General features: G+C 54.6%; 89 protein-coding genes, 1 pseudogene, 2 CRISPR repeat arrays and 1 other annotated feature. Of the genes and pseudogenes, 33 read left to right on the top strand and 57 right to left on the bottom strand.

Annotated features, from left to right (window positions below; translation table 11 throughout):
- Both FHW74_RS18000 and FHW74_RS17995 read right to left on the bottom strand, forming a co-directional pair.
- Nucleotides 1-918: hypothetical protein (locus FHW74_RS18000; protein ID WP_370528047.1), on the bottom strand; the 918-nt coding region annotated here is incomplete at its 3' end.
- 34 nt (nucleotides 919-952) lie between these two features.
- A complete protein-coding gene (locus FHW74_RS17995) occupies nucleotides 953-1,450 on the bottom strand; it encodes a hypothetical protein (protein ID WP_183171725.1) in 498 nt (165 codons plus the stop codon).
- A 461-nt stretch (nucleotides 1,451-1,911) separates the two neighbouring features.
- Between FHW74_RS17995 and FHW74_RS17990 the strand changes: the two genes are divergently transcribed.
- Together FHW74_RS17990 and FHW74_RS17985 are read left to right on the top strand one after the other, a co-directional pair.
- Nucleotides 1,912-3,411: a PTS transporter subunit EIIC gene (locus FHW74_RS17990; RefSeq protein ID WP_183171724.1), complete on the top strand. Its 1,500-nt coding sequence runs from the start codon at nucleotides 1,912-1,914 to the stop codon at nucleotides 3,409-3,411.
- Nucleotides 3,412-3,492: 81 nt separating this feature from the next.
- Complete coding sequence (locus tag FHW74_RS17985) at nucleotides 3,493-4,506, top strand: LacI family DNA-binding transcriptional regulator (protein WP_183171723.1); 1,014 nt, start codon at nucleotides 3,493-3,495, stop codon at nucleotides 4,504-4,506.
- Between the two features lie 4 nt (nucleotides 4,507-4,510).
- Here FHW74_RS17985 and FHW74_RS17980 read toward each other — a convergent pair whose 3' ends face one another.
- Nucleotides 4,511-5,275: an SDR family NAD(P)-dependent oxidoreductase gene (locus FHW74_RS17980; protein WP_183171722.1), complete on the bottom strand. Its 765-nt coding sequence runs from the start codon at nucleotides 5,273-5,275 to the stop codon at nucleotides 4,511-4,513.
- 263 nt (nucleotides 5,276-5,538) lie between these two features.
- Here FHW74_RS17980 and FHW74_RS17975 point away from each other — a divergent pair, with 263 nt between their 5' ends.
- Nucleotides 5,539-6,063 carry a metal-dependent hydrolase gene (locus FHW74_RS17975; RefSeq protein WP_183171721.1) on the top strand — a complete coding sequence of 175 codons (525 nt, stop codon included), beginning with the start codon at nucleotides 5,539-5,541 and terminating at the stop codon, nucleotides 6,061-6,063.
- A 32-nt stretch (nucleotides 6,064-6,095) separates the two neighbouring features.
- Here FHW74_RS17975 and cysS read toward each other — a convergent pair whose 3' ends face one another.
- The gene (gene cysS / locus FHW74_RS17970; RefSeq protein WP_183171720.1) at nucleotides 6,096-7,481 is read right to left on the bottom strand and encodes a cysteine--tRNA ligase; all 1,386 of its coding nucleotides are present in this window, start codon (nucleotides 7,479-7,481) and stop codon (nucleotides 6,096-6,098) included.
- Nucleotides 7,482-7,658: 177 nt separating this feature from the next.
- On the opposite strand from cysS, the gene ppiB reads away from it, so the two are divergent.
- The 3 genes from ppiB (at nucleotide 7,659) to yahO (ending at nucleotide 9,290) form a co-directional block, all read left to right on the top strand.
- On the top strand, nucleotides 7,659-8,153 hold the full coding sequence (gene ppiB, locus FHW74_RS17965; protein WP_183171719.1) for a peptidylprolyl isomerase B: 495 nt from the start codon (nucleotides 7,659-7,661) through the stop codon (nucleotides 8,151-8,153).
- Between the two features lie 3 nt (nucleotides 8,154-8,156).
- A complete protein-coding gene (gene lpxH, locus FHW74_RS17960) occupies nucleotides 8,157-8,879 on the top strand; it encodes a UDP-2,3-diacylglucosamine diphosphatase (protein WP_183171718.1) in 723 nt (240 codons plus the stop codon).
- A gap of 135 nt (nucleotides 8,880-9,014) precedes the next feature.
- Nucleotides 9,015-9,290 carry a DUF1471 family periplasmic protein YahO gene (gene yahO, locus FHW74_RS17955; RefSeq protein WP_183171717.1) on the top strand — a complete coding sequence of 92 codons (276 nt, stop codon included), beginning with the start codon at nucleotides 9,015-9,017 and terminating at the stop codon, nucleotides 9,288-9,290.
- Nucleotides 9,291-9,422: 132 nt separating this feature from the next.
- Here yahO and FHW74_RS17950 read toward each other — a convergent pair whose 3' ends face one another.
- Together FHW74_RS17950 and FHW74_RS17945 are read right to left on the bottom strand one after the other, a co-directional pair.
- On the bottom strand, nucleotides 9,423-10,541 hold the full coding sequence (locus FHW74_RS17950) for a GGDEF domain-containing protein (RefSeq protein WP_255459940.1): 1,119 nt from the start codon (nucleotides 10,539-10,541) through the stop codon (nucleotides 9,423-9,425).
- A gap of 58 nt (nucleotides 10,542-10,599) precedes the next feature.
- Nucleotides 10,600-12,576, bottom strand: a complete 1,977-nt coding sequence (locus FHW74_RS17945; protein WP_183171716.1) for an alkyl/aryl-sulfatase — start codon at nucleotides 12,574-12,576, stop codon at nucleotides 10,600-10,602.
- 282 nt (nucleotides 12,577-12,858) lie between these two features.
- Here FHW74_RS17945 and purE point away from each other — a divergent pair, with 282 nt between their 5' ends.
- From purE to mnmH, 3 genes are all read left to right on the top strand, one after another.
- The gene (purE, locus tag FHW74_RS17940) at nucleotides 12,859-13,368 is read left to right on the top strand and encodes a 5-(carboxyamino)imidazole ribonucleotide mutase (protein WP_183171715.1); all 510 of its coding nucleotides are present in this window, start codon (nucleotides 12,859-12,861) and stop codon (nucleotides 13,366-13,368) included.
- Complete coding sequence (purK, locus tag FHW74_RS17935; RefSeq protein ID WP_183171714.1) at nucleotides 13,365-14,432, top strand: 5-(carboxyamino)imidazole ribonucleotide synthase; 1,068 nt, start codon at nucleotides 13,365-13,367, stop codon at nucleotides 14,430-14,432. The genes purE and purK overlap by 4 nt, the downstream gene beginning before the upstream one ends.
- Nucleotides 14,433-14,559: 127 nt before the next feature.
- On the top strand, nucleotides 14,560-15,696 hold the full coding sequence (gene mnmH, locus FHW74_RS17930; RefSeq protein WP_183171713.1) for a tRNA 2-selenouridine(34) synthase MnmH: 1,137 nt from the start codon (nucleotides 14,560-14,562) through the stop codon (nucleotides 15,694-15,696).
- Here the strand turns inward: mnmH and ybbP are convergent.
- Together ybbP and ybbA are read right to left on the bottom strand one after the other, a co-directional pair.
- The gene (ybbP, locus tag FHW74_RS17925; RefSeq protein ID WP_183171712.1) at nucleotides 15,683-18,100 is read right to left on the bottom strand and encodes a putative ABC transporter permease subunit YbbP; all 2,418 of its coding nucleotides are present in this window, start codon (nucleotides 18,098-18,100) and stop codon (nucleotides 15,683-15,685) included. The two genes, mnmH and ybbP, sit on opposite strands and share 14 nt — an antisense overlap.
- The gene (gene ybbA, locus FHW74_RS17920; RefSeq protein WP_183171711.1) at nucleotides 18,097-18,783 is read right to left on the bottom strand and encodes a putative ABC transporter ATP-binding protein YbbA; all 687 of its coding nucleotides are present in this window, start codon (nucleotides 18,781-18,783) and stop codon (nucleotides 18,097-18,099) included. Before ybbA ends, ybbP begins: the two co-directional genes overlap by 4 nt.
- On the opposite strand from ybbA, the gene tesA reads away from it, so the two are divergent.
- The 5 genes from tesA to FHW74_RS17895 all read left to right on the top strand — a co-directional run bounded on the left by tesA (nucleotide 18,754) and on the right by FHW74_RS17895 (nucleotide 22,977).
- Nucleotides 18,754-19,380, top strand: coding sequence for a multifunctional acyl-CoA thioesterase I/protease I/lysophospholipase L1 (gene tesA, locus FHW74_RS17915; RefSeq protein WP_183171710.1), 627 nt, complete (start codon nucleotides 18,754-18,756; stop codon nucleotides 19,378-19,380). The two genes, ybbA and tesA, sit on opposite strands and share 30 nt — an antisense overlap.
- Before the next feature lie 28 nt (nucleotides 19,381-19,408).
- Nucleotides 19,409-20,179 (top strand): SDR family oxidoreductase, encoded by a 771-nt coding sequence (locus FHW74_RS17910; RefSeq protein ID WP_183171709.1) that lies wholly within the window; start codon nucleotides 19,409-19,411, stop codon nucleotides 20,177-20,179.
- Between the two features lie 59 nt (nucleotides 20,180-20,238).
- Nucleotides 20,239-21,093: a co-chaperone YbbN gene (locus FHW74_RS17905; protein ID WP_183171708.1), complete on the top strand. Its 855-nt coding sequence runs from the start codon at nucleotides 20,239-20,241 to the stop codon at nucleotides 21,091-21,093.
- A gap of 520 nt (nucleotides 21,094-21,613) precedes the next feature.
- A complete protein-coding gene (locus tag FHW74_RS17900; protein ID WP_183171707.1) occupies nucleotides 21,614-22,528 on the top strand; it encodes an SPFH domain-containing protein in 915 nt (304 codons plus the stop codon).
- Nucleotides 22,525-22,977 carry an NfeD family protein gene (locus FHW74_RS17895; protein WP_183171706.1) on the top strand — a complete coding sequence of 151 codons (453 nt, stop codon included), beginning with the start codon at nucleotides 22,525-22,527 and terminating at the stop codon, nucleotides 22,975-22,977. Before FHW74_RS17900 ends, FHW74_RS17895 begins: the two co-directional genes overlap by 4 nt.
- Nucleotides 22,978-23,023: 46 nt before the next feature.
- Here the strand turns inward: FHW74_RS17895 and cueR are convergent, their stop codons facing one another.
- From cueR to FHW74_RS17840, 11 genes and pseudogenes are all read right to left on the bottom strand, one after another.
- Nucleotides 23,024-23,440, bottom strand: coding sequence for a Cu(I)-responsive transcriptional regulator (gene cueR / locus FHW74_RS17890; RefSeq protein ID WP_183171705.1), 417 nt, complete (start codon nucleotides 23,438-23,440; stop codon nucleotides 23,024-23,026).
- A gap of 157 nt (nucleotides 23,441-23,597) precedes the next feature.
- Nucleotides 23,598-26,067: a CRISPR direct-repeat array (repeat unit 29 nt; unit sequence CGGTTTATCCCCGCTGGCGCGGGGAACAC).
- 84 nt (nucleotides 26,068-26,151) lie between these two features.
- Nucleotides 26,152-26,445 (bottom strand): type I-E CRISPR-associated endoribonuclease Cas2e, encoded by a 294-nt coding sequence (gene cas2e, locus FHW74_RS17885; protein WP_183171704.1) that lies wholly within the window; start codon nucleotides 26,443-26,445, stop codon nucleotides 26,152-26,154.
- 2 nt (nucleotides 26,446-26,447) lie between these two features.
- Nucleotides 26,448-27,365 (bottom strand): type I-E CRISPR-associated endonuclease Cas1e, encoded by a 918-nt coding sequence (cas1e, locus tag FHW74_RS17880; protein ID WP_183171809.1) that lies wholly within the window; start codon nucleotides 27,363-27,365, stop codon nucleotides 26,448-26,450.
- Nucleotides 27,362-28,009, bottom strand: coding sequence for a type I-E CRISPR-associated protein Cas6/Cse3/CasE (gene cas6e / locus FHW74_RS17875; RefSeq protein WP_183171703.1), 648 nt, complete (start codon nucleotides 28,007-28,009; stop codon nucleotides 27,362-27,364). Before cas6e ends, cas1e begins: the two co-directional genes overlap by 4 nt.
- Nucleotides 27,991-28,743 (bottom strand): type I-E CRISPR-associated protein Cas5/CasD, encoded by a 753-nt coding sequence (cas5e, locus tag FHW74_RS17870; RefSeq protein ID WP_183171702.1) that lies wholly within the window; start codon nucleotides 28,741-28,743, stop codon nucleotides 27,991-27,993. The genes cas6e and cas5e overlap by 19 nt, the downstream gene beginning before the upstream one ends.
- A 9-nt stretch (nucleotides 28,744-28,752) precedes the next feature.
- Nucleotides 28,753-29,811, bottom strand: a complete 1,059-nt coding sequence (cas7e, locus tag FHW74_RS17865) for a type I-E CRISPR-associated protein Cas7/Cse4/CasC (RefSeq protein WP_183171701.1) — start codon at nucleotides 29,809-29,811, stop codon at nucleotides 28,753-28,755.
- Between the two features lie 10 nt (nucleotides 29,812-29,821).
- Nucleotides 29,822-30,391, bottom strand: a complete 570-nt coding sequence (gene casB, locus FHW74_RS17860) for a type I-E CRISPR-associated protein Cse2/CasB (RefSeq protein ID WP_183171700.1) — start codon at nucleotides 30,389-30,391, stop codon at nucleotides 29,822-29,824.
- Nucleotides 30,388-31,950, bottom strand: a pseudogene (gene casA / locus FHW74_RS17855) (type I-E CRISPR-associated protein Cse1/CasA). The gene casB and the pseudogene casA overlap by 4 nt, the downstream one beginning before the upstream one ends.
- A 500-nt stretch (nucleotides 31,951-32,450) precedes the next feature.
- On the bottom strand, nucleotides 32,451-35,099 hold the full coding sequence (gene cas3, locus FHW74_RS17850) for a CRISPR-associated helicase Cas3' (protein WP_183171808.1): 2,649 nt from the start codon (nucleotides 35,097-35,099) through the stop codon (nucleotides 32,451-32,453).
- A gap of 174 nt (nucleotides 35,100-35,273) precedes the next feature.
- On the bottom strand, nucleotides 35,274-35,591 hold the full coding sequence (locus FHW74_RS17845; RefSeq protein WP_183171807.1) for a DUF1493 family protein: 318 nt from the start codon (nucleotides 35,589-35,591) through the stop codon (nucleotides 35,274-35,276).
- Entirely contained in the window at nucleotides 35,591-36,043 is a 453-nt protein-coding gene (locus tag FHW74_RS17840) for an STM2901 family protein (RefSeq protein ID WP_183171699.1), read from the bottom strand. Before FHW74_RS17840 ends, FHW74_RS17845 begins: the two co-directional genes overlap by 1 nt.
- Nucleotides 36,044-36,306: 263 nt before the next feature.
- Nucleotides 36,307-36,884: a CRISPR direct-repeat array (repeat unit 29 nt; unit sequence CGGTTTATCCCCGCTGACGCGGGGAACAC).
- A 330-nt stretch (nucleotides 36,885-37,214) separates the two neighbouring features.
- Here FHW74_RS17840 and copA point away from each other — a divergent pair.
- The 3 genes from copA (at nucleotide 37,215) to ybaK (ending at nucleotide 41,161) form a co-directional block, all read left to right on the top strand.
- Entirely contained in the window at nucleotides 37,215-39,716 is a 2,502-nt protein-coding gene (copA, locus tag FHW74_RS17835; RefSeq protein WP_183171698.1) for a copper-exporting P-type ATPase CopA, read from the top strand.
- Nucleotides 39,717-39,801: 85 nt separating this feature from the next.
- Entirely contained in the window at nucleotides 39,802-40,599 is a 798-nt protein-coding gene (locus FHW74_RS17830) for a TraB/GumN family protein (RefSeq protein ID WP_183171697.1), read from the top strand.
- Between the two features lie 82 nt (nucleotides 40,600-40,681).
- Complete coding sequence (ybaK, locus tag FHW74_RS17825; protein ID WP_183171696.1) at nucleotides 40,682-41,161, top strand: Cys-tRNA(Pro)/Cys-tRNA(Cys) deacylase YbaK; 480 nt, start codon at nucleotides 40,682-40,684, stop codon at nucleotides 41,159-41,161.
- Nucleotides 41,162-41,205: 44 nt separating this feature from the next.
- On the opposite strand, the gene ushA is transcribed toward ybaK, so the two are convergent.
- Complete coding sequence (ushA, locus tag FHW74_RS17820) at nucleotides 41,206-42,858, bottom strand: bifunctional UDP-sugar hydrolase/5'-nucleotidase UshA (protein ID WP_183171695.1); 1,653 nt, start codon at nucleotides 42,856-42,858, stop codon at nucleotides 41,206-41,208.
- A gap of 190 nt (nucleotides 42,859-43,048) precedes the next feature.
- On the opposite strand from ushA, the gene FHW74_RS17815 reads away from it, so the two are divergent.
- Together FHW74_RS17815 and ybaL are read left to right on the top strand one after the other, a co-directional pair.
- Complete coding sequence (locus tag FHW74_RS17815) at nucleotides 43,049-44,263, top strand: MFS transporter (protein WP_183171694.1); 1,215 nt, start codon at nucleotides 43,049-43,051, stop codon at nucleotides 44,261-44,263.
- Nucleotides 44,264-44,495: 232 nt separating this feature from the next.
- Entirely contained in the window at nucleotides 44,496-46,172 is a 1,677-nt protein-coding gene (gene ybaL / locus FHW74_RS17810; RefSeq protein ID WP_183171693.1) for a YbaL family putative K(+) efflux transporter, read from the top strand.
- Nucleotides 46,173-46,227: 55 nt separating this feature from the next.
- Here ybaL and FHW74_RS17805 read toward each other — a convergent pair whose 3' ends face one another.
- The 14 genes from FHW74_RS17805 to FHW74_RS17740 form a co-directional block, all read right to left on the bottom strand.
- Nucleotides 46,228-47,535, bottom strand: coding sequence for an inosine/guanosine kinase (locus tag FHW74_RS17805; protein WP_183171692.1), 1,308 nt, complete (start codon nucleotides 47,533-47,535; stop codon nucleotides 46,228-46,230).
- Nucleotides 47,536-47,597: 62 nt separating this feature from the next.
- Complete coding sequence (gene hemH / locus FHW74_RS17800) at nucleotides 47,598-48,560, bottom strand: ferrochelatase (protein ID WP_183171691.1); 963 nt, start codon at nucleotides 48,558-48,560, stop codon at nucleotides 47,598-47,600.
- A gap of 130 nt (nucleotides 48,561-48,690) precedes the next feature.
- On the bottom strand, nucleotides 48,691-49,335 hold the full coding sequence (gene adk, locus FHW74_RS17795; protein ID WP_183171690.1) for an adenylate kinase: 645 nt from the start codon (nucleotides 49,333-49,335) through the stop codon (nucleotides 48,691-48,693).
- 187 nt (nucleotides 49,336-49,522) lie between these two features.
- Nucleotides 49,523-51,397: a molecular chaperone HtpG gene (gene htpG / locus FHW74_RS17790; protein ID WP_183171689.1), complete on the bottom strand. Its 1,875-nt coding sequence runs from the start codon at nucleotides 51,395-51,397 to the stop codon at nucleotides 49,523-49,525.
- Nucleotides 51,398-51,507: 110 nt separating this feature from the next.
- The gene (recR, locus tag FHW74_RS17785; RefSeq protein WP_125293941.1) at nucleotides 51,508-52,113 is read right to left on the bottom strand and encodes a recombination mediator RecR; all 606 of its coding nucleotides are present in this window, start codon (nucleotides 52,111-52,113) and stop codon (nucleotides 51,508-51,510) included.
- A gap of 95 nt (nucleotides 52,114-52,208) precedes the next feature.
- On the bottom strand, nucleotides 52,209-53,312 hold the full coding sequence (locus FHW74_RS17780) for a type 1 fimbrial protein (RefSeq protein WP_183171688.1): 1,104 nt from the start codon (nucleotides 53,310-53,312) through the stop codon (nucleotides 52,209-52,211).
- Nucleotides 53,313-53,347: 35 nt separating this feature from the next.
- Entirely contained in the window at nucleotides 53,348-53,890 is a 543-nt protein-coding gene (locus FHW74_RS17775) for a fimbrial protein (RefSeq protein ID WP_255459939.1), read from the bottom strand.
- Between the two features lie 33 nt (nucleotides 53,891-53,923).
- Nucleotides 53,924-56,497 carry a fimbria/pilus outer membrane usher protein gene (locus FHW74_RS17770; RefSeq protein WP_370528046.1) on the bottom strand — a complete coding sequence of 858 codons (2,574 nt, stop codon included), beginning with the start codon at nucleotides 56,495-56,497 and terminating at the stop codon, nucleotides 53,924-53,926.
- A gap of 41 nt (nucleotides 56,498-56,538) precedes the next feature.
- Nucleotides 56,539-57,222 (bottom strand): fimbria/pilus periplasmic chaperone, encoded by a 684-nt coding sequence (locus tag FHW74_RS17765; protein WP_183171687.1) that lies wholly within the window; start codon nucleotides 57,220-57,222, stop codon nucleotides 56,539-56,541.
- A gap of 52 nt (nucleotides 57,223-57,274) precedes the next feature.
- Nucleotides 57,275-57,811 carry a fimbrial protein gene (locus tag FHW74_RS17760; RefSeq protein WP_183171686.1) on the bottom strand — a complete coding sequence of 179 codons (537 nt, stop codon included), beginning with the start codon at nucleotides 57,809-57,811 and terminating at the stop codon, nucleotides 57,275-57,277.
- 343 nt (nucleotides 57,812-58,154) lie between these two features.
- Nucleotides 58,155-58,484 carry a YbaB/EbfC family nucleoid-associated protein gene (locus FHW74_RS17755; RefSeq protein ID WP_161662201.1) on the bottom strand — a complete coding sequence of 110 codons (330 nt, stop codon included), beginning with the start codon at nucleotides 58,482-58,484 and terminating at the stop codon, nucleotides 58,155-58,157.
- Nucleotides 58,485-58,566: 82 nt separating this feature from the next.
- Nucleotides 58,567-60,492, bottom strand: coding sequence for a DNA polymerase III subunit gamma/tau (gene dnaX, locus FHW74_RS17750; protein WP_183171685.1), 1,926 nt, complete (start codon nucleotides 60,490-60,492; stop codon nucleotides 58,567-58,569).
- Nucleotides 59,170-59,234 (bottom strand) — a sequence feature (DnaX frameshifting element). It overlaps the preceding gene by 65 nt.
- A 90-nt stretch (nucleotides 60,493-60,582) precedes the next feature.
- On the bottom strand, nucleotides 60,583-61,134 hold the full coding sequence (gene apt / locus FHW74_RS17745; protein WP_125293944.1) for an adenine phosphoribosyltransferase: 552 nt from the start codon (nucleotides 61,132-61,134) through the stop codon (nucleotides 60,583-60,585).
- 151 nt (nucleotides 61,135-61,285) lie between these two features.
- On the bottom strand, nucleotides 61,286-61,663 hold the full coding sequence (locus FHW74_RS17740; protein WP_183171684.1) for a DUF454 family protein: 378 nt from the start codon (nucleotides 61,661-61,663) through the stop codon (nucleotides 61,286-61,288).
- A gap of 65 nt (nucleotides 61,664-61,728) precedes the next feature.
- Between FHW74_RS17740 and priC the strand changes: the two genes are divergently transcribed.
- Complete coding sequence (gene priC, locus FHW74_RS17735; RefSeq protein WP_183171683.1) at nucleotides 61,729-62,256, top strand: primosomal replication protein PriC; 528 nt, start codon at nucleotides 61,729-61,731, stop codon at nucleotides 62,254-62,256.
- A 16-nt stretch (nucleotides 62,257-62,272) separates the two neighbouring features.
- Complete coding sequence (gene rsmS / locus FHW74_RS17730) at nucleotides 62,273-62,431, top strand: pleiotropic regulatory protein RsmS (RefSeq protein WP_183171682.1); 159 nt, start codon at nucleotides 62,273-62,275, stop codon at nucleotides 62,429-62,431.
- A gap of 42 nt (nucleotides 62,432-62,473) precedes the next feature.
- Here rsmS and glnB read toward each other — a convergent pair whose 3' ends face one another.
- From glnB to purL, 5 genes are all read right to left on the bottom strand, one after another.
- Nucleotides 62,474-62,812 (bottom strand): nitrogen regulatory protein P-II, encoded by a 339-nt coding sequence (gene glnB / locus FHW74_RS17725; protein WP_002438074.1) that lies wholly within the window; start codon nucleotides 62,810-62,812, stop codon nucleotides 62,474-62,476.
- A 94-nt stretch (nucleotides 62,813-62,906) separates the two neighbouring features.
- Entirely contained in the window at nucleotides 62,907-64,244 is a 1,338-nt protein-coding gene (gene glrR / locus FHW74_RS17720; RefSeq protein ID WP_183171681.1) for a two-component system response regulator GlrR, read from the bottom strand.
- A complete protein-coding gene (gene qseG / locus FHW74_RS17715; protein ID WP_183171680.1) occupies nucleotides 64,241-64,990 on the bottom strand; it encodes a two-component system QseEF-associated lipoprotein QseG in 750 nt (249 codons plus the stop codon). Before qseG ends, glrR begins: the two co-directional genes overlap by 4 nt.
- A complete protein-coding gene (locus tag FHW74_RS17710; protein ID WP_183171679.1) occupies nucleotides 64,987-66,423 on the bottom strand; it encodes a HAMP domain-containing sensor histidine kinase in 1,437 nt (478 codons plus the stop codon). The genes qseG and FHW74_RS17710 overlap by 4 nt, the downstream gene beginning before the upstream one ends.
- Before the next feature lie 507 nt (nucleotides 66,424-66,930).
- The gene (gene purL, locus FHW74_RS17705; RefSeq protein WP_183171678.1) at nucleotides 66,931-70,818 is read right to left on the bottom strand and encodes a phosphoribosylformylglycinamidine synthase; all 3,888 of its coding nucleotides are present in this window, start codon (nucleotides 70,816-70,818) and stop codon (nucleotides 66,931-66,933) included.
- Between the two features lie 267 nt (nucleotides 70,819-71,085).
- Here purL and mltF point away from each other — a divergent pair, with 267 nt between their 5' ends.
- On the top strand, nucleotides 71,086-72,636 hold the full coding sequence (mltF, locus tag FHW74_RS17700; protein ID WP_183171677.1) for a membrane-bound lytic murein transglycosylase MltF: 1,551 nt from the start codon (nucleotides 71,086-71,088) through the stop codon (nucleotides 72,634-72,636).
- Here the strand turns inward: mltF and tadA are convergent.
- Both tadA and yfhb read right to left on the bottom strand, forming a co-directional pair.
- On the bottom strand, nucleotides 72,530-73,030 hold the full coding sequence (gene tadA / locus FHW74_RS17695; protein WP_183171676.1) for a tRNA adenosine(34) deaminase TadA: 501 nt from the start codon (nucleotides 73,028-73,030) through the stop codon (nucleotides 72,530-72,532). The two genes, mltF and tadA, sit on opposite strands and share 107 nt — an antisense overlap.
- Nucleotides 73,031-73,112: 82 nt before the next feature.
- Nucleotides 73,113-73,748, bottom strand: coding sequence for a phosphatidylglycerophosphatase C (gene yfhb, locus FHW74_RS17690; protein WP_183171675.1), 636 nt, complete (start codon nucleotides 73,746-73,748; stop codon nucleotides 73,113-73,115).
- A 229-nt stretch (nucleotides 73,749-73,977) separates the two neighbouring features.
- Here yfhb and FHW74_RS17685 point away from each other — a divergent pair, with 229 nt between their 5' ends.
- The 3 genes from FHW74_RS17685 to FHW74_RS17675 all read left to right on the top strand — a co-directional run bounded on the left by FHW74_RS17685 (nucleotide 73,978) and on the right by FHW74_RS17675 (nucleotide 76,077).
- Nucleotides 73,978-74,826 carry a MurR/RpiR family transcriptional regulator gene (locus FHW74_RS17685; RefSeq protein ID WP_183171674.1) on the top strand — a complete coding sequence of 283 codons (849 nt, stop codon included), beginning with the start codon at nucleotides 73,978-73,980 and terminating at the stop codon, nucleotides 74,824-74,826.
- Nucleotides 74,827-75,095: 269 nt separating this feature from the next.
- The gene (locus FHW74_RS17680; RefSeq protein ID WP_183171673.1) at nucleotides 75,096-75,545 is read left to right on the top strand and encodes a hypothetical protein; all 450 of its coding nucleotides are present in this window, start codon (nucleotides 75,096-75,098) and stop codon (nucleotides 75,543-75,545) included.
- A gap of 271 nt (nucleotides 75,546-75,816) precedes the next feature.
- Nucleotides 75,817-76,077, top strand: coding sequence for a YfhL family 4Fe-4S dicluster ferredoxin (locus FHW74_RS17675; RefSeq protein ID WP_125293957.1), 261 nt, complete (start codon nucleotides 75,817-75,819; stop codon nucleotides 76,075-76,077).
- On the opposite strand, the gene acpS is transcribed toward FHW74_RS17675, so the two are convergent.
- From acpS to rpoE, 12 genes are all read right to left on the bottom strand, one after another.
- Nucleotides 76,074-76,454: a holo-ACP synthase gene (gene acpS / locus FHW74_RS17670; RefSeq protein WP_183171672.1), complete on the bottom strand. Its 381-nt coding sequence runs from the start codon at nucleotides 76,452-76,454 to the stop codon at nucleotides 76,074-76,076. The two genes, FHW74_RS17675 and acpS, sit on opposite strands and share 4 nt — an antisense overlap.
- A complete protein-coding gene (pdxJ, locus tag FHW74_RS17665) occupies nucleotides 76,454-77,185 on the bottom strand; it encodes a pyridoxine 5'-phosphate synthase (protein WP_183171671.1) in 732 nt (243 codons plus the stop codon). Before pdxJ ends, acpS begins: the two co-directional genes overlap by 1 nt.
- Before the next feature lie 73 nt (nucleotides 77,186-77,258).
- Entirely contained in the window at nucleotides 77,259-77,996 is a 738-nt protein-coding gene (gene recO, locus FHW74_RS17660; protein WP_183171670.1) for a DNA repair protein RecO, read from the bottom strand.
- 11 nt (nucleotides 77,997-78,007) lie between these two features.
- Nucleotides 78,008-78,913: a GTPase Era gene (era, locus tag FHW74_RS17655; protein ID WP_183171669.1), complete on the bottom strand. Its 906-nt coding sequence runs from the start codon at nucleotides 78,911-78,913 to the stop codon at nucleotides 78,008-78,010.
- Nucleotides 78,910-79,590, bottom strand: coding sequence for a ribonuclease III (gene rnc, locus FHW74_RS17650; protein WP_125293962.1), 681 nt, complete (start codon nucleotides 79,588-79,590; stop codon nucleotides 78,910-78,912). The genes era and rnc overlap by 4 nt, the downstream gene beginning before the upstream one ends.
- A gap of 290 nt (nucleotides 79,591-79,880) precedes the next feature.
- Nucleotides 79,881-80,855 (bottom strand): signal peptidase I, encoded by a 975-nt coding sequence (gene lepB, locus FHW74_RS17645; protein WP_183171668.1) that lies wholly within the window; start codon nucleotides 80,853-80,855, stop codon nucleotides 79,881-79,883.
- 14 nt (nucleotides 80,856-80,869) lie between these two features.
- The gene (gene lepA, locus FHW74_RS17640; RefSeq protein WP_183171667.1) at nucleotides 80,870-82,669 is read right to left on the bottom strand and encodes a translation elongation factor 4; all 1,800 of its coding nucleotides are present in this window, start codon (nucleotides 82,667-82,669) and stop codon (nucleotides 80,870-80,872) included.
- Nucleotides 82,670-82,897: 228 nt separating this feature from the next.
- On the bottom strand, nucleotides 82,898-84,433 hold the full coding sequence (locus tag FHW74_RS17635; RefSeq protein ID WP_183171666.1) for a PAS domain-containing methyl-accepting chemotaxis protein: 1,536 nt from the start codon (nucleotides 84,431-84,433) through the stop codon (nucleotides 82,898-82,900).
- Nucleotides 84,434-85,125: 692 nt separating this feature from the next.
- On the bottom strand, nucleotides 85,126-85,605 hold the full coding sequence (rseC, locus tag FHW74_RS17630) for a SoxR-reducing system protein RseC (RefSeq protein ID WP_183171665.1): 480 nt from the start codon (nucleotides 85,603-85,605) through the stop codon (nucleotides 85,126-85,128).
- Complete coding sequence (gene rseB / locus FHW74_RS17625; RefSeq protein ID WP_183171664.1) at nucleotides 85,602-86,558, bottom strand: sigma-E factor regulatory protein RseB; 957 nt, start codon at nucleotides 86,556-86,558, stop codon at nucleotides 85,602-85,604. The genes rseC and rseB overlap by 4 nt, the downstream gene beginning before the upstream one ends.
- Complete coding sequence (rseA, locus tag FHW74_RS17620) at nucleotides 86,558-87,205, bottom strand: anti-sigma-E factor RseA (RefSeq protein WP_183171663.1); 648 nt, start codon at nucleotides 87,203-87,205, stop codon at nucleotides 86,558-86,560. Before rseA ends, rseB begins: the two co-directional genes overlap by 1 nt.
- Nucleotides 87,206-87,236: 31 nt before the next feature.
- On the bottom strand, nucleotides 87,237-87,812 hold the full coding sequence (rpoE, locus tag FHW74_RS17615) for an RNA polymerase sigma factor RpoE (RefSeq protein WP_002438107.1): 576 nt from the start codon (nucleotides 87,810-87,812) through the stop codon (nucleotides 87,237-87,239).
- A 429-nt stretch (nucleotides 87,813-88,241) separates the two neighbouring features.
- Between rpoE and nadB the strand changes: the two genes are divergently transcribed.
- Nucleotides 88,242-89,861: an L-aspartate oxidase gene (gene nadB, locus FHW74_RS17610; RefSeq protein ID WP_183171662.1), complete on the top strand. Its 1,620-nt coding sequence runs from the start codon at nucleotides 88,242-88,244 to the stop codon at nucleotides 89,859-89,861.
- On the opposite strand, the gene FHW74_RS17605 is transcribed toward nadB, so the two are convergent.
- Entirely contained in the window at nucleotides 89,846-90,580 is a 735-nt protein-coding gene (locus FHW74_RS17605; RefSeq protein ID WP_183171661.1) for a tRNA1(Val) (adenine(37)-N6)-methyltransferase, read from the bottom strand. The two genes, nadB and FHW74_RS17605, sit on opposite strands and share 16 nt — an antisense overlap.
- A 130-nt stretch (nucleotides 90,581-90,710) precedes the next feature.
- On the opposite strand from FHW74_RS17605, the gene srmB reads away from it, so the two are divergent.
- Nucleotides 90,711-92,036, top strand: coding sequence for an ATP-dependent RNA helicase SrmB (gene srmB, locus FHW74_RS17600; protein WP_183171660.1), 1,326 nt, complete (start codon nucleotides 90,711-90,713; stop codon nucleotides 92,034-92,036).
- A gap of 47 nt (nucleotides 92,037-92,083) precedes the next feature.
- On the opposite strand, the gene grcA is transcribed toward srmB, so the two are convergent.
- Nucleotides 92,084-92,467, bottom strand: coding sequence for an autonomous glycyl radical cofactor GrcA (gene grcA, locus FHW74_RS17595; protein ID WP_183171659.1), 384 nt, complete (start codon nucleotides 92,465-92,467; stop codon nucleotides 92,084-92,086).
- Between the two features lie 317 nt (nucleotides 92,468-92,784).
- Here grcA and ung point away from each other — a divergent pair, with 317 nt between their 5' ends.
- Nucleotides 92,785-93,465: a uracil-DNA glycosylase gene (ung, locus tag FHW74_RS17590; RefSeq protein WP_183171658.1), complete on the top strand. Its 681-nt coding sequence runs from the start codon at nucleotides 92,785-92,787 to the stop codon at nucleotides 93,463-93,465.
- Between the two features lie 39 nt (nucleotides 93,466-93,504).
- Here ung and FHW74_RS17585 read toward each other — a convergent pair whose 3' ends face one another.
- Complete coding sequence (locus FHW74_RS17585) at nucleotides 93,505-94,554, bottom strand: tRNA/rRNA methyltransferase (RefSeq protein WP_183171657.1); 1,050 nt, start codon at nucleotides 94,552-94,554, stop codon at nucleotides 93,505-93,507.
- Nucleotides 94,555-94,758: 204 nt separating this feature from the next.
- Here FHW74_RS17585 and trxC point away from each other — a divergent pair, with 204 nt between their 5' ends.
- From trxC to FHW74_RS17560, 5 genes are all read left to right on the top strand, one after another.
- Nucleotides 94,759-95,178 (top strand): thioredoxin TrxC, encoded by a 420-nt coding sequence (gene trxC, locus FHW74_RS17580; protein WP_161662226.1) that lies wholly within the window; start codon nucleotides 94,759-94,761, stop codon nucleotides 95,176-95,178.
- 80 nt (nucleotides 95,179-95,258) lie between these two features.
- Nucleotides 95,259-95,960 carry a tRNA-uridine aminocarboxypropyltransferase gene (locus FHW74_RS17575; RefSeq protein WP_183171656.1) on the top strand — a complete coding sequence of 234 codons (702 nt, stop codon included), beginning with the start codon at nucleotides 95,259-95,261 and terminating at the stop codon, nucleotides 95,958-95,960.
- A 32-nt stretch (nucleotides 95,961-95,992) separates the two neighbouring features.
- On the top strand, nucleotides 95,993-98,650 hold the full coding sequence (gene pat, locus FHW74_RS17570) for a protein lysine acetyltransferase (RefSeq protein WP_183171655.1): 2,658 nt from the start codon (nucleotides 95,993-95,995) through the stop codon (nucleotides 98,648-98,650).
- A 114-nt stretch (nucleotides 98,651-98,764) separates the two neighbouring features.
- Nucleotides 98,765-100,120, top strand: a complete 1,356-nt coding sequence (gene pssA / locus FHW74_RS17565; RefSeq protein WP_183171654.1) for a CDP-diacylglycerol--serine O-phosphatidyltransferase — start codon at nucleotides 98,765-98,767, stop codon at nucleotides 100,118-100,120.
- A gap of 41 nt (nucleotides 100,121-100,161) precedes the next feature.
- Nucleotides 100,162-100,482 (top strand): YfiM family lipoprotein, encoded by a 321-nt coding sequence (locus tag FHW74_RS17560; RefSeq protein WP_183171804.1) that lies wholly within the window; start codon nucleotides 100,162-100,164, stop codon nucleotides 100,480-100,482.
- A gap of 7 nt (nucleotides 100,483-100,489) precedes the next feature.
- Here FHW74_RS17560 and FHW74_RS17555 read toward each other — a convergent pair whose 3' ends face one another.
- Nucleotides 100,490-100,945, bottom strand: a complete 456-nt coding sequence (locus FHW74_RS17555; RefSeq protein ID WP_183171653.1) for a DUF4385 domain-containing protein — start codon at nucleotides 100,943-100,945, stop codon at nucleotides 100,490-100,492.
- Nucleotides 100,946-101,281: the final 336 nt, after the last annotated feature.

Here is a 101,281-nt window from a genome sequence, read left to right as displayed (position 1 = left end):
CGTTTTCTGCAACTGGGCGGTTTGCTGCGCTTTTTCATCCTGTGTACCGCTCAGGGCTTTTACCTGGGCAGTTAGTTCCTGCAGGGTTTTGTCACGATCGGCCAGTTGCTGTTGCAGTTCAGTTAGCGCTTTCGCTTTTGCCGACTGGTCGCCAGTTAAGTCAGCAATCTGCTTCTGAAACTCCGCTTTTTGCTTCTGGTTTTCCGCCAGCGTTTTCTGCAACTGGGCGGTTTGCTGCGTTTTTTCATCCCGCGTACCGCTCAGGGCTTTTACCTGAGTAGTTAGTTCCTGCAGGGTTTTATCACGATCTGCCAGTTGCTGTTGCAGTTCGGTCAGCGCTTTCGCTTTTGCAGCCTGCTCATCAGTGAGAGTTGCCAATTGCTTCTGATAAGTCGCAGCCTGTTTTTGGCTGGCTTCAAGTGATTTTTGTAACTGGAAAGTAAGCTGTTTTTTATCTCCCTCAGCGCTTAGGTTTGCCTGATTCTGTGCTTTTAGCGCTTCCAGTTCATCCTCACGCTCAGCCAGTTGCTGCTGTAGATCTGCAAAATTACTCGCGTTGGTCGTTTTCTGGTTGGTTACGTCAGTAAGCTGCTTTTGGTAATCAGCAGCCAACTTCCGGGCCTCATTGAGTTTGTTTTCCAGTTCGGCTTTTTCTTGAGCCCAGCTAAACCGTAGATTTTGCACCTGACCAGGTTCGGAGGGTTTTTTATCAGTTTGCGTAGCGGCAATAGCGCGATTGGTTTTTTTAGGCTTCGCAGGATGGGTAACGTTCGGCTCCGGCAAAGGTATTGGTTTAACTAACAGTAATTCGGGAATGCCACTAGACTGCGCGGTGATGGAATCCAGAGATTGCAGTGTGGTGGTAGTGCTGGCTGACTGAGCATCCTGCGCGGCAATAGCGCAGGCGGTTATTGGCAAAATAAAAAAAAAAGGCGTTTCAATGCAAACCGGGTCATTTCACATTCTCTCCCCGTGCAATCAGTGATTCGTTGATAGCTTGCTGAATGTCATTACAGATTTTTTGCGTTTTATATTTGTAAAGCGTATCCATAATATCTTTCGTACCGGGATTAACATCATCGCGCACAGTAGAATATACCGAGACGCTTTTTAGTAAGTTATCAAAAACACCTTTTTGCGTGGCATATTTTGCGGGGTTGATTTTCGATAAAGCCGCGAGTTCACGCTGGCAAACTGTCGCAGTACCGGTAGAAGAGGAGCTTTCCCGATACGTTTCACTTTCAGCAGTGGCTGTCGTTTGGGATTCTAACTTCGCAGAGGGTAATGGCGTAGAGACCCCGTTTGATGGCTGGGGCGACTGCACAGTGACGGCTGTTTTAGGCGGTTCGGATTCATTAAAGTGGCACCCACTTACAATAAACAATCCTGTCAATGGTAGACTCAGGAGCGACTTCATCATCCATGCACTTAATTTATCTGAATAACCCACAATATAACCTCGTTGAATATTTCCCGGGTAGATTATTGTTCATCCTGGATGGACTAAAATAGAACATTAATTATCCATTAAAGATGTAAATAAACACAAACACGAAAAAATCCCAAAAAGAACAAATCAAAACCGTTTTGATTAATTAGTCTTTAAATGAAATTAACTTGTTATTTTAAATAAATATCCAAATAACATCTTCGCGTAAAATATAATCTGTCTTCATTATTCTCAATGAGTCGTTTTGTACTCTTGCGCCGTTTACGGGTGCCATCCTCCCGGCACCTTCTGCGATCTCGTTTTCTGACCCACTTCAAAAAATAAGTATTTACTTTGACCGGGCGTTAAATTTCTGTTGCGGGCTTGAGGTGACCTGAACAATGATAAGTAGAACGTTCTACTAGAACGTTCTACTTGCATAAAACAGGGCATAAGCCCGGTCTACTTCGGGGGAAATCAGCATGAGTCTGATGTCAGGGTTGGTTAAATCGCTTTCAAAGCTATCCATGATAGGCCGCGCGTTAATGCTGCCTATTTCACTGTTGCCTGCGGCAGGTTTGCTGTTGGCATTTGGTGACAAATTCCACTTACCGTTAATGATGAACGCGGGGGGTGTCATCTTTGACAATCTCCCTATGTTGTTTGCTATCGGCTCTGCGGTTGGGTTGGCGTCAGAATCCGGGATCGCGGCATTGTCGGCGGCGGTATCGGTTTTCATCACTAATATCACCATCGGCACGGTATTGGGGATTACACCAGAAATGGCCGCCAGCGGCGGGAAGTATGCCATGGTAGTGGGTATCCCTACTCTCCAGATGGGCGTTTTCGGCGGCCTGATATGCGGTATTCTTGCCGCATGGTGTTATAACCGCTTCCATACCATGCAATTACCGGAGTTTTTAGGCTTCTTCTCCGGTAAACGTTTTGTCGCCATCGCAACCGCGTTTTTATCGTTTTTGCTCGGTCTCGCGTTGCCCTACGTCTGGCAGCATATTCAGGCAGGCATCGATGCGCTGTCTCTGGTGGTAAACGGTGATAACCAGGCCGCATCCACGTTTATTTTTGGACTGGTGGAACGTGCGCTGATCCCGCTGGGCCTGCACCATATCTGGTATCCGTCGTTCTGGTACTCTTTTGGCGATTACACCACCGCCACCGGCCAGGTGATCCATGGCGATCAAACCATTTGGTTCAAAATGCTGGAAGAAGGCGTGAAAAGCTTCAGCAGCGATACCTACCACAACGCAGGCAAATTTATGCAGGGCGAGTTCCCGTTGATGCTGTTCGCGCTGCCTGCTGCCTGTCTGGCCATGTATCACGAAGCCAATACCAAAAACAAAAAGATCGCCTCCGGTATTCTGTTCTCTGCGGCTCTGACCTGCTTTTTAACCGGTATTACCGAGCCGGTAGAGTTCACCTTTATTTTTGTGGCGCCGATTCTGTATGTATTTAACGCGGTGATGGCCGGGTTGTCCTATATGTGTATGTATCTGCTGCATGCGCATATCGCCAAATCGTTCTCCGCCGGGCTTATCGACTACATTTCATTCGGGATTTTGCCGTCGTTTAACGGCTACCAAACCAACTTCCTGAATGCCGTGATTGTCGGCGTGCCGATGGGGCTCATTTACTACTTCACTTTCCGCTATGTGATTCGTCGCTTCGATGTGAAAACGCCGGGCCGTGCGGAAATAGCCGTAAATGCCGATGACAAAACCGACACCGAACTGGCGACTGATATCATCAATTTGTTGGGTGGTCCGGAGAATATCGACAGCGTCGGCTCATGCATTACCCGTCTGCGTCTGGAAGTGGATAAAGCCTCGCTGGTGGATCGTGATGGCTTAAACAGTGTGGGCGCTCGTGGTGTTGTCTTTGTGGGAGACAGCGGCGTACAGGTGATATTTGGCGCCCGGGCGCAATTTATTGCGCAAACCATTTCCACCATGATTGGTAAGTGATCGCGATTTTCTGCCGCGCCTCCTGTATGTTACAAGAGGCGCGGGTATCTCGCGGAATGAAAAGGACTTGTCAGGAGCGCGATGAAAAAGGTCAGCATTATTGATGTGGCAAAGCGGGCGGATGTCTCCGTCTCTACCGTCTCATTGGTGTTACGCCAGAAAGGGAAAATATCTCAGGCCACCATCGAAAAGGTACAGGCCGCTATCGACGAGCTGGGCTATGTCCATAACATGGCCGCTGCAAATCTTCGCGCCAATACCTCTAATCTCATCGGTCTTATTCTCCACGATTTTAACGATCCTTTCGCCATTCGCGTCATGTCGAGCATTGTTCACGAACTGGAGCTTCAGGGCTTTATGGTGGTACTGGCCCAGCCTCAGGGTAATGTCGAGCGGCTGGAGCAAAGTTTACTGGCGTTTACCCGCCAGGGCGTCGCGGGGGTGATTTATTTAGATGCGGAATCCAAAACCGATAGCGTACCCGCTGCGATAAGCGAAAGCCCGTTGCCCATGGTGGTCGTCTCTCAGTCGCCGCTCAACTGTGCGCGGGATGTGGTAATGCGTGATAATCGCCAGGCCGGGAGCCTGGCAACGCGCTATCTGATTGAACGCGGGCATCGCAACATCGCCTACATCGGCGGGGATCCGCGCTGTTTAATTCGCCATGAACGGCTCTGCGGCTACCGCGCCGCGCTCACGCAGTATGGTTTATTTCCGCGTGAGGATTTTACGCCTGCCTGTCGGGAGGATACCCAGGCCGCCAGCGCCGTGGTGCGCGATCTGCTGGAAAGCAACAACAAAATTACCGCCCTGCTGTGCCATTCCCCCAATGCCATTATCGGCTGTATTGACGCCATCAATCAGGTGGGGCGCACCGTGGGTAAAGATGTGTTCCTTACCCAACAGGTGTCGTTGATCGGGTTTGAAGATTTAATGATTAATCTGACCACGCCGTCGTTCACCTATGTCTCTTCCGCCAGTGAAGAGACCGGGCGCCAGGCGGCGCAGTTGATGGTGCGCAAGCTAAAAACCGCCGATCTGCCGGTCCAGCGCATCACGCTGTCCGGCCAACTGGTTATTCGTGGTTCCGCCTGATGCATTACGCCTGCGGCGGCTGCCCGTTGGAGGCAGTGAGACCGCCGTCGACCGGCAAGTTCACGCCGGTAATGTAACGGGCATCATCGCTGGCGATAAAAGCAATGGCATCTGCGATATCTTCCGGCTCCCCGGCGCGCTTTAGCGGGATACGTTCGTAGAATTTTTGCAGCAGCGGCTCATTTTGCTTCATATCTTCAGTCAGCTCGGTAAAGGTAAAGCCAGGGCAAATGGCGTTAATACGCACGCCGTCGGCGCCGTAGTCCATCGCCAGCGCGCGGGTAAAATTGGTGATCGCCCCCTTCGCCGCGTTATACACGCTCATTCCCCAATCGCCGCCCAGTCCGGAAACCGAAGAAATATTGACCACATTGCCTTTGGTTTTCAGCAATTCCGGCATGAAATAATGGGTGCAGTAGAACACGCCGTTAAGATCAGTTCCCATCAGCGTTTCCCAGTCGTTTAGCGAGACTTCATGAATGCGGCCCTGCACGATCACACCCGCGTTATTCACCAGCACATCCACGCGGCCATATTCATCCACCACACGCTGCGCCAGGTTTTCAACCTCATCCGCTTTCGATACGTCGCAAGGCACCACCAGGTGTTTGCCCTGCGGCAATTTAGCCGCGACTTTTTCCAGTTTTTCCGGCGTACGTCCTACCAGTACAACGCTGGCCCCTTCGCTGGCAAAGCGCTTCGCCGCGCCCTCGCCAATACCGGAACCCGCGCCGGTAATCACTACCACTTTCTGCTGAAAACGTGCCATGTCACCTCCTGTTTATATTGCGATGTTGGGTTAGCTGCCTGATTTAAGACTGGCAGTCCGTGGTCACATCGCAAGTCATTACCGGCAATCTCCCGCTAAGGGACTGATTTTAGAAAAGTTAAAAAAGTTTAAAAATGTGATCGAACGCACCGTACACGCCAGCAGGAGAGCACTCCGCCGCGCCGGGTTTCGGAAAATCCCCTGCTCGCGGTAGCCAGCCGGTGGGCTATAGTTTGCCGCAACCTTTTCCAGCGGAAATCTCTATGCCAACCATTGTGACGCATGCCGCCGTACCGCTTTGCCTCGGGCTGGGTCTGGGCAGCAAAATCATCCCACGACGCCTGTTATTTACCGGCGTCGCGCTCGCCATGCTGCCCGATGCTGATGTGCTCTCTTATTATCTGGGAGTAGATTTTGGAAACATGTTTGGTCATCGCGGCTTTACCCATTCGCTCTTGTTTGCGTTTGTGGTGCCGCTGCTGTGCGTACTGATAGGCAGGCGATGGTTTCAGGCCGGGCTGCTGCGCTGCTGGCTGTTTTTGACGGTATCGCTGCTGTCGCACAGCCTGCTGGACGCAGTGACCACGGGCGGCAAAGGCGTTGGCTGGCTGTGGCCGTGGTCTGAAGAGCGCTTTTTCGCCCCCTGGCGGGTCATTAAAGTCGCGCCGCTGGCGCTGGAAAAATACCTGACGCCGCGCGGGCATCAGGTGATCATTTCTGAATTGCTGTGGGTGTGGTTGCCAGGCGTACTGCTGGCATTTGTGCTCTGGCGTTTGCGACGCCGCTAAAAGATAAAAGCGGCTTGCGCCGCTTTTAATGATTACTTCCTGCGCCAGGTGGTGCCCTGCGGCCCGTCTTCCAGCACGATGCCCATCTCGTTCAACCGGTCGCGGGCCGCATCCGCCGCGGCCCAGTCTTTGGCTTTACGGGCATCCAGACGCTGCTGGATCAACGCTTCGATTTCCGCCACTTCGCCGTCATCCGCCTGCGCGCCGCTTTGCAGGAACTGCTCCGGGTCCTGCTCCAGCAGGCCCAGCACGCCAGAAAGCTTACGCAGATGCGCCGCCATCTGGTTGGCTGCCGCCGTATCCACGGATTTCAGGCGGTTAACTTCACGCGCCATGTCAAACAGCACTGAATAGGCTTCCGGCGTGTTGAAATCGTCATCCATCGCTTCAACAAAACGGGCCTCAAAAGCGTCGCCGCCAGCCGCCTGGACGTTGACGTCAGTGCCGCGCAGCGCGGTGTATAAACGCTCCAGCGCGGAACGCGCCTGCTTCAGGTTTTCTTCGCTGTAGTTCAGTTGGCTGCGATAGTGACCAGACATCAGGAAGTAGCGGATGGTTTCCGGATCGTAGAATTTCAGCACGTCGCGCACGGTAAAGAAGTTGCCCAGCGATTTAGACATCTTTTCGCGGTCAACCATTACCATGCCGGAGTGCATCCAGTAGTTGACGTATTCGCCGTCGTGGGCGCAGGTGGACTGGGCGATTTCGTTTTCATGATGCGGGAACATCAGATCGGAACCCCCGCCATGAATGTCAAAATGGCTGCCCAGTTGTTTGCAGTTCATGGCAGAACATTCGATATGCCAGCCCGGACGCCCTTCGCCCCACGGTGACGGCCAGCTCGGCTCGCCCGGCTTGGACATTTTCCACAGCACAAAATCCATCGGGTTGCGTTTCACATCGGCCACTTCAACCCGCGCGCCCGCCTGCAACTGGTCCAGATCCTGGCGCGACAGCAGGCCGTAATCGGCATCGGTTTCCACCGCGAACATCACATCACCGTTGGAGGCCACATAGGCGTGCTCCCGGGCGATCAGTCGTTCAACAATTTCGATGATTTCATGGATATGCTGAGTCGCGCGCGGCTCATTATCCGGGCGCAAAATATTCAGCGCGTCGAAATCCTTGTGCATCTCGACAATCATACGGTCCACCAGCGCGGTAAAGCTTTCGCCATTCTCGTTGGCGCGCTTGATGATTTTGTCATCAATATCGGTGATGTTGCGTACATACTTCAGCTTGTAGCCTAAGAAACGCAGGTAGCGCGCCACCACGTCAAACGCCACAAAGGTGCGCCCATGGCCAATATGACAGAGATCGTAAACCGTGATACCACACACGTACATCCCGACTTCCCCGGCATGTATTGGTTTAAATTCCTCTTTCTGGCGGCTAAGGGTATTGAAGATTTTTAACATCAGGCGATTCCGTGTCAGTGTGTGGTTACAGGTAAAAAAGTATATTAACCCAAAATTCAAACCGGAAGGAGCACACTTTGCAAGGTGATCGCGCCCGGTGAGTTATGCTATAACAACCTCCTCGGTGTGGCCTGAACAGCAGGTTACAGCACCCATTAAACAGAACAGGATGCAAGCATGGTTACTTTTCATACCAATCACGGCGATATCGTAATCAAAACTTTTGATGATAAAGCCCCGGCAACGGTTAAAAACTTCCTGGACTATTGCCGCGAAGGTTTCTACGACAACACCATTTTCCACCGTGTAATCAACGGCTTTATGGTACAGGGCGGCGGTTTCGAACCGGGCATGCACCAGAAACCCACGAAAGATCCTATTCAGAACGAAGCCAACAACGGCCTGAAAAACACCCGTGGCACCCTCGCCATGGCGCGTACCCAGGCGCCGCACTCCGCAACCGCGCAGTTCTTTATCAACGTGGTGGATAACGACTTCCTGAACTTCAGCGGCGAAAGCCTGCAAGGCTGGGGCTACTGCGTATTTGCGGAAGTCGCTGAAGGCATGGATGTGGTCGACAAAATCAAAGCGGTAGCCACTGGCCGCAGCGGTATGCATCAGGACGTTCCAAAAGAAGACGTGATCATCGAGCGCGTGACCGTCAGCGAGTAATCTGTGGCGACGCTGTTTATCGCAGATCTCCATTTAAGTACCGAAGAACCGGCGATTACCGCCGGTTTTCTGCGTCTGTTGGCGGGCGAAGCGCGCACGGCGGACGCGCTGTACATTCTCGGCGATCTGTTTGAAGCCTGGATCGGCGATGACGATCCCAATCCGCTGCACGGGCAAATCGCCGGTGCGATAAAAGCGCTGGTGAACAGTGGGGTGCCCTGCTATTTCATCCACGGTAATCGTGATTTTTTGGTCGGCAAGCGTTTTGCGCGCCAGAGCGGCATGATCCTGTTACCTGAAGAGCAGGTACTCACGCTGTACGGTAAGCGTATTCTGATTATGCATGGCGACACGCTGTGTACTGATGATATCGGCTATCAGCGTTTTCGCGCCAAAGTCCACCAACCCTGGCTGCAAAAGTTATTTCTTGCCCTGCCACTGTTTATACGCCAGCGTATCGCTGCCAAAATGCGCGCCGGCAGCAAGGCATCCAATCAAACCAAATCCCTGTCTATTATGGACGTCAATCCGCAGGCCGTTATCGACGTCATGACTCGCCATCACGTTCATCATCTGATCCACGGGCACACTCATCGCCCGGCGATCCACCCATTTGAAATTGCGCATCACCCTGCCCGCCGCTATGTGCTCGGCGCATGGCATAGCCAGGGCTCAATGATTAAAGTCAGCGAGGATGATATCGAACTGCTGTATTTCCCGCTCTGATGAGAACGGTAAGTAGAAATAAAAATTAATACGCTTGTGGATGGTTTTTTCAGGGGTTGTCTACCATGCTAGTAATACCCGCTTATCCAGGCGGGTTTACCGTTGGTAGCTTATCCTTCTGCAAGGAATTCATTTATGAAAAAGACGACAGCTATTCTGTTGGGCTCCGCCGTTCTGTTTGCTTCAAACGCTTTTGCTGCTGAGTTAATGGAAAAAAATGATTTCCAGAAAGTTGAATCTCAGTATGAAAAAATTGGTAGCGTCTCAACGTCCGGTGAAGTCTCTGCTTCTGACGCCAAGAAAGAACTTCTTGATAAAGCAGAGGAAAAAGGTGCAGACGTGGTGGTAATCACTTCCGCCGATACCAATAATAAGATTTATGGCACGGCGAATATTTATAAGAAAAAATAATCTATTGTTGCCGCTCCGGCCCGCCGGAGCGGTATTCTGCTATTTATTCGCAGGCTATTTAATTAACGCTACAGGAGTATTGCTATTACTCGCTTTCCCGGAGTTTTAATTATATTTAGCGTTAACCTGTCCTTAACGGGACCAGCCATTTCGGCCATTTTCTTTCGCCCGATATAACGCCTCATCGGCTTTCACCAACATATTATGCGCATTCTGCGCTGCCCCCTTCCCGGCAATCCCTATACTAACCGTCACACACTCACTAACGCTGGAATCTTGATGAGGAATAGCCGCCTGGATTAATGCCTGCTGAATACGCCGCGCCACCTCTTCACAGGCGTTGTCCGTCGCTTCAAACAGCACGATAGCGAACTCTTCACCGCCGTAACGGGCAACCATATCCTCCGGGGAGCGTACCGCGTTTTTCAGCACCTGCGCCACGCACGTAAGACACTCATCACCAGCCTGATGCCCGTATCGATCGTTGTAACGTTTGAAATAATCGACATCCAGCATCATCAACGCATACGGTTTATTTTGCCCTGAAGCCTGGCTAAGCAGATTTTCCAGCGCGCGACGGTTCGCCGTTCCGGTTAAAGCATCCTGATGCGCCAGCGCATCCAGACGGGCAATTAGTATTTTGTTTTGCTGATTACGCCGCCACGCCTCGTCAAACCAGCGCCGCAAAACAAAATAGCCACAAATCAGGATCAGGGTAAATATCACCCATACCATCACAAAATTAATATTGATCCCCTGATTACGAAAATAGCTTGCCAACGGTAGCGTAACCCAAAGCGGTAATAGATACGCCAGCAGGCCGCGCGGATAGAAGTATAAAGCCGACAGCGCGGTCAGCATCAAAATGGTGATCAGCGGCCATGAAAAAGGTAAGCGCCAGTGGACAATAAAATAAAAACAGCTGACGGCCCAGAGTAGACTGAGCAGAAAGAATAACCCGCTCAGCAGGCGCAATTTTCGCCATGCTACGGCGATCATACTGAAAGAAAGCAGACAAATGGCCAGCATGGAAATATCCATCATCCTTGCCAGATTCGATGCCACCCGGTACTGCGTATCTATCTGGTCAAACAGCGTGTTGCGAAAATAGACCATAAGCGCAAAGCAGATATTGACCAGCGCCATCCACGGAATGCTGGTAACCAGCCCCTGATACACCATATCTTCACGGCGCGCCCAGGTTATTTCTGCTGTGGCGACAAGCCGCTGCTCATTATTGATAGGTTTCATTGCGATGCAGATCCATTGATGAAAAACGGGCGAATAAATTCGCCCGTTCTCGCACGCTTTACGGCGTAACAATATTGAACCAGAACTCGAATTTATCCATATAGCCTAGCAGTTCATTCAGCTTGTCGGCATTGCCGGTGATTTTTACGTCGCCTTTATCGGTGGCTTCTTTCAACGTCTCTTCTTTCAGCACAATGCGGTTTAACGCATCGCGGGACAGCACAATTGTCGCGTCGGCATTGGTGTCTTCCATATTGGCAGAATGGTTAAGTACGCCATTTTCCAGTTCGACTTTATATTTGCCGCCTTCGCTACCGAAATCAAAGTTCAGTACGGCTTTAGCGTCCGCCGCTTTCTCACCATTGATGTGTACGGCCAGATAATCGAAGAACATTTCCGGCGTCATGGCGCGAACCGTATCCGGGCTGGCAGTGTTTGGCGTTGGCAGTTTTTGTACGCCATTACGCAGTTCCTGCGCGCCGGTGAGGTAGAAGTTACGCCACGGCCCGGACTCAGCCTGGTATCCCAGCTGTTCCAGCGCGTCGGCTTCCAGGTTGCGGGCAGCCTGATTATTCGGATCGGCAAACACCACTTTACTGACCACCTGCGCCACCCAACGATAGTTGCCCTGATCGAAATCTTGCTTCGCTTTTTGCAGAATGGCATCCGCGCCGCCCATATATTCAACGTATTTTTTCGCGCCCTCTTCCGGCGGCAGTTCATCCAGGGTTGCCGGGTTACCGTCAAACCAGCCGAGATAGAGCACGTAAGTGGCTTTAACGTCGTGACTCACCGACCCATAGTAACCCCGGTTAGCCCAGGTGTTCGCCAGCGAAGGGGGGAGTTTAAAGTTAGCGGCGATTTCATCACGGGTCAGGCCCTGGTTGGCCATGCGCAGCGTCTGATCGTTGATGTAACGATATAAGTCGCGCTGGCTCTTTAATAGCTTAACGACATTATCGTTGCCCCAGGTCGGCCAGTGATGCTGGGCGAGAATGATTTCCGCTTTGTCACCCCAGAGATTCAGCGCCTTGTTAATGTATTTCGACCAGGGCAGCGGTTGGCGGATTTTCGCCCCGCGCAGAGAATAGGTGTTGTGCAGCGTGTGGGTAACATCTTCGGCGGTTTCGATCAGTTTTTTCTCTTCGATATACCACAGCATTTCTGATGGGGCTTCCGAACCGGGTGCCATCAGGAAGTCGTACGTTAACCCATCAATCACCTCTTTCTGGCCGGTTTCCGTGATGTAATTTGTGGGCGCGATCAGCGTTACCGTTCCGGCAGACGTGGTAGTCCCCAGCCCTGCCCCCACCTGGCCTTTCACGTCAGGCTTGAGCAGGTTGCCATACATATAGCTGGCGCGACGGCTCATTACGTTCCCCGCCATGATGTTTTCCGAGACCGCCTCTTCCATAAAGCCCGCCGGGGCATAGATTTTCACTTTTCCGGTTTTAACGTCCGCTTCGTCGATTACGCCGCGCACGCCGCCATAGTGGTCAACGTGGCTGTGGGTGTAGATCACCGCTACCACCGGTTTGGTGCCACGATTTTTATAATAAAGATCCATGCCCACTTTTGCGGTTTCCGCTGATACCAGCGGGTCGACCACGGTGATCCCCTCTTTCCCTTCGATAATGGTCATATTCGATAGATCGAGGTTACGGATCTGGTAAACGCCTTCGGTCACTTCAAACAGCCCGCTGATATTAATCAGCTGTGCCTGACGCCACAGGCTGGGGTTGACGGAGTCCGGCGCTTTATCCCCTTCTTTAATAAAGGAATACTGCGTCGGATCCCAGATGACGTTACCTTGCTCTCCTTTAATCACGTCCTGGGGAATGGGTGCAATAAACCCTTTATGAGCATCGGTAAAATCCTGGGTATCAGAGAAAGGGAGTTGATTAAACAAGGCGTTATTGGCCTGTTGCGTCGCGGCGGCGGCTTCTTTTGGGGCTTCCTGTGCCAGACCGGGGAGTGACCAGGAAACCAGAAAACCAGCCAGTGCGAGACCTACAGCTATCCGATTGAATTTCATTCTTAACCTCTCAGTGGAAACAAACGTTGCTGAAAACAGCGCGGCCCTGGCTGATTGTGTAAAGAAATGACATTGAATTTCAGATATGAAAATACGCTGCGTTGGCGTGTTTCAAGCGTAGACAAAAAACACGATATATTGAAATTGCGCGGGCGTAACAGGTCTACAAACCCCGCCCCCGCGCTGACGCAACCGTTTTCCTTGCGGTTTTTCCATGTTATTCTTTGAGCCCTTCTGAACGACAAGCACCTTGTTTTCGCATTCACAGGAGTTTTAAGACGCATGTCTTTAAGCCAAAATCCGGCGCGTATCGCCATAGTGATGGGGTCTAAAAGCGACTGGGCCACCATGCAGCATGCCGCTGAAATTCTTGATGCCCTTGATGTTCCCTACCATGTTGAAGTGGTTTCCGCTCACCGCACGCCCGATAAACTGTTCAGCTTCGCGGAATCCGCGCAGCACAACGGTCATCAGGTCATTATCGCTGGCGCAGGCGGTGCGGCGCATTTGCCGGGCATGATCGCCGCGAAAACTCTGGTGCCGGTATTAGGCGTGCCGGTGCAAAGCGCGGCCCTGAGCGGCGTGGACAGCCTCTACTCTATCGTGCAAATGCCACGCGGCATTCCGGTGGGAACGCTGGCGATTGGTAAAGCGGGCGCCGCAAACGCCGCGCTGCTGGCGGCGCAGATCCTCGCCCAGCATGACGATGCGCTGTTAGCGCGTCTGGCGGCATGGCGTAAAGCCCAAACCGACGAGGTGCTGGATAATCCGGACCCACGAGGTGCGGCATGAAACAAGTGTGCGTGTTGGGGAACGGCCAGCTAGGCCGCATGCTGCGCCAGGCCGGCGAGCCGCTGGGTATTGCGGTCTGGCCGGTGGGGCTGGATGCTGAGCCGGAAGCTGTGCCCTTTCAGCAAAGCGTGATCACCGCTGAAATCGAGCGCTGGCCGGAAACCGCGTTAACCCGCGAACTGGCGCGTCACCCGGCATTCGTTAACCGCGATGTGTTCCCCATTATTGCCGACCGCCTGACCCAAAAGCAGCTGTTCGACAAGCTCGATTTACCTACCGCGCCGTGGCAGTTGCTGTCCAGCGCAAGCGAATGGCCTGCGGTTTTTGAGGCGCTCGGCGAGCTGGCGATCGTCAAACGCCGTACTGGCGGCTACGACGGACGCGGCCAGTGGCGTTTGCACGCCGAAGATACCGCGCAACTGCCGCAGGAGTGCTACGGCGAATGCATCGTCGAACAGGGCATCAACTTTTCCGGCGAAGTTTCGCTGGTGGGTGCGCGCGGCCACAACGGCGAGACGGTATTTTATCCACTGACGCACAACCTGCATCAGGACGGCATCCTGCGTACCAGCGTGGCGTTCCCGCACAGCAATATCGAACAGCAGCAGCAGGCTGAGAACATGCTCGGCGCGATCATGCACGAGCTGGGCTACGTTGGCGTGATGGCGATGGAGTGCTTTATCACCCCCGGTGGATTGCTGATCAACGAACTGGCCCCGCGCGTGCATAACAGCGGCCACTGGACGCAGAACGGCGCGTCCATCAGCCAGTTCGAACTGCACCTGCGCGCGATCCTCAACCTGCCGATGCCGCAGCCGGTTATTGCCAGCACCTCAGTGATGGTGAACCTGATCGGCAGCGATCTGAATGACGCCTGGCTGCAACTGCCGCTGGTGCATCTGCACTGGTATGACAAAGACGTTCGTCCTGGGCGCAAGGTTGGGCATCTGAATTTATCGGATACCGATACCGGCAGGCTGGACGCCTCGCTGGAAGCGCTGGTCCCGCTGCTGCCGCCGGAATACGCCAGCGGCATCGCCTGGGCGCAGGTAAAATTGCGTTAATCCCCGCTTAATAATCTGAATCAGGGCGTCGCAGGACGCCCTGCCTTTTGCTGACGCATATCGCGCTTAGTGAACTTGTTAACCCAGGAGTACAATGCCCACGTTTTCGCACTGAAAAGGCCCCGCCATGAAGTATGTTGTAACTATTACCCCTGACACCCGCGACTGGCAGATGCTGCTTGCCAACGAGGTTCCCATCATTGACGTCCGCGCGCCAGTGGAGTTTTGCCAGGGTGCCGTGCCCGGCGCTATCAACCTTCCACTGATGAATGACGCCGAGCGGGCGGCGGTAGGCACGTGCTATAAGCAACAGGGCCAGCAGGCGGCGCTGGCGTTGGGCCATCACCTGGTGAGTGGCGATACGCGAACCGCACGCATCGAGGCCTGGCGGGAAGCCTGTTTGCGCTATCCGAACGGTTATTTGTGCTGCGCGCGCGGGGGTCTGCGCAGCAAAATCGCCCAGCAGTGGTTACGCGAAGCTGGCGTGGAGTATCCACGGGTGGAGGGCGGCTATAAGCAGCTTCGGCAGGCGGCGATTGAGGCCACAGACAACCTGTCATTGCTGCCAATGGTGCTGGTGGGCGGTTTCACCGGCAGCGGCAAAACCGACCTGGTAAAAGCGCAACCGCTGGGCGTTGACCTGGAAGGCCTGGCGCATCATCGCGGTTCGTCATTTGGCCGCACCCTCTCGCCGCAGCTTTCTCAGGCCAGCTTTGAGAATGCGCTGGCCGCAACGCTGTTACGTAACCAGTTAACCTGGGATCATCATCGCCACGCCTTCTGGCTGCTGGAAGATGAAGGACAGATGATTGGCTCTAACCATTTGCCGCAGCGGCTGCGTGAGCAGATGAACCTTGCGCCAGTCGCTGTGGTGGAGGAACCGATGGATCGCCGTCTGGCGCGGCTGCGCAGCGAATACTTTATCGACATGCAGCAGGCTTACTGCACCGCGTATGGCGAAGAGCAGGGCTGGCGGGCCTATGGCGAATATCTGCATCACGGCCTGTATGCCATCCGCCGTCGGCTTGGGCTGGAGCGTTACGCACTTTTCGCGCAGCGCCAGCGTAGTGCGTTTGAGGAGCAACAGCGCAGCGGCGAAACTGACGGCCATTTCGCGTGGCTGCTGCCGCTGCTGGAGAGCTATTACGATCCGATGTACCGCTATCAGCTGGAGAAAAAAGCCGCGAAAATTTGCTTTCGCGGCGATTATCACAGCGTGGCGGCCTGGCTTAACGACAGGCGCGCCGGTGTTACTGCGCGGTAAACTGGCGGAACAGCGCTTTGCCCTTCAGCAGGCGCACGCCCAGCCAGCCGCCGCAGGCCGACAGCAGCAGCGCGCCGCACACCGGCAGCACCACCCACAACCGCCAGTCCGGCTCCCAGGGGAAGTCAAAAACCCGGGTTTGCAGGAAGCCCAGCGCGGTTTCCGCGCCAATTGCCGCCACTAATCCGGATACCAACCCCAGCATAGCGAACTCGCACCACAGTGTGGTGCGTAGCAAACGCTTTTCCGCCCCCAGGGTTCGATACACCACCAGCTCCTGATGGCGCTGACGCATCCCCACCTGCACCTGCGCCAGCAGCAGCAGGATACCGCAGGCGGTGACCAGTACCACCATCACCTCCAGCGCGCGGCTAACCTGTTGAAGCACCTGGCCGACCTGGCGCAAGATCGCGCCAATATCCAGCAAGCTTACCGTCGGAAATTCGCGGTTAAGCTGGGCGATCATCCCGGAATCGCCGTTGGCGCGAAAACTTGTCAGCCAGCTTTGCGGCTGCCCGTCCAGCGCGCCGGGCGGGAAGATAAAGAAGAAGTTCGGGCGCAGGCTTTCCCAGTCCACGTGGCGCAGGCTGGTCACTTTGGCGCTGAAGTCCTGGGTATCGCCGGTAAAGGTCAGCGTATCCCCGAGCTTCACGTTCAGCCGCTTCGCCAGCTCTTCTTCCATCGAGACTTCGCCTGCCTTCGGCGGCCAGCTTCCCGCAACGATCGGATTATGGGAAGGACGCTGATCCTGCCAGGTGAGATTCAGCTCGCGGTTGAGGGACTCATCCTGGCTGCTCACCGTCGGCTCGCCTTTAATCTGGGTTAAGCGCGCCCGCACGATAGGGTAGAAAGACTCCGGGATAATCTGGTGCTCCGCCAGGAAACCTTTCACCTCGCTCACCTGCTCCGGCGCGATGTTGAGCAGGAAGTAGTTCGGGCTTTCCGGCGGCAGTTGCTGCTGCCAGCGATCCAGCAGATCGCCGCGCAGCACCAGCAGCAGAGCCAGCAGCATAAACGACAGGGAGAACGCCGCCAGCTGGCTGAGGGTCGCCCAGGGCTGGCGCAGCAGGCGATTCACCGCCAGGCGAACCGGCAACTGGCGCAGCGTCAGGCGTTTTAAAACTTGCAATAACGTCCAGCCGACCAGCGCACAGAGCGCCGCCATCACCAACGTACCCGCCAGCACCGCCCAGAGCAGCATTTTGCCGCCCATCAGCCAGGCCAGCAACGCAACAACCACCATCACAATGGCGGGCAAATAGTATTTGAGCGGCCAGACGTTGGCCACTACATCGCGGCGCAGAACGCGCAGCGGCTGGGTCGCCAGCAGCAGCCGGTAAGGCCGCAATCCCACCAGCAGTGAGATCACCGCCATCGCGCCCACCGCCCAGAGCCACGGCCACAGGCTGGCCGCCGGGAGTTCCGCAGGCAGTACCGGTTTGAGCAGGTGCATCAGCGCCTTTTCAAACGCCAGCCCTACCACGCCGCCCGTGATCGCGCTGAGCGCCAGCACCATCAGCCACTGGCCGATAATCAACTTACGCAGTTGCGCCCGCCCTGCCCCGAGGGTTTTGAGGATCGCCACCAGATCGTAGCGGCTGCGGCAATAGTGGCCCATCGCCACCGCCACCGCCCCGACCGCCAGCAGCAGCGTCAGTAAAGCCGACAGCAGTAAAAACTGCTGGGAGCGCTGTAGCGATTTGCCCAGCGCGCCGTCATCCTGCTCCATGCCGTACCAGCGATGCTCCGGCTTAAGTTTCGGCAACAGCCAGGCCTCGTACTGCGCAATCTGAGCTGGCTGACCGGCGAATTTATAGCGCCAGGTGATGCGGCTGCCTGGCTGGACCGCGCCGGTTTTTTCCACGTCCGCCAGGTTCATCATCAGACGCGGGGCCATCTGGAACGGGTTAAATCCGCTGTCCGGCTCCTGAACCACCGTACCGGCGATGGTCAACGTGGCGTCGCCAACATCCAGGGTATCGCCCGGTTTTACGTTCAGGAGCGCCATCAGGCGCGGGGCCAGCAGTACACTGCCCGGCTCAGGCTTTAAGCCAGGCGGATCGGTTTGCAAATCGCCATACATCGGGTACAGGGCATCCACCGCTTTGACATCCGCCAGCTGCGGCGTATCGCCCGCAAACGTCATAGTGGCGAAACTGAGCTGGCGGCTGACCCGCAGCCCCTCTTTTTCGGCTTCGGCAAGCCAGGCCGGATCAACCGCGCGGGCGCTGCGCAACGCGCGATCCCCGGCCATAAATTCCCGGCTTTGCTGGCTTAAGCCTTTTTCCATGCGATCGCTGATGTTGCCAAGCGCCAGTACACAGGCCACCGCCAGGCTCAGTGCCAGCCAGACAATCAATAACGACGGCGAGCGCCACTCCCGCCAGAACCAGCGCGCAATCATGCTTCCTCCACGAGCTGGCCTTCACGCAGCCGCAGCCGCCGGTCGCAGCGCGCCGCCAGCTGTTCATCGTGGGTGACCAGAATCAGGGTGGTGGCGTAATCGCGGTTCAGAGAAAACAGCAAATCGGCAATGCGATCCCCGGTGTGCCTGTCGAGGTTACCGGTGGGTTCATCAGCAAACAGTACCGTCGGGCGGCCATTAAAAGCGCGGGCCAGCGCCACGCGCTGCTGCTCACCGCCGGAAAGCTGCGCCGGAAGATGGTCGAGACGCTTGCCGAGGCCAAGCTGTTCGAGCAGCGCTTTAGCCTGCTCGCGCCCGGTTTTGTCATTTTCACCGCGCAGCAGCGCCGGAAGCTCGACGTTTTCCAGCGCGTTGAGCGTGGGGATTAACATAAACGACTGGAACACAAACCCCACCTGGCTGGCGCGTAGCCGGGCGCGCGCCTCTTCGTCCATACTGTGCAGCGGCTGGCCTAACAGGTGCACTTCGCCGCTGCTGCCATCGTCAAGACCCGCCAGGATGGCCAGCAACGTGGATTTACCGGAACCCGACTCGCCAATCAGAGCGATGGTCTGGGCCGGTTTGACAACCAGCTCAACTCCGGTAAGGATGGAAAGCTGGTGTTCCCCCTGACCGACGGACTTCTTAAGACGATGAACTTCAATAATGTTTTCCGCTGGCATTGGCCTTTCCTGTTACTGGCTTTAATGACATTTCGCGCCGCCGCAGCGGACACGTTATTAATTTTGGGCGACAGCCTGAGCGCTGGCTACCGGATGTCGGCCAACGCCGCCTGGCCCGCCCTGCTGAATGATAAGTGGCAGTCGCGCGACGTTAACGTCGTCAACGCCAGCATCAGCGGCGACACCGCCGCGCAGGGCCTGTCGCGGCTGCCGACGCTGCTAAAACAGCATCAGCCGCGCTGGGTGCTGGTAGAGCTGGGCGGCAACGATGGTTTGCGCGGCTTCCAGCCGAACGCCATCGCGTCCACTCTGCGCCAGATCATCACTCAGGTGAAGTCGGCGGATGCCGAACCGCTGATTATGCAGATTCGCCTGCCCGCCAATTACGGACGCCGCTACAATGAGGCGTTCAGCGCCATCTATCCTGGCCTTGCCAAAGAGTTTGATATTCCGCTCCTGCCGTTTTTTATGGAGGAGGTGTATCTCAAACCGCAATGGATGCAGGACGACGGTATTCACCCCAATCGTGACGCACAGCCGTTTATCGCGGACTGGATGGAAACGCGACTGGCTCCTTTAGTTAAACACGACTCATAACCCATCGGGGGCATGAGCGGGTAAAGTTATGCAAAAATCAGTCTTAATAACAGGATGTTCCAGCGGGATTGGCCTGGCCTGCGCCCATGAATTAAAGCGTCTCGGCTACCGGGTGCTTGCCGCCTGCCGTAAACCTGCCGATGTCGACCAGATGAATGCGCTCGGTTTTACCGGGGTATTGCTCGATCTCGACGATCCGCAAAGCGTGGAGGCCGCCGCCGCGCAGGTCATTGCCCTGACTGGCAACCGGCTGTACGGCATTTTCAATAACGGCGGCTACGGGGTTTACGGGCCGCTCACCACCATTAGCCGCACGCAGATGGAGCAGCAGTTTTCCACCAACTTTTTCGGCGCACACCAGCTAACCATGCTACTGCTGCCCGCTATGCTGCCGCATAGCGAAGGGCGGATCGTTAACACCAGTTCGGTGATGGGGCTGATCTCCACGCCGGGGCGCGGTGCCTACGCCGCCAGCAAATATGCGCTGGAAGCCTGGTCCGACGCGCTGCGCATGGAGCTGCGCTACAGCGGGATCAAAGTCAGCCTGATTGAACCGGGCCCGATCCGCACGCGCTTTACCGACAACGTTAACCAAACCCAGTCCGACAAACCGGTGGAAAACCCCGGCATCGCCGCGCGATTTACCCTGGGGCCGGAGGCGGTGGTCGCAAAAGTGCGCCATGCTTTTGAAAGCGAGAACCCCAAATTGCGTTATCCGGTGACGGTGGTGACCTACGCCGTCGGGTTGTTAAAACGCCTGCTGCCGGGGCGAGTGATGGACAAAATTTTGCAGGGCTGAGTTGAAGCCCCGCCTTCTGCCCCCATGTAAAAAAACAAATCGACAAAAGAGGGTGACACATGTCCCTGGAATCAATTTTTGATATCAACGAATCGAACCTGCATCAGGTGATTGAGCAGTCAATGACCACGCCGGTGCTGTTCTACTTCTGGTCGCCGCGCAGCCAGCACTGCGAGCAGCTGACGCCGATGCTGGAGAAGCTGGCGAACCAATACCACGGCCAGTTTATTCTCGCCAAAGTGGATTGCGATGCCGAGCAGCGCGTCGCCGCGCAGTTTGGTCTGCGTGCCATCCCGACGGTCTATCTGTTCCAGCAGGGCCAGCCGGTGGATGGCTTCCAGGGGCCGCAGCCGGAAGAAGCGGTTCGCGCCCTGCTCGATAAAGTCCTGCCGCGCGAAGAAGAGTTGAAAGCCCAGGAAGCGATGGCGCTGATTGAAGAAGGCAAACACGCCGAAGCGCTGCCGCTGCTGAAAGACGCCTGGCAGATCTCCGGTCAGAACAGCGAAATCGGCCTGTTGCTGGCGCAAACTCAAATCGCATTGCAGCGTAGCGACGATGCCGAAGCGGTGCTGAAAACCATTCCGCTACAGGATCAGGACACCCGCTATCAGGGGCTGATGGCGCAAATCGATTTACTGCGCCAGGCAGCCGATACGCCGGAAATCCAGCAGCTTCAACAGCAAGTGGCGCAAAACCCGCAGGACGCGCAGCTTGCCGCGCAACTGGCGCTGCAACTGCATCAGGTTGGGCGTAATGAAGAGGCGCTGGAACTGCTGTGGAGCCATCTGAAAACGGATCTCGGCGCGGGTGACGGCCAGGTGCGTAAAATGCTGCAAGAGATCCTGGCGGCGCTGGGCACTGGCGATCAGCTGGCTTCTAAATATCGTCGTCAGCTCTACTCCCTGCTGTACTGATCCGCTAAAGCGGCCCCTGTTAATGCCAGCCTTCGTGCTGGCATTTTTTTGATTTGTTAAGACTGACACTCTTTAAAAGCCCGCCATCTACCGCTTTTGTGATTAGCCCGGAGGTGGGCAATGCGTTAACAACCAACTGACTTAAGCAAGACTTTTGAAATTAAATTATTAAAAAACCATTTTGACTTTTTAATGACATGATGTAGATTTAACCCATCGATATTTTTGCAGATCTCAATGCCGATGAGTAAGAGATTTGTTTTAGCATCTATCGCTACAGTAGTCTTTTGAGAGTCTGACCCTTCACTTTATCCATAATTTTACTCTTTGCTTTTTTTGTCCGCCCCTACCCGTGGGGCGTTTTTTTTGCCCTTTTCTTCTCCACATTCGCAGAGCCCACGCCTGAACGGCGACGCTATCCGTTGCTTTATTAATCTCAAGCAGGGATGATGACCTTTAGCCGCCTGTTAACCACATGCGGATACTTCAACACTCGCACCAAAACACAGGAGGTTTTTTGATGCTTATTGTGATCCCCGTTTTGATCTTTGTCGCATTGGTGATTGTCGGCGCAGGGGTAAAAATTGTTCCGCAAGGTTATCAATGGACGGTAGAACGCTTTGGCCGCTATACCAAAACGCTGCAACCGGGCTTAAGCCTGGTGGTGCCGTTTATGGATCGCATTGGTCGTAAAATCAACATGATGGAACAGGTGCTGGATATTCCTTCCCAGGAAGTGATCTCCAAGGATAACGCTAACGTCACCATTGACGCGGTCTGCTTTATTCAGGTGATCGATGCGCCGAAAGCCGCGTATGAAGTCAGCAACCTGGAGCACGCCATCATCAACCTGACGATGACCAATATACGCACCGTGTTGGGTTCAATGGAGCTCGACGAGATGCTGTCCCAGCGCGACAGTATTAATACGCGCCTGCTGCATATCGTTGATGAAGCCACTAATCCGTGGGGGATTAAGGTGACGCGTATTGAAATCCGCGATGTTCGCCCGCCGGCGGAGCTGATCTCCTCCATGAACGCGCAGATGAAAGCAGAACGTACCAAGCGCGCGTATATTCTGGAGGCGGAGGGGGTGCGTCAGGCAGAAATACTCAAAGCCGAAGGCGATAAACAATCGCAGATCCTGAAAGCCGAGGGCGAACGCCAGTCGGCATTCTTGCAGGCTGAAGCGCGGGAACGTTCTGCGGAAGCGGAAGCGCGCGCCACTAAAATGGTTTCTGAGGCTATCGCCGCCGGGGATATTCAGGCGGTTAACTATTTTGTGGCCCAAAAATATACCGACGCGCTACAGCAAATCGGCGCGGCGAATAACAGTAAAGTGGTGCTGATGCCGCTGGACGCCACCAGCCTGATGGGGTCGATTGCCGGTATCAGCGAACTGGTTAAAGAGAGCAGCGAGCGTAAACGCCCATGATGGCTTTTTTCCTGGTGCATCCTCATACCTTCTGGCTGAGCCTTGGCGGCCTGCTGTTGGCCGCGGAAATGCTAGGGGGAAGCGGTTATTTACTGTGGAGCGGCGTGGCGGCGGTGATCACCGGGCTGTTGGTGTGGCTGTTTCCTTTTGGCTGGGAGTGGCAGGGGATCTGCTTTGCAGTGCTGACGGTGATCGCCGCCCTGCTCTGGTCGCGCTGGCTGGCGCGTAAACCGCAGCCGCGCGCCGATGCGGTGTTGAATCAGCGCGGGCAGCAGCTTGTTGGGCAGCGCTTTATCCTGGATACACCGTTAGTCAATGGACGCGGGCATATGCGGGTTGGTGATGGCACCTGGCCGGTGGTCTCAAATGAGGATATCCCCGCCGGAGCACGCGTTGAAGTGATTGCCGTGGAAGGCATCACGCTGCGGATTCGCCTTTCTGCTCAGTAAATTCTTGTGGATAAAACCTGCCCGCGCGCGGCGCTGGGCAGGTTTTTTATTGCGAAGATTTAGCGCGGCGATGACAGCAGCCGGAAAGATTATCCATGATAGGGCAATCCGCCCCGTCGTCGCCCGGGCAGGATTCCGCCAGTGCCAATAACTGCGCGCGCATATCATTCAGTTCCACAATATGGCGTTCAATCTCCGCGACTTTTTGCAGCGTACGCGCTTTTACGTCCGCGCTACGTCGGCCTGGGTCGTTAAACAGATGCACCAGTTCCTTGCACTCTTCCAGGTTAAATCCAACCTGACGCGCCTGGCGCAACAACGTCAGTTCATCAAGATGGCTTTGTGTGTAGCTTCGGTAGCCGTTTTCACTGCGCAGCGGCGGCGTCACTAACCCCTTTTCCTCGTAAAAACGAATCGCCTTGCTAGTGAGACCGGTTTTTTTTGCGACATCACTGATGTTCATTGTGCCCTCCGTAACCTTCCATTGGGTGGAAGGTTTAGGGGAGTTTATAACGGGGATGGGGGGAAATAAAGGGTTTGGTGTGGCCTGGGAAGGGATAATTTCGATTTGGTTTGCTGAAGCGGGAACACATGGGCGGTAGTAGGACACCTGACAGGGGCGACTTATTCCCGTTTACGCGGGGAACACCTGCTGGCTCTGCTGTTCGGCCTCCAGTACCACGGTTTATCCCCGCTGGCGCGGGGAACACGTTCAGGCGTTTCTGGCCGAACTGGGTTATTCCGGTTTATCCCCGCTGGCGCGGGGAACACTCAGGCTCTTGGACGTCGGGAGGGAAGAATGGCGGTTTATCCCCGCTGGCGCGGAGAACACAACTGGTCGGTCGGAATCGTCGCTGCTGCGACCGGTTTATCCCCGCTGGCGCGGGGAACACGTCGCCAAAACCAACAAGTTCCCAATCAAGGCCGGTTTATCCCCGCTGGCGCGGGGAACACAAAAATCGGCGCACCCGAGCACGTAACGGTGACGGTTTATCCCCGCTGGCGCGGGGAACACTGGCGTTTTTTTCGCCCTTTTGGTTGTCATATCGGTTTATCCCCGCTGGCGCGGGGAACACGTTGGCTCTCAGGTTTCCGCCAACTCTCAAGCCGGTTTATCCCCGCTGGCGCGGGGAACACTGGGAGATGACCCGTTTAGAGAAACAGCGGGAACGGTTTATCCCCGCTGGCGCGGGGAACACTTGTATTTCCCGCCATTTATTGCACCTCGATACGGTTTATCCCCGCTGGCGCGGGGAACACTTTTTTCCCGGCGCGCCAAATGTATTTCAGCGCGGTTTATCCCCGCTGGCGCGGGGAACACTATTTACCGACGCAGCAACCGGTCAGGGATATCGGTTTATCCCCGCTGACGCGGGGAACACTGTTTTTAAATGAAACGTATCACCCGAAAGCGCGGTTTATCCCCGCTGACGCGGGGAACATGTACTCCTGACTATCCTACTCAGCCTAAAAACCGGTTTATCCCCGCTGACGCGGGGAACACATACTCCTGACTATCCTACTCAGCCTAAAAACCGGTTTATCCCCGCTGACGCGGGGAACACCGCGCCTCGGCGTTCGTCGCTGGCGCGGTTCCCGGTTTATCCCCGCTGACGCGGGGAACACCAGTTTTTACTATATGCATCGATAAAGCTACGCGGTTTATCCCCGCTGGCGCGGGGAACACATTCAGCGACGCAGAAAATGGGTTCCAGCGATCGGTTTATCCCCGCTGGCGCGGGGAACACTTAGCCGTTCGCTGCAGCGCGCGGTTGTCGGCCGGTTTATCCCCGCTGGCGCGGGGAACACTCTGGAAATTCCACTATTGGAACCTTTGATACTGGTTTATCCCCGCTGGCGCGGGGAACACGGCATGCGCCTTTAGCCTGCCAACCACGCAATCGGTTTATCCCCGCTGGCGCGGGGAACACACCCTCAGGCGGGACCATGCAGCGCCCGATCGCGGTTTATCCCCGCTGGCGCGGGGAACACGCAGGTGATGAAGTGAAACCAGTGCCGACAGGCGGTTTATCCCCGCTGGCGCGGGGAACACAGAATCGGTATCAACTTTACCTTTCTGACGTGCGGTTTATCCCCGCTGGCGCGGGGAACACGTCCACCGCCGTCACGGCTGAATACCACAATACGGTTTACCCCCGCTGGCGCGGGGAACACGACAAAAAATAGAGTCACCCAGGATTTTCCGCCGGTTTATCCCCGCTGGCGCGGGGAACACAATTCCAGTCCGGAATCGTGCTACGCCCACGCCAGTTTATCCCCGCTGGCGCGGGGAACACATGGCTCACGCCATTTGAATATATTACAACCTCGGTTTATCCCCGCTGGCGCGGGGAACACGTCGCCACCTATAACGGCTGTTCTCAGGCTCGCGGTTTATCCCCGCTGGCGCGGGGAACACGTTAGCACCGCTAGCGATGATGCTGTTTGTGGCGGTTTATCCCCGCTGGCGCGGGGAACACTGTGTCAGTAAACCCCACGCCACAAGGTTCATCGGTTTATCCCCGCTGGCGCGGGGAACACGTGATTTGTCAGCATAAAATACAGGCTCTGACCGGTTTATCCCCGCTGGCGCGGGGAACACACCATCGCTACAAATTCAGATCTGAATGACCGCGGTTTATCCCCGCTGGCGCGGGGAACACCAGCTCGCGCGAATTTTTGGAGTTTCCGAAAGCGGTTTATCCCCGCTGGCGCGGGGAACACGGCCGCCCGCTCAGTGATAAATGGTGCGCCCACGGTTTATCCCCGCTGGCGCGGGGAACACGCAATGAAAGACGGCCCAGTAGCCAGCGGAACCGGTTTATCCCCGCTGGCGCGGGGAACACCTCATCAAGCACCTGATCAGCTACTCCCGTCTCGGTTTATCCCCGCTGGCGCGGGGAACACACGAATTTCGGCGTCGTCCAGGGCGCGCAGTTCGGTTTATCCCCGCTGGCGCGGGGAACACGGCAGGAGATAGAACTGGCTAATTTGCCGTATCGGTTTATCCCCGCTGGCGCGGGGAACACGGGCGCTTGCCTTCCTCGCTTCCTGCCTCACTCGGTTTATCCCCGCTGGCGCGGGGAACACACTAATCATATGTCTTTGTTTTAACTAAACTTTTATCGCAAAGAAAACCCCACCAGCTTTTTGATAAAAATTAGAAAAACTAACTCATTGATTTTCAAGAGGAACAAAAGAAACTAACCGCAGTCCATCCCAATTTACCGGGATTCGTCGGTTTTCGCCCCAAGTCTGGAATTCAAACCCCGATTCATTATTAGTAGCCCATGCCATTACGACATTGCCACTCTCTGCAAGTAAGGTGATCTGCTGCCAAATCATCTCACGAATACGTCGGGACACATCACCCACATATACCCCAGCGCGGATTTCCAGTAACCAAACAGCGAGCCTTCCACGCAAACGGGGTGGTACATTTTCCGTAACTACAACCAGCATACTCATTATTAACGTCCTCGTAGACCAGGATCGCCAGATGAGGCTGGTTCAGGTATGGCGGGAGGAAGCATATCTGGCGCGGGTTGCGGTGGTTCAATTTCACCCGCAGCAAGTATTTCTTCAATCAGCGGGATAAGCCTGCCGGTGATCTTCGCGCTACGGAAAATATCACGGCAGGCGAGGCGAACTTCGCGATCGGGATGGGTTGGTTGAGTAGCCGCTATTTCAAACGCTTTGGGTACAACAGTCTCAAATTTAATGATATCAGCGATGTCATAGACAAAAGAAAGTGCCTTGCCGCTATGGATAAAACCTATAGCGGGAGCATAGCCTGCAGCGAGGATAGCCGCTTCAGTAATACCATACAGGCAAGATGTGGCTGCGCTGATGCATTGGTTAACTATGTCTCCTTTTTCCCAGTCTTTAGGATCGTAGTTACGACCATGCCACTTTACGCCATACCTTTTTGCCAGGGTGGAATACGTTTGCCGCACCCGAGCTCCCTCTATGCCACGCAATTGCTCCACTGAACGACGCGCTGGTGGAGGCTCATGAAAGCGAAGCTCATACATCTTCCGTACTACTTTCAACCGCAACACGTCATCAAGCGCAAGCCTAGCCTGATAGAGTAGTTTGTCGGCCCGCGCGCCACCCGGTTGCCCGGAAGCATACAGCCGAACACCCGCCTCCCCTACCCAGACAAGCAGCGTACCTACCGTTGAGGCCAACCTGACAGCAGCATGAGAAATACGTGTTCCGGGTTCAAGCATAATGCAGGCGACGGATCCCACAGGAATGTGGGTGCGAATACCGGTTTTATCAATCAGCACAAAAGCACCATCCAGTACGTCAAGGTGACCATACTGGAGGAAAATCATCGAAGTGCGATCTTTGAGAGGAATGGGGCTTAGCGGAACAAAACTCACCAAAAGCTCTCCGGTTTGATAAGCATTAAACCACAACCAAATGCCTTGCTTTTACCGAAGCCTGAGACCAGTTTTTGCATAAAACGCGTGGGATCGTTAACTTCGAGTAAGCCACCAAAATCAACCGTGCTATAGCGGATTAACTCTCCTTTTGCTTTCGCTATAAATTGTTGACGATAAACCTCGATTTTACTGATGACAGGCGTAAAACCATGCGCATCGCCTTCTCTCGCCAACCAGGCTTGCGCCACATTTTGTTGTTCCTGCAATATCGCCTGCGCAGAGGCTTTATCACGTAACTGATATTTCACGTCCATTAGAATGTCATGGCGTTTACCTGCACGACAAACGACAGGATTAGCTCGTAAACTGAAACAGAGCCGCTGACCCGGCGTTAATAGCGGTAAAAACTCCCGGCTTTCAATACCAAATAAGGGGTGATGAACAGGCAGTGCTTCGGAGAGTACATAAAAACGAAACGCTCCCTGCAGCTCTTCACGCCGGTATAAAAAGTGACGTTCTTTCATGGCCGGGAAAAGCTCCCACAGCCATTGATGCATTGCGTATTCCCCCTTTTCCACCATCTTTAACAGGGCCTCTGGGGAAAGTTTACGGGTTTCGAGGGTTATTTTTGAGAGATACACGTCTCCTCCTTGAGCGCTATTCCTTTGAAATAAATACGTTCCGTAAAGAGCCAGTGTTCACGATCAACAGGCTGATCGCGGCGAGAGAGTGTCCGCTGCTTATGCAATCCTTCATGCTCACCTTCCCACCAATACTCGCTGGACATCGCGTTAAGCGAACGCAGCGCGCCTGCCAACTGCGACATTTTGCTCTGATAGTGATTCGTGGAACGGCTTAGAACCTGAGCCGCATTGCCCTCGACAATTTGTGGATCGAGCGGCAGCGCCAGCGGATGACTTTTACGGCCAAGATAAAGCGGAAATACGGGATGGCGAAGGGCATCTAAAAGCTCGTCTAAGCGATATGGAGCGCTTTCAGTCATCGCAACGGCAACTACCCACCAGGCATCGGTGTAATAGTCCCGTTTGGTAATCAATGCCTCCAGAATCGCGGGATCGCGTAATTCCTCTCGGCGGCAGAAATAACGTTTTTTCCTGACCTCTTTCGGCATCTGAACGGTGTGGTAATCTCTTGCCCAGCGCGGCCTGGCGCTGGAACAGAGCAGAAACTGATAGTGACGATGAAGTACTGCCAGTTTCTCTTTGTCATCCCGACGAATACCAAGCGCCGCAGCCAGTAGACCCAGCAGCGCCGAGCGCGAAGGTAAAGGACTGGAGTGCCGAACTTCACCCGGCGCGTTTTCTCCCCACGATGCCATCGGCCCATGAAGTTGAAAAACCAGATACTGACTCATGCTCGCTCCTTAGCTGCAAATGAAATCGAGCACGGCCACCAGGCTGCCTTTGCCTTGATCAGCATTGAAATCAATGCATTCGCTTTGCTGACCATAGACCTGATTCATGTTTTGACGTAACTGTGTGATACGTGTGACAGCAGTATCGATCTGATTGGTGCCATTGATGGGAGAGTAAAACGCCGCAGCCAGTGAACGCGGTTGATCAGTTCCTTTTTCCGCCAGCGTCCACGATGCATACGCCCTACTGGCAAAACTGTTTTGCTTACCCGTTGGCGACACTTTTAACGCCGTTTCGGTTAAGGCACGTAGCGTCCGATTAACCAGATCCATGTCGTTGTTGAGATTTTGCGTCAGTAAATCTCGGTCAATACAGACGTAGGTATAAAACAGCGCTGCACCAAAACCCGTTTCCCCCAGATGCCCTGCGCCTGCGTCGTCCGATTCGTTGCGTAAATCATCGACGGCAGTAAAAAAATCGTCCTCAACAACCGTTTCCCCTACGCCAAAAGCATGAGCAACCTGACACGCGGCCTCAATGTTATAGGCAGGTTTCGAGGCCAACATGCGGCCAAACAGGGCGATATCGACGGCCATCCGGTCGTGGCGAAGTAATTCAAGTTCATCAGCGGTTGGCGCTCTATTTTCCATCGCCAATTTTTGCGCCAGCGTGGTTACCGCTTCCATCTCTACGGGGCTAACATGGGCAAGTTGCTCTGTTTCAGTTTCGATAAGCGGATCTTTGTCTTTTTCTTTTTCAGTTTTAGGTTTGCCAAAACACTCGGCAATCGACTTTGCCCAGGCAATCGCATCTTTCTTATTAATACCCGAATCCAGCAGGATTTTTGCCGCTTCCCGTCCAATGCGCCCGGTGCGCGTACCAATATGTCCTGCCAGCGCCTCCTCAAATAGATCAGACTTACGCCATGCGCGCTTTAGACTTTGCGATGAAATCCGCAGACGAGTCGACCCGCCCAATACCACCGTCTTTGGTGCGCCGGTGTCATCGCGGTTGAGGTTAGCGGCTGGATAGGCAGTTAACATATGAAGCTGGATAAATGTTGTCATGTGAAAATCCTTATTCGTTTTCAGTGTCTAAATCGGAGATATCGTCAGCCTGGTAATATTCCATGGCCCAGCGGATTTGAATAAATTCAGTCAGCGGCTGCTGGCGGCGGTAGTGCGTGCGCAAATCTTCATGTTCCTGGCACCAGTGAAAAACATCTTCTGCGAGCGAAACCACATTGACGTTCCCACCAAGCAGCATCACGGCGCGGCGCAGTTGGCGCAGCAGGGCATCAGGTGTTTTTACTGCACGCAGGCGGGCAAAGCGCAATTCCGACATTAATGGCCGCTTACTTTCACTTTTATTACCTGCGCGGGCGGCAAATGTCTGCCGCTCATCGTTGCTTTTTACCTGCGACACCAGTCCGGCCACCAGCGCCAGGGCGGTAAAACGCCACGCCTGATGTTCGACTTTCCACAAAGAATGGGTTTGAACAAGTAATGACCGAAAACCTTCGGACATACAGATCTCATTCACTGTCTTGCTGCGCCGTAGGCTTGCACGTAATCCACGTTGGTTTTCAAGCTGGCTATGCCATGTGCGAAGCGTTTTTTTATGTTCATCCGTTAAAAAAGTTCTCACTGTGCCTCCTGCTCTTTGCCCCGTCTGGAGCGGCTTGCTGGTTTATCTTTTGTGCGAGTAAAGTATTTCTTACGCGCCGTCATAATCCGTTTCATGTCCATCGGCTCATAAGGGTTGGTAAAGACTCGCTTATCAAACTCCTTACGGGCAAATTGCCAAAGATAGCCACGCCAGAAAGTAATAAGTTGCTCCCCTTCGCCCCCCTGCTCCAGTGATGAAACCAGTTCAAAAAACGCTGGCTGAGTGCGATGCCAGAAATCGATATCAATAAAGCTAAAATCCCCTCTTGCATTTTTGGGATTGGAAAACCATGCCTCTTTTAGGGCGCTACGCAGTTGGGAAACAGTTTGCGAAGCAAATTTAGCGGCTTCCTGAAGATGAGGAAGTAGCGCGTTACGTTGGGCTTTATCGATATGCAAAACGGGAAAATGGTGCTCGTACCAACAGCGCGCTTTCATATTGTCGAAGTCATAACCGAATCCCCATAAACCGCTGATGACATTTCGGGGCCGGTATTCCATGAACAGACGAGTCGCTAACGCGGGAAATTCGTCATTGTTATCGTTTGTGACTTCCCAATTCAGTCCCAGCCAGTCTCGCCAAAGCAATCCCCCCGGCTGCGCCTTTCAGGAAAATTTTTCACTCAGTTCTTTTTTGGGGCGTCGATACGGAGTCAGTGGATGCTCCCAACACTCATATTTGACGCCATAATTTTTGACTTTCATGCTGCTAAGTAATTGGTCTGAAATAGCACCACAAAGATGGCAACTGCCGGATACAACGTCAGAAAAATCGATACGTATCCGCCGTGGCATTCCCCAGTAAGCCTGAAGTTTATTAACCTGGACCGGCGTGGTTGCTCTGTCTTTTTCACTGGTACGTGTTGGGCCAAGCCATGGAAATACGGACGCATCGTAGCTCTGCGGCACGGGCAGCGCTGACACATCTTGCGGCATGACATTCGCCCAGACTTTGCGCCACAGGGGGATCTGTTGCTGGTCGCCTATAGCATGAAGTTCCACCAGCGTTGTCATTGGGCCGCCGCCACGTAATCCTGTGCGATACCCTTTACCGCCTGCCGGGGCATTAAGCTGCAACGCGAATAACGCCAACGCCGCGCAGTGCGGGCAAAAATGTTGTGTGACGTCACGTTTGATAAAATGATCTTTGTTGAATTTGATGGCCTGGCTGCCTGGGGTATCAGGAAGCAAAAGCGCAATATCTACACTTTCGCCCGCAAGCGGTTCGATATCTTGCATAAATGACGGAGACGATTCGCCAAAAATAAAGCGGTCAGCTAGCGGTAATAACGCTTGTTTTACCTTTTCGCTACTCAGACCTTCATCCCAAATATCCCGCCACTCTTCACTATCTTTCGGGGCTAATGTGGTTTGCAGCAAACCGATCATAAATTGCCATGCTGCCCCCTGAAGATCGGCTCGATTGGCCACCAGATCGACAACATTGTCATTGTTGATATCCACAGGTGCCAGTTTTCCCTGTGTTCCGTCTTTGAATCTGACGGATAACCAGGGGGTAGTGATTAAAGAAAGCTCCATTTTCACTCCTGAGAAACATCGCCATCCTTGGCTAATTCAATCCTATTTTCTTTAATTAATAGAGAATTCAAACTGTAATAATAGTTTGCTTCCCAACCGGAACATCAATTTACATATAAAGCGCTTATAGGTTGGCGTTATTATATTCATGCCATTTCTCCATGTATGGATTTACCTTTAAATAAATCATCAATTAGATGAATTTATTTTCGAAAATCATAATCAAATCGAATTAAAACGCACTGCTAACAATGGAAAAATAACACAAAAATAAAAAAATGGAAGGCAATAACCGCTGCTGCTTTAAGCTTTAAAAAATAACCATCACTAAAAATAACAATGCTACTGAACAGATTATTTTTCACTTTATGATTGCACCATTGGTAGAATGAGGACTTCCCTCTTTTGGAGGGATCAACCGGCAATTACCGCCGCTAATAATGTTCCCCGTGCAAACGGGGTTAAGCCCTGGAACTTATAGGTTCCAGGCACTCTAATTACTAATTGCCTATTAACCCTTCTTCAGCTGAATAGCCGCAGTCTTTTTGATCCGTTACCAAAACTACGTTGGCATACACCTGCTTTTGCTCGTTGCACCACTTTTGTAACGCTTCGCCAGCAAGCATTGAAAAATCCTGCTCATGCTTTAGCCACCAGCTTTTACGCACATGCAGTGAACTCATCTCCCACGCGTTTTCGCCTGACGCCCACGGAACCACATCATCGCCTTGCTGTTTTGCCAGCCAAAGTGTGATGGACTCCTCTGCAAGCCGCGTTGCCAGCTTTTCCGGCATCATGTCGTTTACTCCAGGCATGTATCCCGGCGTAAAATTCACGCTTTGCTGATCGGCAATAGCCAGGTCGCAGTAATATTTACCTTCCTGCTCGTTTCGGGAGCGAGCAAACCCGGGCGGTACTGTTATGTCATCGCCGTAAACCGACTCAATTAACATTCGTGCAGATTCCGGCATTCTTATTTCTTGCTGCTGACGAAGGATGCGCTGGGTCAACCATAGCTTAGCGTGATCGGGGTAGATATATGCGCTGTTGGGCATAAACGAAGAGAGCCAATCAGGCTGTGGTTCATCCGTCCATTCTGGCGAATAAATCATTAGCACTGGCGAAGAACGTTCATCTTCGCCAGTGCTTTTGAGCTCGCCTTTGCGATTGCGGATATGTCTTTTTAGCCGCCCGGCGCGTTGGATAAGGAGATCGACGGGCGCAAGGTCGGTGATCATTTGATCTAAATCCAGATCCAAACTGCTCTCTAACACTTGGGTGCTAATAATCACTTTACCGGCACGATGCCCACTTTCCGGCTTACCAAACCAACGCAGCGTTTTACTTTCAATCACCTGGCGATCGCAAAATGCAAACCGGCTATGAAACAGCAGCACACTTTCAGGATTAACTTTGCCACTGCTAATTAATTGGCGGTATATGCGTACCGCATCATCCACTGAATTACGGATCCAGGCGATGCACTCCCCTTGAGCAACTGCATCCAACAATGCCGTAATGCATTCAGCTTCACTGTGCCGCCAGTCAACGGCCACCCGGCGCATAACCTCTTTACGTGTAGCTACCGGGCTGGAGTCTATTTCGCCACTGGCAACGTGAGTTACCCAGGGATAGTCATGCTGTGACAGAAATGGCGCCGCCACCGTTTTTCCCGTTCCACGGGAAAAGGCGGCAACCAGACGTTCACGCTGAGATTGAGACAGGGTTGCTGATAGCAAAATTGCCGAGTTCCCATAACGCGCTTGCGTTTCGATCAGATTCTCAAGAATTTTCGACATGAAAGTGTCATAGGCATGGATCTCATCGATAATCAGCAACTTATCAAGAAGCCCAAGCAACCTAAGGTTGTGATGCCTGAAGGGGATTACCGCCATCATTGCCTGATCGATTGTCCCTACGCCGATATCAGCCAGTAATGCTTTTTTATTGCTTTGCGCAAACCATGCAGCACATCCCTGCGTAGACGGATGTTCATCATCGGGCTCTTCAGTACCTTCTGTTTCATTAAGCCATACCGACTGGCTAAACAGATCTGAAAGATGGCGTGCGCTGTGCGCCAGAATCAGGCTGGGGTTACTGGCATCCTGATAAAATTTTCTCGCGGTTTTATACATGCGCTCATACATAGCGTTCGCCGTCGCCATAGTCGGCAAACCAATAAACATTCCTCTGGCTTTTCCTGCCGCCATAAGCCGGTGCGCCAGGATTAATGCGGCTTCTGTTTTCCCCGCGCCTGTCACATCTTCCAGAATAAACAAATGTGGCCCCTCGGCAGAGAGGTCGATATTCTCCACTTTTTGTTGCAATGGAGTGGGTTGAGAAACAAACGGAAATAAATGCTTAATATTAATATACGCGCTGACTAATGGTAATTGAGGTAAATGTTGTACCGCTTTATTAGCATTATCGAGCGCGATCTGCCAGTAGGCTTCCAATGGCATTGAAGATGCTAACCATGGGAAATACGTAGAATTCGAGCCTATCCAGTCGGCCAATACTATCACCGCAGAAACAGGCCATGATAATAACTTTATTGTTTCACGCGCTTCTGGTGTATCCCAGTGAACAGGAATTTCAGCATGAGGAAATAGCCTCAGTGCTTCATTTAAAAAATCACGAATAGCATCATAATCTTCTTTGCGAAAATGATTTGACACGTTTATTAATCCAGGCGGCGCCCCGTGATGACCTGCTGAAATTGACATCCAACGATTGACAGCATCTTCCAGCTTTCTGCCCTTAAGTTCTGTTTTGGGATAAACCTCTAAAAAGTCGGGTATGATTTCTTTCCAAAGCCAATACCCAAGCGCAGTGTGGTGCGCTTTTGAATACCTTACGAAGGGAGTATCAGCCGTACCTAAATCCTTATGCCGATATCTTTGCTGGAACGCATGGGCAAATTTCCCGACATCATGGCAACAGAGCAACCACAAGAAAAAATCTACCATTGCTTCTTTACTGGAAAAGCCCAACTGGGATAAATAATCTTGGGTATGATAAATATTATTTTTTAACATCCAATAGCCTGCTGCGGCTACGTCAAGGGAATGCCAGACCAGCAGATGGTAATCATCGCCTGCAGATTTATCACCTAAGCGCGTCTTTCCCCAATAATTAAATATTGTCAAATTCAAACCACTCCATGGTCAACTTTCTGGATATGATCGCGCTATTACGTATTGGGTTGTGTGATTCAATTCAAACTATCGACATTAAGCAGATAAATATTATTGGATTTTTCATAAATGAAATGCGTTTAATGTTATCCTGCTCGCATATAAAGCATAAAGGCGCTTTAGCTCTTAGTCATACAACCATCTTCCTGCCTTCGCTGACTCAATAATCATTTCAAGTGTCAGCGGTTTCAATTTGCGGCCACGCCACTGTTTCTTGAGCTTCCACTGCCACCAGAATAGTTCTGGCTCAAAATAATTATCTAAATCAAAATTACTGTGTTCAATGTCATATCTGGTGAACAGATCGATGAGCATGTCCTCCAGATCTTCTGGTACGAAATTAAAATACTCCTGAAACGTCCACTCCTTCTTTGCCGGACGCTTACGCTCGCTATAATTCTCGGTGACGTATTCCAGAAACTCTTGCTCATCAGGTAATAGCATCAGAAATATGTCCATGCAATCCGATCTTTTGGTCGGGCGATCAGGTTAAATTTACTTCTTGTCACTTGTCCAACAGCGGCAAATATGATGATAGCCTGTGCATAGCCGACAAAGGGAACAGCTCTCCCAACCGCCGTCCCTATTTTGTTTGTGTAACGAATTTTGCCCATACCAATGGTAGTTTTGACTCGCCTTCCTCCCGGAAACCGAGCGTCTTTTAAAATTTGTCTGGCCGCTTTTGAGGCGATGCTCGTTCGGGAACCGGATGCGCCTAATACCTTGCGTTTTGGCACCAGGGGCATGCCAGCCAGAATTGTTGCTGCGGTTTCTACCGAAACACCCATATGATCAGCAAGGCTCTCAGCGAATATCAGCCAGAATAATTCTTCTGGAGTGACATTTGCGTTGCCGTGATAGAAATATGTACCGCCCTGTTCTTCTACCGTATCCATTTCATCATCCCTGTCAGTAATTCATTTTAGATTAACCCCTGCTAAATATATCAACAACGAAGCTAACTTTAATGCTGGCAATAAAAGTGCCCTTGCAGCATTGAAAACTCGATACTCGTTACAATATAAATCAATGATTTAACAATCATTAATGGTTAAAAAAGGCCCTTAACCTAAAAAAATTCCGATATCTGAATGATTTCTTTTATGCCTCATGGGGACAGGCAACATGGAGTAACGGGGATAATGATTAAGTCACTGACCGGTTTATCCCTGCTAATGCGAGGAACACTTTTGCGGTGGACAAGTCCGGCACTTCGTTCACGGTTTATCCCAGCTGACGCGAGGAACACCCTGTGGATTTTACCTGAACCGTTGCCATTTGCGGTTTATCCCCGCAGACGCGGGGAACACCGTAAAGCCCGCGTCCAGGCTCAAAAAGCGGCCGGTTTATCCCCGCTGACGCGGGGAACACGAAAGATTAAATGCCGAGATGAGCAAAAAAGGCGGTTTATCCCCGCTGACGCGGGGAACACTCATCACAAATAACGTAAATCTTAGCCATTTTCGGTTTATCCCCGCTGACGCGGGGAACACAGGAGGTAGCCTTTTTAGATAAAGCCCGGGAGCGGTTTATCCCCGCTGACGCGGGGAACACGCCAGCCCCGGTACCCTGAACAATCAGACGGGCGGTTTATCCCCGCTGACGCGGGGAACACGGTCTCGTCGCGTTCCCACTGCGAAATGGTTACGGTTTATCCCCGCTGACGCGGGGAACACGAGTGTGGGAATCCCGGCGCGTTATTAGCCGCCGGTTTATCCCCGCTGACGCGGGGAACACCTAAATGTATCTTACTGAATTATTTATTTTTTTAACACACGCCAAAACCCACCAATTTTTTCAGAATCTTAATAATTACTAACCTATTGATTTATATATGATGTCAGGAAACTCTGACTCATCACTACGACTATTCACCGAGATAGCTTAATGAACATCAAATCCGGAATTAATTCGCCCTTTCCTGTCTCAATGTCTGGACGAACACCTTTCAAGCACCCTTCGATACATCAAAGAATCCCCCCTTGACCTTCCCCTTGCTGTAAGGTTTACCCTTCTATAACGTCACCAAAGCCACTCAGTTTTGGCTCACCGAGAAGGAGTTTCACAATGTCTCATACTGTTAATCTCACCCTGGATGGTCTCTCCTGCGGCCATTGCGTTAAACGGGTAAAAGAGAGTCTGGAAAAACGTTCTGATGTCGACACCGCTGACGTCACTATCACGTCCGCGCTGGTTACCGGCAGCGCATCTGCCGAGGCGTTAATCGAAACCATAAAAGAAGCCGGATACGGGGCGGAGTTAAGCCACCCAAAGGCTGATCCGCTGACAGAGTCATCAATCCCGTCGGAAGCACTGACAGCGGCACCTACCTCGCTTCCGGCAGACGCGTCGTACGATGACAGCCAACAGTTGCTGATCGACGGCATGAGCTGCGCCAGTTGCGTAAGCCGGGTTCAAAACGCGCTTTCCGGCGTGCCCGGGGTGACGCAGGCACGGGTGAATCTTGCGGAGCGCACCGCGTTAGTGATGGGTAGCGCCTCCGCAAGCGAATTAATCAGCGCGGTTGAGAAAGCCGGATACGGCGCTGAAGCCATTGAAGACGACAACGAGCGCCGCGAGCGCCAGCAGCAAACCGCCCAGGCGGCGATGAAGCGCTTTCGCTGGCAATCCGCCCTCGCGCTGGCCGTGGGCGTGCCGGTGATGATCTGGGGCATGTTCGGCGACAATATGATGGTCACCGAAGATAACCGCTCGCTGTGGCTGGTTATCGGTGCGATCACCCTGGGCGTGATGATTTTCGCGGGCGGCCACTTTTACCGCAGCGCCTGGAAAAGCCTGATGAACGGCACCGCCACCATGGACACCCTGGTGGCGCTCGGCACCGGTGCCGCCTGGCTGTTCTCCATAAGCGTGAACCTGTGGCCACAGTGGTTCCCGATGGAAGCGCGCCATCTTTACTATGAAGCCAGCGCTATGATTATCGGTCTGATTAACCTCGGCCATATGCTGGAAGCCAGGGCGCGCCAGCGGTCGTCGAAGGCGCTGGAACGGCTGCTTGATCTCACACCGCCCACCGCGCGCGTGGTTACTGAAAACGGCGAACAGACGCTGCCGCTGGCAGAAGTCCAGCCGGGCATGACGCTGCGCCTGACCACCGGCGATCGCGTTCCGGTCGATGGCGAAATCACCGAGGGTGAAGCCTGGTTTGATGAAGCGATGCTGACCGGCGAGCCGATCCCGCAGCAAAAAGGCGTCAGCGAGAGCGTCCACGCCGGAACCGTAGTGCAGGATGGCAGCGTCTTGTTCCGCGCCAGTGCGGTCGGCAACCATACCACCCTGTCGCGCATTATTCGCATGGTGCGCCAGGCGCAGAGCAGTAAACCGGAAATCGGCAAACTCGCCGACCGCATCTCGGCGGTGTTTGTCCCGGTCGTGGTGCTGATTGCGCTGCTCAGCGGCGCCATCTGGTACTTCTTCGGCCCGGCACCGCAAATCGTCTATACCCTGGTGATCACCACCACGGTACTGATTATCGCCTGCCCTTGCGCGCTGGGGCTGGCAACGCCGATGTCGATTATCTCCGGCGTAGGCCGCGCCGCCGAGTTTGGCGCGCTGGTGCGCGATGCCGATGCGCTGCAACGCGCCAGCACCCTCGACACGGTTGTGTTCGATAAAACCGGCACACTGACTGAAGGTAAACCGCAGGTGGTTGCCGTGCTGGTGTCCGGGGGCGTTGACGAGCAGCAGGCGGTGCGTCTGGCCGCCGCGCTGGAGCAGGGCTCCAGCCACCCGCTGGCGCGCGCCATCCTGGATAAAGCGGCGTCGATGTCGCTGCCTACAGTGAACGGGTTCCGCACCCTGCGCGGGCTGGGCGTCAGCGGCGAAGCCGAAGGCCATACGCTGTTGCTGGGCAACCAGGCGCTGCTGCGCGAACAGCAGGTGGATACCCGCGAACTGGATGCGGAAATTGACCGTCAGGCCCGGCAAGGCGCAACGCCGGTGCTGCTTGCCATTGACGGTAAGGCCGCTGCGCTACTGGCGATCCGCGATCCGCTGCGCGAAGACAGCCGCGACGCGCTGGCCCGTCTGCATCGCGAGGGCTATCGCCTGGTCATGTTGACTGGCGATAACGCCATCACCGCTCAGGCCATCGCCAAAGAGGCCGGCATCGATGAGGTGATCGCAGGCGTACTGCCGGATGGCAAAGCGGAGGCGATTGCTAAACTGCAACGCGAAGGTCGCCAGGTCGCAATGGTCGGCGACGGGATTAACGACGCCCCTGCGCTGGCCCAGGCGGATGTGGGTATCGCCATGGGCGGCGGCAGCGATGTGGCGATTGAAACCGCCGCCATCACCCTGATGCGCCACAGCCTGATGGGCGTCGCTGATGCGCTGGCGATTTCCAAAGCCACGCTGCGTAATATGAAGCAAAACCTGCTGGGCGCGTTTATCTACAACACGCTGGGCATCCCGATTGCCGCCGGTATTCTGTGGCCGCTGACCGGGACGTTATTAAACCCGGTAGTAGCCGGCGCGGCAATGGCGCTGTCGTCCATTACCGTCGTCAGCAACGCCAACCGTTTGTTGCGCTTTAAACCCAAAGCCTGATGATTCGCCCGGGAGGCTCTCCCGGGCGAATTTGCACCTTTCTGTTCAGCGCGTTAGCATGTGTTCTTTTACCGGGAACGCATTTATGGGCTTGTTTGACCGTCTGCGCGCACTACTGGGGAGCTTTTCTCCGGTTAACCCCTGGCCCGCCATCGACATCACGTTGCCCGGAAAACGCTACCTCCACCTTGTCGGCAGTATCCATATGGGCACAAAGGATATGTCGCCGCTTTCAGCACGCCTGGTTGAAAAGGTGCGTCGCGCCGATGCCTTGATCGTCGAAGCGGATATTCGCGAAGGGGGTTCGCCGTTCGGCTTTGATCAGCCTGAGCCCCCGCTGGCTGAGCGTCTGGATGCTGCCAGCCTCGAGCAAATTGAAAAAATCGCCAGCGAACTCTCCATTCCCCTTGCGCGTTTGGAGCACCAGCCGGCCTGGCAGGTGGCGTTAATGTTACAGGCCCATCAGGCCCAAAGCCTGGGGCTGCGCCCGGAATACGGCATTGACTATCAGCTGTTGCAGGCCGCCCAGGCCAGTCACACCCGTGTGATGGAACTGGAAGGCGCGGACAGCCAAATTGCCCTGCTGCGCCAGTTGCCTGAACAAGGGCTGGGGTTGCTTCATGACACCCTCACCCACTGGCACACTAACGCCCGGCTGTTGCAGTTGATGATTGGCTGGTGGCTCGGTAACCCGCCGCGCGACAGTCACGTCTCTCTGCCCAATACCTTCGCGCACGATCTTTATGACGTGCTGATGAATCAGCGTAACCAGGCATGGTGCGAATATCTTCAAAACCTCCCACCAGGCCGTTATGTGGTGGCGGTGGGCGCGCTGCACCTGTATGGCGAAGGCAATGTGCCTGCGCTGCTGAAGAACCTGTAGCAGATGCGCAATTTTGTTCTATTTTTCCGCTGCCTTTGCTTTTAACCTTTTCTGATGACTGAACCTAAATCAGGTAATTACCATGACACCCGCGGTCAAACTGCTCGAAAAGAATAACGTCGCGTTTAAAATTCACGCCTACGATCACGACCCTCATGAAACCAATTTTGGTGACGAGGCGGTGCGTAAACTGGGGCTTAATGCCGACCAGGTCTATAAAACGCTGCTGGTCGCGATGAATGGTGACGGCAAGCAACTGGCGGTGGCGGTGACCCCCGTCGCCACGCAGTTGGATTTGAAAAAAGTCGCCAAAGCGCTGGGCGCGAAGAAAGTGGATATGGCCGATCCGATGGTCGCGCAGCGTACCACCGGGTATCTGGTAGGCGGCATCAGCCCGTTAGGCCAGAAAAAACGTTTGCCGACGCTGATTGACGCCCCCGCCCAGGGTTTCCCGAGTATCTATATTTCCGGCGGCAAGCGCGGCCTGGATATCGAACTCGCCGCAGAGGATCTGGCATCGCTACTCAACGCCACCTTTGCGGATATCGCCCGCCGCGATTAGCGCCCATAAAAAAACCGGGGCTGCATGCCCCGGTTCGCTGAGTCTTATTTCCAGCTTACTTCGCCTTTCGGTTCGTAAGCGTTCACATCCAGCGGCGAGTTTTGTTGGATGTACTGTTTCAGCACTTCCGCATCAATAAACCCGGTATTCACATAACCCGGCTGGTTATCGATTTGCGGATAGCCGTCGCCGCCCGTGGCGTTAAAGCTCAGCGTCGCCATGCGGTAGGTTTTATTCGGATCCACCGGCTCGCCTTTGATTTTCAGATCGCTCAGGGTGCCGCCGGAAGCGCTAAAGCTCACGTTGGCGAACTGCGGATAGGCGCCGGAATCCGGCTTTTTCTGCGCCACGGCGGTGAGATAATCCACTACGGCTTTGCCCGGCATATCGATATACACCAGGGTATTAGCAAAAGGCTGGACCTTGAGCACGTCTTTATAGGTAATGTCCCCCGCCTCAATCGAATCACGGATACCGCCGCCGCTCATCACCGCGAAATCGGCTTCGGTACGCGCCATCTGCGCCGCCAGGATCAGGTGGCCGAGGTTGGTCTGTACAAAGCGGACTTTGCTGCGGTCCCCTTCCAGGTGGCCGTTGACGTTGCCAATATTCACCTCAAGCTGGGCTTTACCCTTGCTCTGGAACGGCGACAGCAGCGAGAGCATTTTCTGGTTCTCGGCGATTTCCGGGGTGTAAAGGATGCGCTCGCTTTTGCCGTTGTCCCAGGTAACTTTTTTCTTCAGGTTTACCGGGATCAGCTGATAATTCACCAGTTTCATCTCGCCGTTACGGAATTCAAAATCCGCGCGGCCTACGTATTTGCCCCATTCATGAGCCTGAACAATCCAGATGCCGTTCTGGCGATCCGGCGCGCACGGCGTGCCGGGCACGTAATCCTGCTGCTTTTTATTCTCCGCCGCCATGCACACCGGGTTTTGCGAGTGACCGCCGACAATCATCGCCAGCGATCCCGCCGGCAGGCTGCGCGCCATTTCTACATCGCCCGGCGCGTTGGAGCCGTGCTCACCGTTATCGTAGTGCCCCATATGGGTAGTGGCGATAATCACATCCGGCTTTTCGGTTTGCTGTAATTCCTGAATCACCAGTTTGGCTTCTTCCGCCGGTTTGCGGAATTCGATATCGGTAAAGAATTCCGGGTTGCCGATTTTCGCGGTGTCGTCGGTGGTCAGGCCGATGACCGCGATGTTCAGATCCTGGCGCTTAAACAGCGCCCAGGGTTTAAACAGCCGTTCGCCGGTGCTTTTCTGGTAAATATTGGCGGAAAGGAACGGGAATTTGGCCCATTTTTCCTGCTGGCGTAACACAGTAAGCGGATTATCGAATTCATGGTTGCCGACGGCCATCGCATCGTAGCCAATCAGGTTCATCCCGCGAAAATCAGGCTCGGCATCCTGCAAATCAGATTCCGGCACCCCGGTATTGATATCGCCGCCTGAAAGTAACAGCACACTGCCGCCCTGTTCGGCGACCTGCTGACGAATACTGTCCACCAGCGTTTTCTGCGCGGCAAGGCCATATTCGCCATATTCGTTACGCCAGAAATGGCCGTGGTGATCGTTGGTATGCAGGATGGTAATTTTATACGTTTTATCTTGCTGGTAGGCCTGCGCAGGCGCGCTCAGCATTCCGAAGGCCATAAACAATGCCAGTGCCAGGCCGGATTTGGCTAACCCCATGTCAAAGCTCCCTTTAAAATAACTTTTAGGCAACAGTATAGCGGTAAGTCACCCTATACCACTTCCTTTTCAGATTTGCGACTTTCCTCGCACCGGGATGCGCGCTATGTTAGCAAAGCAACTATTCTCCTCACGGATAATTCCCTGCGTTATCCGCTAATAATAAAACCGTTTTTTTGGAACCTATGGCATGAGTCAACAAACCCAGTCGATAACCGGGCAACCGGCATCGCCGCCAAAAAGCCGCACGTCGTTCGGTATTTTGGGGGCAATTAGTCTTTCGCATTTACTGAACGATATGATCCAGTCGCTGATCCTGGCGCTGTATCCGCTATTGCAGGCTGAATTTACCCTGAGCTTTGTGCAGATCGGCATGATAACCCTGACATTCCAGCTCACGTCGTCGCTGCTGCAACCGGTGGTCGGCCACTATACCGATAAATACCCGATGCCCTGGTCGCTGCCGATTGGTATGTGCTTTACCCTGTGCGGGCTGGTGCTGCTGGCGATGGCGGGCAGTTTCCCGATGGTACTGCTGGCGGCGGCGCTGGTCGGTACCGGTTCGTCGGTGTTCCACCCGGAATCCTCCCGCGTGGCGCGTATGGCCTCCGGCGGGCGCCACGGCCTGGCGCAATCGCTGTTCCAGGTCGGCGGCAACTTCGGTAGCTCTCTCGGCCCGCTGCTGGCCGCCATCATTATCGCGCCTTACGGCAAAGGCAATGTGGGCTGGTTTGTGCTGGCCGCGCTGCTGGCGATTGTGGTGCTGGCGCAGGTTAGCCGCTGGTATGCCGCGCAGCATCGGCTGGCGAAAAGCCGTCCGGCGGTAAAAATAGAAAACCCGTTGCCGCGCCCGAAAGTAATTCAGGCAATTAGCGTGCTGCTGATCCTGATTTTCTCGAAATACTTTTATATGGCGAGCATCAGCAGCTACTTCACCTTTTACCTGATGGAGAAGTTCAGTCTGTCGGTGCAAAGCGCCCAGCTTCACCTGTTCGGCTTTTTGTTCGCCGTGGCGGCGGGCACCGTGATCGGCGGACCGGTGGGCGATAAGATTGGTCGCAAACTGGTCATCTGGGGTTCCATCCTTGGCGTTGCGCCCTTTACACTGATCCTGCCGTACGCCAGTTTATGGTGGACGGGCGTGCTGACGGGCATCATCGGCTTTATTCTGGCCTCGGCGTTTTCGGCCATTCTGGTGTATGCCCAGGAATTGCTGCCGGGGCGCATTGGGATGGTTTCCGGACTGTTCTTCGGTTTCGCCTTCGGCATGGGAGGGCTTGGCGCAGCAGTGCTTGGCTTCGTCGCTGACCAGACCAGTATTTTTCTGGTTTATAAAATCTGCGCTTTCCTGCCACTTTTGGGGATACTCACGATATTCCTCCCGGATAATCGCCGCAAAGCGTAACGTAACGCGGCCAAAGCACCACTTTGGCCGCTGCTGTACCCCGCATATCCTCACGCTTTATGCTCAATAAAGACGGAAATCCACTCCCTGGTGCTGTTTTCTCGTCCAAATGCCATTTTTCTTCAAATTTCAACAATTATTCATAAACGAGACGTATGAAATTGTCATAAACTATTTACAGGAGGCTTGGTTTTAGCCAGGTCGGGAGCCACTGAATACGAAAGGAGACGGAATGCATCACGCCACCCCGCTTATCACCACCATTGTCGGCGGCCTCGTGCTCGCTTTTTTGCTGGGCATGCTGGCCAACAGGTTACGTATATCACCGCTGGTGGGATATTTGCTTGCTGGGGTCTTAGCCGGGCCATTTACGCCGGGTTTTGTGGCTGACACCAAACTTGCGCCGGAACTGGCGGAACTTGGGGTGATCCTGCTGATGTTTGGCGTGGGATTGCATTTCTCGATTAAGGATTTGATGGCGGTAAAGTCGATAGCCATCCCGGGCGCCATCGCGCAGATTGCGGTGGCGACGCTATTGGGGATGGGGCTTGCCTGGACGCTTGGCTGGTCGATAATGACCGGTATCGTGTTTGGTTTGTGTCTTTCCACCGCCAGTACCGTGGTGCTACTGCGGGCGCTTGAAGAACGGCAGTTAATCGACAGCCAGCGTGGGCAAATCGCCATCGGCTGGCTCATCGTCGAAGATTTGGTGATGGTGTTGACGCTGGTATTGCTGCCCGCTGTGGCAGGAATGCTGGAAAAAGGCAACGTCGGGCTGGCCTCGCTGTCGCTGGATATGGGGATCACCATCGGCAAAGTCGTGGCGTTTATCGCCCTGATGATGCTGGTAGGCCGTCGCGTCGTGCCGTGGATCCTGGCGCGCAGCGCGGCGACCGGTTCCCGAGAACTGTTTACCCTGTCGGTACTGGCGCTGGCGCTGGGTATCGCGTTCGGCGCGGTTGAACTGTTCGATGTCTCCTTCGCCCTCGGCGCGTTCTTCGCCGGGATGGTGCTAAACGAATCGGAACTGAGCCATCGCGCCGCTCATGATACGCTGCCGCTGCGTGACGCCTTCGCGGTTCTGTTCTTTGTTTCCGTTGGCATGCTGTTTGACCCGCAGATCCTGATCCAGCAGCCGCTGGCCGTGCTGGGCACGGTGATTATCATCATCTTCGGTAAATCGCTGGCGGCATTTGCCCTGGTGCGGATGTTCGGTCACTCCCAGCGCACGGCACTAACCATCTCCGCAAGCCTGGCGCAGATTGGCGAATTCGCCTTTATCCTGGCGGGCCTCGGTATGGCGCTCGACCTGCTGCCGCAGGAGGGCCAGAATCTGGTGCTGGCGGGGGCAATCCTGTCGATTATGCTTAACCCGATCCTGTTCGCCATCCTTGAGAAGTATCTCGATAAAACCGAAACCCTGGAAGAGCAAACCCTTGAGGAAGCGCTGGAAGAGGAACAGCAAAATCCGGTGGATATTTGCAACCACGCGCTGCTGGTGGGTTATGGCCGCGTCGGTAGCCTGCTGGGCGAGAAGCTGATGGAGCAAGGCATCCCGCTGGTGGTGGTCGAAACTTCCCGTACCCGGGTGGATGAACTGCGCGAGCGCGGTATCCGCACGGTGCTGGGCAACGCCGCCAATGAAGAGATCCTGAATCTGGCGCATCTGGATTGCGCGCGCTGGCTGCTGCTGACTATTCCCAACGGTTATGAGGCCGGTGAAATCGTGGCGACGGCCCGCTCAAAATGCCCGGATATCGAAATCATCGCCCGCGCCCATTACGATGATGAAGTGGACTACATCAGCGAACGCGGTGCCAATGAGGTGGTGATGGGCGAACGTGAAATCGCCAATACCATGCTGGCGCTGTTGGGTAAACCGCAACTGGACGAGGCGGTGACAGGGTAAACGCCGATAAAGTAAAAAGGCTGGGAGTGATCCCAGCCTTTTTTATGCGCGCGGATCACCGCTCCCAGTACGCCTCTTCCAGGCTATCTTCACGCTCCGGCAGGCCGCGAGTCAGACGTGGGGAGTGCTGGTTTAATACCTGATAGCTCACGCGGTTGGCGTATTTGCATACCTGCGCCAGCGACGAGTAGGTCAGCCAGTTGAATTTATGCTTGCTGGAGTTCGGCACGTTGCTGCGATGGTAGTTATTGGCGGTGATATCATGCAGCAATGCCGCCAACGCCCCGTCGCCTGCGCCATTGGTATTCATGATTTTCTCCGGGCCGCCCATATACGGCGCGATATGCGAGAAAATACGCAGCGGTTGCTGGCAGTCCTGCAAGCGCATCACGCGGCTAAACTCATACTGGTTGAATTCGGCAATGGCCCCCGGCAGGAGCGGATGCTGGGTTTTGCGCTTCGCCTCCTCCTCGGTGTAACCGGCCATATACAGGCCAACCGGGCCGGCGGTGCACAGCACTAAATCGACCCAGCCCAACGCCTTATCGGATGCCAGCAGCGGATCGCTTTCCCCGGTCAGCGCCAGGGCTTCTTCTTCGTTCATCGCCAGAATCGACACGTGTTCTTTGAGGAACTCACGCCACCACTGCGGGTTTTCGGCAATCACATACTTGGTGCCCAGAGTCAGCACCACCGGCACATTGTGCTTTTTAGCGTAACCAATGGCGGTCATGGTGGCTTCCGGCATCGGTTCGCCCGGCTTGCAGCGTACCAGATAGGAGGTCAGCACCAGCGCGGATGCCCCAGCGATCACCGCTTCAGGAATGCTTTCCGGGCGCAGCTGGTTCATGTGGCCAGGGCTGATGGCAAAGGTGCGTTCGCCCTGCTCGCTGATCAGCGTAAAGCAGCGGCCAATCGCGCCGTCCACACCCTGAAGATAGTTCAGGTCGGTGCGGCTGGAGGTATTGCACAGGTAGCGATAGGCGTAACTGCCCGGCGTAATGTTATTGCACATGACGCCCAGCAGCACGGAGCGGTCATCGGCCAGCACAGAATAGTTGTGCATGGTATTGCCGATAGTGCCGCCAGCAAACTGGTGGGTGATCAGGTTTTCGCGTACCAGCTCCTGATAAAGCGCTTCCGCCACATCATCTTCAATCACCAGCGAATGGCCGAGGCTTAAGCCATAACGCTCCACAAACGCATCGTCGACGCGCGCTTCGATATCCACCAGCGTCTGGTCAATACCGACAACCCATGACGGGCTGGCTTCGTTATCGGGCTGGGTCTGTTGCAGCAGCAACGGGTCGCGCAGGCTGACGGGAAAGTAGTGTTTAGATTTACGTTTACCGGGAAATTTCATGGGATGTGGATCGGTGGCTAATCAGGCGGAGAATGGTAACACACTCCGCCATCGCGGTGCGATCAACGATAGCGCGAGACCAGCTGCACCATCATTTCGATATGCGCCGCATCGTCGTTCAGTGCCGGAATGTACTCGTATTTCTCGCCGCCCGCTTCAAGGAAAATTTCGCGGTTCTGCTCGGCGATCTCCTCCAGCGTCTCCAGGCAATCCGCCGCAAAGCCCGGGCACATCACCTGAATATGTTTGATGCCTTTTTCAGGTAACATTTTCAGGGTTTCGTCGGTGTACGGCGTTAACCAGGGTTCGCGGCCAAAGCGCGACTGGAAGGTCATCATGGTTTTTTCCGGCGCGATTTCCAGCGCCCCTACCAACTCGCGTGTGGTGTCGCGGCAACGCTGCGGGTAGTCGTCGCCCTCATCGGCGTAACGCTGCGGTATGCCGTGATAGGACATCAACAGCAAATCCGGTTCGCCGTGTTGGGCGAAGGATTGCCGCACGGTGCCCGCCAGCGCGTTGATGTACGCCGGATGATCGGCATAGTCACGAATGAAGTTGATGCCCGGAATGCGGCGATAAAGCGCGAGGATGCGCGCCAGTTCATCCCAAACGGCCGCCACCGTAGAGCAGGAGTATTGCGGATAGAGCGGCAACACGATGATATTGGTGACGCCGTTTTCAACCAGCTCCGCCACGGCGTTATCCAGCGACGGCCTGCCGTAACTCATGCCCAGCACCACCGGAATATCGGGCAAGCGCGCCGATAGCGCCTGCTGTTGGCGGCGGCTGTACACCAGCAGCGGCGAACCTTCTTCCATCCAGATGGATTGATAGAGTTTGGCGACGCGGGGCGAACGCAGCGGCAGGATCACGCCGCGCAGCAGCGGCCACCACAACAGCGGAGAGGTGTCTACCACGCGTTTGTCGCTTAAGAACTGGCGGAGATAGCGTTTAACCGCCGGGGCCGTCGGGGCATCCGGAGTACCGAGATTGACCAGTAAAATACCTGTTTTATCGAAACGCATTACCCGCCCTTACCTGACTAAATGGCTGATAATTGTAGCTGAAAACCGGGCAGGATAAATCTATTGATACGAGAGCCAACTCCCTTCTATGGGAAAGAAAAGTGCTGGCTCTGGATTACGCGGCGAGGAATTAACCGAGGATTTTTTCCAGTTCTGCGCGTACTTCGTTGACCGCTTTGGTGCCATCAACTTTCGCGTACTGGGTATTGCCCGCCTGCGCTTCTTGCTGATAGTAACCAATCAGCGGCGCGGTCATCTGATGGTATTCCACCAGGCGCTTACGCACGGTTTCTTCCTGATCGTCTTTACGGGTGGTCAGCTCTTCGCCGGTCACGTCGTCTTTGCCTTCCACTTTCGGCGGATTGAATTTTACGTGGTAAACGCGGCCAGACGCAGCGTGTACGCGGCGGCCCACGATACGGTCAACAATCAGCTCATCCGGCACGGCGAATTCGAGGACGTAATCGACGTTGATGCCCGCTTCTTTCATGGCGTCAGCCTGCGGAATGGTGCGCGGGAAACCGTCGAGCAGGAAACCGTTGCGGCAATCTTCCTGAGCAATGCGCTCTTTTACCAGGGCAATCACCAGCTCATCGGTCACCAGTTTGCCGGCGTCCATGATGTCTTTAGCCTGTTTGCCCAGCTCAGAGCCGGATTTTACCGCGGCGCGTAACATGTCACCGGTGGAGATTTGCGGAATGCCGTATTTCTCCATGATGAACTGTGCCTGAGTACCTTTTCCTGCGCCCGGAGCGCCGAGCAGAATAATACGCATTGCGTAATTCCCCATACGATTTGATGATTACTGGAAGTTGCGAGGCCAAAACCATACCACTAAAGGCAGTACTACGACAAGAAACGCGGGACAGGTGAATGCTTTCAAGCGCCTGGAGAGCGGCAATAAAATACAGAGTGGGGTGAATTTCCCTCTCCCGGCGTAGCGAGAGAGGGAAAAATCAGCGTTACGAGACCAGAAGCTGGTTCATGCGGCGAATAAATAAGTTTGGATCTTCCAGGGTGCCACGCTCGGCCAGTAACGCCTGATCGAGCAGCAATTCCACCCACTCTTTAAAGCGCGCTTCATCCTGGGTATCCGCCGTGCGTTTCACCAGCACGTGTTCCGGGTTCAGCTCGAAAATGTATTTCACTTCCGGCACCGCCTGGCCCGCAGCGGCAAACAGTTTCGCCATCTGGGTGCTCATTTCGTCGTTGTCGGTGGTGACAATCGCCGGGGTGTCGGTCAGACGGTGAGTAAAACGCACCTCTTTCACGCGGTCGCCCAGCAGCGTTTTCACGCGCTCAACGAACGGCTCAAGGGCTTTTTCCGCTTCTTTGGTCTGCTCGTCCACTTCATCCGCCAGCTTATCCAGCGACTCGTCCGCTTTGGCGATGGACTGGAATTTCTTGCCGTCGAATTCGGTCAGGTAGCTCATCATCCACTCGTCGATGCGATCGGAAAGCAGCAGCACTTCGATGCCTTTCTTACGCAGCAGCTCCAGATGCGGGCTGCTCTTCGCCGCCGCGTAGCTGTCGGCAGTGATGTAGTAGATCTTCTCCTGGCCTTCTTTCATGCGCGCCACATACTCTTCCAGCGATACGGTCTGCTCGGAAGAATCGCTATGGGTGGAGGCAAAGCGCAGCAGTTTGGCGATGGTTTCCTGGTTGGCGTGGTCTTCCGCCGGGCCCTCTTTCAGCACCAGGCCGAACTGCTTCCAGAAAGTCTGGTATTTTTCCGCGTCGTCTTTGGCCAGTTTTTCCAGCGTCTGCAACGCACGTTTGGTTAGCGCGTTACGCAGATTGCGGGTCACTGTGCTGTCCTGCAGGATTTCACGCGACACGTTCAGCGGCAGGTCGTTGGAGTCAATCAGGCCACGAATAAAGCGCAGGTAGTTCGGCATGAACTGCTCGGCGTCATCCATGATAAACACGCGCTGCACGTAAAGTTTCAGGCCGTGCTTATGATCGCGGTTCCACATATCCCACGGCGCCTGGGACGGCACATACAGCAGGCTGGTGTACTCCTGCTTGCCTTCCACGCGGTTATGGCTCCAGATCAGCGGATCGGTGAAGTCATGGGCAATATGTTTGTAGAACTCTTTATACTCGTCATCGCTGATTTCAGACCTGCTGCGGGTCCACAGCGCCTGGGCTTTGTTGATTTTCTCGAAGCTGACGACGGTTTCGCCGTCTTTCTCTTCATGCTTCTCGATCTCAACCGGCAGCGCGATGTGATCGGAGTATTTGCTGATGATCGAGCGCACGCGCCAGTCGTCGAGGAACTCGTCCTCGCCTTCGCGCAGGTGCAGGGTAATTTCGGTACCGCGATCGGCTTTAGTGATGTCCGCGACGGTGTATTCGCCTTCGCCCGCCGATTCCCAGAACACGCCCTCTTCCGCGCTGACGCCTGCGGCGCGGGTACGCACGGTGACTTTGTCGGCCACGATAAACGCGGAGTAGAAGCCCACGCCGAACTGGCCGATCAGTTGGCTGTCTTTGGCCTGGTCAGAGCCCATGCTTTCCAGGAACGCTTTGGTGCCGGATTTGGCAATGGTGCCCAGGTGATCGATCACTTCATCGCGGGTCATCCCGATGCCGTTATCGGCAATGGTCAGCGTGCGATTGGCTTTGTCGAAAGAAACGCGCACGCGCAGATCGCCGTCGCCTGCATACAGATCCGGGTTGGACAGCGCGCGAAAGCGCAGCTTGTCCGCCGCATCGGAGGCGTTAGAAATCAGCTCACGCAGGAAAATTTCTTTGTTGGAATACAGGGAATGGATCATCAGATGCAGAAGCTGTTTAACTTCTGACTGGAAACCACGGGTTTCTTGTCCTTTCATTTAAGTCGACCTCAACAATGCCATTTAATGGGGTTGCATAGTGTTGAGGGTGAAATGGGGATACCAGGGAAAAATTTCAAGCGGAGCGTGTGCAGACACGCTCCGAATGATTAAAAAACAATCTTGTGGCGACCCACCAGCGAGTGAGACAGCGTGGTGCCATCCACCATTTCCAGTTCGCCGCCGACCGGCACGCCGTGGGCGATGCGGCTGGCGTCAACGCCGTACTGCCCGCACAATTCCGCGATGTAGTTGGCCGTGGCTTCGCCTTCCACCGTCGGGTTGGTGGCGAGGATCACCTCTTTGAGCGATTCCGTCTCCAGACGCTGCTCAAGGCGATCCAGACCGATATCCTGCGGGCCGATGCCATCCAGCGGAGAGAGATGGCCCATCAGCACAAAGTAGCGGCCGGAAAATTGCCCAGTCTGCTCAATGGCGTAGATATCCGCCGGGCTTTCCACCACGCAGATTTGACCATTTTCCCGACGGCGCGGGTTAGCGCAAATATGGCAGATCTCCTGCTCGGTGAAAGTGCGGCAGTCGGCACAGTGGCCGATTTCCGACATGGCGCGGGTCAACGCCTGCGCCAGACGCATGCCGCCGCTGCGATCGCGCTGTAACAGCGTGAAGGCCATACGCTGCGCCGATTTCGGGCCAACGCCCGGCAGGCAGCGCAGCGCTTCCATCAGTTGTGTCAGCAGAGGACTGGTTTGCATCGTTTAATGTCTCTGAACGGCCTGATACAGGCCTGATTAACTATAAGGCGCGTAGATTATCATTTGGCACAACGCCTGGACACCGTAAATTAGGATCAGTTATAGGTCAGATTGAGCGTCCCGGCTGCATTGGCTCTGCCTGGCGTGATGGTGGGCAACGTCCGGTAATAATTCGCCTTAAAATTCAATGTCACATAACGCTGACAGCCGTCGGGATTGTGTATATCGCCGGAAAAGTGGCGATATCCCTTTTCACTGTCGACAGTGCGGTGCGATGCGCATAGCTGAAGCGGCGTGTTGATGGGAATGCCATTCTCCCCGCTGTCATAATCGGCCCCCCGTAAATTGAGCTGAACACCCACGCCCTTCGCGACACCTGCGCTCCCGGCATTCGACAAAGCAATGCCGGTATTATTCGCGGTATCACCTTCCGCAGGCGTGGCCGCGATAACCGACAGCGTGGCGTTGGTGCCTGGCTCACAGCTCAAATTCACCTGCTGTTGGACTTCTCCGGCCTTACCCGTGGCATCAAACGCCGAGACCTGAATATCACCCATCGTGAAATTGAGCGAAGCGACATCCGCAGCGCAGCCCAGCGCCCGGACATCAATCGAGGTGGATGTGACATTCAACTGGGAGACCACATCGCCTTGCGAACTGTTAACCCGATGCTCGCGAAACTCAACCCTGGCAAGGGGCGAAGGCAGAGTTAACTCGCCGCTGGCAATGTTTCCGCCGGTTGTGATCAACTGCAACCGGTAAGCGGAGCCTCGCATCGTGTGGTCGCTTTCCTCCAGGCTACCCTGACCTTTTACCCATTCATTATTGATCGCCCGCAAATAATCATAAGGCCCAGTCTGGTTATGGGTAATTACCCTGACGCCGATACCCGGCACCGTGGTGGGATAAACATAATTACCCACGTCCTGACCGGTTTGCGGGGCGCTTTGGTAAAAAAAACCGATATAGTAAATAGGGTTACAATCCAGAATAGCCACTTCACTTTCGCTACCCGCGAGAAAGCCCGAATCGTAAAGGATCTCGCCGGGGGCATAAGGCGAACTGTTGACCAGCAACTGCTCGGGCAGAGTTATGGTTGAGACCGATACAGGGTCGTTAACGTCGCGGTGGCATGCAGCCCAGGCACTCATCGTCAGGCCGCAGCTAAAAAGTAACAATAATCGGATAAAACAATTCATGCGGCCTGGCTCCTGCCTTTCTGGCTCTGCGGGGATCATTTGTAAGAGAAATTGATGGTCACGGCGGAGGAAAATTCCCCCACAGTGGGGGCGCCTCCCGGAGAAATCAGCCGGGCAAGAAGGGTTAACTGCCCGCTTTTAGATTGGCTATCAAGCGCAAATGTATAGTGAGCGCCGTTGGCAAGATTAACGGGCGGATTTCCGTCGCCATTCACCAATTGCAGGCCCAGATCCTGTGCGCCATCGTCCCAGTTATTGGCGTAAAGACTCTTTGCCCATGCGCCATTATCGTAGGGGATGCCGGTAAAACTCGCCGTTGCCTCGGTAAAACCCGCCGCGCACTCCGTTAACCGCAATTCAACCGCTACAGCGTCGCTACCACCTTCAGCCAAATCTTGCCGACGCCAGGTTCCTAACTCAACGGTAGACGGGGCATCAACATGGCACACCGCATTAACGATATTGCCGGTCACAGTAAAAGCGATGTTATCCATGCTGTTAAACGCATCAGCGTGAAGAAATCCCCCAACGCACCAAAGCACAGTACCAGGCATGAGGTTACGGTAAAATGTCGTCATACAGGCAATTCCCTGCCAGCGCGAATAATGCAGTCAAAGACATTCCGCGTGATACAGCATGATTTTTTCCCTTTGTGGATGGACGAATGAATAGTTCACGCGACACTGTTGATCCGTGGCTTGCCCCCACTTTACCCGCAATGTGCCCTTCTCTTTCAGGCCCGCGATATAAACCTGGCCCTCATCGCCAACGATATTGCTATGCTGCTCAGGGGCGTTTTTGTCATCCTTTTCCTCATCGCTACGAGTGACCATCGCGCCAAAAGGCACAGGACGTTGCTGGTGCCAGAGCGACATCATGGCGCGAAATCCAATAGCTGTATGAAAGCGAGCCTTGACCACCGAACCCCGCGTCGGCACCAGCATTCGGCTTACGTTATCGATTTCCATGTCCGTATCCGCCAGGGACCGGGTGTCTATTCCTACGCTGGTTTCATGGTAAGGCCGGATGTAGGGCACTACAGCGTTGCCGCTCGAATCCGTCAGGATATTCACCTGACCGTTTACCGGCGCATTTTTCACCCCGGGCGCTTGAACCAGCGCAACGGTTTCGTTTAATGACCGGGAAAGCGTAATGCCCTGCGCATGAACAAGGGCTCCGCCGCGCAACGCATAATTGTAATGTTGGCTGTAATCGTCATAGCCGTAGCTGGCGGAAAGATCGGCTCTGGAGTGTTGGTAAGCAACGCTGAGATTGCCCGACGTGCTGCGGGTATCCGAGGTGTAGCCCTCCTGCGCTTGCCAGCTTAATGCATTATTCGCCAGCGCAGTCCCGTTCAATCCAACATTGTGCGTCGTCGGGCCGTCTTTACTTTGGCTCACGCTATAACTGGCGGTAACAGAATCGTAACGCTCATTATTCCAGAACGCGTTGAAGGGAATATTTATCGTTAATGACAGCACGTTGTCATTAGTGGTTTTACTGGAATCATCTGTGCCGGGGACATTGTGGTTTAAAGCGTAACTCAAAAACCACGACACTTTCCCCCAGGAACTGCTCAGCCCGACACTCAGGGAGTCGGTTCTGGAGCAATCCCAGTAAGATTCGCGCACCCACGACAGGCTCACTGAGCCGTACTCGGTGTTCTGCGAAATCGTCGCCTCAAGCCGATGGCGATCGCGCTTATCATCGCCATAATCCTTGCCCTGCCTATTTTGACGCTCGGCAAAGTCAGCCAGCGAATAATAATTACGGGAAGAGATACGGTAACCCGCGAGGGTCAGGTCAGTTCCGGTTTCGGGGAACGCTTTACTGTAACGCACCTGCAAAGACTCACCGCGCCTGCGGGAAAAGGTGTTCTTTTCCCCAGGCCAGGTTAAGGTGGACAGTGATTGCGCAACATCAACCGATACTGCCCCCATCTGCCCCAGATTCAGTCCTGACCCCGCCAGAACCTGGGTATAGTCATTTTCCGCCTGCTGGAACCCGCCATAAACGGTAATGCCATACGGGAGGCCATACGCCGCCGAGAGTTGCATAAAGTTCATGTTCTGGCTTCGTCCATCGCTGGAACGTGTTTCCCCGCCAACGACGCTATATTTTAACTGGCCTTCACGCTGCAAAATGGCCAGTGAAGCGTAAGGGACGATAAAACGTTGCTCGCGGCCATCCGCTTCTTTTACCACTACATGTAAATCCCCCGAACTGCCTGTCGGATTCAGGTCCCTGATTTCAAAAGCGCCTGCGGGCACAAAGGTTTTATAGATGCTGTAGCCATCCTGATAAATTGTGACCTGGGCATTACTCTTCGCAATCCCACGCACCACCGGCGCGAATCCTTGCAGGCTGTCAGGCAACATTTCCGAATCGGAACTGAGTTGCAGCCCGGTAAATTGCAGGCTGTCAAAAATGCCGGCAGCGGTGTTGGCTTCACCAAGCGTTAACCGGCTTTTCAGGCGGCGGATGTCGCGCTCGACGTAGTTGTAAATCGATTGCCACTCTCTGGTATTTTCATCGTGATTAAAGGTGGAATAATTTCGAAAACGCCAGGCGCCAAGGTTAAGTCCAGGTTGTAGCACCGCAAACTGGCTGTTGGTGGTTGCGCCATCGTCGCGGGAATGCGTGGTTTGCCCGGAAAGGCTGTAATTGAGCAACCCCGCGTTAATACCATCATCCCATTTGTCTTCCGGTACAAAACCCCGGGGCGGATTGAGCATGGCGACTTGCGGGACAAACAGCTCCAGACGCTGGGTACTCATTTTGACGGTAATATTGAGTTCAGGGATGGCTGTTAGCTTCGCGCAATCGCCCTTATCCGCTACCAGCTCTGGATAACTTTCGACACGAATATTCCAGCTTTTTAACTGCTGGATGCTCAGACAGGGACGCACTTCAGATGTATTCGCGTTTGTGTTGCCCGCCTCTTCTACGCGTTTGAAGGTCACCGTTCCGGAATCTACATAAGCGTCATTAATATAAATGTCGAGATTAAAATCACCGGGTGGAATGCTTTGCTCGGCATAAAGCGCCAGATCGATGGGCGGTGCAGAGGTTTCTGTTGTTTCAAGGAGTTGGGGATTAAAATACTCTTTAGCCACTGCATTCAGCGTAACGCAAGATGTCCCCACCACCGCACTCCACACCATTTTTTTGATATTAAAATTCACGCTTAGCTTGCTTCCTGCATCGCTTTTTTCCCTTTAATACATTAATAAGCGACTGAATAATGTTTCCCGGCCAATCCAAAATCATTAATAATTTGCCATGTAACATTGCCATGCGTGAGAGATTTTCCTACAGGAATACTCAGCTCAGCATAGGGCGCAACAAACCAGTTGCCTGGAATAGTTTTACCATCAACAATAAGTTTGAATAAATTTGCATAAAACGGCGTGGGATTTTTAGCCTTGAGCATTTGGCCCGTCGCGGACCATTGAAGTTTTTCTGCATAATCTTCTGAATAAAGCGCTTTCAAACTGGCCGGGCGATAAATAAGTTTAATCTGCGAATTGATGGCAATTTGCAGCATATTTTTACCCGACTCTTCCTCCGTTGCCGGGATTCCTTTCACATTCAGCCAAAACATTGATTCGCGATCTTCTGATAAGGGTTTACCGGAACGAACTACGCGTAAAGTCGCTTTTTCACCCGCGCCCATTCTGAATAATGGCGGCGTAATGATAAAGCAATCTTTAGGAGGAGAGGTCGCATCAACAGGCGTCAGCCATGATTGCACCAGGCTTGCTGTTTTATCTTTATTATCCAGTGATAATGTTGCCGCTTTCTGCGTACCGTCAAATACCAACCGAGTACCGCCTACTACGATATTTGCTAAGGTTGTTGCGCTTGAAAACATCCCAATGAAGAACAAAAGAACCCGTAATCGCGTCATTGAATATTCCAGAAGGAGAGGGAAAACACGGTTCCCTCTCGCCATGCATCAGTTAAAGATAGCTTACGTTATAGGTTAAAACGCTGGTGACATTACCCACGGTGGACCCGGCATTGGTCGCGACCAACTGAGCGGTGTAATCCTCCGTCACATTACCGCCCGCCGGCGGCAGAATGATGGGGTCGTTGTCTGCATCCGCTTTGACCACGGTGGAACCCTGTTTTAGCAGTACGCCAACATTAAGTGCGGCACTGTTTGTCGCGACGTTTTTAAAGTAAGACGGATCGCCATCAGTTGGACCGGAAAACTTGATATAGGCTTGAGTCGGAACGCCAACGGCAGCAAGCGGGCAGGACTCTAAAGAAATATTAAATGATTTTGGCGCACCCGTGTCGCCTTTATTTGCCACATCCTCTTTAGGGATGGAGCCTATTTCAATGGTGGAGTCTCCCCCATTGACGACGACTGTACACGTAGTATCAATAACTTTGCCGTTAAAAGTAATGGTATCAGCCGCATTTGCCCCACTCATACCTGCTGAGATTAAAACGATGGGAAGAAGAACATGTTTAACTGAATTCATTTTCATACCTGTTCCTTAGTTAATGAATGGCATCAGAACATATATTTTACGTATACCCAAAAAAAGCAAGTATAAATATTATATATTAATTGCCATTAAATAAAATGAATCAATAATACAGACTACGCACATTAAGCCTAAAAATACTAATCCAGTGGAGTTAATTAATACAACCATTATAATTTTGTATAAGCACGAATTGCTAAAAGAAATAATTACTTTGAATAAATGACTTATATATTAAGCAACGATCTATTCAATAATTCCAAAAGCAAAATCCCGGAATAATAAATCCGGGATTTTGTTCTTCACGCAATATGAACACAACGCGATGGAGATAAGATTTCTATCAGAACGGCATCTTAAAGCCTGGCGGCAATTGCATACCGGAAGAAACAGAAGCCATTTTCTCTTTCTGGGTTTCTTCAATACGGCGCGCGGCATCGTTGAACGCAGCGGCAACCAGATCTTCCAGCATGTCTTTGTCGTCTTCCAACAGGCTCGGATCGATTTCCACGCGACGGCAGTTGTGCGCGCCGTTGATGGTCACTTTCACCAGGCCCGCGCCGGATTCGCCGGTCACTTCCAGCTGCGCGATCTCTTCCTGCATTTGCTGCATTTTTTCCTGCATCTGCTGGGCTTGCTTCATCAGATTACCCAGACCGCCTTTTCCAAACATATGCATCTCTCTTTACTTAGGGGCTCGCCGGGCGTTATCCGCTCAGCGATACCGGGTTTACAACAGGCAGAAGGCTTGCCCGTCAAAGGGGGCGAATGCTCTCCTCATCCAGATCGGCATCGAAGAAACGACGCAGGGTCTGGATATTGGCATCCGCGATGATCGACTCGCGCGCCTGCGCCAGCTTCTCTTCGTAAATCGCCTGCCGCCACTCAAGCGGCGTACGCTGGGCGAGATTATCATCTTCAATGATAGTCAGTTCAATCGGCATACCGTATAGCTGGCTCATCGCCTCGCTAAGGGTTTGCCGCGCCGCCGGTGAATTCAAATGGCGCTGGGTGGCGCGCAGGTGCAGGCAAATCTTCGGCCCATCCTGCTCTTTCCAGGCGTTCAGCGCCACCTGCTCTACCAGTTTCGGCAGTTTTAATAAGCTTACATCACGCGCCCACTCATCGCGCGCCAGAGATTCCTCGGCCAACTTCGCGGCCAGCTCGGGGGTTTTCTCATGCTCAAGCGCTTTTTTCAGCGCCTTCGGCGTGGCGACGGGTTCTGGCGTAACCTCCACCACGTTTTGCGCCTTCCAGCGGTAGGCTTCCGGTTTGGCCGCCACGCTCTCCTGTGGGGCTTTCGCCGGTTTGGCTTTTACCCGTTCGGTGACCGATGCCAGTCGTTCGAGCGCGGAGTTATTCACCGGCCGCGCGGTACCTGGCGCTGCCGGTTCACTCTTTTTTGCTTTGCTGCCCTCCTGGGCTTTTTGCAAGCGGCTGCGGGCTTCCAGCAGATGGCTGGTGGCGTCAGGCAGCGGGACGTTCGGAGCGGTCGGCGGCGGCGCGACCGGAGACGGCGCTTCCACGCGGGCGACGGGCTGTGCCGCCACCGCCGGGATCGCGGTCTGTACCGGTTGCGGCTCAGCTATTGGCGCGCGGGGATGAAACGCCAGCGCGCGCAGCAACGTCATTTCGACGCCCATCCGCCGGTCCGGGGCCCAGGGCAGTTCTTTACGGCCAATCAGCAGCGTCTGGTAATAGAGCTGCACGTCCGCCGGCGGCAGCGTACGCGCCAGTTCGCGCAGGCGCTGCTCGATATTTGCCATATCACTGCCGATAGCGGCAGGGGAAAGCTGGACCATCGCAATGCGATGCAACAGGCTGAGCATTTCCACCAGCAGCGCTTCCCACTCGACGCCGCGAGAATGCGCCTCGTTAATCAGGCGCATCACGGTTTCGCCTTCGGCGCGGGCCAGCGCTTCAATCAGCGCCAGCGCCTGAGCGTCATCAAGCGTACCCAGCATGGCGCTCACCGCCGCGGTACTGACCTGCCCGTCGCCGCTGGCGATAGCCTGATCGGTCAGGCTTAGCGCGTCGCGCAGGCTCCCTTCCGCTGCGCGCGCCAGCAGTTGCAGGGCGCGCGATTCGTGGTCGATTTTTTCCTGAGTGAGAATATGTTCCAGCTGATCGCGGATCTGCTCAACGTCCAGCGCTTTAAGATGGAATTGCAGGCAGCGCGACAGGATGGTCACCGGCAGTTTTTGCGGATCGGTGGTCGCCAGCAAGAATTTAACGTGCGCGGGCGGCTCTTCCAGCGTCTTTAACAGCGCGTTAAAGCTGTGGCGCGAGAGCATATGCACTTCGTCAATCAGATAGACTTTGAAGCGGCCACGCGCGGGCGCATATTGCACGTTATCCAGCAGATCGCGGGTGTCTTCCACTTTGGTGCGCGACGCGGCGTCAATTTCAATCAAATCGACAAAACGGCCCTGCTCGATTTCGCGGCAGTTATCGCACACGCCGCACGGGGTCGCCGTAATGCCGGTTTCGCAGTTCAGACCTTTGGCTAACAGACGGGCAATCGAGGTTTTCCCGACGCCGCGTGTGCCGGAAAACAGGTACGCGTGGTGGATACGCCCGAGGGATAATCCGTTCGCCAGCGCGGTCAGTACATGTTCCTGGCCGACAACGTCTGCAAAGGTTTGTGGGCGCCATTTACGGGCTAAGACCTGATAACTCATGGGCTGGCTCTGAAATGCGTGGATGGTGAATAGAGAGGGGTAATGCTAACACAGCCCCACCTGTACGGCGAGGCTGTCGGGAGGCGAAAATCAATGACCGGGGAACGGAACCAGGCTGAAGCAGTCGATGCCCGCCTGTTGCAGGCGCTGTTCGCCGCCGAGGTCAAACAGGTTGATGATAAACGCGGCGTCTTTCACTTCACCGCCGAGGCGGCGGATCAGCTTCACGGTGGCGTCAATGGTGCCGCCAGTCGCCAGCAGGTCGTCCACCACCAGCACTTTGTCGCCGGGCTTGATAGCATCAACGTGGATTTCCAGCTGATCGGTGCCGTATTCCAGTTCATAGCTTTCTGCGATGGTTTCGCGCGGCAATTTACGCGGCTTGCGCACCGGGACAAAACCGACGCCCAGCGCCAGCGCGACCGGCGCGCCGAACAGGAAGCCGCGCGCTTCGGTACCGACCACTTTGGTGATGCCGGCATCTTTGTAGCGCTCGGTCAGCAGTTCGATACTTAACGCGTAAGCTTTGGGGTCTTCCAGCAGGCTGGTAACGTCACGAAACAGAATACCCGGCTTCGGGTAATCCTGGATGCTTTTAATACTGTCTTTAAGAAATTCAAGCTGCTGTGCAGTCGCGGTCATAATTACATGCCTGATTAAAACGGGTTGACTCACAAGGCACGCCAAAGGGGTAAACGCAATTTTGCTTAAGCGTTAACCAGCGCGTGTCTGTTGCCGAAAACGCCAGAATGTACTGGCTGAGCCATCGAAATGCAACCACTCAGATACCGGTTCAGGGGTTTTGTTGCTTTTCGTCAATCACCGGGATGCGCCACATAAAGATCAGCAGGCAGCCGAGGATCGTTAATAACAAAATACGCACCCAGAACATTTTTACCAGCCACAGCGACACGGCAAATGTAACAAGAATAAACGCAATCGCCCGGGGTTTGGCGCCGCGCGGCATCGCTTTATGCTGTTGCCAGTAGCGCAGATAGCCGCCGAACCAGGAGCGGTACAGCAGCCAGTGGTGAAATCGCGGCGAAGAACGGGCAAAACACCAGGCCGCCAGCAGTAAAAAAGGGGTTGTGGGAAGCAAAGGGAGCACCACGCCGAGCGTGGCAAGCACTACCGCAATCCAGCCAATGATGATTAAAATAAGTCGTTGCATAGTCGCTTCCACAGAGTCATGTCGGCTACTGTAGCACAGCGCAGGCGGGAGACAGCGGAGAGCGAATGAAAACCGACCGATTATTACAATCGCTACAAACGCAGTTGCAGCACCTTTCCCGGACGCTGGCACCGCTGGCGCAGCACCGCACGCTGTCGGCGCGCTTTGACCAGCAGCTTTTCCAGACCCGCTCTACGCTTATCAATGATTATTTGCAGGAGTGCTGGCGCAACCTGGAGGTGTTAACGCTTCACGTCCGGGAACAAAAAACCGAACAAGTGGCCTGGCTGGCGGAGCATCTTGTCGCCCAGATGGAAGCCCTGGCTCGCGAAGGGGCGACATGGTCGTTGCGCCATCATGACAGTGCCCATCTGCCAGCCGGACGCCGCCACGCCCAGTTGCTGCAACATCAGGAGTATGAACGCCGCCTGTTGGCGATGAAGCAGCAGCGCGAAACCCAGTTGCGTAACGTAGAAACGCTACAAGCGCAGCAGCGATTACATAAAGAGATTGAGGCGCTGGATGGCCGTCTGGCGCGCTGCCGCCATGCGCTGGCGGCGATTGAGCGCGCGCTGGCGCGGCAAACGCGTTAACCCACAGGAGAGAACCGTGTCCCTTGAGAACGCCCCCGATGACGTCAAACTGGCGGTGGATTTAATTATGCTGCTGGAAACGCACAATATTGCGCCGGCGACGGCGTTAAGCGCGCTGGAAATGGTGCGACAGGATTTTTTGCGTAAACAGCGGGAAGCAGAGGAATCGAAATAAGCTTCCTCTCCTGCGGTTAAAGTTGCAGGAGAGGCCGGGGAGTTAGATTGCCGCGTCGTCTTCTTCGCCGGTGCGGATACGCACCACGCGCGCCACATCAAACACGAAGATTTTACCGTCGCCGATTTTGCCGGTCTGGGCGGTGCGGATAATGGTATCCACGCAGGTATCGACGATATCGTCGGTCACCACAATTTCAATTTTCACCTTCGGCAGGAAATCCACCATATATTCCGCGCCGCGGTACAGCTCGGTATGCCCTTTCTGGCGGCCAAAACCTTTCACTTCGGTCACGGTCATCCCGGTGATGCCGACTTCAGCCAGCGCCTCGCGCACATCATCCAGTTTGAAAGGTTTAATAATTGCATCGATCTTTTTCATGGTGAACCCTTAACTCATCTCGCCTGAGGCACAGTTATCTACGCGTAATCGGTTGCTCACCGTACCATATGTTGAGGCCGGTTTGGCAGCAAAACTACTCTTTAAAATCATTTGCATCGAGTTCATGGCGGGCAAGCAGTTTGTAGAACTCGGTGCGGTTGCGCCCCGCCATTCGTGCGGCGTGGGTGACATTACCTTTGGTGATCTGCAAAATCTTGCGCAGATAGTTGAGTTCAAACTGATTACGCGCCTCGACAAAGGTCGGCAGCACTGAGTTTTCCCCTTCCAGCGCCTGGCCAACCAGCGCTTCGCTGATCACCGGCGCGGAGGTCAGCGCTACGCACTGCTCGATCACGTTCACCAACTGGCGCACGTTACCGGGCCAGCTTGCCGCCATCAGGTATTTCATGGCTTCGGTGGAAAAACGCCGCACAAAAGGTTTATGGCGATCCGCCGCCTGGCGCAGCAGATGGTTCGCCAGCAGCGGAATATCTTCCGCCCGTTCATTGAGCGCCGGGATTTTCAGGCTGACCACGTTCAGGCGGTAAAACAGATCCTCGCGGAATTCGCCGCGCGCCATCGCTTTGGGGAGATCCCGGTGGGTGGCGGAGATAATGCGCACATCAATATCAATATCGCGGTTGCTGCCGAGCGGGCGCACCTTGCGCTCCTGCAATACGCGCAGCAGTTTGACCTGTAATGGGATCGGCATATCGCCAATCTCATCAAGAAACAGCGTGCCGCCTTCTGCCGCCTGGAATAGCCCTTCCCGGCTGCTCACCGCGCCGGTAAACGCGCCGCGCGCATGGCCAAACAGTTCCGACTCCAGCAACTGCTCCGGCAGCGCGCCGCAGTTAATGGCGATAAAGGCTTTTTTCGCCCGGGGGCTGGCGTTGTGAATAGCCTGCGCCAGCACCTCTTTACCCGTCCCGCTCTGGCCGTTGATCAGCACGCTGACATCAGATTGCGCCACCATCCGCGCCTGCTCCAGCAGGCGCAGCATAATGGGGCTGCGGGTAACAATGGCATTTTGCCATTCGTCATCACCGCCGACACCCTTGTGCGCCAGCGCATCGTCAATGGCCTGATACAGCGCGTCTTTATCCACCGGTTTGGTCAGGAAGCTGAACACGCCCTGCTGGGTTGCCGCCACCGCATCAGGGATCGAGCCGTGAGCGGTAAGGATGATCACCGGCAATCCAGGCTGCACTTTCTGGATCTCGCTGAACAGCGCCATGCCGTCCATCTCATCCATGCGCAGATCGCTGATCACCAGATCGATCTGCTCGCGACTCAGCACTTTCAGCCCTTCCGCCCCGCTTTCGGCGGTATGCACACTGTACCCCTCGCTGGTCAGGCGTAAACCTAACAGCTTGAGCAGGCCGGGATCGTCATCCACCAGCAGTAAGCGCGCCGGTTTATGTTGCGTCATGGTTTTGCCTCCTGCGTATCGGCGGGGGTGTCCTTGTCATCCGATGCTGCCGCCGGATGCGTGGCGTCCGGCAGTTCGCCGCCCGACGTTTTGCGTGAAGAGAGCCGACGTTCGATATCGGTCAGGTTTTCCAGCTTCTGGCTGACCAGCGCCAGCTGGCTGCGCAAATGCTGTTGCTGCTCGCGCAGGGTATCCAGTTCGCTGTCGCTGGTCTGTTGCAGTTTGGCGTAGCGGCTACGCTCTTCGGCAAGTTGAAGTTGTGCGGCCTGATTATCACGCCATACCTGATACAGTGGCCGGACTTGTGAAGGAATATCTGCCGACAGCTCATCTAAACGGGTGACGTAGCGACGGCGCTCGCCAGGGGTGATTTTGGCGCTGGAAAGTAATACGCCGCGCTTGAACGTGGCCTGCCAGGTATCATCCTGCCACGCCCGCGCCTCGGCGCGCGCTTCAGCAGGCGCAAGACGCTCGGCGCAGTCCATCGCGCGCAGCCAGTAAAGGGGATTGCTGTCGCTGTCGCGTCCCGACAGCGTCCAGATCTCCTGACACTCTGTAGAGAAAAAATCCGCCAGCTGGCGCTCAGGATATTTATGCTGATGTTTGTCTATTTTGCTGTGGATCGCGTCCGGGACGCAGCCGCTGAGCAACAGAACTGCCAGCGCGCCGCCTGCCACAGGCCGCAATAAAACGGGATTCAAAGACGACGCCGCGCGCCGCCATAGCCTGCTAAAAAATAAATTCATGATGACGATTTTTCCGGGTCACAGACAGGCAATTCAATGCGGAAACACACATCGGCGGTGTTATCGTCCACCAGATGAAGTTCTCCATGCATCCGTCGAATACAATCCTGGGCGATACTCAACCCCAGGCCACTGCCTTTAACCGCCCCTTTTCGTTGATGGCTTCCCTGAAAGAATGGCTCAAAAATCATGTCGCGTTCAGCGGCGGGGATCGGCGTGCCGCTGTTGGCGACATCAATCCGCACCCGGTTGCCGACCTGTCGGCTGCGAATATAAATGTTACCGGATTCGCTCCCATAGTGCACAGCATTGGAATAGAGATTATCAATTACGCTCATCAATAACATAGGTTCAGCCTGGCAGGCGGCGGCTTCCAGTGCCAGATCGGTGCGCATCATTTTTGCCCGGGCCGGCAGGCTGTGGGCGGAGATAACCATATCGATTAATGGCAACAGTTCGACTTTCTCCAGTTCGATCACGCCGTCAGCCAGTTTGCGGTTGTAATCCAGCAGTTGCTCGATCAGTTTTTGCAGGTTGCGGCTGCTGTCATCAAGGATTTGCACCACTTCCTGTTGCTCTGGCGTCAGCGGCCCCACCACCTGGTCCGCCAACAGGTCGGTGCCTTCGCGCAGGCTGGCAAGCGGGGTTTTGAGTTCATGTGAGATATGGCGTAGAAACTGGTGGCGCTGGGATTCCAGCCAGGAGAGGCGCTCGCTCAGCCAGATCACCCGCTGCCCGACGGAACGCAGTTCGCGCGGGCCTTTGAACATCACGGTATTGCCTAACGACTCCCCTTCCCCCAGGCGGTTAATCATCCGTTCGATGCCTTTAACCGGGCCGATGATCATCCGGGTAAACAGCATCACCAGGCCGAGGCTCACCAAAAACAGGATCATCGCCTGCCAGCCAAAAAACTGTCCGCGCGAGGCGATATCCTGCTGCAACTGCTGCCCACGGGAAAACACCACACTGCGGGTGGTTTGCACCATATCGGTATTGGCGTTGGCAAAGGCTTCCAGATTGTCGTCCGCAGCGTCGGCGAGGCCGCTGTCTTTGCACTGCAGTTGCGCCAGGGCATCCAGGGTGTTTTTGAGCCGTTGATAGAGGGCTTTGTCCGGCAGGATCAGCGCATGGGATTCGAGCATTTGGGCATAGCGCTGGCGCTGGGTCTGATAGACCTTTTCGAGAGTCGCGTCATCCAGCACACAATACTGGCGATAGCTGCGCTCCATTTCCAGCGCAGCGTTGGTCATGGCTTCGCTGCGCCGCGCGTCTATCAGCGTGGTACGGTTGGTGCGCGCCGCCTGTTCACTGAGATCGTTCAGGCTCTGCCAGGCCTGCCAGGCCAACACCAGTAAGGGCAGCAGGATTAATAAAAAGGCCATAACGACCAGTTGGCGCAGCGAGCGGGGAAAGAGGGACCAGCGTTTCACCAGGATTCTCTTATCGTGAGGTTATACCCGGATGCTAGCCGACCCGGCGGATGCAGGAAAGCCCGAAACGCAGAAACAACAAAGGCAGGGAAAAATCCCTGCCTTTGTTGCGAAATAGGCGGTGCCTTACTCAACGTGTCGCCCGGGGTCAGATAAAGCAATGCTGTTATCAAAAATTGGACGGCAGGCACCTGTTTGTGCGTCATTCGAGGTTTATGTAGCGCTCGCGTGGGGCTGACATAAGAAGGTGAATGAGCCACTGGTGATTAGTATGCATCAACCATGCCAAAAACACCAGAAAATATATAATAAACTGATTAATAAGATTTTATATATATTTAAGAAAATGAATTAAACCGGTTACTGACAGGCAAAATGTCGTCAAAAGGCAACACGTCCAGGTCTGTTAATTTTTATTCAATAAAATCAACTAGTCAGGCGTCTCCGTTTGGAGACACCTGACTTTGGGCATTGTCGCAAAATTGCGACAACTGTTATCAGGCCCTGTTAGCCCAGTTGCTTACGCGCATTACGGAAGATACGCATCCACGGGCTGTCCTCGCCCCAGTTCTCCGGGTGCCACGAGTTGCTGACGGTGCGGAATACGCGCTCCGGATGCGGCATCATCAGCGTAACACGGCCGCTTTCGCTGGTGACCGCTGTGATACCGTTCGGCGAGCCGTTCGGGTTAGCCGGATAGGTTTCAGTCACTTTACCGAAGTTATCCACGTAGCGCAGCGCCACCAGGCCTTTGCTCTCCAGTTGCGCCAGATGGGCTTCGTCGCGTACTTCCACACGGCCTTCACCGTGAGAAACCGCAATCGGCATTTGCGACCCAACCATACCCTCCAGAAGCAGCGACGGGCTGGAAGTCACTTCCACCAGGCTGAAACGCGCTTCAAAGCGGTCTGAGTGGTTACGCACGAAGCGCGGCCATAGATCGCTACCCGGGATCACTTCACGCAGATTAGACATCATCTGGCAGCCGTTACACACGCCCAATGCCAGCGTCTGCGGACGATGGAAGAAGGTTTCGAACTCGTCGCGCACGCGGTTGTTGAACAGAATCGATTTCGCCCAGCCTTCGCCCGCGCCCAGCACGTCGCCGTAGGAGAAGCCGCCACAGGCCACCAGCGCCTGGAAGGATTCCAGCCCGGTACGGCCCGCCAGCAGGTCGCTCATATGCACGTCGATAGCGTCAAAGCCCGCGCGATAAAACGCCGCCGCCATCTCCACATGGGAGTTAACGCCCTGCTCGCGCAGCACTGCCACTTTGGGACGCGCCCCGGTGGCGATATACGGCGCGGCGATATCTTCCGCGATATCAAAGCTCAGTTTTACGTTGAGACCCGGATCGTTATCGTTAGCTTTAGCGTCATGCTCCTGATCCGCGCACGTCGGGTTATCACGCAGACGCTGCATCTGCCAGGTGGTTTCCGCCCACCACATACGAAGCGTGGTGCGGCTTTCGCTGAACACCGCATGGCCATCGGCCGTCAGGGTGAAGCGATCTCCGGTTACCGCTTTACCCAGGTAGTGAACGCAGTCGCCCAGACCATGGGTTTTCAGGATCTGTTCAACCGCAGCGCGATCCGCTGCCGCCACCTGGATCACGGCGCCCAGCTCTTCGTTAAACAGCGCCGCCAGACGATCGTTACCCAGCGTGGCGATATCCGCTTCAATCCCGCAGTGGCCGGTAAAGGCCATTTCTGCCAGCGTCACCAGCAGGCCGCCGTCGGAACGGTCGTGGTAGGCCAGCAGTTTACGCTGCGCCACCAGCGCCTGGATGGCGTCGTAGAAGCCTTTCAGCTTCGCCGGGTCGCGCACGTCTGCCGGTTTATCGCCCAGTTGACGATAGACCTGCGCCAGTGCGGTGGCGCCCAGCGCATTATGCCCTTCGCCCAGATCGATCAGCAGCAGGGCGTTATCTTCGGTGGAAAGTTGCGGCGTCACGGTATGACGCACATCCTCTACGCGGGCAAACGCGGTAATGACCAGCGACAACGGGGAGGTCATTTCACGGGTTTCGCTGCCTTCCTGCCAGCGGGTTTTCATCGACATCGAGTCTTTGCCCACCGGAATGGTCAGACCTAACTGCGGGCACAGCTCTTCGCCCACGGCTTTCACCGCATCGTACAGACCCGCGTCTTCGCCAGGGTGACCCGCAGCCGCCATCCAGTTTGCGGAGAGCTTGATGCGTTTGATGTCGCCAATCTGAGTCGCGGCAATGTTTGTCAGCGCTTCCCCGACCGCAAGACGACCGGAGGCGGCGAAATCCAGCAGCGCGACCGGCGCGCGCTCGCCAAGGGCCATGGCTTCGCCGTAGTAGCTGTCGAGGCTGGCGGTGGTGACCGCGCAGTTAGCAACCGGGATCTGCCACGGGCCGACCATCTGGTCGCGCGCCACCATGCCGGTCACGGTACGGTCGCCGATGGTCACCAGGAAGGTTTTCTCCGCCACCGTCGGCAAATGCAGTACGCGGTTAACCGCATCGGCAATCGAGATAGCAGCGCAGTCCAGCGCATCGCCCGTCGCCTGCAAGCGCTCGACATTACGGGTCATTTTCGGGGTTTTACCCAGCAGCACGTCCAGCGGCATATCGATAGGCTGATTATCGAAGTGGCTGTCGTTGAGCGTCAGGTGCTGCTGTTCGGTCGCTTCGCCAATCACCGCGTACGGCGCGCGCTCGCGGCGGCACAGCTCGTCGAACAGCGCCAGTTGCTCCGGCGCAACCGCCAGTACATAGCGCTCCTGAGATTCGTTACACCACACTTCCAGCGGGCTCATGCCCGGCTCGTCGTTCAGGATATCACGCAGTTCAAAACGCCCGCCGCGCCCGCCGTCGCTCACCAGTTCCGGCATAGCGTTGGACAGACCGCCCGCACCGACGTCATGAATAAACAGGATCGGGTTAGCGTCACCCAGTTGCCAGCAGCGGTCGATCACTTCCTGGCAGCGACGCTCCATTTCCGGGTTGTCGCGCTGTACCGACGCGAAATCCAGATCGGCATCAGACTGACCGGACGCCATGGAGGACGCCGCGCCGCCGCCCAGACCGATATTCATCGCCGGGCCGCCCAGCACGATCAGTTTGGCACCTGGCGGGATTTCGCCTTTCTTAACGTGATCGGCACGGATGTTGCCAATGCCGCCTGCCAGCATAATCGGCTTGTGGTAGCCGCGCAGCTCAACGCCGTTGTGGCTGTTGACCTGCTCTTCATACGTGCGGAAGTAGCCATTCAGCGCCGGGCGGCCAAATTCGTTGTTGAACGCCGCGCCGCCTAACGGGCCTTCGGTCATGATATCCAGCGCGCTGACAATGCGTTCCGGTTTGCCGAAATCCTCTTCCCAGGGCTGTTCAAAGCCCGGAATGCGCAGGTTAGAAACCGAGAACCCCACCAGCCCCGCTTTTGGCTTCGCGCCGCGCCCGGTGGCGCCTTCATCGCGAATTTCACCTCCGGAGCCGGTGGCCGCGCCCGGCCACGGAGAAATCGCCGTCGGGTGGTTATGAGTTTCGACTTTCATCAGGATATGCGCGGCTTCCTGGTGGAAATCATATTTACCGGCTTTGTGGTCCGCGAAGAAACGCCCCACTTCGGAACCTTCCATCACCGCCGCGTTGTCTTTATAGGCCGACAGTACGTGGTCCGGGGTCTTCTCAAAGGTGTTTTTGATCATTTTGAACAGCGACTTCGGCTGCTGTTCGCCGTCGATCACCCAGTCGGCGTTAAAGATTTTATGGCGGCAATGTTCGGAGTTGGCCTGAGCGAACATATACAGCTCGATATCGTTCGGGTTACGCCCCAGAGTAGTAAACGCATCCTGCAAATAGTCGATTTCATCTTCGGCCAGCGCCAGGCCGAGACGAATATTGGCCTCTTCCAGCGCGGCGCGTCCCTGCCCTTGCAGATCGACGCTCTGCACCGGCGCAGGCTGATGATGGGCAAACAGCTGCTCCGCCTGTTCCAGCGAGGTGAATACGGTTTCCATCATTCGGTCGTGCAACCCGGCGGCAACCTGCTGCCACTGAGCCTCGGTCAGCGTGCTGGCTTCGACATAGTACGCCACGCCGCGCTCAAGGCGCTTAACGCTTGCCAGGCCGCAGTTGTGGGCGATGTCGGTGGCCTTGGAAGACCAGGGGGAGAGGGTGCCGGGACGCGGCGTGACCACAATCAGACGGCCTGATAGCGCATGGCTGCTGAGGTTCGGGCCATATTTTAACAGGCGTTCGAGTTGCGCGTGTTCTTCGGTGGTAAGTGGAGCGGTGATGTCAGCAAAATGAACATACTCGGCGTAAATGTCACTCACCGGGAGGTGAGCATCGTTAAAGCGGGCCAGCAGTTTGTTAATACGAAATGCCGACAAAGCGGGCGAACCACGCAGAATTTCCATCATCAAAACTCTCTCGTCTTCGGGCGTGAGCGGCGCTCACAGGGGCGCATGGGGGAAAACGGGCGTCATTATAAAGAATCCGGCACGCCGACGAAACCGTTTGCGTAGAAATAAAATCGTCAATCGATAGCGCCTATAAATGTGATTGCAAGCGCGAATAAGTTGCCTCATGCGGTTTTATTAAGCAAAATGCCGCACATTCAACAATAAAAACCGCACATTCATGACGATATTTAGCTGAGACCTTTTCCAGCACAGAGAATTAACTATTTGAAAAAATTAAAGATTAATTATCTGTTTATCGGCATCGTTACCTTGCTACTGGCAATGGCGCTCTGGCCTGCCATTCCATGGTCTGATAGAGCCGAGAATCGTATCGCCGCGATAAAAGCTCGGGGAGTATTGCGCGTCAGTACCCTGTCCAGCCCGCTGATCTATAACCGGGTTAACGACAAAGTGGTGGGACTGGATTACGAACTGGCGCAAAGCTTTGCTGATTACCTGGGCGTAAAGCTGCAAATCAGCGTGCGTCCCACCATTAACAAGCTGTTCGACGATCTGGATAACGGAAACGCGGATATCCTGGCGGCGGGCCTGGTCCATAACCAGGAGCGCAGCAAAAACTATCAGCCCGGCCCCACCTATTACTCGGTATCTCAACAACTGGTGTACCGGGTCGGCAATACCCGTCCCAAAACCCTGGCGAATATCAGCGACGCGCAGCTCACCATCGCGCCCGGCCACGTCGCGGCCAACGATCTACAGGTGCTCAAAGACAGTAAGTACCCCAATTTGAGCTGGCGCGTGGATGAGCACAGCAACAGTAATCTGCTGTTGGGACAGGTCGCGGAGGGCAAGCTGGATTACACGGTCGCCGATTCGGTCGCGATCAATTTGTTCCAGCGGGTGCATCCGCAAATTGCGGTGGCGCTGGATATCACCGATGAGCAGCCGGTCACCTGGTACAGCCTGCGCGATGGGGATAATAGCCTGTCCGCCGCCCTGCTCGACTTCTTTGATCGGATCACCGAAGACGGCACCCTGGCGCGGCTGGAAGAAAAGTATCTGGGTCATGGCGACGATTTTGACTATGTCGATACCCGCAGTTTTTTGCGGGCGGTAGATAGCGTTCTGCCGGACCTCCAGCCATTGTTTGAAAAATACGCCACGGATATTGACTGGAAGCTGCTGGCGGCCATCTCTTATCAGGAATCCCACTGGGACCCGCAGGCCACCTCGCCCACCGGCGTGCGCGGCCTGATGATGCTCACCCGCAATACGGCGCAGAGCCTGGGCCTGTCCGATCGGCTCGACCCGGAGCAAAGCATCAGCGGCGGCGCGCGTTATTTAAAAGATATGATGGCCAAGGTGCCGGAAAGCGTGCCCGAAGAGGAGCGCATCTGGTTTGCGCTGGCGGCGTACAATATGGGGTATGCCCATATGCTGGACGCCCGCGCCCTGACGGCGAAGCAGAAGGGCAATCCGGATAGCTGGGCCGACGTAAAGCAGCGGCTACCGCTGCTCAGCCAGAAGCCGTACTACTCGAAAACCACCTACGGCTACGCCCGCGGCCATGAAGCTTACGCGTATGTGGAAAACATCCGTAAATATCAAATCAGCCTGGTGGGATATTTAATGGAGAAGGAGAAGCAGGCCGAACAGCAGCGCCAGCTCGCGGAGGCGTACCCTGTCGCCCTGCCGGGAGAGATGCCCGCTAATCCTTTCGCAATGCTTCCTTTTGGGCCTTTTTCTCAAGCCGCCGTACCCGAAAGAACTCGCTTAACAGTGCCGAACACGTTGAGGCAAGCACCCCCTCAATAATCTGCATATGGTGATTCATTTGCGGATGGGCAGGAATATTCATCAGCGACCCGACTGCGCCGGTTTTGGCGTCGCGCGCGCCGAACACCAGAGTGCCGATGCGACTGTGCACCATCGCCCCCGCGCACATAATGCAGGGTTCGAGGGTGACATACAGGGTGGTATTCAACAGACGGTAGTTTTGCAGCACCATGCCGCCCTGGCGCAGCGCCATGATTTCCGCATGAGCAGTGGGATCGTGTCGGCCAATGGGGCGGTTCCACCCTTCGCCGATGACGCGATTGTCCTGCACCAGTACCGCGCCGACCGGCACTTCCCCTTCATCCCATGCCCGCTGCGCCAGGGTTAATGCATGGCGCATCCAGTATTCATGGGAAAATTCAGTTTCTGACACGCTGCACTCCAGGCGAAAAAAAGCGGGCGCATTATACCGAAAATCCGTTGCCGTGCATGCGCAAGACGCACTCCGATGGGCATTATTCCAGTTGCTGGAGTTCGCCGCGTGGGGTCACGCGCCAGCGGTGCTGGCAGAAATAGAGCAGCGGGTTATCCTGGCGCGAATCGCTGTAGCCGCTGTACAGGCGAAGCGGCGTACCGATTTGCTGCTCAAGCTGCGCCACTTTTTCATGGCCCAGACAGCGCAGGGTCAGCACCCAGCCACCGTGGCGGCGGTCAATCATACTGGCGATGATTTTCACTTTCGGCAGCCAGGGCGTATCAAAATAAACCTGCTCAACCAGCGGCCGCGGCGAGCCGGTAATCAGCCAGACATCGGCGTCCGAGCTTTCCAGATAGGCGGTCAGGCGTTCATGCACCACCGGGAAGGTGATCACCTGGCCGCGGAACCAGGCGACAAACTCCTGTTCAAGCTGCTTCAGTCGGGCTTCGCTGTGCCCGAAAGTACATCCCCAGAGCAGCAAACTCATCGGCCAGCGCGCGGCGCGCCCTTTGATTGCCAGCGCAATCAGAATGACCGGCAATAGGGGGATGACAATCAGCAAATTTAATGGCTGACGGCGTAATAAAAAGCGTAAAAACGTGCCAAACATATCCTGCTGATGCAGGGTGCCGTCCAGATCGAAAAACACTACCCGACGTTCATTATTTGCCAAACCTCGCTCCTCTGGACTGTTAGCTGCTGGGCCTGTCGTCTTATTAGCCTAACAGATAGCGCCTGATTTTTCCGGTTAGCGGCTGATCCGCTTGCCGGGTTAACCATAATCCGGGTTGCACCTCAGAATATTTAATTCATAATAATCAGTAATAATGGAATATATAATTCGTTAAGGCGAGTGAATGACCTTCTCTCCTTCTGAGCGGCGCGAGCCAACGGAGTCTTTCATGAACTGTTTGATTCGTATTCGTCAGCGTTATCCCAATCTTGCGCAAAGCGATCGACGTCTGGCCGAATTCATCCTGACGCACCCTGACAAGGCCAGGCACTCAAGTTCTCAACAGCTGGCGGAAGCGTCAGGCGTCAGCCAGTCGAGCGTAGTGAAGTTTGCTCAGAAGCTAGGATATAAAGGCTACCCGGCGCTAAAACTGGCTATCAGCGATGCGCTGGCCGGCAACCCTAACCCTCACTCCATTCCGGTTCATAATGAGATTCTGGGCGATGACCCGCTGCTGCTGGTGGGTGAAAAGCTGATTAAAGATAATATCGCGGCGATGCACGCCTCGCTGGATATCAACAGCGAAGATAAACTGGCTGAATGCGTGCAGTTGCTGCGCAATGCCCGGCGCATTGTATTAACCGGGATCGGCGCATCCGGGCTGGTCGCGAAAAACTTCTCCTGGAAGCTGATGAAAATCGGCCTCAACGTGGTGGCGGAGCAGGATATGCACGCGCTGCTGGCGGCGGTTCAGGCGCTTGATGAAAAAGACGTGATGCTGGCGATCTCCTATTCTGGAGAGCGGCGGGAGATTAACCTGGCAGCGGACGAAGCATTACGCGCCGGGGCAAAAATTATCGCCATTACCGGTTTTACCCCTAATGCCTTACAACAGCGCGCCACACGCTGCCTCTACACCATCGCGGAGGAACAGGCGACGCGCAGCGCGGCCATCTCTTCCACCAGCGCGCAAATGATGCTGACTGATTTACTGTTTATGGCGCTGGTGCAGCAGGACCTGGAAAAAGCGCCAGAGCGGATCCGCCATAGTGAAGCGCTGGTCAAGAAACTGGTGTGAATACTCCGCCTGCGCACACCTTGATGCGCAGGCACAGATAAATTCATAACCACACTAAATAATAATTAATGACTAATAAATAATTTGTATATTTCATAATGGAAAACATTAACCAGAACGCTTTTCATTATTAAATAAACGCTTAACGGGCGCGCAATGATTTGGCATCCCGCTTGTCATTGATGGCGGAAATAATATAATCCCCACGCATGACAGGCCGTTTTAACCAAGGAATCCCCTAACCGGGCAACTCAGAAGGAACCCGCCAGATGAAGTTTAATGCATTGTTATTATTATCCTTACTGCCCATCTGCGGTTTTACACACGCGGCAGACATCCCTGTTCTGGGCGACGGCAAAGCAGAGATCCATCAGATTTGCGGAAAGAGCATTGATGTGCAAATAAGAAGGCTTAATGACGACTCATTAGTCATTGGACTTATCAATAATAAAACCAACAAAAGAGATCTCTTTAAATCTCAGGAACCGGTTAGCGCTGAAATGAAATATGCCAAATTCGTCCCGGTGCATTTTGATAACCTTTCAAAGAATTTTGTTGAAGAAGAAAAACCGGAAATTGAGATTGTCTGGGGTAGTGCGATAAATGATAAAAAGGAAGCCGATTACACCCTCGCCCTGGGCCCGGAAATCTATGATTGCGGTCTTCTGCAAAAATGGCCGCATGAAGAAGCCAATATTCTTTATGGCGAGACCAAATAAGAGGCATCATGCGCCATTCGGCTGGCGCATTATTACCTCAAATCCTCAGCGCGTCATTTCAAGCCAGAAAAGCGCATCAGTGGTGCTTCGTCTTGGGCGAACCTCACGAATGTGATAGAGTGCCGTCATTCAACACGATTATCTGTACAGCAAGGCGGCTATGTTGCAATGCTGTATGTTCTATGTAAATCAATCTGAAATTATGATGCGTCTTTATTGACGTTTCCGGCGCGCTTTGCGCGTGGGATCAGATATAGCGGTATAGAATTAAATGGCTCTATTAATCACCAAAAAATGCATTAACTGCGATATGTGCGAGCCGGAATGCCCGAACGAAGCTATCTCAATGGGTGAGAGTATTTATCAGATCAATACCGACCGGTGTACGGAGTGCGTGGGGCATTACGATACCCCAACCTGTCAGAAAGTGTGCCCCATCCCTAATACCATTTTGAAAGATCCGGCCCATCCGGAGAGTGAAGAACAACTGTGGGACAAATTTGTTGTTCTTCACCACGCCGACAAGATTTAACTTTCAATAATTACCGTCGCGCAGGCGTAATGGCGCTCATCAGACAGGGTGACGTGTACCGCTGCGACGCCCATACGCTGCGCCAGCTGGAGCGCTTCATCCCACAGGCGCAGGCCCGGTTTACCCAGATCGTCGTTAAACACTTCAAACTGATTAAACGCCAGGCCATTACGGATGCCGGTGCCAAACGCCTTTGCCGCGGCTTCTTTTACCGCATAGCGTTTGGCTAAAAAGCGCACCGGCTGCTGATGCGCCTGATACTGCGCCCATTCATTGGCGCTTAACACTCGCTTCGCGAGCCGATCGCCCGAGCGGGAAATCACCGCCTCGATGCGGGCGATCTCCACGATATCGGTGCCCAGCCCTAAAATCGCCATTAGCGGCGGGCTTCCAGCATCAGGCGTTTCATTTCTGATACCGCTTCTTTCAGGCCGCTCATCACCGCGCGGCCAATGATTGCGTGGCCGATATTCAGTTCGTGCATTTCTGGTAGGGCGGCAATCGGCTGGACATTGTGATAGGTCAGGCCATGGCCGGCATTGACCTTCAGGCCCTTGCTTGCCGCGTAGGTCGCCGCGTTGGCGATGCGTGCCAGCTCTTTCGCCTGGGTCGCTTCGTCTTTGGCGTCGGCATAACAACCGGTGTGAATTTCGATGTAAGGCGCGCCGACATCCACTGCCGCGTCGATTTGTTCGATATCCGCATCGATAAACAGCGACACCAGGATATTCGCGTCGGCCAGTCGTTTGCAGGCGTCACGCATTTTTTCGCGCTGACCAGCAACGTCCAGCCCTCCTTCGGTGGTCACTTCCTGACGCTTTTCCGGCACCAGGCAACAAAAATGCGGTTTGGTTTCGCAGGCGATCGCCAGCATCTCTTCGGTTACCGCCATTTCCAGATTCATACGGGTATCGAGGGTTTGACGCAGCACGCGCACATCGCGATCGGTGATATGGCGGCGATCCTCACGCAAGTGAACCGTAATGCCATCCGCGCCCGCTTGCTCGGCAATAAACGCAGCCTGAACCGGATCGGGGTAAGCCGTACCGCGCGCATTACGCAGCGTAGCGATATGGTCGATATTGACGCCTAACAGTAATTCAGCCATGACAATCCTCGATAATCAGCACAAAGTGGCGGCAGTTTACACCCGGGAAGGAAAGTGTGGCTACGGGTAGCCGTTATTCCGCGTCGGAAGATGAGGAGGACGGCGGTTTTTTAGGCACAAACTGGCGGAACAGCTCCCGGCTCTTCAGCGGTTTGCCGCCAAGCCAGGGCTTTAGGGCGATGCGGGTAAAGCGTTTAGCCGCGCGCAGCGTGGCGGCATCGGGGAATTCCCGGCTGGCCAACGCCTGCAATTCATGGCCGGTAAAAGAAAGATTATCCACCACCAGGCTGGCGATAAACCCTTTCTCTTCGCGATAACGGTAGGTCATTTCCGGGCTGACCGGCTCGCCGCTCCCGGCACAGTGTAAATAATCCACGCCATAGCCGAGGTGCCCGAGCAGCGCCAGTTCAAAACGGCGCAGCGCCGGTTCCGGCGAGGCGTTAACACCCGCCAGCGCCTGGATACAGTGCAAATAATCGAAGAAAAGTTCCGAGAAGCGGGTTTCCAGCTCCAGCACGCGGCACAGCAGTTCGTTGACATAAAGCCCGCTGTAAAGCGCGATGCCGGAAAGAGGTAACGCCAGCGAAACCGCTTCGGCGCTGCGCAGGGTTTTCACCTCGCCGCGGCCGCCGAAACGAATTAACAGGGGGGTAAATGGCTGGAGCGTGCCTTTAAGATTCGAGCGCCGCGAGCGGGCGCCCTTAGCGACCAGGCGAACCCGCCCCGACTCTTCGCTAAATACGTCAAGCAGCAGGCTGGTTTCGCTCCAGGGGCGACTGTGCAGCACAAAGGCGCGTTGCCAGCCTTCCATCAGACGGTTACTCAGAGATCGTCAACATAGCCGAGGCTACGCAGCGCGCGCTCGTCGTCCGCCCAGCCTGATTTCACTTTCACCCACAGTTCAAGGTGAACTTTGGCTTCGAACATCTCTTCCATGTCTTTACGGGCTTCGATACCGATGGTTTTGATTTTGGCCCCTTTGTTGCCAATCACCATCTTCTTCTGCCCTTCACGCTCAACGAGGATCAGGCCGTTGATGTCATAACCGCCGCGCTCGTTGGTCTGGAAGCGTTCGATTTCTACCGTCACCGAGTACGGCAGCTCTGCGCCCAGGAAACGCATCAGTTTTTCACGGATGATTTCCGAGGCCATAAAGCGCTGGGAGCGATCGGTGATGTAATCTTCCGGGAAGTGATGAACCGCTTCCGGCAAATGCTTACGCACGATGCCAGCGATGGTATCCACGTTCATCCCGGTTTCCGCAGAAATCGGCACGATATCAAGGAAGTTCATCTGGCTGGACAGGAACTGCAAGTGCGGCAGCAGTTCGGCTTTTTCCTGAACGTTATCGACTTTGTTCACGGCCAGGATCACCGGCGCTTTACCGTCGCGCAGTTTGTTCAACACCATCTCGTCGTCCGGCGTCCAGCGAGTGCCTTCCACCACGAAAATAATCAGCTCCACGTCGCCGATAGAGCTGCTGGCCGCTTTATTCATCAAACGGTTAATGGCGCGCTTTTCTTCCATATGCAGGCCTGGGGTGTCGACATAAATCGCCTGGTACGCCCCTTCGGTATGGATGCCCACGATACGGTGACGCGTGGTTTGCGCCTTGCGTGAAGTGATAGAAATCTTTTGGCCCAGCAGATTATTCAGCAGGGTCGATTTGCCCACGTTGGGACGCCCAACGATGGCGATAAATCCGCAATAGCTTTTATCAATGCTCATTCCAGCTCCAGTTTTTTCAACGCCTGTTCGGCGGCAGCCTGCTCCGCCTTGCGACGGCTGGAACCTGTGCCAACCACCGGTTCACTCAGGCCGCTGACCTGGCAGTGGATAGTAAATTCCTGATCGTGTGCTTCACCGCGCACCTGTACCACCAGATACGACGGCAGCGGTAAATGACGTCCCTGCAAATATTCCTGTAACCGGGTTTTAGGATCTTTTTGTTTATCACCCGGGCTGATTTCATCCAGACGGGTCTGGTACCAGGAGAGGATCAACCGCTCAACCGTCTGGATATCGCTGTCGAGAAACACGCCGCCGATCAGCGCTTCAACAGTATCGGCCAGAATGGACTCACGACGAAAACCGCCGCTTTTCAACTCTCCCGGCCCTAAGCGCAGACACTCGCCTAATTCAAATTCGCGCGCGATTTCTGCCAGCGTGTTGCCGCGCACCAGCGTGGCGCGCATCCGGCTCATATCGCCCTCGTCCACGCGAGGAAAACGATGATAAAGCGCGTTGGCAATGACAAAGCTTAAAATGGAATCACCCAGGAACTCGAGACGCTCGTTGTGCTTACTGCTGGCACTCCGATGGGTTAACGCCTGCTGCAATAACTCCTGATGAAGAAAAGTGTAGCCCAGCTTACGCTGCAGCCTGTTAATTACGATGGGATTCATGCGATACCAATTAATAAATGCGTCAACTATGCAGCACACGGAACAGAGCTGAAAAAACCAAAGCTGTTTCGTGTGCCGTAGCCTTATGTACCAAGGCTAACCTGAAATCTTCGGGGGAATATTCTATACGCAACGCCAGGGGATGTCGTTAGTGATTGCGAATTTATGGCTTAAATAATTTAAGAGAAGGCAAATTGCAGGGTAATTTATTCCAGGTATCAATAAATATTGCGGTGGGAAGCAATAAAAAGGCCGGCTAGCGAAGCGCTAACCGGCCAGACATAGTGAAATTAGTGGATGCCGCCGATGCGGTTCAGACGGACGCCGGTCGGCCATTCGCCTTCTTGTTTTTCAAAGCTCATCCAGATCGCGGTGGCTCTGCCAACCAGGTTCGCTTCAGGCACAAAACCCCAGTAACGGCTGTCAGCGCTATTATCCCGGTTATCACCCATCATGAAGTAATGCCCAGGCGGCACGATCCAGGTCGCCAGGGGCTGGCCTGCCTGCTGGTAATACATTCCCAACTGATCCTGGGCGATAGGCACCGTCAGAATACGATGCGTCACGTCGCCGATGCTCTCTTTGCGCTCGGTAAGGCGAATACCGTTATCTTTGGTTTCGTTCTTCGGGACTTCAAAGAAACCGCTGGAGGCTTCGCCGCCGGTACGGCGGGAGAACGTCTGGACAAAATCGCTCGGCTCTACGGCGGAATAGGTCACCGGCAATGCGTTACCGCAGGCCTGGCCGGAACTGCAGTTCGGCTGAATGGTGACTTCTTTGGCCACGGGATCGTAGCTTACGCGATCGCCGGGCAGGCCGACGACGCGCTTAATGTAGTCCAGACGCGGATCTTCCGGATACTTAAATACCGCGATGTCGCCGCGCTTTGGATGCCCGGTCTCAATCAGGGTTTTCTGGTAAACAGGATCCTTCAGGCCGTAAGCGTATTTTTCCACCAGGATAAAATCGCCAATCAGCAGCGTCGGCATCATCGAGCCTGAGGGGATCTGGAAAGGTTCATAGATGAATGAACGCACCACCAGCACAATCGCCAGCACCGGAAAAACCGATGCGCCTGTTTCCAGCCAGCCCGGTTTCGGGCCGACTTTCTTCAGGGTTTTGCTGTCCAGCGCATCACCCGTTGCCGCCTGCGCCGCAGCCTGACGCTCGCGACGCTTCGGGGCAAAGATAAATTTATCCAGACACCACAAGATACCCGTCACGCCCGTCGCAATAACGAGGATCAGGGCAAACATGTTCGCCATGCCAACTCCTTAGATTATTTGCTGTCTTTGCCCACATGCAGAATGGCGAGGAACGCTTCTTGCGGCAGTTCGACGTTGCCGACCTGCTTCATGCGTTTCTTACCTTCTTTCTGTTTCTGCAGCAGCTTTTTCTTACGGCTCACGTCACCGCCGTAACATTTTGCCAGTACGTTTTTACGCAGCTGTTTCACGGTGGAACGGGCAATAATATGGTTGCCGATAGCGGCCTGGATCGCGATATCAAACTGCTGGCGCGGGATCAGATCTTTCATCTTCTCCACCAGTTCGCGGCCACGGTACGGGGCGTTATCGTTGTGGGTGATCAGCGCCAGCGCATCCACGCGCTCGCCGTTGATCAGCACGTCCACACGCACCATGTTAGAGGCCTGGAAGCGTTTGAAGTTGTAATCCAGCGACGCGTAACCGCGGGAGGTGGATTTCAGACGGTCAAAGAAATCCAGCACCACTTCGGCCATTGGAATTTCATAGGTCAGTGCCACCTGATTGCCGTGATAGACCATGTTGGTTTGCACGCCGCGTTTCTCAACGCACAGCGTAATCACGTTGCCCAGGTACTCCTGCGGCAGCAGCATATGACATTCGGCGATCGGCTCACGCAGTTCGTCGATATTGTTCAACGGCGGCAGCTTGGAGGGGCTGTCGACATAGATCACTTCTTTGCTGGTGGTCTGCACTTCATAAACTACCGTCGGCGCGGTGGTGATCAGATCGAGATCGTATTCGCGCTCCAGGCGCTCCTGGATGATCTCCATATGGAGCAGGCCCAGGAAGCCGCAGCGGAAGCCGAAGCCCAGCGCGGTTGAGCTTTCCGGCTCGTAGAACAGGGAAGCGTCGTTCAGGCTCAGTTTGCCCAGCGCGTCACGGAAGTTTTCATAATCGTCGGAGCTGACCGGGAACAGGCCGGCATACACCTGCGGTTTCACTTTTTTAAAGCCTGGCAGCGCTTTGTCCGCCGGATTACGCGCCTGAGTCAGCGTATCGCCTACCGGTGCGCCGAGGATGTCTTTGATCGCGCAAACCAACCAACCCACTTCACCGCATTTCAGTTCGGTACGGTCAACCTGTTTCGGCGTGAAGATACCCAGACGGTCGGCGTTATACACCTGCCCGGTGCTCATCACTTTAATTTTGTCGCCTTTGCGCATGGTGCCGTTTTTGATACGCACCAGTGACACTACGCCCAGATAGTTATCGAACCAGGAGTCGATAATCAGCGCCTGCAACGGCGCATCCGGATCGCCCTGCGGCGCCGGGATTTCGCGCACCAGACGCTCAAGCACGTCCTGTACGCCCACGCCGGTTTTCGCCGAGCAGCGTACCGCGTCGGTGGCATCAATGCCGACAATGTCTTCAATCTCTTCGGCAACGCGTTCCGGGTCGGCAGCAGGCAGGTCGATTTTGTTGAGGACCGGCACCACTTCCAGATCCATTTCCATGGCGGTATAGCAGTTCGCCAGGGTCTGGGCCTCTACGCCCTGCCCGGCATCAACCACCAGCAGCGCGCCTTCGCAAGCGGCCAGAGAGCGGGAAACTTCATAGGAGAAGTCAACGTGGCCCGGGGTGTCGATAAAGTTCAGCTGATAGGTTTCACCATCAGAAGATTTAAAATCGAGGGTAACGCTTTGCGCTTTGATGGTGATCCCGCGCTCACGCTCCAGGTCCATGGAATCGAGCACCTGGGCTTCCATTTCACGATCAGAAAGGCCACCGCAAATCTGAATGATGCGGTCAGAAAGCGTCGACTTACCGTGGTCGATGTGAGCAATGATAGAGAAGTTTCTTATGTTCTTCATAAATGAGGATTTTTTAACCCTAACGCAGAGCGATTGTCAGTTTATGGATAGTGCGGCTAACACGTTGTGGCAGCGGCCAATCCGTACATTGGCGTGCATATTACACTGTAGCGGCCAAATCGTCAGCATAGGATGATTTGCCGCTAAGACGTAAGCGGATTATGGCAGGTAAAATAAAACCCTGAGCGCGTGCGCGGCCAGTCCGTTAGCCGCGTGATAAAGTGGGCCTTACCCGCCAAAAACGTTGATGGCGCTGGTCAGCCGATTGCCGCGCCGGTTGAGATCGCTGGCGATTTGCGCGGAGTGATGCACCATCTCGGCGTTATTTTTCGCCATGGTTTCAATTTGTGAGACGGATTCATTAATCAGCCCCAGCGCCATGGTCTGCTCGCCGGTGGCATGGCCCACTTCTTTAATCAGTTGCGACATCTGACGGATCTCTCCCGCCATTTCACTGATGTGTTTTTCGGCCAGTTCAACCATTTCCACGCCGGAACGCACGCTTTGTACGTTACGCTCAATCAGCGTTTTGATCTCTTTCGCCGAAGAGGCGGAATGCTGGGCCAGATTACGCACTTCTGCGGCCACCACGGCGAATCCTTTCCCCGACGCGCCTGCGCGCGCCGCTTCGACGGCGGCATTGAGGGCCAGAATATTGGTCTGGAAAGCGATACTGTCAATCACGCCGATTATATCGACAATCTGGTCGCTGATTTTTGAAATCGACTTCATCACGTCGATGGTTTCTTCCATTACCGACGCGCCTTGCTGGGCGACAACGCTGGTTTTTTCCGCCATCGAGATGGTCATTTCCGAAGTCGCCGCTGTCTGTTGGACTGCGCTGGTGATCTCTTCGATCGCCGCCGCGGTTTGTTGCAACTGGGCGGACGTCTCGTCAGTGCGTTCGTTCAGCGCAGTGCTGTTGACCTCAAGCTGCTGGCTGATTTCGCTGATCCCGCTGGCCTGTACGCTGACGTCGTTCACCAGAGAGTGTAGGTTAAGGCCAGCCTGGTTAACCAGGCGCATCATTTTGCCGATTTCATCCACCCGATTGAAATGCCGGTGTTCGGCTTTGCGGCCCGAGACGATTTTTTGCATCTGGCTGACGATGATTTTCAGCGGGCGCGCCACCTGGGCGTGCATAAATCCGCCCGCAGCAGCGGCAGCAGCGACGGTAATCAGCGCCTGCAACCCGGCGTGCAGTCCTGCAAACGGCAGTAGCAACGTCACCAGGGTGAAAGCCAGTAGCGGTAGCGCCAGCCGCCAGGCAACGGATATCTTCTGGAATAGCGACAGCGGGCTGAGCCAGTTGCCGCGCACCACCAGGCCTTTAAAAAAGCGCAGGCTCCCGGCACGCTTCGTATTGACGGCCTGGTATAACTGCTCGGCGGATTGTACCTCTTCACGCGTCGGGACATTACGCACCGAGATGTAGCCGGTGAGCGTGTCATGGCGGTAAACCGGCGTCACGTTGGCGCGCACCCAGTAGTGATCGCCATTTTTACGTCGGTTTTTTACCAGCCCGGTCCAGCTCTCGCCCTGCCTGATGGTAAACCACAGGTCGGCAAAGGCTTGCGGCGGCATATCAGGGTGGCGAATGTGGTTGTGGGGTTGCCCCATCAAATCCGCCTCGCTAAAGCCGCTGGACTCGATAAAAGCGGAGTTGGCGTAAGTGATGTAACTTTGGGTATCGGTGGTGGACATTAATGTCGCATCATCGGGAAGCCGATATTCATGTTGAGTAACAGGATTGTTTATTCTCATAGCCCGTCCTCATTTAACACCAGAAATTCACTCATATATCCCCTGCTGGGTGCGATAAGTTTTTTGAATAGATTATTATTGGTTTTAATAAAACGTGTGCGTCCGAGCGGCATCGCGAATTCTCAACGGAATTTATTAAGCTGTAAATAGGGATAATTAAAAAAGAGTCTCCGTTAACCAAATAAATCTTTTAAATTTACATCCTGATAATAAACTTTAATGACCACGACGGCTAAACACGCGCTTAAGTTAAATTAATGACTTTTTATTACTTTGTTCCACAACTGCTTTTTATTACTTATAAAGCGTTATATGACATAGATATGACAGCAGTGAATATTGTCGATTTGTCCGGTCCCTACTGTTTTTGGTAGGGGATCCCAGTTTCTCGGGGTTGCCCCGCAGCACAAGCCTCGCCCGCAGTTACGTCACCTTGCGCTTATTACCGATAAGGGTGCTAAGTAATTAGCTTGTGACGAGCAAAAACAAATTATCATGATTAGCGCCGCTCTCCTTAAAAAGAGATAAGCGGGAGCATATCAATATAAAGCAAAACGCCGATTTATTACTGTCGGTTATTTTTTAAAGCAGGTCGGATAACGAGTTGCGCTATTTCTGGTGGGAAGAGCAAATTTAGTTTTGGGGAGCGTCCGAAACCGTGATTAAATTAAATTCAAACCAGACAATACCCGTCAGGCATTGTCTGCTGAAGAAGTGGTATCAACCCGCAGGGCGTCTGGCGGTAATCCGATACTTAAAATAACCGGCTGCCAGCTTTGACGACGGCTAAAGGCCGGAGATAAACCTTTCGCCAACAGGAACCCGCCCACACCGCCTAAAAGAGCGCCCGCCATGGCTGCCAGATCGGTGTGAAACAGCATCTGGAAAAGACCTGCGACAATAAATAAGCCTACCAGGGGAGACATATAAACTAATAGCGCAGAGCCCAACAAACTGCCTTCTGCAATGCCAAGCTCAACTTTTTGCCCTGCAACCAGAGGATGATCGCAGGGTACAGTAATTGAATGGCTGGTCCGGGGGCCGAGTTTATTCAGGATGCGGCTGCCGCAACCGGCACGGGATGCACAGCTGCTGCACGACGCTTTAACATCACAACTGACCACCGCTTCGCCGTTCTGCCACGAGACTACCGTGGCCCATTCTTTCATCATTGCGTAGAAGCCCTAAATTTTACGCTGTCGGCGATACGCTTAGCCGTTTGCGGAGGCAACTCACCCACAATAGTGATTTCCGCGTTATTGCGCACATCAGAACTGACCGTACGTCGGCCGGTACGCAGCATCTGGCTGGAACTGGTAGTGCTGGCGCGATTCACATTCACGGAGAAGCTGAATAAGCCATCGGTATACAGCCGGGATTCGACAGGAACATCGATGCCGGGAAGCGGTCGGCGACTGCCGGAAACTTCGTTAAATCCCTGCGGCAACCAGGTTGGCGCCCAGTTAAAGTTCACTTTCTCAGTCCCGGGGACGGAAAGCAGCGGCGGTAATGTCGCTTTGGCCAGGTTCTGCATAACGGTACCCGGCGTCTCATTAACCGTAAACGAAACCACCCGGAACTGCTCCAGGGTTTCGCCGTCACGATCCAGCAAGTCTACGCGCATCGGCAGTTTGGTTTGCGAGTCCAGCCAGACGATATAGCTGTAGCGCGTCCCGTCCCGCGCAACCACGCGGATAACGTCGCACAAACGATCGGCGATACGGGTTCTGCCTACAGAGATAAAGTCATAATACGCGGCAAGGCGTTTGAAATCGGTATAAACCAGTGAAGGTAAGGAATCGACGATATAATCGCCATTCAGCGTGAAAGGCTCAAGCCCAGGCTCAAAGTAGCTGACTTCATTGCCGCGTTGTACGATCTCGCGGCGCGGGCCATCCATCTGCAGTAGCTGAGCCAACGGCTTGTTATCCAGACGCGCATGACGATAACGCAGCGATTCGACACCCTGCTTATTGATACTGATAAAAGCCAATTCGTAGTTGAGCGACTGACTGGCCCGATTCATTTGCTGCAACAACGCCTCGGTCGAGGAATCTGCCGAGGCGTTTGCAGAAAATAACAGGCTGCCAGCCACTAAAGACATAGCACACCAAAGTTGCTTCATTACTGCGGTTGCGTTCCTAACGTTTGTGTTCCTGGCACCTGAACAGCGGCTTGCTGAGTCTGGGCCTGTTCAAACTGAAGCTGCTCTGCGTGCAGGCGACGCTGAAGTTCATAGTCCTGAAGCATAGCATTGATACGACGACGCTGCTCCTGAACCTGCTGCTGGCCCGTACCGCCGGTGGCATCAGAAGGCACCCCCAGGCTGACCGGGCTGGCCTGCCCCATCATTGGAAGGGTATTGAATACCGGTGTTTCAGGTTGCCCTGTCGCTTCGCTCGGCGCGTTGTATTGCTGAACGCCGACGATAACCGCCAGGGAAACGCAGGCAGCAACGCCAATCTGTGTGATCTGGCTGGCCCATGGGCGCAGTTTTTTCCAGAACGGTATAGCCTGCCACTGTTGTGGAGCTGGTTGTGATTCTGGAATGAGCGGTGCGGTCCGATGTACAGGCTCGTTTTCGATAGCCGCCATGACACGCGCGGAAATATCGAAGTGAATCACATCACCCGTGTCACCGCGCAGGGTGTCGCGAATGAGGTGATAGCTCTCCCATGACTGCTGAAGCTCTTTGTCGTTAGACAAGGCGTTCAGCACTTCACTATCCAGAGACTCACCATCCATTAAAGCGGAAAGTTTTTCTTTCTGCATGCCTAATACCTTTTCCAGTATCCCGCTATCGTCAACGCCGGATAAGCGGTTGAACTTTATTATCAATAGCTTCCCGCGCACGGAAAATGCGGGAACGTACCGTACCGACCGGGCAATCCATGATAGCGGCTATCTCTTCATAGCTCAGGCCATCCAGCTCCCGCAACGTAATTGCCATGCGTAAATCTTCCGGGAGTGACTCTATGGTACGGAAAACTATCTGTTTCAGTTCTTCAGACAACATTAAGTTCTCAGGGTTCGAAATTTCTTTCAGTGCGCCTGCACTTTCGAAATTTTCTGCGTCAATCGCATCCACATCGCTGGACGGCGGACGACGTCCCTGAGCAACCAGGTAATTTTTTGCTGTATTCACGGCGATACGATACAGCCAGGTATAAAACGCGCTATCGCCGCGAAAGGAATCCAGGGCGCGATAAGCTTTGATAAAGGATTCCTGCACCACATCAGGCACATCCCCCGATGGCACATAGCGAGAAACCAGGCTCGCCACTTTATGCTGGTAGCGAACCACCAGTAAGTTAAACGATTTCTGATCTCCCTTCTGGACCCGCTCAACGAGGACCTGATCCGTTAACTGCTCGCTCATCCGAGGTAATATCTCCCCAAACCTAATTTCCTCGCGTAATCAAAACCACCTAAACGCTGCACGTCGTGAGCAAGCAGGAGAGTGGACTCTCATTAACCGGTAAAGTTCCGTTACGCCTTTGTTTTCTGTCAGCTTTTTTCGGACCGTTGATTTTGATTCATTGGTGGTCCGCCTCTTTAAGGCTAGCGCTGAAAATTCAAGCGTGCTAATCCGCCAGCAGAGTAACGCAAGCCCACCTTTTTTTCACTCTTTAATCGTAGGCTAACGATCTGCTTCGCAAATATTTTTCACCTTTTTTTACGGCGAGTTTAACAAGACGCGACCGCCGGTTGTGTTTAGCAGCCGCAACAGGATGCAAAAAAAATGTGCTCACTGACAAATTCCGGTGCTATGCTGGGCCAACACTGTTTAGTAAATTAAACACACAGCATGAATACAATCTCAGAAATGAATTGCGACGTTTTGATTATCGGCAGCGGCGCGGCGGGACTCTCTCTGGCGCTTCGTCTGGCGGATAACTGCCAGGTGATGGTGTTAAGCAAAGGGCCGGTCAGCGAGGGCTCGACGCTCTATGCCCAGGGTGGAATCGCGGCGGTTTTTGATGAAACAGACAGCATCGATTCCCATGTCGAAGACACGCTTATCGCCGGAGCCGGGATCTGCGATCGCGACGCGGTAGAATTCGTCGCCAGCAACGCGCGTCGCTGCGTGCAGTGGCTCATCGATCAGGGCGTGTTGTTTGATACGGAAGTGCAGCCGAACGGTGAAGAGAACTATCATCTGACCCGCGAAGGCGGGCACAGCCACCGCCGCATTCTGCACGCCGCTGACGCCACCGGAAGAGAAGTCGAAACCACGCTGGTGGGTAAAGCGCTGGCGCACCCTAATATCCGGGTTATCGAGCGCAGCAACGCTGTGGACCTTATCGTCTCCGACAAAATCGGCCTGCCGGGCACCCGCCGGGTGGTGGGGGCGTGGATCTGGAACCGCAATAAAGAAGAGGTGGAAACCTGCCGCGCGAAAGCCGTCGTGCTGGCGACAGGCGGCGCATCGAAAGTGTATCAGTACACCACTAATCCGGATATTTCTTCCGGAGATGGGATCGCCATGGCGTGGCGCGCCGGTTGCCGCGTCGCCAATCTCGAGTTTAACCAGTTCCACCCTACCGCGCTGTTCCATCCACAGGCGCGCAATTTTCTGCTGACCGAAGCGCTGCGCGGCGAAGGCGCCTGGCTGAAACGCCCGGACGGCACGCGTTTTATGCCCGATTTTGATGAGCGGGCCGAACTGGCTCCGCGCGACATTGTGGCGCGCGCCATCGATCATGAGATGAAACGCTTAGGCGCGGACTGCATGTATCTGGATATCAGCCACAAGCCTGCGGAATTTGTTCGTCAACATTTCCCGATGATTTATGAAAAGCTGCTCGGCCTGGGGCTTGATTTGACCCGAGATCCCATCCCCATTGTGCCTGCGGCGCACTATACCTGCGGCGGCGTGATGGTGGATGAAAATGGCCGCACCGACGTTGACGGGTTGTATGCCATTGGCGAAGTCACCTATACCGGCCTGCACGGCGCCAACCGCATGGCGTCAAACTCGCTGCTGGAGTGCCTGGTTTACGGCTGGTCAGCGGCGGAAGATATTCAAAAAAGGCTGCCGTTCGCCCGCCTGCCGAAATCCCTGCCCGCCTGGGATGAAAGCCGGGTTGAGGATCCGGATGAACTGGTGGTGATCCAACATAACTGGCATGAGCTCAGACTTTTTATGTGGGATTACGTAGGGATTGTACGCACCACACGCCGCCTGGAGCGGGCGTTACGCCGCATCACCATGCTTCAGCAAGAAATCGACGAGTATTACGCCAACTTCCGCGTGTCGAATAATCTGTTGGAACTACGCAACCTGGTGCAGGTGGCGGAACTCATCGTGCGTTGTGCAATGATGCGTAAAGAGAGCCGCGGGTTGCATTACACCCTGGATTATCCGGAGTTACAGGAGAATTCAGGGCCGTCGGTGCTCTCCCCGCTGGTTCACATAAACAGATAAAAGTCCTGGGTCAGGCCGCACCAGGCGTCGGAGTAACGCTGGTCTGGACCGCGGATCGCCAGCCGGTCGATAAACAGTTCGCCCGGCGTCGGCGAAAACGCCAACAGTACACGGTGCGGCAGCCGGGTATCGTTATCGCACACATCGGTTCTCAGGCGGATATGCCAGCCCATCTCCTGAGCCCGTAGCGTAAAAGCGGAGCCCGTGGCTTCCGGCAACACGACGCAGAAACACCCCTCTTCGGTAATCAACTGCGCCGCGCCGCGTAACAGCGCGTCATGTTCCAGCGAGGTGTTATAGCGGGCAAGTTCGCGCTGCGAGCTGCCGCACTCCACGCCTTTATCATAAAACGGCGGATTGCTGACGATCAGGTCGTAGCGATGAGAGGCGTCGGGCGTCCAGGTTAAAAAATCCGCCTGATGCACATGAATACGTTCAGCCCAGGGCGACGCCTGCGCATTCTCAGCGGCCTGTGCGGCGGCCTCCGGGTCCATTTCAACGGCGTCAATCAGCGCCTCATTCGCACGCTGGGCCAGCATCAGGGCTATCAGCCCGCTACCGGTGCCAATATCCAGAATGCGTTTTACGCCCGCCACGGGCGCCCACGCGCCCAGTAAAATCCCATCAGTCCCGACTTTCATTGCACACCGATCGTGGGCAACGAAGAACTGCTTAAAAGTGAAACCATCGCGACGAAGAAGCGTTTTAGTCGTTGTCATTATTACAACCTGGCAGGGAAACCGTTGTAGCATAGGGTAAAGCATTCGCCTGGAAAAGAGCATAACCATACTAAGTGATGAACATTGCTGCCTTAACGTCTATAATCGGCGGCCCACACTGAGGTAGAAAATGACTGTAACCACTTTTTCCGAACTAGAACTTGATGAAAGCCTGCTGAAAGCCCTTCAGGATAAAGGCTTCACTCGCCCGACAGCCATTCAGGCTGCCGCCATTCCGCCTGCCCTTGAAGGGCGTGATGTACTCGGTTCTGCGCCGACAGGCACCGGTAAAACGGCGGCGTATCTGCTGCCAGTGTTGCAGCATTTACTCGATTTCCCTCGTAAAAAATCCGGTCCGCCGCGCATTCTGATCCTCACTCCAACCCGTGAGCTGGCGATGCAGGTGGCGGAACAGGCGCGTGAGCTGGCGGCGCATACCCACCTGGATATCGCGACCATTACCGGCGGTGTGGCGTATATGAACCACGCGGAAGTATTCAGCGAAAACCAGGATATCGTGGTCGCGACCACGGGCCGCCTGCTGCAATATATCAAAGAAGAAAACTTTGATTGCCGCGCGGTGGAAACGCTGATTCTGGACGAAGCGGACCGCATGCTGGATATGGGTTTCGCCCAGGATATTGAACACATCGCCGGGGAAACCCGCTGGCGTAATCAAACCATGCTGTTCTCCGCCACGCTGGAAGGCGATGCGATTAAAGATTTCGCCGAGCGCCTGCTGAATGAGCCGGAAGAAGTCTCCGCGTCGCCGTCTACCCGTGAACGCAAAAAGATCCACCAGTGGTACTATCGCGCCGACAATATTGAACATAAAACCGCACTGCTGGTGCATCTGCTCAAGCAGCCGGAAACCTCCCGCGCCATTGTTTTTGTGCGCAAGCGCGAGCGTGTTCACGAACTGGCAGGCTGGCTGCGTGATGCCGGCATCGCTAACTGCTTCATTGAAGGTGAAATGGTGCAGGCTAAACGCAACGAGGCGATCAAACGCCTGACCGATGGCCGCGTCAACGTACTGGTCGCCACCGATGTCGCCGCCCGCGGTATTGATATTCCCGATGTCAGCCATGTGATTAACTTTGATATGCCGCGCACCGCCGATACCTATCTACACCGCATTGGCCGTACTGGCCGCGCCGGTCGTAAAGGTACTGCGCTCTCGCTGGTCGAAGCGCACGATCACCTGCTGTTGGGTAAAGTGGGCCGCTATCTGAATGAACCGCTGAAATCCCGCGTGATCGATGAGCTGCGTCCTACTACCCGCGTGCCCAGCGAGAAGCTGAAAGGCAAGCCATCGAAAAAGGTGCTGGCAAAACGCGAAGAGAAGAAGAAAGAGCAGGAAAAAGAAAAGCCGCGCGTTAAAGTGCGTCATCGCGATAAGAAAAATATCGGCAAACGTCGCAAGCCGAGCGAAGCGAAAATCGATAACGCAGAATAAGAAAACGCCAGCGAAAGCTGGCGTTTTTGTTTACCGAACAGGAAACCTTACAGGCTTTCGGTAAAGGTACGGGCGATAACGTCGCGCTGCTGTTCCGGAGTCAGGGAGTTAAAGCGAACCGCATATCCGGAAACGCGGATGGTCAGCTGCGGATATTTTTCCGGGTGCTTAACCGCATCTTCCAGCGTTTCACGACGCAATACGTTAACGTTCAGGTGCTGACCGCCTTCGACGCGCACTTCCGGTTTGATTTCCATCGGAATTTCACGGTACTCGAATTCACCCAGCGCATTCACTGCAACCACGTCATCTTCAGCAAAACCGGCTTTGGCGCAGACGCAGCGCGCTTCGCCTTTCTCGCTGTCCAGCAGCCAGAAAGAGTTCAGAAGATCGTCATTAGCCGCTTTAGTAATCTGGATACCAGTAATCATTGTCTTTCTCCCTATGGGCAAATTTTGTTGATTCTCGTTGGGCCTGCATTGGCTCATTGGTAAAACCTTTGTTGCGTTACTGTACTGTATACCAATCGCCCGACCGGTATTCTTTGATTTAAATCAACAAAAACCACATAGCAAACAGGGCCATCAGGCCATTTATTTGTTTTACATCAACTTACGCGATATATCCTGAGCTAAAAACTTTGTAAATTTTCAAAATTTTTTAGCTTTCCAGCACAAAACCGGCGCGGAGTTTTGTGCCGTGCCAATAAGACGTTAAGCTATGTCATCACCCTTCGCAGGAGAGCGAAATGACCACTACTCTCACCTGGCACGACGTGCTGGCCGATGAAAAGCAGCAACCTTATTTTATCAATACGCTGAAAACCGTTGAGGATGAGCGTGCCGCTGGCGTGACAATCTATCCGCCCGCCAAAGATGTGTTTAACGCCTTTCGGTTTACCGAACTGGGCAACGTTAAAGTCGTGATCCTGGGGCAGGACCCGTATCACGGCCCGAATCAGGCCCACGGTCTGGCCTTTTCCGTTCGCCCCGGCATTCAACCACCGCCGTCGCTGGTCAATATGTACAAAGAACTGGAGGGCTCAGTCCCCGGTTTCGTCCGCCCGTCGCATGGCTATCTGGAAAGCTGGGCGCGTCAGGGCGTGATGCTGCTTAATACCGTGCTGACCGTGCGCGCAGGCCAGGCCCATTCCCATGCCCGGCTCGGTTGGGAAACCTTCACTGATAAGGTCATTTCGATTATTAATGAACACCGCGAAGGTGTGGTGTTTATGCTGTGGGGTTCGCATGCCCAGAAGAAAGGCGCGATGATCGACAGGCAGCGTCATTATGTGTTGCAGGCACCGCATCCTTCCCCGCTCTCTGCCCATCGCGGCTTTTTTGGCTGCGGTCATTTTGTGAAAGCCAATGAGTATCTGGCGCAGCACGGCGAGACGCCCATTGACTGGACGCCGGTGTTGCCGGAATAACAGCGATAAAAAAGCCAGCATTCGCTGGCTTGTTCATTATCAGGCTTTGTTCTGTCGCCACCATTCGGCTAACAGCACGCCGGTTGCCACCGACACGTTCAGGCTTTCAACGTTGCCTGAACCGGGGATCGCGATGCGCATATCGGCATTGTCGAACGTGGCATCAGAAACCCCGTCACGCTCCTGGCCCAGCACCAGCACCATTTTCTTCGGCAATTGCGCCTGATACAGCGCGGTGCCTTTATGGCTGGAGGTGGTAACGATAGCGTAACCAGCCTTACGGAAGCGCTCCAGACCGTCGCTGAAGTTCTCGCCGCTGATCGCCTGCACATGTTCCGCGCCACCTTCAGCGGTGCGCACCGCCGCGCCGGACTCCAGCAGGGAAGCATCCTCCACCAGCAGGCCTTTTACCCCGAAATGCGCGCAGCTGCGCATAATGCCGCCCAGATTATGCGGGTTGCCGACATCTTCCAGCGCCAGTACGCAATCATCGTCACCGGCATTTTCCAGCCAGCTTTCAACGCTCATACCGTTGCGCTTTTTGATAATAAAACACACGCCGCCGTGATGCTCCGTGCCCGACGCTTTCGCCAGCTCGGCATCATCCACGACGTGGTAGGCCTTACGGTTAGCCGCCATCCAGCGCAGCGCTTCTTTGAAACGCGGCGTGACGCTCTGGATAAACCAGGCGCGCACGATAGAATCCGGGCGGCTCTGGAACAGCGCCTGACAGGCGTTTTCACCGTAGACGCGCGTTTCTTCCGCGCGCTGGCGACGGATCACTTCCCGGTCGACATACCCTTTTTCAGCAGGTTCAGCCTGTTCGATAGTGTCATCGTTATAGTCGCGTGGCGGACGTGAAACCGTGCGCCACGGGGAAGATGACGGTGCGTCACGATCGCTAAACCGGTCGCGGCCCGCGCCAGGCTTATCATCACGACGCGGACGACGATCGCCCTTACCCGACGTCGCAGGGCGTCCGCCCCCTTTCCCGGTACGCGGATTCTCGGTGCGTTTTCCGCTGTCGTCATCGCTGCGGACATACATCACTTTGACCTTGCCGCCTTTACCTTTAAATTCTTCGCTCATGCTCTTCTCCACCTGGCTGCCGCGTGGCGCGCAGATTACCCGATGTGACGCCGCTTCGCCATCAACTTCGGTCAAAAGTCAGGAACTATCATATTCATTGGAGTTATCTCGTTGTCGATGTCAAATGAATAACCGATAATATTTAACATCTCAGAAACAGATCCATTTCGTCGACATCTCGACGCCGCACTTTAGAGGTTAGTTATGAATACCGTTTGTGCCTCCTGTCAGGCCGTAAATCGCATACCTGACGATCGTGTTAATGACGGGGCAAAATGTGGCCGTTGTGGTCATGAGCTGTTTGACGGTGAAGTGATCAACGCCACCAGCCAGACGCTGGATAAATATCTCCAGGACGATTTGCCGGTGGTAGTGGACTTTTGGGCGCCCTGGTGCGGCCCCTGCAAAAATTTCGCCCCGGTGTTTGAAGACGTGGCGGAAGAGCGCAGCGGCCAGGTGCGCTTCCTGAAAGTGAATACCGAAGCGGAACCCGCGCTGAGCGCCCGTTTCCGCATCCGCAGCATTCCAACCATTATGGTTTTCAAAAATGGCCAGATGGTGGATATGCTCAATGGCGCGATGCCAAAAGCGCCATTCGACAGCTGGCTTAACGAAAACCTGTAACGTCCCGCCGACGGGGCATCTTCCGGATGCCCCGTTTTGCTATCTACGCTAGAATAGCGTTTTTACGTTAATTCCCCCTGATGACTGAAAACGCCGTCCTTCGACTTCGCGCTGAACGCCTGGCGCGCGCCACCCGTCCGTTTCTTGCCCGGGGCAACCGCGTCCGCCGCTGCCAGCGCTGCCTGCTGCCGTTAAAACAGTGTCTGTGCGATACCTGGCAGCCTGCTACCGCACGTAGCCGGTTTTGCCTGGTGATGTTTGATACCGAACCGATGAAACCCAGCAACACCGGGCGCCTGATTGCCGATGTCTTGCCGGATACCGCTGCCTTTCAGTGGTCGCGCACCGAACCGCCGCAGGCGCTGATCGAGCTGGTTAACGATCCGGCTTATCAGCCGATGGTGGTGTTTCCGGCATCATACGCCGGACCGCCGCGGGAAGTGCTCTCCGCCCCGCCCTCTTCAGGCAAACCGCCGCTGTTTATTATGCTCGACGGCACCTGGACGGAGGCGCGTAAAATGTTTCGCAAAAGTCCGTATCTGGATGCGTTGCCGGTGATCTCAGTCGATCTCAGCAAAACATCGGCATACCGGCTACGTGAAGCGCACGGTGACGGGCAGTACTGCACCGCCGAAGTTGCCATCGCACTGCTTGAGCTGGCGGGAGATACACCGGCGGCACAAGGGCTGGCCGATCATTTCACGCTATTCCGTGAACGCTATCTGGCGGGGAAACCTCATCATCAGGGAAACGTCACAGCAACCGAGGCCGAAAGCGTTTAAAATCATTCATTCACATCCTCAGGGGGAATGATATGAGTCAACGTGGGCTGGAAGCACTACTTCGACCGAAATCCATCGCCGTGATTGGCGCGTCCGTAAAGCCCGACAGGGCGGGCTACCTGACGATGAGAAACCTCTTGTCAGGCGGCTTTTCCGGACCGGTGTTGCCCGTTACGCCCGCCTATAAAGCGGTGTGCGGCGTGATGACCTGGCCGGACGTCGCCAGCCTGCCCTTCCCACCCGATCTGGCGGTGATATGTACCAACCCCAGCCGCAACGAAGCGTTGCTCAATGCCCTCGGTGAAAAAGGCTGCAAGACCTGTATCATTCTCTCATCGCCGAAAGAGCAGCAGAGCGCGCTGCTGGCGTGCGCAAACCGCTGGCAGATGCGGATTCTGGGGCCGAACAGTCTGGGCCTGCTTGCGCCCTGGCAAGGGCTCAACGCCAGCTTTTCTCCGGTGCCGATCCGTAAGGGCAAACTGGCGTTTGTTTCACAGTCGGCGGCGGTGTCCAATACCATTCTGGATTGGGCGCAGCAACGCGAGATGGGGTTTTCCTACTTTATTGCGCTGGGTGATAGTCTGGATATTGATGTCGATGAATTGCTGGACTATCTCGCGCGGGATAGCAAAACCAGCGCGATTTTGCTGTACCTCGAACAGCTCAGCGACGCTCGCCGCTTCGTCTCTGCCGCCCGGAGCGCCTCACGTAACAAACCCATCCTGGTTATTAAGAGCGGACGCAGCCCGTCTGCGCGCCAGTTGTTGAATGCGGAAAGCGGTTTAGACGGTGCATGGGATGCCGCAATCCAGCGTGCCGGTTTGCTGCGCGTGCAGGATACCCATGAACTGTTTTCCGCTGTCGAAACGCTAAGCCATATGCGCCCGCTACGCGGCGAGCGACTGATGATCGTCAGCAACGGTGCAGCGCCTGCCGCCCTGGCGCTGGATGAGCTGTGGTTACGAAACGGCAAGCTGGCAAACCTCGGTGAAGACATTATCAGCCGCCTCGCTGGCGTGGTGCCTGCGGGCGTGAACGCCGCGAATCCTCTGGATTTGCGCGATGATGCCACCACCCAGCGCTATATCCAGACGCTGGAAATTCTGCTCGATAGCCAGGATTTTGACGCGCTGATGATTATTCACTCCCCAAGCGCCGCCGCCCCGGGCAGCGAAAGCGCGCGAGCGATTATCGAATTGCTGGCGCGTCATCCGCGTGGGCGTTACGTGACGCTGCTTACCAACTGGTGCGGCGAATTTTCCTCACAGGAAGCGCGCCGCTGGTTCAGCGATGCCGGCATTCCCACCTATCGCACGCCGGAAGGCACGGTTACGGCATTTATGCATATGGTGGAGTACCGCCGTAACCAGAAGCAACTGCGTGAAACGCCATCATTACCGGCCAACCTCACCGCGAATACCGCAGAAGTGCATCAACTGATTACCCGGGCGCTGGAGGATGGCGCGACGCATCTGGATACTCACGAGGTCCAACCGATTCTTCAGGCCTATGGTTTGCAAACCCTGCCGACCTGGATCGCCAGCGACAGCGCCGAAGCGGTACATATTGCTAAGCAGATCGGTTATCCCGTCGCGCTGAAGCTGCGTTCGCCGGATATTCCTCATAAGTCGGAAGTGCAGGGGGTGATGCTCTATTTGCGCACAGCGAATGAAGTCCAGCAGGCGGCTGACGCTATTCTCGACCGGGTGAAAATGACCTGGCCTCAGGCGCGGATCCACGGGCTGCTGGTGCAGAGCATGGCGAACCGCGCAGGGGCGCAGGAGCTGCGGGTCGTCGTGGAGCAGGATCCGGTGTTCGGCCCGCTGATTATGTTGGGCGATGGCGGAATGGCCTGGCGCCAGGATCAGGCTGCCGTCGCGCTGCCGCCGCTGAACATGAATCTGGCACGCTATCTGGTGATTCAGGCGATCAAGAGCGGCACCATTCGCGGGCGCAGCGCGCTACGGGCGCTGGACATTGCCGGGTTGAGCCAGTTTCTGGTGCAGGTGTCTAACCTGATTGTCGATTGCCCGGAAATCAAACGGCTGGATATTCATCCGCTGCTGGTATCCGGTAACGAATTTACCGCGCTGGACGTGACGCTGGAGCTGGAAGCCTTCGAGGGCGATGCCGATGCGCGACTGGCCATCCGCCCTTATCCTCATCAGCTTGAAGAAACGGTTACGCTTAAAAACGGCCAAACTTGCCTGTTCAGGCCGATCCTGCCCGAAGATGAGCCGGAACTGCGACGCTTTATTTCGCAGGTCACCAAAGAAGATCTTTATTATCGCTATTTCAGTGAGATCAATGAATTTACCCATGAAGATTTAGCGAATATGACCCAGATCGACTACGATCGTGAAATGGCGTTTGTGGCGGTCTTTTCCCATGAAGGCCATGAACAGATCCTGGGCGTGACGCGCGCGATTTCCGATCCGGATAACGTGGACGCGGAGTTTGCTGTGCTGGTTCGCTCCGATCTTAAAGGCCTGGGATTAGGCCGAAAATTGCTTGAAAAACTCATCGCTTATACGCGAGATCATGGTCTTGAACGGCTGAACGGCATTACGATGCCCAATAACCGAGGCATGGTCGCGCTGGCGAGAAAACTGGGTTTTGACGTCGACATCCAGTTAGAAGATGGCATCGTTGGACTGACCTTAGCCTTGAATAAAACGCGGGATTCGTGAGTAAGGTATTGGAAATGTTACTCACATTCCTGAACAGTAATGTTATTATCCACCGCTACCGTCGTCCGCCCCTCAGGGATGGCCACCTACTGTATAGAGAAGATATGCACTGTGATGTTGTCTAAATTTAAACGAAACAAACATCAACAACACCTTGCCCAACTACCTAAGCTTTCTCAGTCTGTTGATGATGTAGCGTTTTATTTCTCTCCGGCCGACTTCCGGACCACGTTGCTGCAAAAGATCGCCAGCGCGACGAAGCGCATCTGCATTATTGCCCTTTATCTTGAACAAGATGATGGCGGGCACGGCATTCTTTCAGCACTGTATGAAGCCAAGCGCCAGCGTCCTGAACTGGATGTTTCCGTACTTGTTGACTGGCACCGCGCGCAGCGTGGCCGTATTGGCGTTGCCGCTTCTAACACCAATGCCGACTGGTATTGCCGCATGGCGCAGGAAAATCCGGACGTTAAAATTCAGGTATACGGCATTCCAGTTAATACCCGTGAAGCCCTCGGCGTTTTGCACTTTAAAGGTTTCATTATCGACGACAGCGTAATTTATAGCGGCGCGAGTTTAAACGACGTTTATCTGCATCAGCATGATAAGTATCGCTATGACCGCTATCAGTCGATCCGTAATCCTCGCCTCGCCGACATTATGTACGACTGGGTGAACAACAACCTGATCCAGGGACGCGCGGTTAACCGGCTCGATACCGCTGAACGTCCGAAAAGTCAGGAAATCAAAAATGACGTTCGCCTGTTCCGCCAGGAATTGCGCGATGCGGTGTATCATTTCGCTGGCGATGCGGATAATGAACAACTGTCCGTGACTCCGCTGGTAGGTCTGGGAAAATCCAGCCCACTCAATAAAACCATCTTCCATCTGATGCCCTGCGCCGAGCAGAAGCTGACGATTTGCACGCCTTATTTCAACCTGCCCGCTATTCTGGTGCGTAACATTATTCAGCTGCTGCGCGATGGCAAACAGGTCGAAATCATTGTGGGCGATAAAACGGCAAACGACTTTTATATTCCGGAAGATCAGCCGTTTAAAATTATCGGCGCACTGCCCTATTTATACGAAATCAACCTGCGCCGCTTCCTGAGCCGTCTGCAATATTACGTAAATACCGGGCAGTTGACGGTGCGGCTGTGGAAAGATGATGACAATACCTATCATCTGAAAGGAATGTGGGTCGACGATGAGTGGATGCTGCTGACCGGTAACAATCTTAACCCGCGTGCCTGGCGTCTGGATCTGGAAAATGCGATTCTGATCCACGATCCTAAACATGAACTGGCGGCGCAGCGTGATAAAGAGCTGGAACTGATCCGCACCCATACCACTGTGGTTCAGCATTATCGGGATCTGGAAAGCATCGCCGATTATCCGGTTAAAGTGCGTAAATTGATCCGCCGTTTACGACGTATCCGAATCGATCGCTTAATCAGCCGTATCCTTTGATATCATAGCCCTGCATGCAGGGCTTTTTTATGAGTCATTCAATGCGCCGAGTTTTACTGATTACGCTTTTTTTGCTGACGGGCTGTAGCCATATGGCGAATGACCGATGGAGCGGGCAGGATAAGGCTCAGCACTTCATCGCCTCCGCAATGCTGTCTGCCGCTGGTAATGAAATGGGGCAGCATCAGGGGGGGTCGCGGGATGCCAGTGCCGGATTTGGATTGATGTTTTCGGTAGGGCTTGGGGCATCGAAGGAGCTATGGGATAGCCGGCCAGCCGGGAGTGGCTGGAGCTGGAAAGATTTTGCCTGGGATGTGGCGGGCGCGGCAACGGGCTACTCCATCTGGCAGCTTGCGCGGTAATCGTTGTTTATCCCCACTTCGCCTGATGGGCACGTTTGCGCTTTAAATAATCTTCATCTGCGCGGATTTTATCCCACCAGGTTTTAAATACCGCAGCGGCCGCCGCTTTTACCGGATCATTGCCGCGCTCATGCAACCCGCCATCTTCAGTGTATTTTTTCCCGCCTTTATAATTGGCGTAACGTCGGGCACGTGTATAGCCCATCTGGATAAATTTACGTGCCATATCCATCCCGACAAAGTCGTCCTGCTGGCGATACGCTTCGAAGAGCTGGTAAATTTTTTCCGCAGATCTAATCGCTGATTCTTCATCTTTGTAGCGCCACCAGGGAAGAATTTCCCCTTTGTAAGGTTCCACCAACAGCACGCCCTGTTCGCCGCGTCCAACCTGATACTTCTCAGGATGCTTTCTAAAGTCGATTTGCGAAAAATCCTGCTGATAGTCGAACTCTTTTTTGGCCATCCACGACTCCCCTGCGCGCTAATCAGACGTTTTAAAGATAGCTCGTGTCTGTCGATGCGATGCGTTTATCGGATTATGGGAGAGGGAATCTGAAACGACAAAAGGCCCAGTCTTGCGACTGGGCCTTTGTCTTGTTTGATGCCTGGCAGTTTACGGCGGGCGTCCTGCCCGCCGCCCTCCGGGCCGTTGCTGCGCAACGTTCAAATCCGCTCCCGGCGGATTTGTCCTGCTCAGGAGAGCGCTCACCGACAGACAACAGGCAAACAGAAAGGCCTCATGCTTTCGCATGAGGCCTTTCTGTTTGTTTGATGCCTGGCAGTTCCCTACTCTCGCATG

Origin of the sequence: Atlantibacter sp. RC6, from assembly GCF_014193285.1 — a bacterium.
GTDB lineage: Bacteria > Pseudomonadota > Gammaproteobacteria > Enterobacterales > Enterobacteriaceae > Atlantibacter.
Note: the sequence above shows the minus strand (reverse complement) of the source record. Positions and strands in the feature narration are given on the sequence as shown.

Excerpts from the sequence above, each read along its gene's own strand:
- FHW74_RS17990 (WP_183171724.1), top strand. The coding sequence starts at position 1,912 with ATGAGTCTGATGTCAGGGTTGGTTAAATCGCTTTCAAAGCTATCCATG.
- FHW74_RS17985 (WP_183171723.1), top strand. The coding sequence starts at position 3,493 with ATGAAAAAGGTCAGCATTATTGATGTGGCAAAGCGGGCGGATGTCTCC.
- FHW74_RS17980 (WP_183171722.1), bottom strand. The coding sequence starts at position 5,275 with ATGGCACGTTTTCAGCAGAAAGTGGTAGTGATTACCGGCGCGGGTTCC.
- FHW74_RS17975 (WP_183171721.1), top strand. The coding sequence starts at position 5,539 with ATGCCAACCATTGTGACGCATGCCGCCGTACCGCTTTGCCTCGGGCTG.
- cysS (WP_183171720.1), bottom strand. The coding sequence starts at position 7,481 with ATGTTAAAAATCTTCAATACCCTTAGCCGCCAGAAAGAGGAATTTAAA.
- ppiB (WP_183171719.1), top strand. The coding sequence starts at position 7,659 with ATGGTTACTTTTCATACCAATCACGGCGATATCGTAATCAAAACTTTT.
- yahO (WP_183171717.1), top strand. The coding sequence starts at position 9,015 with ATGAAAAAGACGACAGCTATTCTGTTGGGCTCCGCCGTTCTGTTTGCT.
- FHW74_RS17950 (WP_255459940.1), bottom strand. The coding sequence starts at position 10,541 with ATGAAACCTATCAATAATGAGCAGCGGCTTGTCGCCACAGCAGAAATA.
- FHW74_RS17945 (WP_183171716.1), bottom strand. The coding sequence starts at position 12,576 with ATGAAATTCAATCGGATAGCTGTAGGTCTCGCACTGGCTGGTTTTCTG.
- purE (WP_183171715.1), top strand. The coding sequence starts at position 12,859 with ATGTCTTTAAGCCAAAATCCGGCGCGTATCGCCATAGTGATGGGGTCT.
- purK (WP_183171714.1), top strand. The coding sequence starts at position 13,365 with ATGAAACAAGTGTGCGTGTTGGGGAACGGCCAGCTAGGCCGCATGCTG.
- mnmH (WP_183171713.1), top strand. The coding sequence starts at position 14,560 with ATGAAGTATGTTGTAACTATTACCCCTGACACCCGCGACTGGCAGATG.
- ybbP (WP_183171712.1), bottom strand. The coding sequence starts at position 18,100 with ATGATTGCGCGCTGGTTCTGGCGGGAGTGGCGCTCGCCGTCGTTATTG.
- tesA (WP_183171710.1), top strand. The coding sequence starts at position 18,754 with ATGAACTTCAATAATGTTTTCCGCTGGCATTGGCCTTTCCTGTTACTG.
- ybbA (WP_183171711.1), bottom strand. The coding sequence starts at position 18,783 with ATGCCAGCGGAAAACATTATTGAAGTTCATCGTCTTAAGAAGTCCGTC.
- FHW74_RS17910 (WP_183171709.1), top strand. The coding sequence starts at position 19,409 with ATGCAAAAATCAGTCTTAATAACAGGATGTTCCAGCGGGATTGGCCTG.
- FHW74_RS17905 (WP_183171708.1), top strand. The coding sequence starts at position 20,239 with ATGTCCCTGGAATCAATTTTTGATATCAACGAATCGAACCTGCATCAG.
- FHW74_RS17900 (WP_183171707.1), top strand. The coding sequence starts at position 21,614 with ATGCTTATTGTGATCCCCGTTTTGATCTTTGTCGCATTGGTGATTGTC.
- FHW74_RS17895 (WP_183171706.1), top strand. The coding sequence starts at position 22,525 with ATGATGGCTTTTTTCCTGGTGCATCCTCATACCTTCTGGCTGAGCCTT.
- cueR (WP_183171705.1), bottom strand. The coding sequence starts at position 23,440 with ATGAACATCAGTGATGTCGCAAAAAAAACCGGTCTCACTAGCAAGGCG.
- cas2e (WP_183171704.1), bottom strand. The coding sequence starts at position 26,445 with ATGAGTATGCTGGTTGTAGTTACGGAAAATGTACCACCCCGTTTGCGT.
- cas5e (WP_183171702.1), bottom strand. The coding sequence starts at position 28,743 with ATGAGTCAGTATCTGGTTTTTCAACTTCATGGGCCGATGGCATCGTGG.
- cas7e (WP_183171701.1), bottom strand. The coding sequence starts at position 29,811 with ATGACAACATTTATCCAGCTTCATATGTTAACTGCCTATCCAGCCGCT.
- FHW74_RS17845 (WP_183171807.1), bottom strand. The coding sequence starts at position 35,591 with ATGCTATTACCTGATGAGCAAGAGTTTCTGGAATACGTCACCGAGAAT.
- FHW74_RS17840 (WP_183171699.1), bottom strand. The coding sequence starts at position 36,043 with ATGGATACGGTAGAAGAACAGGGCGGTACATATTTCTATCACGGCAAC.
- copA (WP_183171698.1), top strand. The coding sequence starts at position 37,215 with ATGTCTCATACTGTTAATCTCACCCTGGATGGTCTCTCCTGCGGCCAT.
- FHW74_RS17830 (WP_183171697.1), top strand. The coding sequence starts at position 39,802 with ATGGGCTTGTTTGACCGTCTGCGCGCACTACTGGGGAGCTTTTCTCCG.
- ybaK (WP_183171696.1), top strand. The coding sequence starts at position 40,682 with ATGACACCCGCGGTCAAACTGCTCGAAAAGAATAACGTCGCGTTTAAA.
- ushA (WP_183171695.1), bottom strand. The coding sequence starts at position 42,858 with ATGGGGTTAGCCAAATCCGGCCTGGCACTGGCATTGTTTATGGCCTTC.
- FHW74_RS17815 (WP_183171694.1), top strand. The coding sequence starts at position 43,049 with ATGAGTCAACAAACCCAGTCGATAACCGGGCAACCGGCATCGCCGCCA.
- ybaL (WP_183171693.1), top strand. The coding sequence starts at position 44,496 with ATGCATCACGCCACCCCGCTTATCACCACCATTGTCGGCGGCCTCGTG.
- FHW74_RS17805 (WP_183171692.1), bottom strand. The coding sequence starts at position 47,535 with ATGAAATTTCCCGGTAAACGTAAATCTAAACACTACTTTCCCGTCAGC.
- hemH (WP_183171691.1), bottom strand. The coding sequence starts at position 48,560 with ATGCGTTTCGATAAAACAGGTATTTTACTGGTCAATCTCGGTACTCCG.
- adk (WP_183171690.1), bottom strand. The coding sequence starts at position 49,335 with ATGCGTATTATTCTGCTCGGCGCTCCGGGCGCAGGAAAAGGTACTCAG.
- htpG (WP_183171689.1), bottom strand. The coding sequence starts at position 51,397 with ATGAAAGGACAAGAAACCCGTGGTTTCCAGTCAGAAGTTAAACAGCTT.
- recR (WP_125293941.1), bottom strand. The coding sequence starts at position 52,113 with ATGCAAACCAGTCCTCTGCTGACACAACTGATGGAAGCGCTGCGCTGC.
- FHW74_RS17780 (WP_183171688.1), bottom strand. The coding sequence starts at position 53,312 with ATGAATTGTTTTATCCGATTATTGTTACTTTTTAGCTGCGGCCTGACG.
- FHW74_RS17775 (WP_255459939.1), bottom strand. The coding sequence starts at position 53,890 with ATGACGACATTTTACCGTAACCTCATGCCTGGTACTGTGCTTTGGTGC.
- FHW74_RS17765 (WP_183171687.1), bottom strand. The coding sequence starts at position 57,222 with ATGACGCGATTACGGGTTCTTTTGTTCTTCATTGGGATGTTTTCAAGC.
- FHW74_RS17760 (WP_183171686.1), bottom strand. The coding sequence starts at position 57,811 with ATGAAAATGAATTCAGTTAAACATGTTCTTCTTCCCATCGTTTTAATC.
- FHW74_RS17755 (WP_161662201.1), bottom strand. The coding sequence starts at position 58,484 with ATGTTTGGAAAAGGCGGTCTGGGTAATCTGATGAAGCAAGCCCAGCAG.
- dnaX (WP_183171685.1), bottom strand. The coding sequence starts at position 60,492 with ATGAGTTATCAGGTCTTAGCCCGTAAATGGCGCCCACAAACCTTTGCA.
- apt (WP_125293944.1), bottom strand. The coding sequence starts at position 61,134 with ATGACCGCGACTGCACAGCAGCTTGAATTTCTTAAAGACAGTATTAAA.
- FHW74_RS17740 (WP_183171684.1), bottom strand. The coding sequence starts at position 61,663 with ATGCAACGACTTATTTTAATCATCATTGGCTGGATTGCGGTAGTGCTT.
- priC (WP_183171683.1), top strand. The coding sequence starts at position 61,729 with ATGAAAACCGACCGATTATTACAATCGCTACAAACGCAGTTGCAGCAC.
- glnB (WP_002438074.1), bottom strand. The coding sequence starts at position 62,812 with ATGAAAAAGATCGATGCAATTATTAAACCTTTCAAACTGGATGATGTG.
- glrR (WP_183171681.1), bottom strand. The coding sequence starts at position 64,244 with ATGACGCAACATAAACCGGCGCGCTTACTGCTGGTGGATGACGATCCC.
- qseG (WP_183171680.1), bottom strand. The coding sequence starts at position 64,990 with ATGAATTTATTTTTTAGCAGGCTATGGCGGCGCGCGGCGTCGTCTTTG.
- purL (WP_183171678.1), bottom strand. The coding sequence starts at position 70,818 with ATGATGGAAATTCTGCGTGGTTCGCCCGCTTTGTCGGCATTTCGTATT.
- FHW74_RS17685 (WP_183171674.1), top strand. The coding sequence starts at position 73,978 with ATGAACTGTTTGATTCGTATTCGTCAGCGTTATCCCAATCTTGCGCAA.
- FHW74_RS17680 (WP_183171673.1), top strand. The coding sequence starts at position 75,096 with ATGAAGTTTAATGCATTGTTATTATTATCCTTACTGCCCATCTGCGGT.
- FHW74_RS17675 (WP_125293957.1), top strand. The coding sequence starts at position 75,817 with ATGGCTCTATTAATCACCAAAAAATGCATTAACTGCGATATGTGCGAG.
- acpS (WP_183171672.1), bottom strand. The coding sequence starts at position 76,454 with ATGGCGATTTTAGGGCTGGGCACCGATATCGTGGAGATCGCCCGCATC.
- pdxJ (WP_183171671.1), bottom strand. The coding sequence starts at position 77,185 with ATGGCTGAATTACTGTTAGGCGTCAATATCGACCATATCGCTACGCTG.
- recO (WP_183171670.1), bottom strand. The coding sequence starts at position 77,996 with ATGGAAGGCTGGCAACGCGCCTTTGTGCTGCACAGTCGCCCCTGGAGC.
- era (WP_183171669.1), bottom strand. The coding sequence starts at position 78,913 with ATGAGCATTGATAAAAGCTATTGCGGATTTATCGCCATCGTTGGGCGT.
- rnc (WP_125293962.1), bottom strand. The coding sequence starts at position 79,590 with ATGAATCCCATCGTAATTAACAGGCTGCAGCGTAAGCTGGGCTACACT.
- lepB (WP_183171668.1), bottom strand. The coding sequence starts at position 80,855 with ATGGCGAACATGTTTGCCCTGATCCTCGTTATTGCGACGGGCGTGACG.
- lepA (WP_183171667.1), bottom strand. The coding sequence starts at position 82,669 with ATGAAGAACATAAGAAACTTCTCTATCATTGCTCACATCGACCACGGT.
- FHW74_RS17635 (WP_183171666.1), bottom strand. The coding sequence starts at position 84,433 with ATGAGAATAAACAATCCTGTTACTCAACATGAATATCGGCTTCCCGAT.
- rseC (WP_183171665.1), bottom strand. The coding sequence starts at position 85,605 with ATGATGAAAGAATGGGCCACGGTAGTCTCGTGGCAGAACGGCGAAGCG.
- rseB (WP_183171664.1), bottom strand. The coding sequence starts at position 86,558 with ATGAAGCAACTTTGGTGTGCTATGTCTTTAGTGGCTGGCAGCCTGTTA.
- rseA (WP_183171663.1), bottom strand. The coding sequence starts at position 87,205 with ATGCAGAAAGAAAAACTTTCCGCTTTAATGGATGGTGAGTCTCTGGAT.
- rpoE (WP_002438107.1), bottom strand. The coding sequence starts at position 87,812 with ATGAGCGAGCAGTTAACGGATCAGGTCCTCGTTGAGCGGGTCCAGAAG.
- nadB (WP_183171662.1), top strand. The coding sequence starts at position 88,242 with ATGAATACAATCTCAGAAATGAATTGCGACGTTTTGATTATCGGCAGC.
- FHW74_RS17605 (WP_183171661.1), bottom strand. The coding sequence starts at position 90,580 with ATGACAACGACTAAAACGCTTCTTCGTCGCGATGGTTTCACTTTTAAG.
- srmB (WP_183171660.1), top strand. The coding sequence starts at position 90,711 with ATGACTGTAACCACTTTTTCCGAACTAGAACTTGATGAAAGCCTGCTG.
- grcA (WP_183171659.1), bottom strand. The coding sequence starts at position 92,467 with ATGATTACTGGTATCCAGATTACTAAAGCGGCTAATGACGATCTTCTG.
- ung (WP_183171658.1), top strand. The coding sequence starts at position 92,785 with ATGACCACTACTCTCACCTGGCACGACGTGCTGGCCGATGAAAAGCAG.
- FHW74_RS17585 (WP_183171657.1), bottom strand. The coding sequence starts at position 94,554 with ATGAGCGAAGAATTTAAAGGTAAAGGCGGCAAGGTCAAAGTGATGTAT.
- trxC (WP_161662226.1), top strand. The coding sequence starts at position 94,759 with ATGAATACCGTTTGTGCCTCCTGTCAGGCCGTAAATCGCATACCTGAC.
- FHW74_RS17575 (WP_183171656.1), top strand. The coding sequence starts at position 95,259 with ATGACTGAAAACGCCGTCCTTCGACTTCGCGCTGAACGCCTGGCGCGC.
- pat (WP_183171655.1), top strand. The coding sequence starts at position 95,993 with ATGAGTCAACGTGGGCTGGAAGCACTACTTCGACCGAAATCCATCGCC.
- pssA (WP_183171654.1), top strand. The coding sequence starts at position 98,765 with ATGTTGTCTAAATTTAAACGAAACAAACATCAACAACACCTTGCCCAA.
- FHW74_RS17560 (WP_183171804.1), top strand. The coding sequence starts at position 100,162 with ATGCGCCGAGTTTTACTGATTACGCTTTTTTTGCTGACGGGCTGTAGC.
- FHW74_RS17555 (WP_183171653.1), bottom strand. The coding sequence starts at position 100,945 with ATGGCCAAAAAAGAGTTCGACTATCAGCAGGATTTTTCGCAAATCGAC.